Consider the following 115,343-nt stretch of genomic DNA (forward strand, 5'->3'; position numbering starts at 1 on the left):
TTGTATATCAGCGAACACTTATAAGTCTTTGGGTAACAGAATAGAGCTTGATACGTAGGAAAATCCGTAAGATTTACGTGATGTAAATCTAGCACATACCAACAGGACGTTGGGTTTATGTGCGTTAGGATTTTACAAGTAGCAAGCTCTAATTCTGTCCAAAGCTTATATTGTGTGAGTCGATATACAAAGTTAATGCTCTTATGTTGCTATACATGGCTGTCCTTGTTTTCAACTCTAATGAGCCAAGTTAGACATTCAGACAGCAATCATGTTGTATTTGCTCATGAAAGCATTATGTCAACTATATAGCGAATTGTCTTTTGGTAAATAATCCGATAGAATATAGATATATGCAATATGATTATGAATTTACATTTTAGCCATATATTAGTTGAGGAGTACAAGACTGCGAAGGCTTTTCTTGAACCACGCGCAACTCGAAACGCGAAACGAGCAACCAGACCCAATAGGAATACCAAAGATTTGCACGAGCCACGGGGCACGGGCCAAATAAGGAGGAAAGCCATGAGAATACTTCACACATCAGACTGGCATCTGGGCAAGACCCTTGAGAACATAAACAGGATAGAAGAGCAGAGACAGTTTATAGACGAGCTATGTGGAATTGCAGAAAGCGAAGCAGTTGATTTGGTGCTTGTGGCTGGTGATATTTTTGATACATATAACCCGTCTTCTGCGGCTGAGGAATTGTTTTACGATGCAGTGGACAGATTGAATGCCAAGGGTACAAGGGCAGTTGTCGTAATTGCAGGTAATCACGACAGTCCTGACAGGCTGTGCGCAGCCAGCCCTCTGGCATATAAGAACGGAATAGTATTACTGGGATATCCGGGAAGTGATGCTGCAGTATATGGAGCCTATAGCAGGGAAGGTCACCCCCGATCTTCCGTAATACTGCAAGCAGGTCCGGGATGGCTGGAGCTAAAGCTTGGGGGATTAGAGCACAGCGCTGTTATAATAGCCCTTCCATACCCGTCTGAAAGCAGGCTTGAGCAGCTTTTGTCAATCGAGTCGCAGGAAGACAAGCTTCAAGAGGCTTATTCTGATAAAATTGCAGAATTGCTGCGCCATTTGAGCAGCAACTTCAGAGAAGATACAGTGAACCTTGTTGTCAGCCATTTGTACCTCAGAGAGGGTATGACATCAGACTCTGAAAGGCAGCTTGGGGGAGCTTTGGTTGTAGATCCTTGTTTGCTCCCGGATAATGCTCATTTCATAGCGTTGGGACACCTGCACAGACCGCAGAGGATAAAAAGCTCACCGTCACCTGCATATTACTCAGGCTCTCCTATAGCATACAGCTTTTCTGAGACTGATTACAGCAAGCTGGTATACATTGTGGATGCAGTTCCGGGCAAGGTCTCGGAGGTTAAGGAGGTATACCTCAATTCAGGGAAGCAATTGAAGCAGTGGAAGGCAAAAAACGGAATAGAGGAAGCTTTAAGGTGGTGTGAAGAGGGTAGAGACCCGAATGCCTGGATAGATCTTGAGATACACACAGACAGGGCACTCACATTGGAGGAGCAGAAAAGGCTTAGGGAGCTCAATCCCGGAATCATAAACATCAGACCGGTTGTAACGGATGAAAAGGACAGTGTAATAAGCTTTGAAAGCCGGGAAGGAAAAAGAATAGAGGAGCTTTTTAAGGATTATTACAGGTACAAGACAGGTATGGAGGCAGCTGAGGAAATGCTGGAAACCTTCATTGAAGTAGTTAATGGAGACTTTGAAGGGGAAAATGAAGAAATGCTGCTTGGGGGTGAAGATATTGAGACCCAGGTATCTTGAGATAGAGGGGCTGCAAAGCTTCAAAGAGTCACAGACTGTAGATTTTGACAAACTTGGAGAAACAGGTCTGTTTGGCATATTCGGACCCACGGGCAGTGGAAAGTCAACAATTCTGGATGCAATAACCCTGGCCTTGTATGGCAACGTGCAAAGGGCAAACAGGGGCACCCAGGGTATAATAAACATGTCTGCGACAAATATGAGGGTATCCTTTACCTTTGATCTGGTTAAGTCAAATGAGAGAAAGACTTATAAAGTAGAGCGGGTTTATAGAAGAAAGAAGGACTCGGAAAGCTCCATAGAATCAAGAGTCGCAAGATTGCTTGAGCTTGGAGCTTCCGGTGATGTTGTTATTGCAGATAAACAAGGAGAAGTAAACGAGGCAGTAATTGAGCTTATCGGATTGCAGTTCGACGACTTTACCCGTTCTGTTGTGCTGCCGCAGAATAAATTCCAGGAGTTTCTTCTGTCGCCAAAGGCCGAAAAGACTAAGATGCTTGAGCGTATATTCTACCTTGAGGAGTATGGCAGAGAGCTAATGGATAAGGTAAACAGGAAGCTCGGAAGGATAAGGAACAAGCTTTCGGGGATTGAAGGGGCGCTATCCGTATTGGGTGGTATCTCTGAGACTTCACTGAAAGAAGCAGAAGCTGCGTTTGGCGCATCAATAGAGCATAGAAAGGGCATGGATGACTCCTTAAAAGCTTCTGAAGCAGAATATAGCGAAGCCAAAGAGGTGTGGGAGCTTTCCATAGAATTGCAGGGGGCAGTACTGAAGCAACAGGAGCTGCAAAGCAAAGCAGCAGAAATTGATTCTATAAGGAGCCGCTGCAAAAGGGCTTTGGCGGCGCAGAGCCTCACTGATACCATAAGTGATCTTAGAAAAACAGAAATAGAATTGAAGAGAACGGCAGAAGGACTGGAAAAGCTGGAAACAGGCCTTGCAGAGTTGAGCGGCCAGCTGGAAAAGAGCAAAGGCGAGCTTGAGAAGGCAAGCGCATTAAGGCAGGAAAGGATTCCTGTGCTTGTAGAGCATAGGACTAAGCTTGCAAAAGCGCTGCAGACAAAAAGTGAGCTTGAGAAAATGGAGGAAACCCTTCAGAGGCTTAGAAACGAGCACATGCTGCTTAAAAAAAAGGTGGACCATTGGGATGAGATCATAGCAGCGCACAAATCGAAGCTTGAAGAGGTCCTGGGAAAAGTGGCGGAGAAGAAAGCTCATGCTGAGGCCTTAAAGTTCGATGTAAGTTATAGAGATAAAGTGCAGAAAGGAGCCGCTCTGGAGGAAGAGCTGGATCGCTCGCAAAAGGCGAAGGAACAACAGAAAAGCCGGTGCGATGAGCTTTCGAATGCTATTGAACGACAAGAGAGTGAGCTTGGAGGCTTAGAAAAGTCAGGTCTCAAATTATATAGTGAAATGGAAGCGGCGAGAGCTTTATATAATCAGCACAAGGGAATTAAGCGGTGGGACAGGAATGACATACTAAAAGCTGAGACAAGATATTATGCTATAAAGTCAATCACTGATGCTCTGAAGCTCAAGCACAGAGATGTTGAGCAGTTAGAGCTGAAGCTGTCTGAATATAATAAGCAGCTTCAAGCGCTGGAGAGGAAAATGCATGGACTTAGTATCCAGAAGGCGGATAATCAAGGGGAGCTTGACAAGAGTCGAACTTCCCTTGAGGAGAAGAAGAAGGAGCAGGAGAGGAATACTGCGCTGTTATTGGCGCAGAACCTGAAGGAGAATGAGCCGTGTCCTGTTTGCGGGTCTACGGCACATCCACATCCGGCTGCTCATTTAGAGGGTGCTGATGCAGCAACAAGCGTAGAGGCAGTCAAAGAACTGAATTCCATGATTGAAAAGCTCGATTTGGAATGCAGAGTTCTGGAAAATGAAGGCATAAAGCTTTCTGAACAGCATAATAATTTAAGAAATCAAAAAGAAGCCTTGAGGGCTGATGTAATAGCTAAGCAAGATGAGCAAAAGGAGCTGCAGAACAAGCTCCCTGAAGAATATCAGGAATTGTCCATTACTTTGATAGAGGGCACTCTTGATAAAATGTCGGGAGAGAAGCAGGAAAGGCTCAAGGCTATCGAAGATTGGGAGAACAAGCTTGTGGATTTGGAAGCAGCACAGAAAAAGGCAGCTGAAGAGTATAACCTTTACCAGGTGGAAAGCAGCGGAAAGCGCTCGCAGCTTGAAGCAAACAGGAAGCACCTTGAGGAGCTGAGGAAGGTTTATATTGAGGTTGAGAAGGATTGCTGCACTAAGAAGGAAGCCTATGATGGTATTGTAAGGAGCTTGGGAGTTAGCAGTATGAATGGTGAGCTGCGAAGAATACAGAACAATGACCGTGAGGCGGAGAGCCTTCATAGAGAGATAGAAAGCCTTGAAAATAGTGTGGCAGGGAAAAGAAAAGAAATAGAGAAAGCTGAAGAGTCGAAAGCACTTGATATGGAGAAGCTTTCTGAAAATACGGCTGAGGGCAGAGGTTTCAAATACCAGAAGGAGGAGAAGGAGAAAGAAATCCAAGCTCTAATAGGAAATAAGGATATAAAGACAGAAATGGCAAAGACCGAGGAAGAAATGGATTCCTTAACCGGGGGGGAACAAAAAGCTCAGGAATACGTCAATATTGTCAGGGAAAGATACGAAAAGACTATTAAGGATAAAAAGGTATTTGAGAAGCAGAGGGAGATATATGAAGAAAAGCTGAGGAGTGATACTGAGAGGCTGGAAAAGGGGCTTGTGGACAAAGGTTTCATTTCGGTGCAAGCGGTAGAGGATGCGTTTATACCGAAGGAAAGCTTGGAACAACAGGAAACCACAGTAAAGGAATACGAAGAGCAAGTGAGCAGCAGACAAGCACACAAAGCGTTAATAGATAAGAAGCTGTCAGGAAGGAGCATCACAGAAGATCTGTGGAGGGAAATCAGCCTCAGGTATGAGGAGCTGAAGCTCGAAAAGGAAAATAGTATAGCGATATATGAAAGTGCGAAAAACAGGTTTGAAACAATCAAGTCCAATTATGCAAATTGGCTTTCCCTTGGTAAGGAGCTGCAGGAGCACTCCAGAAAAAAAGAGCATCTCGAGCAGTTTAAGAATCTTCTTAAAGGCAATGGCTTTATAGAGTATATATCTGAGGAACGTCTAAGGTACATAGCGAAGGAAGCCTCTGAAACATTAGGCACTCTGACCAGACATAGGTATGGCCTGGAATTGGATATGGAGAATGGGTTTGTTATCAGGGATGACTCTAACGGGGGAATGCGCAGGCTTGTAACCTCGCTGTCCGGGGGTGAAACATTTTTGGCCTCTCTGGCACTTGCCCTTGCGTTATCATCTCAGATACAGCTCAAAGGACAGAGCCCGCTTGAGTTCTTTTTCCTTGACGAAGGCTTCGGAACGTTAGACAGCAGTCTTCTCGATACAGTAATAGATGCACTGGAAAGATTGAGCACCCAGAAAAGAGTAATCGGGCTTATCAGTCATGTGCCGGAAATGAAGAGCAGGATTACAAGGAGACTTGTAGTGGAAGCTCCGGTCATCAATGTTTCAGGAAGCAGGGTTTCTATAGAAAAGGCTTAAAAAATATGTCGGAAACTTGTTATTTCCCGGGAAATTTAAGAGAAAATGTTTAACCCGGTATTTATGTAAAGGAGGTAATTATGAATCAGGAAAACAAAAAATACATTGCTTTAATTTTAGTTGCAGTTATACTCGCTGCAGGCCTTATAGCATCAACATTTATAGTAACTGATGGCTTGGTAGAGATAAAGGGGAACAGATCTATAACCGTTGCGGGTTCTGCGAAACAGCAAATAAAGTCAGACCTTATCGTATGGAAAGGAAACTACTCCTGTCAGTCGAACTTGATGGCAGAGGCCTATGCCAAGCTTAAGGTAGACTCAGAAAAGGTAAGGAAGTATTTGCTGGGCAAAGGTCTCACTGAAAAGGACCTTGTATTCTCATCCATAGATACGAGCCCGGTATACGAGGTAAACTTCAATGGGCAGTATACTAATAATATCATTGCTTACAGGCTTAACCAGCGGGTAGAGATAAGCTCCAGCGATGTTGACAAGATAAGCCAAATCTCAAGGGAAGCTACAGAGCTTATTAACGATGGAGTGGAGTTTCAATCCTATCCTCCTCAGTACTTCTATACCAAAATCGCTGACTTGAAGGTCAGCATGCTTGCAGAGGCTACCAAGGATGCAAAAAATAGGGCTGAGCAGATAGCTCAGAATACCGGCAGTAAAATAGGCGCCTTAAAATCAGCAAAAATGGGTGTGTTCCAGATTACGCCTTTATATTCAACAGAAGTAGCTGATTACGGAATAAATGATACATCTTCACTGGAAAAAGAGATAACTGCTGTAGTAACGTGCACCTTCGAAATGAAATAGAGAAAAACAGGGGGTTAACAAATGGGGAAAATACTATGTTTTGTTTACAATGATATGGCGGATTTTGAGCTTACACTGGCGACTCACTTTGCAGGCCATTATGCAGGCAGAGAGATAGTTCCTATAGCATACGATAAGGCTGCGGTTGCCGCAAAACCCGGACTGCTTTATTTTCCGAAGGCAACAGTCACGGAAGCTTTACAGCTTGAGGATGTGGATGGTCTGATTATTCCTGGAGGCTGGAACAGCGAGCAAAGACCAGAGCTTACTGAGCTTATTAGAAGGCTTGACGGAGAAAACAAGCTATTGGCTGCTATATGTGCTGGACCTCAGTATTTTGCGAGGGCTGGAGTGCTGGGAAACCACAAGTATACTACTACTCTTACAACTGAAGAATTGAAGGAAAGCGGGGAAGTGGATTTCTTTCCTAGATATAACTTCCTGGATGAGAAAATAGTGAGAGACAGGAATATGATAACAGCAGTAGGTGTTGCATTCGTAGATTTTGCGGTGGAAATCGGTGACTATTTGGGAATATATGAGAAACCAGAAGAAAAGAAAGAATATTCAGATGCATATAAGGGACTCTTATAACTCTAGGGATAGTATTTCGCCTTGCACGTCTTGTCTTGCTTCCAGGCATTTCCAGTGAGGTATGTAATAATTTGTGTTTGGTTAAAATAATCCAGTAGTTACAATATTAAAATACTACTGGAGGATTGATGCCTGTATGGATAAAGTCAGCGGGATACTTAAGTTTGCAGCCAGGATGGAGAAGGATGCAAGGGATTTCTATAACTACTACGGGGATAAGGTGAAATCTAAGGAGTTAAGAGAAATATTCAACAAGATGGCTAGTATCGAAGAACTGCACCATGAGTATTTGACCAAACGGTATGAGGGGCTTATGCAAAAGGAACCGCCTAAGGAGCTGGCATGGAATATAGCCAGCGACCTTGCAATGAAAGACCCCCATATTCTTGCGGATACCTCGAACATACTCGGGGAAAACGAGAATGGAATTTCTGACCTTATGGTTATTAGGATGGCATATCTCATCGAGAAGGAATTCGAGGAATTCTACAAGAATGCGGTCAAAATTGCAGATGATGAGGTCGCCAAGAAAATTCTGACTGAGCTCTCAGTCTGGGAGGGTCAGCACAAGGATTACTTCGAGAAGCAGTATGAACAACTTCTTAGTAAGAACTGGGAAGATGCGGCATCTATACTGTTTGCAAAATAAACGCGATAAAACGATACTTTTAAGTATCGTTTTTTTATTGTTAATGGTGCACATATTCCACAACTATAAAATAATACAAGGGTCGAATACATTTTGACTTGAAGGAATAAATATAATAGAATTATAATATCAAATTTAAATTCACCTGTAAGGGGAGGTAGTAAATTGATCAAGGATTTGAATGAAATGAGAAATAGCTTTTTAGAGCTGGTGAAGAGGATTAAATACTATAATGACGCATTGTCAGTACTTTATTGGGATCTAAGAACAGGAGCCCCAAGAAAAGGCGTACCCCAAAGGGCTGAAGTCATTGGCATGCTGTCAGCAGAAGCCTTCAAGCTTTCTACCTCGACTGAGATGGAGGAATACCTGGCATACTTTGATGAGCCTGGCAATAAGGTCAGGCTGGACCATATAATGAAAGCCGTAGTAAAGGAATGCAGGAAGGAATTTGATAAATACAAGAAAATTCCAGCAGATAAATATAAGGAATATGTGATACTGACGTCTGAAGCAGAATCTGTATGGGAGGAAGCAAAGAACAGCAGCGACTTCGAGTTGTTCAGGCCTTATCTTGAGAAAATAGTTGATTTCAACATGGAGTTCATTGAGCTATGGGGTTATAAGGATAATAAGTACAACACTCTGCTGGATTTCTATGAGCCAGGAATGACAGTTGACAAACTGGATCTGATATTTGATGAACTGCGAAGCAAGATAGTGCCTTTGGTAGCAAGGATAAAGGAGTCTCCTAACCAGCCTGAGGAGGAGTTGTTGAAGCAGTATTTTGATATGGCAAAGCAGGAGGAGTTCAGCCTGTATATACTGGAAATGATGGGTTATGACTTTGAAGCGGGAAGGCTTGATGAAAGTGAGCATCCCTTCACTATTGGGATAGGTCCTGGAGATGTGAGAATAACCACTCACTACTATTCCAACGATTGCATCAGCGCCCTTATGAGTGCCTTGCATGAGGGGGGACACGCACTGTACGAGCAAAACATTTCTGATGAGTTAAATGGCACACCGCTTTACACCGGAACCTCCTCAGGAATACATGAGTCACAGTCAAGGTTCTGGGAAAACATAATCGGAAGAAGCCGCAGCTTCTGGGAAAGGTACTACGAGGAGCTTCAGAATGTATTCCCGGATCAGCTTAAGGATGTAGCTCTTGAGAAGTTCTATAGAGCCATAAACAAGGTGGAGCCCTCCCTTATCAGGGTTGAAGCTGATGAGGTCACATATAACCTCCACGTCATGATAAGGTATGAAATTGAGAAGGCTCTCATGAACAAGGAAATAAAGGTGTCAGACCTGCCAAGGGTCTGGAATGAGAAGATGCAGGAATATCTGGGGATAATGCCGCCTAATAATGCCCAAGGCGTCCTGCAGGATGTGCACTGGGCAGGAGGAAGCTTCGGATATTTCCCCTCCTATGCCTTGGGCAACATCTATTCAGCACAGCTGTATAATACAGCAAGGAAGGAAATCAAGGATTTTGATGCGCTTGTGGAAAGCGGCGAGCTTATAAAGATAAAAGAATGGCTTTCAGAAAAGATACACAAGTATGGCAAACTGCTTGAACCGTCAGAAATATTGAAGGAAGTCACCGGCGAGGAGATCAATCCCAAGTACCTGATAGATTATCTGGAGAATAAATACAAGGAAATATATAAGCTCTAAAAAATGCTGTCGTGAGTAAAAGCGGTTAATGATAAATCTCCAAAATAAGAACAGCCATGTCAATAGCCACATATGAGTATACAGAAATTGATGGCACTAATTCACTCCGCCTAAGAAAAGTCTAACGCCTTCCAATATCCAGACCTGGACGTGGAAGGCTTGCTTCGGCGTCCTGCCTCGCATACGACTTTTCTAAGGCTCCGCTTCTAAGTGCCATTAACAATTTCTGTATAGACATACTTAGGCTATTGATATGGCTGTTCTACCAATTAGTTACTAAGTAGATGAAAGCTATGTAACGATATATGGAAGCATTAGCTTTGTATATCAGCGAACACTTATAAGTCTTTGGGTAACAGAATAGAGCTTGATACGTAGGAAAATTCGTAAGATTTACGTGATGTAAATCTAGCACATACCAACAGGACGTTGGGTTTATGTGCGTTAGAATTTTACAAGTATCAAGCTCTAATTCTGTCCAAAGCTTATATTGTGTGAGTCGATATACAAAGTTAATGCTTCTATGTTGCTATGACATGGCTGTTCTTATTTTGGTGGTCTGTCGACTATTTCATAACATCGAAGTATTGATATGCTTTTCAGCCTCTTCTACAGGAAGAGGTTTACTTATATAAAAGCCTTGAAGCTCGTCACAATCCAATTGCTGCAGCAGCAATAGCTGTTCCCTGGTTTCCACCCCTTCAGCGATTACTTTAAGATTCAAGGTATGAGCCACGTCTATTATAGCTTTTACGATAGCATAGGTGTTCTTGTCCTCAAGGATATCAGCTACGAAGCTCTGATCAATTTTCAAGAAATTTATAGGGAAATGCTTCAAATAGTTAAGAGATGAATAGCCTGTCCCAAAATCATCAATGGATATACTGACACCCATATTGATGAGCTTGCCCAGAGTATTTACAGTAAACTTAAGGTTTTCCATCGCGGCCGTTTCTGTTATCTCAAGCTCGAGACATGAGGAATCAAGTCCCTTCTCACTAAGTACATTCATAATAATCTCAGGAAGGTGCTGTTCTTTGAACTGCCAAGCAGAAAGGTTGACTGCAAGGCGAAGATTGGTAAATCCAAGCTCGCGCCAAGTCTTAAGCTGGGTGCAGGCGCTATTAAGCACCCATTCGTCCACATACTTGATGAGGCCTGTTTCCTCTGCCATAGGTATAAAATCAGCAGGATAAAGAAGTCCCTTTTCCGGATGCTGCCATCTGACAAGGGCTTCCATACCCGCCAGCTCACCAGTTTTGCCATCTACCTTAGGTTGGTAATGAAGCACCAGTTCACCATTATCTATAGCATGGCGTAGGCCTTTTAACAGGTTGTACTTTTCCAGGGTATTATGATTTATGTCATTCGAGTATACCTGATAATTGTTCCTGCCACTTTCTTTTACACGATACATTGCTGAAGCTGCATTTCTGAGTATTACATGGGTTTCGATGCCATGGTCAGGATATGCCGCTATTCCTATGCTGGGTGAAATAAACAGCTCATGACTTTGTATTATGAAAGCCTCGCTGAATGCATCCAATATGTTCATAGCGCAGAGTACAGCATCATGAGTACTGCCAATTCCGCTAAGCAGTACCGCAAATTCGTCACCGCCCATTCTGGCTAAAAAGGAGGTCTCGGGTACTGTTTTTGCAAGTCTGCCGGCTGCGCTCTGAAGGAGCTTGTCACCTATATTATGTCCGAGTGTATCGTTTATGTTCTTAAACATGTCCAAATCGAGGAACAATACTGCCGCAGGGGTACTTACTTCTGAGGCACCTTCAAAAGCTTCGTTAAGCCGATCATAGAAAAGCTTACGATTCGGTAGAAGTGTCAGCGTATCATAATGGATCTTGTCTTTAACTTTCTCTTCCATGTTTATCGTACCTGAATATAAAAATTTCCTTTTACTGCCAAATCTAAAAACCAAAACGACACACCTCCCGATAGCTTTTGAGTTTTTTGTCCCTACATATATATTTCGGCATTATCATTCTGAATTTTAAGTTAATTCATAAGAATTCAATAAATAGTATTATTATACTTAACTATAGTATTGACAACAAGGCGTATTCTGTATTATATTAAGTGAAAACCAACTTTAAACATAATTATGGAGCTGATTTTATGAATACCATTAATTGTATGACAAATAGAATGCATCATCATAGGCAGAGCGCTTAAGCCTTTTTGGAAATTTTCCATGGGCATGAGTGCTGTTTGCGCTTGTGCCTATGGGATGCGATATTAAAAACCCCGTAGGTTAATTAAACCTACGGGGTTTTGTTTTTTAGAAAATTTCAATAGTTGTAGGGGCGAACACTGTTCGCCCGTACATTTTAATTTAAATGAGAACAAGGAGAGGGATTAACTATGCAAAGTTTTGGAATTCCTCAGGGTATGAGGGATATTCTTACTGATGAAAGCAGCAAAAGAACTATATTGCAGGAGAGGCTGCTGCATTATATGCAGTCCTGCGGATTTTGCCGTATAGAAACACCGCTGTTTGAGTATTATGAGCTATTTTCCGGTGATATATCACCGGTTGATGATGAAAGTATCATAAAAACAATAGACAGTGACGGGAAGGTAGTGGTTCTAAGGCCTGACATGACAATTCCAACAGTAAGGGTTGTTGCCACAAAGCTGAAGGGGCAGCAAAAGCCTTTAAAGCTGTTTTATGTGGGAAATGTATACAGGGCAGATAAGAAAAACCGAGGGACAGGGAGAGAATTTTGCCAGGTTGGGGCGGAGATATACGGATGTTCCGGTAAGTGGTTGGATTTAGAAATCATAGGGATGGCAAAGGAAAGCTTCAGAGAAGCCTCAGTAACAAACTACAAGATTGATATAGGACATGTAGGAATAATCAAAGGTATTTTCGAAGAGCTAGCCATAGCAGAAGAAAAGAAAGTCTATATTATAGACCTGATTGGCAAAAAGAATCTGGTAGAACTTGAAAAAGAGGTATCCACCCTTTCAATTAGCAGCAGGCATAAGGAAATAATCTGTAAGCTGCCGCGTTTTTTTGGGAGACCCGAGGACATTTTCAAAAGTATTGATGAAATTATAATCAATGATACTGTGAGGGAATCAGCTGACCATCTTTTTGAAGTATGTGAGAAAAGCAGAGAAATGGGTTTGGAGGCCAATCTTATAATAGACGTTGGGATGACAGGGAATATGAAGTATTATACCGGGTTGATTTTTAAGGCATATGCCCAGGGAACCGGCGATGTGGTGATTTCGGGAGGCAGATATGATGATTTGCTTGGGAAACTGGGTTTAAATACAACTGCAGCAGGGTTTGCAATATATGTTGACAGTATGATTGAAGCAGCAGCAGTGGAGAACATGAAGCAGCAGAGGGAACACAAGATATTAGCCATCTTTAGTGACAACAGCTTCATTGAAGCTTTGAGGTATTCTGAAAGCCGCAGAAAAGACGGAATAACCGTAAACCTGATAAACTGTCTGGACATATCCGATCCTGAGCAATACTGCAGGCAATACGGTTATGATGAGATATTAAATTTTAAGTAGAAGGGAGTGATGGAAATGCTGAAGGTAGCTATCGCAAAAGGCAGAGTGGCTGAAAAGGTAAGTGAGCTTCTGCTTGATACAAGTGACTACGGAAATATAATTGATTTAAACTCCAGAAAGCTAGTTTTTATCAATAAGGATAACGAAATAGAATTTTTTATGGTAAAGCCTTCTGACATTCCTGTATATGTAGGAAGTGGGGCGGCAGATATAGGCATTGTAGGGAAAGATGTACTTATGGAGACTCAAAACCAGGTATATGAAATACTGGACTTGAAAACCTGCAGCTGCAGGATGGTCTTGGCAGGCCCTTCTGAGAAGCAGCAGGTGAGACCTATAGTTAGAAAAATCGCTACCAAATATCCTAGAATAGCGGCGGAATATTTTAACAGCAAATCAGAGCCTGTAGAGATAATAAAGCTGGACGGCTCAATAGAACTTGCTCCCATTGTCGGATTATCGGATGCAATAGTTGATATTGTTGAAAGCGGAAAGACCTTGAAGGAAAACGGACTGGTAGTTTATGAGAAAATTTGTGATATAACTGCGAGAATGATAGTGAATAGGGTCAGCTACAAGATGAAAAACAAAAGTATAAGCACCTTTGTAGCAGCTATAAGTACGGCCATTGAAGGAGGTGAGACCCGTGCTGAGAATATTGTCATGGGATGACAAAAGCAGTATGGAGAGCTTTTTAGGACAAAAGAGCTATAGCTTCATACCTGAAGAAGTGACTGCTGCAGTAAAAAAAATAGTACAAGATGTCAGGGACAGAGGGGACAAGGCAGTCCTTGAGTACAGCAGAAGGTTTGATAATGTGAAGGATATAGAGGATTTCAGGGTTAGTGCCAATGCCTTGGGGGCTGCTGCAAGGGAAGTAGATAAAAGCTTCATAGTAGCTATCAGTAAGAGTATAGCTAATGTGAAAAGATTTCACAAAGAGATGGGCGACAAGGATTTCAACATAGTGACGGATAACGGCAGCGTGCTGGGCAGCAGGGTTACTGCCATAGACAAGGCTGCAATATACGTACCCGGCGGAAAAGCCTCATACCCTTCAACTGTGGTAATGTGCGCAGTGCCAGCCATAATTGCAGGAGTCAGAGAAATAATCATATTGACCCCTCCTTCTGAGGATGGTGATATCAATCCATATGTAGCAGTGACAGCAAAGCTTCTTGGGATTGACAAGGTCTTTCGGATAGGCGGGGCTCAAGCGGTGGCAGCAGCAGCTTTTGGCACCAAGACTGTGCCAAAGGTCGACAAGATTGTAGGGCCGGGGAATGCATACGTAGCAGCTGCAAAGAGAGAAGTATACGGATTTGTAGATATTGACATGATAGCGGGGCCCAGCGAAATTGCGGTAGTAGCAGACAGCAGCGCTAATGCACGCTGGGTTGCAGCTGATGTTCTATCTCAGGCAGAGCATGATGAAATGGCCAGATGTTTTCTGGTTACTGACTCTGAAGCTTTTGCAGTCAGGGTAAATGCTGAAATAGAAAGACAGCTTGCAGGTATGAAAAGACAGAGCATAATTAGCCATGCACTGGCAAATAATTCGGCAGCTATTGTGGTTGATAACATAGAGAAGTCCGCGGATATAATAAATAAAATTGCTCCGGAACATTTGGAAATAATAACGGAAAACCCCTTCAGAATATTGAAGGATATCAAAAACGCAGGAGCTATTTTCCTTGGAGGTTATTCCACAGAGCCCATAGGTGATTACATCGCAGGTCCCAATCATGTCCTGCCTACCTATGGTACCGCAGCTTTCTTTTCACCCCTTTCAACCAGGGATTTTCAGAAAAGATCAAGCTTAATATATTACAGCAAAGAGGACTTGGAGGCCTTTGGGCCTGCTGCTATGAAAATTGCTGAAGCGGAAGGCTTGGAAGCCCATGCAAACGCATTGAAAGTGAGGCTTCAAAATGATAGATAAGTTAGTGTCAAAAAGAGCGCTTGAGCTTGAATGCTATAAGGTGGAATCAAAGACACAGGGCATAGCTCTTGATAAAAACGAAATACCTTGGAGTTTGAGTAATAAAGTGGAGGAAGCTCTCATTAAAAAGATTAAAACAATGGAGTTCAACCGATACCCGGATAGTGACTGTACAGACCTCAAAACAGCGATTTCAAGGTATACAGGCATTGGTGCTGAATCAATAAGCGTAGGCAACGGCTCTGACGAACTTATACATATGGTGCTTCAGGCCTTTATAGACCCGGGTGACACTATAGCTGTCCATAATCCTACCTTCTCAATGTATAAGATATATGGAACAATCTGCGGCGCCAGAATATGGGAGTATAACATGGACAGCGATTTTGAAATCAAGCTTGATGAATTTATCGATTGCCTTGAAAAAGAAAAACCTAAGGTTGTCTTTGTATGCAACCCCAACAATCCTACCGGCAGAAGGCTTGAATTATCAGAGATAGAACAGATATTGAGGAAGGTCAATGGTATTGTACTTGTGGATGAGGCATACTTTGAGTTTTCAGGCTTGACTGCTGCAGGACTTCTTTCCAGATATGACAACCTCATAATACTGAGGACATTCTCTAAGGCTCTTGGATTAGCAGCATTAAGAGTAGGATATATGCTAGCCTGCCCATCGGTCATAAGCTATATTGACAGAGTTCGTTCACCATTCAATGTAAATACGTTTGCACAAGCTGCAGCAGTAGAGGTTTTGGAAAACCTCGATACAGTGACAGAAAGAATTGAAATATTAAAAATTGAGAGAAAAAGACTTGCTGAACTGCTTACATCTCTTGAAAACCTTCAGTGCTTTGAATCCTGGAGTAATTTCATTCTGATACGCTCCCCATATGCGGTCGAAATATATAGGAGACTTCAAGCAGCAGAGATTCATATTAAAAGTTTTCCCAACTCTATACTTAAAGACTGTCTGCGGGTTACAATCGGCAGCCGCTTAGAAAATGACAAGTTCTATGAAATTGTTAAGGAGGTGCTGTATGAAGGAGCCTAATGAAGAAAGGACTGCGGAATTATCCAGAAAGACAAATGAGACTGAGGTTTATATAAATATAAACCTGGATGGAAGCGGAAAGTATGATATAGATACAGGTGCTCCTTTTTTCGACCACATGCTGGAGCAGCTGAGCCTGCACAGCGGTTTTGACCTTGTTGTCAAGGCAAAGGGGGATATAAAGGTAGATTTGCACCATACTGTGGAGGATGTGGGAATAGTTTTGGGAAAGCTGCTGTATGAATGCACCAGGGATAAGGTCAGTATTGCAAGGTATGGCAGTATAATGCTTCCCATGGATGACTCTCTTTGTACGACAGCGGTGGATTTTTGCGGGAGGGCAAATCTTGTATACAACTGCAGTACACTGCAAGGCTGTATAGGGGATTTTGACACAGAGAATGTTAAAGAATTTTTCAAAGCACTTGTAAGTAATTCTTTCATTACCTTGCATATAAACCTGCTGTACGGAGAAAATCTCCACCACAATGCTGAATGCATTTTTAAGTCGGTGGCAAGAGCTTTAAAAGAGGCGGCGGGCAGGAGCCCTTCGATTGGTGTACCCTCTACAAAGGGGTGTGTATAGGCTATGAAGCTGGGAATTGTTGATTATGGTGTTGGTAATATATACAGCCTGAAAAAGGCATTTGAGTATATAGGTGTTGATGCAGTTGTATCAAAGGATGCAAAAGTGCTTGACAGCTGTGCGGGAATCGTTTTGCCGGGAGTCGGAGCTTTTAGCGATGCTTGCGCTAATATATCAGAAAATGGCTTGGAGGATATAATTCTAGGCCAGGTCGCTAAAGGAAAATTGATAATGGGAATTTGCCTAGGAATGCAGCTACTGTTTGATTACAGTACAGAAGGGGCTGTGACCAAAGGATTGGGGCTCCTTAAAGGCTGGGTAGACAGAATTCCCGGCAGCGTTAAGGTTCCTCATATGGGCTGGAATACCCTGCAAAATAAAAATGAATGTAAGGTGCTTTCGGGGATTAAGGATGGAGCCTATGTATACTACGTACATTCCTACTATGCAAGAGCAGAGGATAGCGCCAATATATGCGCTGTCAGCAGCTATGGAGACGATATACCCGCAGTTGTGAAAAAGGACAATATTTTAGGTATGCAGTTTCACCCCGAAAAAAGTGGTGAGACTGGGTTAACTATATTGAATAATATTAAGGAGATGTTGATATGAGAATTTATCCGGCAGTTGATATTTATGATGGGAAATGTGTGAGACTTAAAGAGGGAAGTCTTGAAAAGAAGGAAATATTTTATGAAAACCCGGTAGATGCAGCAAAAATGTGGGAGCAGAAGGGTGCTGCGGCTTTGCACATTATTGACCTGAATGGTGCTTTCAGCGGGAAAACGGGAAATAGAGCTGCAGTTGAGAAAATAATAAATTCAGTAAGAATTCCCGTACAAATCGGAGGAGGACTTAGGAGCATTGCAGACTTAACAGAGGCTTTGAATATAGGAGCAGCAAAAGTCATTATAGGTACCGGTGCGGTATTGGATGAAGAACTTCTGGAAAATGGCATTGAGAGATATCTGGATAAGATTGCAGTCAGCATTGATGCCGTAGATGGCTTTGTTGCTATAAAAGGCTGGGTGAATGTGAGCGAATTCAGTGCTTATAACTTCGCAAGCAAAATTGTCGGCAAAGGCTGCAAGAATATAATATACACTGATATTTCCAGGGATGGAACAATGAGCGGACCTAACCTTGATGGTATAGAGAAAATGTGCAATGTTGAGGGAGCAAGAATAACCGCCTCCGGAGGGGTAAGGAGTATAGACGACCTTCTGGCAATTAAGCGTACAGGCGCAGAGGGAGCAATAATAGGCAAAGCCTTGTATGCCGGAGTCATAAAGCTAGAGGATGCCCTTAAGGCTGTGGAGGGGTAATATGCTGGCTAAAAGGATTATACCTTGCCTTGATGTAAAGAACGGAAGGGTAGTCAAAGGTGTTGGGTTTAATAACCTCAGAGAAGCAGGAGATCCTGTTGAAGCAGCAAGAATGTATAATGCTGCAGGAGCGGATGAGCTTGTTTTTCTGGACATCACTGCCTCTATAGAGAGTAGAAGTACTATGCTTGATGTGGTGAAGGCAACTGCAAGGGATGTATTCATACCCCTCACGGTAGGGGGAGGTATAGGCAGCCTTGGTGACATTGAGGCACTTCTGCACGCCGGCGCAGATAAGATATCCCTAAACAGCGCTGCGGTAAAGCAGCCTGAACTGATTGAAGAAGCGGCAAAGAGATATGGAAGCCAGTGTATTGTTGTTGCGGTTGATGCAAAGCTTAGGGAAGGAGCAGCCGGGTGGGAGGTATATATTCACGGGGGCAGAACCAACATGGGCATTGATGTGCTGGAATGGTGCAAAGTTGTTTATGAACTGGGAGCCGGAGAGATACTTCTTACCAGCATAGATGCCGACGGTTCTAAGGAAGGCTATGATATCTCCTTAACCTCCAAGGTTGCAGAAACGGTCAATATACCGGTCATAGCTTCGGGGGGAGCAGGCAGCAAAGGGGACTTTTATCAGGTGCTTACAACAGGCAAGGCGGATGCCGCGCTGGCAGCTTCACTGTTTCACTATGGTCATCTGGCTATAAGAGATTTAAAGGCTTATCTGTCTTTAGCGGGAGTAAGCGTAAGAATATAATTGATTGGAGAAGTTCATATGTTTATTGATGATATAAAATTCAACGAGAAAGGCTTGGTGCCTGCGATAGTACAGGACTATAAAACAGGTGAAGTGCTGATGCAGGCATACATGAGCAAGGAAAGCCTGGAAAAAACATTAGAATCAGGGCGTTCATGGTTTTACAGCAGAAGCAGGGATGAACTATGGCAAAAAGGGGCAACCTCAGGAAACACTCAGGAGGTTAAGGAGATATTACTTGACTGTGACGGAGATTGCCTGCTTATAAAGGTGAAGCAGAAGGGCGCAGCCTGCCATACGGGAAATAAAAGCTGCTTTTACAGAAGCATATTGGTGGCTGACGAAAGTACAGGAGCTGCAAATATTGGAGCGGTCCTTGAAGAACTGTATAGGAAGGTAGGGGAGAGGCAGGAAAATCCGATACCGAACTCATATACCTGCTATCTTTTTGATAAAGGCATTGATAAGATATTGAAGAAAGTGGGAGAGGAAAGTACAGAGGTAGTGATAGCGGCAAAGAATGAAAACAAGAAAGAAATCATTTATGAAATATCCGATTTGCTTTATCATTTAACTGTATTAATGAAATATATGGATGTATGTCTTGAGGATATTGCGGGTGAACTTTATAAGAGATTCAAGTAAATAGTTTCCGACAGTTCACTAATAGCACCGCTCCGCATAATATAGTTATTACGGAGGAAGGTGTGATTATGAACTATGTTGTGATAATGTGCGGAGGTTCGGGGAGCAGGTTCTGGCCTAAAAGCAGAAAAATGTATCCCAAGCAGTTCTTGAATACTGTAGGAGAAAGGACAATGATCCAGCTTACTGTGGACAGGATCAGTAAGTTCATTCCCCTGGAGAATATATATATGGTGACAAACAAATGCCATGTAAACACTATAAAGGAACAAGTGCCGCAAATACTTGAGGAAAATCTCATAATCGAACCCATGATAAAAGAGACAGCCGCCTGCATAGGTTATTCGGCTGTGAAGCTATTGAAAAATGACCCTGAAGCGGTTATGATTGTACTTCCTTCTGACCACTATATAGAGGATGAAGTGAAATTCATGGAAACCCTGAAGCAGGGGTTGGATATAGCATGTCGGGACAGCTGCCTTGTAACTATGGGAATAAGGCCTACCAGGCCGGAAACGGCTTATGGCTATATTGAAACGGGGAAAAGCATAGAAGGTATTTTGAAAATACCGACTTATAAAATAAAAAGATTTACAGAAAAGCCAAATAGGGAAAAAGCACAGGAGTTCATTGATAAAGGAACTTATCTCTGGAACAGCGGGATGTTCATTTGGAAAGCGGCTGTGCTGCTTAAACAGTATAAAAAGTTCCTTCCGGATATGTATCAATGCCTGAAGCGAATGGGTGAGTATATAGGCACCCCTGAGGAAGCCGAGATAGTTGAAGAAGAATATCACAAGATTGATGGTATATCAATTGACTATGGAATATTGGAGAAGACATGGGATGTATATGTTATGGAGAGCAGCTTTTCCTGGGACGATATAGGCAATTGGACTGCTCTTGAAAGATATATGTATAAGGATGAGAACGGCAATTCAATTAAGGGTGAGCACACGGTATTGGATACCCACAACTGCATATTGTATGGCGAAAAGCGGCTTATCGCCGCATTGGGGGTTGAGGATCTTATAATTGTAGAAACGGAAGATGTGATCCTGGTATGCAAAAAGGACAGAGATCAGGACATCAAGCTTTTAATCAAAGAGCTTCAAAAAGATAAGGAAAATATTAAATATGTATAAACATATAAAATGGGGATGTAATGAAGCTTAAAGTTTCGTTACATCCCCATTTTATGAATATCTTTTATTTCATACTTTTCGCATATGTGTCAGGTTTATGAATTATTGACATTATGTAAAATGCGAGGTACAATTATGAAAATGGTATACCGAACAGCGTTCACATATGCGAACGGAATAGGGGGAGAGTATTATAAAAATAAACAAATCTGCCTCAAGAGCAATAGACATAATTGATTTTATTGCAAAGCAGGATAGCTCCGTGACTATAACAGAGATAAGCCATAAGCTTGGCATACCTAAGAGCAGTACGTTTGAGCTATTATATACTCTGCTGGAAAAAGGCTACTTACAAATTGAGGACGAGAACCTTAAGACATTCAAATTAGGGATAAAACTTTTTCAATCAGGAACAGCTTATCTGAAAAAAATGGATTTAAACAGAGAGGCACGTCCCTTACTGGAAGATATGATGAAGAATTCGGGTGAAACTGTATTTTTAGCGGTAGAGGTTAATGGAATGACAGTGTACCTGGACAAAGTGGAAGGTTCTTCATCAACCAGGACTACCTCCGTGCTGGGCTCCAGCAACCCAATGTATTGTACAGGCCTTGGGAAGGCCTTGCTAGCCGCTTACTCAGACAATAGGATAAAAGAGATAACAGGGGGAAGCGAGCTTCCTTTAATAACCGAATATACAATAAAGTCTTATGATGAATTAATAGTTGATTTAAAAGGCATACGCAGTAGGGGATATGCAATAGACGACAGGGAAAATGAAGAAGATGTGTTTTGCGTTGCAGCACCTATTTATGATAGGTCGGGTAAACCTATTGCTGCTATAAGTATTGCAAGTCTGGCTTCGAAGATTAACAGCGACAGATTGGAGCAATTTGGTAAGTTAGTATCGGATACGGCTTTAGATATTTCTAAAAGGCTGGGATATGCAAGGGATAAGTTATATTTTTATTAAACATGGTTTTAGGTGAATATTGCAAGAAGGTGATGGTTACATGTATATTGCCACTATTGATACAGGAACGTCAAACACCAGGGTAAAGATATGGTATCAAGGTAAAGTTATATCAAGATCATTTGTTGAGGTAGGAGTTAGAGATACTGCGATTACCGGAAGCAAGACAAAATTATACCAAGGAGTAAAAAACGCAATAAAGATAGCGCTAGAGCAGAAGAACATGGAAGCTTCAGAGGTAGACTTATTCCTGGCTTCAGGGATGATTACTTCAAATGTTGGTTTATATGAGGTACCCCATGTTTGGGCACCTGCAGGGGTTGAAAAATTAGCAAAGTGCATGGTATCAGCTCAAATAGATGAGGTAATTGATAAACCTATATGGTTTGTTCCTGGAGTTAAAAATTGCTTGAAGAATATAGACCTAAAGAGTTGTGAAGAAATGGATATAATGAGGGGCGAAGAGGTAGAGACATTTGGAATCATAGAAAGCTTGAAAATAGAAGAAGCAGCTGTTGTCATTCTTCCCGGTTCCCATTCAAAATTTGTAAGAGTAACTAAGGACAAGCAGATTGCAGGATGTGTTACAACGTTGGCAGGGGAGCTATTATCAGCTTTAACAAATAATACAATTCTTGCTAATGCCCTTAATAATTCATTTGTTGAAAAGATAAATGAAGAATTAATTATTGCTGGAGCTAACTATTCAAGAAATGTGGGATTAAACAGAGCATGTTTTACAATCCGGATACTGGACCAGTTTACAACTTATTCAATTAACGATAAGGCTAACTTCTTACTAGGTGCAGTGCTGGAGAATGATTTATTTGCAGTTAAAAACAGTCATGCTTTAGAGATAAACCCAGAAGAGTCTGTAATAATAGGCGGCAGCGAGGTTTTAAAGAGAGCATTTGGGATATTAGTAAAAAATGATAGTTATTTTAATGGCAAGGTACATATGGTAGATGACGAATTAATGAAGGATATGGCTGGACTTGGTTCAATTGTGGTAGCAAAGGCCAGAGGACTTGTAAGGAGGGGTGAATAAGTGAGAAGCTCGGATGTATTTGGATTAATAAAAGATACAGGTATAGTAGCAATACTTAGAGGTATCGGAGAAGAGGAAGCGCTTCGTACGGTTGAAGCCCTCTGCAAGGCTGGAGTAAAGGCAATCGAGGTGACATTTAATACTCCTGGGGTTGATAAAATAATTTTATCTCTGCTTAGAAGCTTTAGCGGAGAAATAATTGTTGGGGCTGGCACTGTCACGAATCCTGCAAGTGCTGTAAGAGCTATAGAATGCGGTGCGGAGTTTGTACTTGCACCAAATACAGATGCTGAGGTCATAGCAATAGTTAAAAGGTATGGGAAAATCATGGTTCCTGGTGCTTATACAGCAACTGAAGTCTTAAAATGTTATGATTTTGGCGCCGATATAGTGAAGATTTTTCCGGCGTCGTCTGTAGGTCCGAAATATATAAGAGACTTAAGAGGGCCTTATGACTACATAGATATGATGCCTGTGGGTGGAGTAGATGTCGACAATGTGGGGGAATTCATTAAGGCAGGGTCAATAGCAGTAGGGGTTGGTGGAAGTTTAATTAGAAAAGACTTGCTGGCCAAAGAAAATTACAAGGCTATAGAGGAACTTGCTAAAAAATTCATTGATGAGATCAGCAAAGCTAGATAAAATATGCTGCAGGTCAGTTGAAGCGAGTCTCTTTTAGTAGGTCGTTTTTATTCCGCTAAGTTTAAAAATGAAATTTCATATTATGAATTGCAGTTTTATAATTTTATCTTGCAGAATTTTGTAAATGGTAGTAAAATAAATATATGAAATAATATTTCACATTGTGAAATATACGATATAACCTCATATACATCATATATGTAATAAGCCTTACCATTATATATATCTCAGCAAATATGGCAAATGCTAAATGATAAATAGTAAAACCGAAAGCATATATCAATTTATGAAAATATCTTATAGCTTAAATAAGAAGCATTCCTGTGATGAAACAAATTTGGAGATTAGATGGGAGGTGAACTTGCCGGTCTTTAGCAAATAGTTTCCAGGTACCTTGGTGTATTAAAATTATTTTATCAAAGGGAGGAAGAAAAGATGAAAAAAGTATTAAGTATTCTATTGGTTCTTATTATGACTCTATCTTTATTTGGATGCGGCTCAGCAGCGACAAGTGGTAACCCGAAAGAAATTAAAATAGGTGTTGTTAGTCCTATTTCAGGACAGTCAGCTATAGCCGGTGAGTACATAAAGAATGGTATCGAGCTTATTGCTGACCAATTGGCAAAAGATGGGGGACTTGATGTTAAAGGTACAAAAATACCTGTTAAGTTCTTATATGAAGACAATGAAGCAAAACCAGATGCAACTGCTAATGTATTTAGAAAGCTTATTGACCAGGACAAGGTTATTGCAATAGTTGGTCCTGACATGAGCAAATGCATACTTGCAGGCGGACCGATTGCCCAAGCTTCAAAGATTCCTGCCATCGGTACATTTACAACAAATGAAAAAGTAACTCAGATAGGGGATTTCCTTTTCAGAGCATGCTTTATAGATCCTTTCCAGGGAAAAGTTATGGCTCAGTATGCAGCAGATACAATTGGCGCTAAGACAGCAGCAATTTTATACAACAATGCTGATGACTATAGTAAAGGACTTATGGAGAATTTCAAAAAGGCCTTTGAGGAAAAAGGCGGAAAAGTTGTTGAGGCTCAGGCATATGGCGGAGCTGATGTAAAAGACTTTAACGCACAGCTTACAAAGATAAAAGCCGCAAACCCGGAAGTACTCTTTATGCCGAACCAGTTTGGTGAAGTACCGCTTCAGATGAAGCAGGCAAGGCAAATGGGAATAACTGCTCAGTTCCTGGGCGGAGATTCATGGGACAGCCCAGACGTACCAAATATCGCTGGAGTAGATATAGTTGAAGGTTCAGCATTTGACGCAGCTTTCTCTCCTGATGATCCAAGCCCGATTTGTAAGGATTTCGTAAAAAGATATAAAGATAAATATGGTAAGAACCCGAATTCAAATGCTGTTTTAGCATATGAAGCTGCTATGGTAGTACTGGAAGGCATAAAGAATGCTGAAACATTGGATGGACAGGGTGTAAGAGATGCTATGGCCAAGATAGAAAATCTTGAAGTGCCATCAGGAACAATAACATTCGATGCAAATAGAAACCCTGTTAAAGGTGCTGTCGTAAATGTATATAAGGGTGGAGTACCTTCTTACGTAACAACAATTAATCCAAATTAAAGGATAATAATTCAAAGAATCGGTGGTAAGGAACCCTTACTGCCGATTCTATAATAAAAATCAGTTTATCTAAAGGGGAGGATATATTTGACTACCATACTTCAATTGACTATGTACGGTCTTCAACTGGGAAGTATTTACGCCCTTATAGCACTTGGATACACAATGGTATATGGAATTATAGGACTTATAAACTTTGCTCATGGTGACTTTTTGATGGTTGGCGCATTTATAGTGTTTTTTCTTGTCCAAGCATTGGGTGGGGGGCACATACCATATATCCTTGTTGCTGCTGTAATTATCATTGGAATGGTTCTCACCGGTCTTTTGGGTGTAGCAACCGAGAGGATTGCATATAAACCTCTTAGGAAAAAACCGAGACTTTCAGCACTTATAACAGCAATAGGCGTTTCGATGTTTCTTGAAAATTTTCCAAGGGCTTTACCTTTTATAGGACCTGCACCAAGACCTTTTCCAGAATTATTCCCGATGCGTGATTTTAATATTGGAGGAGTTGGGACAAACAGTGTTCAGCTTTTAATGATAGCTTTCTCCATCATATTAATGATTGGATTGCATTACATTACTACAAGAACAAAAGTTGGCAGCCAGATGAGAGCTGTGCAATTTGATAAAGATGCAGCAGCACTTATGGGCATTAATGTTAATAATGTTATCTCGATTACTTTCTTTATAGGTGCAGCACTAGCTGCAGCAGGTGGTGTTTTTTACTCAAGTATATATCCTATGATTGATGTATATATGGGAATCTGGCTTGGCACAAAAGCTTTTGTAGCCGCAGTTTTAGGCGGTATTGGCGATATACGCGGAGCTATGATAGGCGGATTCATAATGGGAGTAGCTGAGGTTTTAGCAACAGCAGTAAACTCAGATTTAGGATATGGTGCCGGCTTTGTAATATTGATACTTATATTGTTATTTAAACCAGCGGGAATTATGGGTAAATTCACCATAGAGAAAGTGTAGGTGACTGAGATGAATTACTTGAAAGATAAAAAGGCAATTTTGATCATAATTCTAAGTTATATCATTATTCTTACTTTAAACAAGCTTGATATAATTAATTCCTATCTTCTGCAGATTATAATGCTAGCTGGAATTAACATAATAATGACAGTAAGCTTAAACATCGTCAATGGATTTACCGGACAGTTCTCTATAGGTCAGGCTGGATTTATGGCAATAGGTGGATATGCATCTGCGGTGATAACAACGCTCCTTTTTAATACTTCAAGCTGGCCAGTGTATGCGCAGACACCAATCTTTATTTTATCCCTTATTTTTGGAGGGCTCGTAGCAGGTTTTGTGGGATTATTGATTGGATTACCTACATTAAGATTAAAAGGAGACTATCTGGCAATAGTAACCTTGGCATTTGGTGAAGTAGTAAGAGCAACGATAAGGCTCATAAACTATGTTGGAGGGCCAAGAGGGCTGGCAGGCATCCCAAGGTATACTAATCTCTTCTGGGTATTTGTATTTACACTTCTTGCAATATACGGAGCAAGGAACTTTGTAAACTCATCCTTCGGAAGGGCGTGTATATCCATAAGAGAGAATGAGGTTGCTGCAGAGACAATGGGTATAAATTCTACCAAGTATAAGGTATTGTCTTTTACGTTTGCGGCATTTATGGCCGGAGTGGCTGGCGGGTTATTTGGTCATCTTCTTATGTTCTTACAGCCTGATACCTTTAGCTTCCTAAAATCTAACGATTACCTTGTATTCTTGTATGCAGGCGGAGCAGGAAGTATAAGCGGATCAATATTAAGTGCGATAGTGCTTACAGTAGTACCGGAGTTCCTAAGATTCTTAGCAAATTGGCGTATAGTCATATATGCACTTTTGCTTGTAGTATTGATGATTAAAAAGCCGGAAGGTTTCTATGGCGGCAAAGAGTTCGGATTCTTGAAGTTAAAGAAGCGAAATGTTACCAGAGAGGTCAGCCAAGACCCAGCTCCAATAAAATAAGTTAAGAGGAGGTAAACACTAATGGCATTGCTTGATGTAGAAAATCTCTCCATACAATTTGGTGGGCTAAAAGCGGTAAACAATTTCAACCTTTCTCTTGAACATGGGGAACTGGTGGCGATAATCGGACCAAATGGAGCAGGTAAAACTACAGTATTTAATATGCTTACAGGATTATATAAACCTACGGAAGGCGATATTCGTCTTGATGGGAAGAGTATTGTAGGGCTAAAGCCCCATGATTTCACTGAGAGAGGAATAGCCAGGACATTTCAAAATATAAGATTATTTAGTAATGTCAGTGTACTTGATAATATAAAGATTGCATATACACTTCAAATGAAATATGGCTTTGGAGAAGCACTTTTTAGGACAAAGAAATTTAACGCTACTGAAGATGAATTTGAAAGAAAATCATTGGATATTCTCGAAATATTCAAATTGGATAAAAAGGCTGATTTATTAGCGAAGAATCTGCCATATGGGGAACAAAGACGGCTTGAAATAGCAAGAGCTCTTGCAACAAACCCAAAGATTCTGCTTCTGGATGAACCGGTTGCAGGTATGAACCCCAATGAGATGGAAGACCTTGTGAACTTGGTAAGGGACATCAAGGTAAGGTTTAATCTGACTATACTTTTGATTGAGCATCATATGAGTGTTGTTATGAATATAGCAGACAGGATAAAGGTGTTGGATTTTGGTGAAACAATAGCCGAAGGGAAGCCTGCTGAGATACAAAATAACCCTAAGGTTATTGAGGCATACCTGGGAGGGGGGCATAAAGAATGATTTTAGAAATTAAAGATTTACATGTTTCATATGGAGCAATAAAAGCGGTAAAAGGTATTTCTTTTGAAGTAGAAGAAGGAGAAATTGTTACTCTGATAGGGGCTAATGGAGCTGGAAAATCGACTACACTCAGGACAATATCAGGGCTTGAGACTGCAGCTAGTGGCTCTATAAAGTTCTTGGGAACTGAGATAACAAAAATGCCTCCCCATGATATTGTAAAACTGGGTATATCCCATTCACCAGAAGGAAGAAGAATATTTGCAAACCTAAGTGTTGTAGAAAATTTGAAACTTGGTGCAAATCTCAGGAAAGACATTGATGGCATAAAAAAGGATATAAAAAGGGTATTTGAGCTGTTCCCAAGACTTGAAGAGAGACAAAACCAGTCTGCCGGTACACTAAGCGGCGGTGAACAGCAGATGCTTGCTGTAGGAAGAGCGCTAATGACAAAGGGCAAACTAATGCTTTTGGATGAGCCTTCGATGGGTCTTGCACCTATAGTGGTTGAAGAGATTTTTAAAATCATTAAAGAGATAAACAATCAGGGGACTACAATACTCCTAATCGAGCAAAATGCTTATATGGCACTCGGAATTGCAAACAGAGCGTATGTGCTCGAAACGGGAAATATAGTACTGCAAGGGCCAGCTCACGAGCTTGCTAACAATGAAGATGTCAAGAAGGCTTATCTTGGTGCATAATAGGAGGTTATATATATGATACAGGTATCAAAAATAGCCCGGGAGATTCAGGGTTCTACAATAAGAAAAATGTTTAATATGGCAAGCGGAATGACTGATACGGTTAGCTTTGCTCTTGGAGAACCTGATTTTGTCACTTCGAAGAATATTATAGATGCTGCATGCAAGGCTCTTCAGGATGGACAGACTCACTATACGCCGAATGCCGGCATCCTACCTTTAAGGCAAGCCATAGCCAAAAAACTCAAAACAAAAAATAATGTTGAAATAGATCCTGAAACTGAAATTATGATAACTGCAGGGGGCATGGAAGCACTGATGCTCAGCATGATGGTGATACTAGATCCGGGAGATGAGTTCATAGTCACCGATCCATTCTGGACAAACCATCCTTCACAGGTTTTGATGTGTGGAGCAGTACCGAGATTTGTAAAAGTATATGAAGAAGACGGATTTGTATATAACCCTGATAATGTCAGAAAAGCAATCAATAAAAAAACTAAAGCAATACTTATCAATTCTCCGGCAAATCCAACCGGTGGCGTTGCTGGAAGAGAAGTACTGGAAGAGATTGCTAAAATTGCAATAGAAAATGATTTGATAGTAATTACCGACGAAGTATACCAACATCTTATATATGACGATGCAGAGTTCATAAGCATTGCATCATTACCCGGCATGAAGGAGCGAACAGTTATAATAGACAGCTTCTCAAAGTCTTATGCAATGACTGGTTGGAGAATAGGTTATGCTGCAGGATGCAGAGAAATATTACAGGATATGATAAAGCTCCATGAAAACGTAGTATCCTGCATAAACACATCTTCCCAGTATGGTGCAATAGAGGCTATAGAAGGCCCTCAGGATTATCTCAAATACATGATTGATAAGTATGCAATAAGAAGAAAACTAATTGTTGAGGGCATAAATAGTATAGAAAAACTATCATGTATAAGCCCGAAGGGTGCATTCTATGCATTCCCCAATATTACAAAAACTGGCCTCAAATCAGAGGAATTCGCTGTTCAGCTTCTAAAGAAAACTGGTGTTGTAGTTGTGCCGGGATCAGGATTCGGAGAAGCTGGAGAAGGCTTCATCAGGATATCTTATGCTACTTCCGAAGAGAAGATAAAAGAGGGATTGAGAAGAATAAAAGCTTTTGTTGAGGGCTTGAAATAGAAACATCATTAATTTTTGACTAGAGGGGAGATCAGTATGAAAGCAGCAGTTTTAAAGAAATGGAAAGAGCTTGAAATAATGGAGGTAGAGAAGCCTTCGATAAAGCCTGGAGAGTGCTTGATAAAAGTGATTTATGGAGGTGTATGCGGTTCTGATGTACATATCTATAATGGACATCATGCAACAGCAAAGGCTCCGATGGTTATGTGCCATGAAATAGCAGGAGAAATTGCAGAAATAAACGGAGAGGGTTCAAACCTTAAAGTTGGAGATAAAGTCACAGTGGAGCCACTTCTGAGCTGCGGCAAATGTGTAGCATGCAGAAATGGTAACTGGCATGTATGCAGTAATTTAAAATTGCTTGGTATCCATGTTGACGGTGGATTTGCAGAATATGTTAAAGTGAATATCGACAAAGTGGTTAAGCTTGATGATATACCAATGGATATTGCAGTGTTAACGGAACCATTGGCAGTTGGGCTGCATGTTGTGAGAAGATCGGAATTAAAAGTAGGCCAGACAGCTTTGATAGTAGGGGGAGGTCCAATAGGGTTGGTTGTAGCTCTGATGGCAAAGTTGGCAGGAGCATCAAAGGTTGTTGTATCCGAAGGAAATAAGAAAAGAATTATACTTGCTGAAGAATTTGGGTTTGATACAATAAATGCATTTGAAGAAAATATGCCTGAGAAAGTTAAAGAATTCACAGATGGTGATGGATTTGACGTTGTATATGAGGTCACAGGCTCAAAGGCAGGGGTTGCATCAGCACTTGCTGCATGTAAGATAAGAGGAACTATGGTTCATGTAGGCTTCTGCAGCGGAAATTATGAATATAACCATATGCCTATAATATTCAAGGAACTGAAAGTAATAGGCTGCAGGGTATATTCAATGCAAGACTTTATAGATACTGTTGAAGTGGAAAAGAGCATCATAAAGAATAATACATTCGATTTGAAGAGACTTATAAGCGATGTTATGACTTTGGAGGAAATACCCGAAGCTGTTGATATGATGACAAGTGGAGTTAACCTATCTAAGATAGTAATAAAACTATAGTTTGGGGAGGGACAATTTATGATACTCGATTTATTTAAACTTGATGGCAAAGTAGCCATAGTAACAGGTGCCAACACAGGTTTAGGCCAGGGGATATCGGTTGGACTTGCTGAAGCCGGTGCAGATATAGTTGGAGTAGGCAGAAGCGATATGAGTGAAACAAAGAAGATGGTGGAAGCTGCAGGCAAAAAGTTCTTACCTATTTCGGCTGATTTAATGACACTTGAAGCAATAGATAGAATAGTAGAGGAATCCGTGAAGGAATATGGGCATATTGATATACTTGTAAATAATGCTGGAATAATTAGAAGAACAAAGGCAATAGATTATTCTGAAAAAGACTGGGACGATGTAATGAATACAAATCTAAAGACATTGTTCTTTCTAAGCCAGGCTGTTGCAAGACAGTTTATAAAGCAGGGTAATGGCGGCAAGGTAATTAATATTGCCTCTTTGTTATCTTATCAGGGCGGTATTATTGTACCTGCATACACCTCAAGCAAAAGCGGCGTCATGGGTTTGACCAGAGCTCTTGCCAATGAGTGGATTACAGATAACATTAACGTAAATGCAATAGCCCCTGGATATATGGTTACTAACAATACAAAGGCTCTGAGAGCTGACGAGGATAGAAGTACATCAATTCTAGCAAGAATACCTGCAGGAAGGTGGGGTACTCCTTCAGACATTGAGGGTGCTGCAGTGTTCTTGGCTTCAGATGCATCTTCTTATGTAAATGGCTTCACATTAGCTGTTGACGGTGGATGGTTAGGAAGATAATTATTAATAAATGAAAAAACGGGATTTGTACTATAAAGAGTGAGTATATGGAGATAAAATCCATTTACTCATTTTTACTTAGGATTACAAATATAGAATGGTTCTTGGATAATATGGAATATAAATGACCACAAAAAGTAAAATTCAGAAAGGGAGAGATGAGATATGAAAAACCCTTACGGCATAATGCCAGCTGCGTTAACCATTTGGAACGAGGATGAAACATTTGATGAAAAAGGAATGGAACGCTATTTAAGATGGTTATTGGACAATGGTGCTCACTCGATCTCCGCTTGCGGAAGTACTGGCGAGAATATTACCATGCTTATGGAAGAACAGAAGAGAATAATTGAACTTACTGTAAAGACTGTTGCAGGAGAGGTACCGGTATATGTAGGAACCGGCAGATACACTACCAGTGCTACAATTGAGCTTAGCAAATATGCTGAGGCTGTTGGAGCTGATGGAGTAATGGTCATATTACCATACTATCTGAAGCCTTATAAGGAGGCTGCGATGAATCATTATAGAGCTTTATCCGAGGTTATAAATATACCTATAATGGTTTACAATAATCCATGGTTTGCAGGTTATGAATTAAATGCTAAAGATGTAAAACAGCTTGTTGATGAAGGTGTAGTAAGTTCAATAAAATCTGCCAATGGTGATCCGGCAAGAGTGCATGAACTAAAATTTGAATGCGGCGATAAATTAAAAGTATTTTATGGACACGACTATGCAGGTTTTGAGGGTATCGCTGCAGGAGCTGATGGCTGGTTATCAGGAATATTGAGTGCTTTACCCAAACAGTGCAGAGAAATTTATGATGCCGTTGCAGTTGAACATAACATTGAAAAAGGCAGAGCAGTAATGAATAAACTTATGCCATTCGTTAATTATCTTACATATGAGAAGGTAAATGAAAAACCCCATTGGCTTGAGATATTTAAGGCGGCTGTTAATATGCAGGGAGTGCCTGCCGGCAAGCCGAGAAGACCCCTTGGAGAACTAGACAATGAGAATATTGAGAGGTTAAAGAAAGTGCTGGAGATTGCATTAAGTTAGTCAAAAATAATAAATAAGGGGTGCTAAGATGAAAAAATTTATTAACAATCCAAAGGACTTTGTGGATGAAATGATAGAAGGCATACTTTATGCACATCCTGAAAAGCTGAAATATGTAAATAACGACTTAAGGTGTCTTGTCAGAGCAGATAAGACTAGAAAAGATAAAGTAGGTATTATGACCGGCGGGGGTTCGGGTCATCTACCTTTATTTTTAGGTTATGTCGGTAATAAATTAATAGATGGTGCAGCAGTAGGCGGCGTATTTCAATCTCCAAGCTCAGAACAAATATATGAGGTCACAAAGAAAGTAAATCAAGGCAGTGGAGTTCTTTATTTATATGGAAATTATACAGGAGATATAATTAACTTTGATATGGCCTCGGAAATGGCAGACATGGACGGAATAAAGACTATTCAGGTTCTTGGAAATGACGATGCTGCTTCTTCGATAAAAGGTGAAGAGAATAAAAGAAGGGGAGTTGCAGGGTTGGTATTTGCCTTTAAGACAGCTGGAGCTTGCGCAGATGAAGGATCATCGCTTAAAGAAGTTGCAAGAATTGCACAGAAGACAGTGGATAATACTCGAACGATGGGTGTAGCATTAACTCCATGTATAATCCCTGAAGTTGGACATTCAACATTCACAATAGGTGATGATGAAATGGAAATTGGAATGGGTATACATGGTGAGCCTGGAATTAACAGAGGAAAGCTTATGACGGCTGATGAAACCGTTAATGTAATGCTTGATCATATATTCAGCGACTTCGAGTATAAAAGCGGAGATGAAGTAGCTGTAATAATTAATGGCTTAGGGGCTACTCCTCTTGAAGAATTATATATTATATACAGAAAAGTTTATCTCACATTAAAAGATAAAGGAATAGAAGTACACAGGGTTTATGTTGGCGAATTTGCATCTTCGATGGAAATGGCAGGTATGTCCATATCTCTTCTTAAATTGGATGATGAACTCAAAAGATTTATAGATGTGCCTTGTGATTCACCTTTCTTCAAGCAACTATAACGGAGGAATAAACTATGGATTGTATTAAGAAGAACGATTTAATTGAGATATTCTATGGGATTAGGAATGAAATTGTGAAGCAGAAAGGTGAGCTGTTGAGTCTTGATTCTGCAATGGGAGATGGAGACTTAGGCCTGACAATGACAGCGGGATTTGAAAAAATATGTGAAAATTTCAGTAAGCTTGAGTCGGAAAGTGATATTGGCGTTTTCCTCAAAAAGTCAGGATTTGCCATGGCAGCAGCTGCACCTTCTACCATGGGAACACTTATAGCAACGGGCATAATAAAATCTGGTGATGCAGTGAAAGGCAAGCAGTGCATTGATAAATATGATATTCCTATAATGATAAAAAGTGCAATTGAAGGAATAGAACAAAGGGGTAAAGCCAAAAGAGGCGAGAAGACAATACTGGACTCTTTATATCCCGCTTATGAAGGCTGTGAACGTGCTGTTAGCGAGGGTAAGTCTTTATTGGATATATTCTGCATGACCTATGAAGGAGCAAAGAAAGGCGTGGAGGACACAAAAGCCATGCAAGCAGTTCATGGAAAGGCAGCAGTATACAGAGAAAAGACTATAGGAAGGCAGGATCCGGGAGCAACTGCTGGCATGCATATTTTCAAAGGCATATATGACTATTTTTTAAAGTGATATTAGCAAAAATATTATAAGTATATAACTTATAAAAATTATATATTTTAGGTGGTGTAATATGAAAATTAAATTTAGAAAAATCAAGTCAGAAAAAATTAAGCCCCCAAAAGTCAAGCCCATAAAGGTAAAGTCCGAAAAAGTAAAGTTTAAAAAGATTAAATTAACTATAGGAAAAAAAATAGTTCTAGGGTTCCTGGCAGTTGTAATTATTTTTTCGATGGCTACATTTTATACATATAGTACAATTAAAAGTTTAAATCTGGGATATGAAAAGCTTATTAATGAAACAACAGAGAGCGTAATAATGGCTGAAAGCATGAAGTCAGATGCACTTAAAAAGGTGTTAGCCCTTAATAAATTTATTATAGGCGGTGACAAAAAGAATCTGGACATGATAGCCGAGTATGACAATTCTTTCAATGAAAGTAAGTATTACCTTGAAAAGCTGCTTGTTTCAGATGAAAGTAAAAATGCTCTAAAGGAACTGTCAAATGCAAATTCTGAATATAACAGCCTAGTTGATGAAATAAAGGCACTGCTGGAAAACAAAGAAGATGATAAGGTAATTGAAGTCCTAAATGGCAAGGGGGCCCAGACATTGGAGGATATTGGCCTAAGTGCTGATACGATTGTGAGACTGGCAGAAGGCTTATTGGATAAGGGAAATGCAGAGCAAACTGCCAATGGGCAATCCATTATTAAAAATCTGTTATTTTTAACTCTTATCACAATTATAGTATCGATACTAATGGCATTATATATTTCAAAAGTAATATCAAAACCTGTAGTTAAATTGTCAAAAGGTGCAGAAAAAATTGCTGAAGGGGATTTGACTGTAGAGGAAATAAATGTTAAGAATAGGGACGAGATAGGCGACTTGGCAATATCATTTAGTAAAATGCTCGGCAATCTTAAGAGAGTTGTAGAAAAAACAATGGGAAGCTCAAATGAGGTGGCCGCTTCTGCACAGGAACTCATGGCAGGAAGTGAGGCTGCATCTTCTACTTCGGAGGAGATACTGGCTTCCATACAGAATGTTTCAATGGGTATTCAAAACCAGAAATTTAGCATAGATAGCATATCAAGTGCCATGGAAGAAACTTCGGCAGAAATAGAGCAGATCGCTGCTAATATGCAATTTGTCAATAATAATGCACAGGAACTGAGCAACTTATCCAATAAAGGGTATAAGGATCTTGCAGATGTAATCAATCAAATGGAGAAGATCAATGTAAGTTCAAAGAATTCGGTAGATGCAGTAAAATCACTTGAGGGAATGTCCCAAAAAGTACAGGCTATATTAAGCATGATAACTGACGTTTCAAGTCAAACCAACCTTTTGGCGCTTAATGCAGCTATCGAGGCGGCAAGGGCGGGAGAACAGGGGAGAGGGTTTGCTGTTGTAGCAGATGAGGTCAGAAAGCTTGCTGAGCAGTCAAATTCTGCTGCACACGAAATATCTGATACAATAAAGGCTATGAATGATCAAATCAAGATGATAGTTAACATAATTGAAGGCGAAGCATCAGAAGTATATGCGGGGACAAAGGTTGTAAGCCAAGCTAGTTCATCTTTTGATGAAATATCAAAGGGCGTTGGAAGTATAATATCTCAGGTGCAGGAGGTAAGTTCAGCTGTCCAACAGATAACCGCAGGGATAGAACAGGTAGTTTCAGCAACCGGAGAAATACTGGAATCTGCTGCAAACAGCTCTTCAAGCGTGCAGGAGGTTTCTTTGGCGATAGAAGAACAAGCTGCAAGCTTGGAGAAAATATCAAACAAGGCATCTGTTCTTGCAACACTTGCAGCTGAACTTGATACAACCGTTTCTATCTTCAAGATTAAATAGCAGAGTAATTATGCTGTATAACCTACTTACTTCTCTTTGGTAAATCTATACAAAAAGGCTGTTGACATATTAGGTCAACAGCCTTTTTGTGCTACTTTCGATAAAATTTGATTATTTCCTGAATCCCAATTCCTTTGATATCTTTTCAGTAGTTTCAATGACCATCTGTTTATATTTGTCTTCAATAGTTTCAAGGGTTATAGCAGAAGATATACCTGATAAGCTTATGGATGCAATAATCTTTTTCCTGTAGTCATATATAGGTGCAGCAACACATCTCACCCCGGGCTCATTCTCAAGATTATCGATGGCATAGCCCTCTTCTCTTACTTTTCTTACTTCATTTAAATATGTCTCGACATCAGTTATAGTTGAATCAGTGTGTGTAGGCATACCCGAGGCTGCTAACATGCTTTTTATTCTTTCGTCGCTATAAGCAGAAACCAAAACCTTGCCATTGGCAGTTGAGTGAATACTGTTTCTGGAGCCTATCCCTGCAGCTAGCTTTATATTACCTTTACTGTCTATCTTATCTATATACATAACTTGGTCATTTATTTCATCAAGTATTGCTAGATATATGGTTTCCTTGGTTGAGTCACCCAGTTCTTCCAGGAACTGATGTGCTACATTTCGTATGCCTATGTTTTCTTTAGCTATATTGCCTAATGTGATTAGTTCATAACCAAGGGTGTATATACCACCTTCGCCTTCCTTCACGTAGTTCCATGAAATTAAGTTCTGAAGTATTCTGTAAACCGTACTTATATGGAGCTTAGTCTGGTTTGAGATGGTTGTAAGGGTCAATCCCGCATCACTAGATTTACCAATCACATCAACAATAGTCAGCGCTCTGTTAATTGATTGTATATAGAACTTGTCCTCAGTAGATATCTTCACATTACTCAACTCCCAAAAGAATTAGGATATATTCTAAAACGTATTGAACAGATAATATTATAAATGATTATATAAAATTAAACAATATATACTTTTACTAATTTATTACAAATCCATCTCTAATATTGTCTATGGAGCAAGAGGGTTCGGCCTATCAATCAAATGGAGAACATTGTTTTCTATGTCTCTAAAGAATATAGTCTTAACTCCTGATGCTGAAACTTTTGCCTCTTCTATTATTTCCACACAATTATCCTTTAAAGTCTCACACATTTCTTCAAAGTTATCGGCTATTAAAGCTATGTGTCTTATGCCTTTAATCTTGTTACTGGAGATTTTTGAATCCTCACTGGCAGGGTAAATCTCTATCATGCTGCCGTCATTTATATATAATATGTAGGATTTAGGAGTCTTATTGTTTTCGTATACCACTTTAAACCCAAAAAGCTTTACATACCAGTCTTTCAAAGAGCTGGTATCTTCTGCACAAATTCCAATATGCTCAATACCTTTTATCATACTCATACCCCTACCTCTGCACCCTGCCTGATGCGTCTCCTTCCATAAGGGATTCAACCTCGCTTATAGACACATGATTGGCATCTCCTTCTATGGTATGCTTTAAACAGGATGCTGCAACTGCAAACTCCAAGGACTTTTGCATATCATACCCCGAAGTCAAACCATATATGAGTCCTGCCCCAAAGGAGTCGCCGCCGCCCACTCTATCGACAATGTGGATGGAGTATTTCTTGGATTTATAGAAATTAGTCCCGTCGTATAACATCGCAGACCAATTGTTTTCCGATGCACTTATGCTCTCCCTTAATGTTATGGCAGCACATTTTAAACCAAATCTTGAAACGAGTTCGGCAGAAACTTTTTTGTAACCTTCGTCACTTAAGGTTCCTCCTGTTATATCTGTGCCTTCTGCTTTTATTCCGAATACCTTTTCTGCATCTTCCTCATTTGCTATCACTACATCACAATGTTTTACGAGCTCTTCCATAACCTTGCCCGCTTTTTCTGTAGACCATAGTTTTTTCCTGTAATTTAAGTCAACGCTGACTGTAGCTCCGGCTTTTTTTGCTGCAAGTATGGCGTCCATTGTAATCGCGGCCATATTGTCGCTAAGGGCAGGGGTAATTCCTGTAAAGTGGAACCACTCCACATTCTCCATGATCATCTCCCAATTAAAGTCTTCTTTTTTTGCTTCGGAAATGGCAGAACAAGCTCTGTCATATATTACTTTCGAAGGCCTCTGAGATGCTCCCTTTTCACAGAAGTATATGCCAACTCTATCTCCGCCTCGGGTAATATACTGGGTATCTACTCCGTAGCGCCTAAGCTCGTTTACTGCAGCCTGCCCAATCTCATGTTTTGGAAGCTTGGTTACAAAGTAAGTATTTTTCCCGTAGTTTGCAAGAGATACAGCAACATTTGCCTCTCCCCCACCGTATACAGCTCCAAATTCTTTCGCCTGCACGAACCTATCATATCCAACAGGTGCAAGGCGCAGCATCATCTCTCCAAAGGTCACTATTTTCTTCATTAAAAATTCCCCCTATCTATTTAGCCTTGCAGATTTTACAGCTTCAACAAATGCATTTGCAGTCTGGGTGACAAGAGCATAGTCTCCGGTCTTAGCACCTTTCGTCAAATCTCCACCTGTACCTACTGCAATAGCTCCAGCCTTTATCCAATCCTTTACATTTGAGAGATTTACACCACCTGTAGGCATGAAATTACCCTGAGGTAGAGGTCCCTTAAATGCCTTAATGATATCAGGACCAAATGCGCTTCCGGGGAATATTTTTAAAATTTCTGCTCCAAGTTCCAAAGCTTCAATAGCTTCCTTTACGGTCATTATGCCTGGCATCACGGGTATCCTGTATCTGTTACAGAGTTTTATTGTCTCAGGATTTATGCTGGGACTTACTATATATTTAGCTCCAGCCAGGATGCAGGCTCTTGCAGTTTCAGGATCAAGTACTGTACCCGCACCGATTATTACATCTTCATTTTTGTAGTATTCAGTTATTTCCTTAATAATATCTATAGCACCGGGTACAGTCATCGTAACTTCAAGGGTCTTTATGCCGCCTTGTTTGACTGCATCGACTATTTTAAGTCCCTGATCCTTGGATTCTGCCCTTATAACCGCTACTATGCCTTCGTTAGCTATCCTCATGATTGTATTAATTCTTTCCATAGTATCACCTCATTATTTTTATTTATATTAATTATATTGAAAACAGTAGGAAACATATTTGCACATTATGAAAAATGATTTCATACGTTATCATATTACCCGAGATGCTTAGATTAAATCCCAGAGATTTAATGCTTAATAGCTACTATAATATAGCACATTTTTAATATTTTTGATAAATGAAATAGAATAAGCTCAGATAATATGAAATACTGCCCTTAAGTATAATTACACTTATGCATATAATTATCTCATAAAATTGGAATAATAGCAATAATAAAAGCAATTGTCACGATGTGAAAACGGCTCATACTTTTATAGCATTTTACTTAATGCACCAAATGGCTTAAACCCTAAATGTGACATAGGATATGCACAGAACTATGGGATTTAACGGGAAATATATTAATACTCAGTTGTATTTTGGGAGCAAATTTCGTTGACATATTTATTAAAAATTGATAAAATAAAAACAGATATCATAATGTGAAAGTTGGGTGGCGGCTTTAATGATAAAACATAGATATAGGTCGAGTAAATATGAAAACTATTTTCTAAATATTATTAAGGTTATAAAGGAGGTAATATGATTGATTGAAGTAAGATGGCATGCAAGAGGTGGACAAGGCGGCTTTACGGCTGCTAAATTATTGGGACTAGCAGCATCAGTTTTTGGTGATAACTATGCGCAGGCATTTCCTTCTTTTGGTCCAGAGAGAAGAGGAGCACCTGTACTCGGTTTTACCAGAGTTGATAATAAACCAATAGGTGACCACAGCCAGGTATATGAGTGTGACTATGTAGTTGTACTGGATGAAACACTCATGGAGGTCGTAAATGTTACAAGCGGTTTAAAAGAGGGTGGCATACTTCTCATCAATTCAAAGTCAAGTCCGGAAAGCTTTGGCTTTAAAGAAAACTTTAAGGTTATAACGTTGAATGCGACGGATATTGCAGAGGAAGAGCTAAAAGCTCCAATTACCAACACTACTATGATGGGTGCACTGGCGGCAGTTGCAGACTTTGTTAGTATCGAATCAGTATTAAAGGCTATTGATAAGGGAATGTCGGAGAATCTGAGAGAGAAGAATAAAAGAGCTGTACTACGAGCCTATAATACACTGCGGGGGGTGAAATAGATGGCAAAGCCTCAAATAGTCAAGTACAAAATGCCGGAATGCAAAGACGATATGCCTTTTGGACCAAGCTCAGAATCAGGTGTCATTATAGAGCCCAATGCAGGATGGCGGGTGGAGAGACCTATTCTTGACAACTCCAAATGCATAATGTGCTTAAGGTGCTGGCTTTTATGCCCGGACGGCGTCATTGACAAGGAAAAAGGGTCTCTTGAGATAGATTATAATTTCTGTAAAGGCTGTGGAATATGTGCATATGAATGTCCCAAAAATGCAATAACCATGGTTAAGGAGGGCGAATAGTATGTCGAGCATAACAAAAAGTTCAAACCTTGAATTCTTGAATGGTGATGAAGCAGTCGCCTATGGTGCCAGGTTGTGCAGACCTAAAGTAGTATCTGTATATCCAATTACTCCCCAGACTATAGTGGTTGAGAAAATTTCTGAATTTGTGGCAAATAACCTTATGGATTGTGAGTATGTACATGTAGAAAGTGAACACAGTGCAATGGCTGCTGCAATGGGAGCCTCTCTTGTTGGTGCCAGAGCATTTACAGCGACTTCGTCACAAGGACTCGCATATATGCATGAGATGCTTCATTATGTAAGCGGGAGCAGGTTCCCCATAGTAATGATGAATGCTAATAGGACTCTGGCTGCACCTTGGAATATATTCGGCGACCAGAGAGACTCCATAGCCCAGAGAGATACAGGCTGGATTCAGGTTTATGTAGAAAATGGACAAGAAGCTTTGGATATGATAATCCAGGCTTACAGGCTTGCAGAACATAAAGATATTTATATTCCGGTTATGGTAAACCTCGATGGGTTTGTAAACACACATACTTACGAACTTGTTGACATACCACCACAGGAGGAAGTAGATGAATTCCTGCCGGCCTTTGTTTCAAAAAATGCAATGGATTTTAATAACCCAAGAAGCTATTGTATGAGTGCTTCAACTGAATGGAATATGGAATTCAGATATCAGCAGCATGAATCCATGATGAATGCGAAGAAAGTCATTGAAGATATCAGCAGAGAGTTTGGAGAAAAGTTTGGAAGATATCATGGGGGCATGATTGAAGAATATAGATGCGATGATGCGGAAGTAGTAATGGTTACAACAGGAAGCGTTACGGGTACATCAAGGATAGTAGTTGATCTTATGAGAGATAAAGGATTAAAAGTTGGACTTGTTAAGTTAAGGTTCTATAGACCATTTCCCAGAGAGTATTTTAAAGAACTGAAATCAAGGGTTAAGGCTGTAGGAATAATAGACAGGAATTTATCCTTTGGGTATGAGGGTGCAGTTGGCTCTGAGGTTAAGTCTGCAATGTACGATTCATGCAAGAGCCCTAAGGTGATAGATTTTATTGCCGGGATAGCTGGAAGAGATATTAGAAAAGAAGATATAGAGCTAATGTACAATAAACTATTAAACCTTTCAAATGGTATGGACGAAGAGGAATTACAATTTATAGGATTGAGGTGGTAAGAATGTTAAGTGTAAAAGACCTCACAGACAAAGAGTATTTGTATGGACATAAAGCCTGCCCGGGATGCGGAATGGGAATAGTGGGGAGACTGGCTACAAAAATTTTGGGTGAGAAAACTGTTATAGCCCTTCCGGCAAGTTGTATGTCAACAGTTACAACTCAATACCCCCAGATGAATTATTCAATGCCGTCACTTACAATGGCCTTTCCTGGAACTGGTGCAGTGCTGTCCGGAATGGCAGCAGGTTTAAAGGCTCTTGGAATAAAGGATGTAAATGTTGTTGGTATTGCAGGTGACGGAGGTACTGCTGACATCGGCATACAGGCATTGTCCGGCGCTGTTGAGCGAGGTGACGATATCATCTATATATGCTATGACAACGAAGCATATATGAATACCGGAGTACAGCGAAGCGGGATGACTCCTTATGGTGCTACGACGACAACCACTCCATCAGGTAGTGTTTCAATTGGAGAAAAGCATCCTAAAAAGAATATGTTCGAAATAATGATTGCTCATAGGATTCCATATGCTGCAACTGCATGCTCTTCATATCCGATGGATTTTATGAATAAGGTAGAAAAAGCTAAAAACACAAGAGGTCCTGCCTATATACATGTGATAGCTCCTTGCCCTACAGGATGGGGATTTCCGTCGGAATTGACAGTTGAGATAGGAAAAATGCTAGTAGAGTGTGGATTATGGTATCTTGCTGAATATGAGAATGGAAAGGTTAAAATGAATATGGTGCCCAAAACACTGAAACCCGTAAAAGAGTACCTGATAAAACAAAAAAGGTTCAAACATTTAAAAGATGATGATATAAGAGCCATTGAAGAGTATAGGAACAAGGAATGGGAGTTAATTAGGGAAAACTGGTTGAAATAGCATAGCAAAAGTGGAAGATGATGGGGGAATCAGAAATGCGTTTACTCATATTTCAGGGTAGTTTCAGACAGGGTAAAGGGATTACAGGGATGGTAGTTGATAGATTTATTAAGGGTATGAAAAGGGCTGATCCCTCAATTGAGATATGTATGGAATACCTCGCGGGTAAAAACATAGAGAATTGCAAGGGTTGCTTTAATTGCTGGATTAAAACTCCTGGGATTTGTTGCATCAAAGACGATATGGAAAGAATAATTGAGGAGTATAGAAGCTCTGATGTAATAATAGCTGCAACTCCGGTTTACATAGACACGATGTCTTCCTACATCAAAAAGGTTTGGGAGAGGCTCTTGCCTGTCATGGAGCCATATTTTGAATATGATGATATTGGGGTCAAGCACAAAATAAGGGACGAGAAGCCAAAGTCCTTGTTTGTCATAAGCACCTGCGCGATGCCTGAGCTAGAGCAGTTTGATGCACTAATCCAAACCTTCCGCAGAATATCCCGTAACTTCAATATCAATTTAACAGGCCAGTTGCTGAGACCTGAATCCCACTCACTCACATATGTTAAAAAATATGAAGATAAGATAAACGATGTGCTGGATGGAATTGAGAGATGTGGTGAGGAATTTATAAAAAATCTCTCAATATCTCCGGAAACATTGTCAAAAGCACAACAGAGAATTATGGACGGACCTTTGGATTTTGTGAAAACAAACAATAAGATGTGGGATGGGATAATAGGTAAAATAGTGTAGGTCTGCGATATTTGGAGTTAAAAGGTGAGAGTATGGATATTAAAGTAAGGGTCAAGTATTGTGGAGGATGTAACCCGAACTATGACAGGAAGGGAATTGTAAATGTCATAGATAAGAAGCTGGACATTAATCTAGCAGCTTACGATGAAAATGAAATTCCCGATGTAACCCTTGTAATATGTGGGTGTAGTTCCGACTGTATAAAAATAGACGAGTATAAGAGTAAATATGGAACGATGCTGATAAGCAGCCCTGAACAGATTGAAGAGGTAATAAAGTATATCAAGTCTGTAAAGCTATAAGATAACTAATTCTAATCAAACGTTAAATAGGAGGTAGTATTTTGAAGACAAAAGAACAATATTTAGAAAGCTTAAGACAGCTTCATCCGGTAATATACTGCAATGGGGAGAAAATTGAAAGTGTTGTTGATCATCCGATGACAAAACCCCATGTTAATTCTGCAGCTATGACGTATGAGCTTGCATTTGATCCCGAGTATGAAGATTTAATGGTGACAACATCGCATCTTACGGGAAAGAGAATTAACAGGTTTACATCGGTTCATCAAAGTACGGAAGACTTAATAAAAAAGGTCAAGATGCTTAGGATGATAGGGCAAAAAACCGGGACATGCTTCCAGCGATGTGTTGGTTTTGATGCAATGAACTCTACATTCATTACAACTTATAAGGTTGACCAGGAATATGGGACTAATTACCATGAAAGGTTTATAAAATATCTTGAGTATGTTCAGGAAAACGATCTTATGCTTGCAGGCTCCATGACGGACCCAAAGGGTGACAGGAGTAAAAAACCAGGACAGCAGGCCGACCCGGATCTTTATGTTCACATTGTTGAAAGAAGAGAGGATGGCATAGTGGTAAGGGGCGCAAAAGCTCACCAGACAGGCATGGTCAATTCTCACGAAATGTTAATACTTCCAACCACCAATCTGGGAGCAGATGACAAGGACTATGCAGTTGCTGCAGCTATACCTGTTGATGCCCCAGGAGTAGTTCATATTTTTGGAAGGCAGACCAATGATCAGAGAAGGCTTACTGGAGATATAGACACAGGAAACTCTGAATATGCAATAGTTGGTGGAGAAACCCTTACAGTTCTCAATGATGTTTTTGTCCCCTGGGATAGAGTATTTATGTGTGGCGAATACCAGTATGCGCAGGAATATGTAGAAACCTTTGCTGCTTATCATAGACAGAACTATGGTGGATGCAAGGTTGGAGTTGCAGACGTAATAATAGGAGCAGCTGCTACTATGGCAGAATACAACGGGGTACCAAATGTTTCACATATAAAAGATAAATTAATAGAAATGATAAACCTGTCAGAGACAATGTACAATTGTTCAATTGCATGCTCATGTGAAGGATGCAAGACATCGGCAGGTTCATATTATGTAAATACTTTACTGGCAAATACGGTTAAGTTAAATTGTACAAGAACTATGTACGAAATATCAAGACTTGCTCATGACATCGCAGGCGGATTTATTGCAACACTTCCTTATGAAGCAGACTATAAGAACCCGGAGACAAGAGGTTATATTGATAAATACTTAAAGGCAAACCCGGATATCCCGACTGAGCACAGAATAAGGCTGGCAAGGCTGATTGAGAACATGACAGGCGGTACTGCATTGGCTGAATCGATGCATGGCGCAGGTTCTCCGCAGGCAATGAGGATAATGCTTTATAGGGAATCCAATATGGAGCATAAAAAGAAACTGGCAAAGAAATTGGCTAAGATAGAAGAATAGATAAGGTTCTTTTTCAAGCAGAGGAGGAGCAAATTATGAATGAAGTTGTAATTATCAGCGGAGCAAGGACTGCTACAGGCAAATTCGGAGGCACACTCAGCGGCATATCCGCCCCGGAACTTGGGGCAATTGCCCTTAAAGAGGCTATAAAGCGCTCGGGCATACAGGGAGATATGATTGATGAGGTTATAATAGGCACTCACTTTCAGGCCGGAATAAAGGCTAATTCTGCAAGGCAGGCAGCTATATATGCCGGATTGCCTGTTGAAATTCCTGCATTTACTCCGAATAAAAACTGTGGGACAGGCCTTAAGGCAATAAGCCTTGCAGCACAATCAATTCAGGTTGGCGACAATGAGATAGTTGCTGCAGGTGGATGTGAAACAATGAGTAAAATCCCTTATATACAAAATAATGCAAGATTTGGTTATAAGATGGGGAATGCGGAACTGTTGGACGGAATGCTCTATGATGGACTGGTTGACCCCTTTATGAATTACCATATGGGTATCACTGCGGAGAATGTAGCTCAAAAATGCAGCGTTACAAGGGAGATGCAGGATGAATTCGCTTTAAGAAGCCATTTGCTTGCTGCTAAAGCATGGGAAGACGGAAAATTTAATGCAGATATAGTTCCTGTGTCTGTACCCCAAAGGAAAGGGGACCCAATAGTCTTTGACAAGGATGAAACATTCAGGGAGAATGCAAAAATAGAGGACTTCAAGAAATTGAAGGCAGCTTTTAAGGCTGATGGTACTGTTACAGCGGGGAATGCTTCCGGAATAAACGATGCAGCTGCCGCAGTTATAATGATGTCCAAGGATAAAGCAAAGAAGCTTAACTTACAGCCTTTAGCAAAGTATGTAGCTTCTGCTTCAGCAGGGGTTGACCCGGCAATCATGGGATACGCGCCTGTATATGCGATACAGAAACTCTTAAATAAAGCAAACCTCAAAAAAGAAGATATAGGGTTGTTCGAAATAAATGAGGCATTTGCAGCACAGTCCGTTGCCTGCGTCAAGGATTTGGAATTGAATCCTGATATAGTAAATGTTAATGGGGGAGCCATAGCCCTGGGACATCCGGTAGGATGCACGGGAGCAAGGCTTACTATTACTCTTATAAGCGAAATGCGAAGAAGAGGAGTTAAGTATGGAATTGTCAGCTTGTGTATTGGCGGGGGACAGGGTATAGCTACTTTATATGAACTCTGCGAATAATTTCGTGTCTATATATAATGAAGGGAGTGTTAATATGGGAGCTAAAAATATATTCATAGTTGGTGCAGGGCAAATGGGTTCTGGAATTGCCCAGACAGCAGTCATATCTGGCTATAATGTGACCATGCACGATATATCTGATGCCTTTGTAAAAAAAGGAGCTGACAAGATAGATAAAAATCTTGCCAGACTAGTAGATAAGGGCAAAATAACATTGGAAGATAAGAATGCAGCGATGGCTAGGCTGAAAACTACCACAAGCCTAAATGATGCAGCGTTCTGTGACTTTGCAATTGAAGCAGCAAGTGAAAACATAGAGATTAAAAAGAACATATTTAAAAGCCTTGATGAAATATGTGAAAAAACTACAATAATCGCAAGTAATACATCGTCTATTTCAATTACCGAACTGGCAGCAGCTACTAAAAGAGCTGACAGAGTTATAGGTATGCATTATTTCAATCCTGTACCTGTCATGAAGCTTCTTGAAATAACAGTAGGGTATGACACGTCGGATGCCACCTTAAATGCTGCAAAAGAAATTGGGGAAAAGATGGGAAAGGTCACTGTTGTGTCAAAGGATAAGGCGGGCTTTATTGTAAACAGACTGCTTGACCCTATGCTAAATGAGGCAATATACCTTTTAGATGAAGGTATTGCAACTGTCGAAGACATAGACAAAGCTTTGGTGAACGGCTGCAACCATCCCATGGGACCACTTGCTCTCACAGACCTTATCGGCCTTGACGTGCTGCTTGCAGTCATGGAGGTCCTACACAGCGAGTATGGAGACCCAAAGTTCAGACCGTGTCCTCTTCTGAAAAAGATGGTTAGAGCAGGATATTTAGGTAGAAAGACCGGAAAGGGATTCTATGAATATAAATAGAAACGGGAGGGTTATAATGGAAGAGTACAATAATATTTTATACAAGGTTGAAGAGAATATTGCGTTTATTACTCTGAATAGGCCAAAAGCCCTTAATGCGTTGAACACTGAAACCCTCGACGATCTGGGCTGGGCAGTTCTTAGAGCTGGTAAGGAAAAGGAAGTTAAGGCTGTAATAATTACGGGTGAGGGCAGGGCATTTGTAGCAGGTGCCGATATAGCAGAGATGCGAGGTTTGACAATTCAAGAGGGCAGAGATATGACAATACTCGGACAGGAAGTATTTAACAGAATTGAGAACCTTGATAAACCTGTCATTGCAGCTGTAAACGGTTTTGCTTTAGGCGGAGGATGCGAGCTTGCCATGGCCTGTGATATAAGAGTTGCATCTGATAAGGCTAAATTCGGACAGCCGGAGGTAAATCTCGGAATAATACCGGGATTTGGTGGAACCCAAAGACTTCCAAGGCTGGTGGGCAAAGGTGCTGCAAAGTATTTGATATTTACTGGGGAGATGATATCAGCTGAAGAAGCGTTCAGGCTGGGACTTGTTGATAAGGTAGTACCTGGTGAAGAGCTTTTGAGCACAGCGGTTTCTATAGCAAAAGTAATTATGTCCAAAGCCCCTGTTGCTATAAAGATGGCAAAGCACGCCATAAAGAATGGAATGAATGTTGATTTGAAATCAGGAATAGCTTATGAAGCTGAGGCTTATACGACATCCTTTGGCACAGAGGACAGAATTGAAGGAATGAGCGCATTTGTAGAAAAAAGGTCAGCAGAATTCAAAAACAAATAATAGAGCATATATTGAAGGAGGTATATACATGCAGTTTTTTCAATTTACAGAGGAACAGGACATGTTACGCAAAGCAGTAAGGGAGTTTGTAGAGGCTGAAATTGCTCCTAAAGCTGCTGAATGGGACGATCAGGATTATTTCCCGATAGAGCTCTTCCCGGCAATGGGTGAGATGGGTATTGCCGGAATATTCGTTCCTGAAGAATTTGGCGGAGCCGGGATGGGACACGTAGAAAGAGCTATTTGTATAGAGGAGATCGCCAGACATTCTGGTGGATTAGCCATTGCTATGATGACTCATCATCTTGGCATAGCAGCCATTTTGGATTTTGGCAGTGAAGATCAGAAGAAGAAGTATTTACCGGAGCTTTGTGCCGGCACTAAGTTAGGTGGATTAGCCGTTACAGAGCCTGGTGGAGGTTCCGACTTTTCCGGTCAGAAAACTACCGCTGAACTGTTAGATGGACAATGGGTGCTAAACGGCCGCAAATGCTTTATTACTAATCATAATGCAGATGTAAATATAATAACCACTGTAACGGGCAAAGATGAAAAGGGACGCAATCAATTAAGTGCTTTCATTGTAGAGAAAGGCACACCCGGATTTGCTGCAGGCCGTAAGGAGCACAAGATGGGGTTGAGGGGTTCTGTTACAGGCGATGTAATTCTCAATGATGTGAAGGTTCCTGAAGAAAACCTGATAGGTAAAGCTGGTGCAGGTGCAAAGATTGGTATGACCGCTATTGGCGAAGTGGGCAGGGCAGGAATGAGCGCAATATGTGTAGGTATACTCAGAGGCTGTGTAGAAGAAGCTGTTAAGTTTGCAAATGAGAGAGTACTTTATGGAAAGCCAATTGCTAAGCTGCAGGCTATTCAGCTTGAAGTTGCCAATATTCGTACGGATTATGAAGCTGCTAAACTGTTATTATACTTCGCTGCCGGCAAAAAGGATGCAAAACAGCCAGCGACACCGGATTTTGCTCTGGCAAAGTACTATTCCTCAGAGGCGGCTGTTCGCTCTTCCAAGCGTACTATGGATCTCATGGGAGGCTATGGCGTTATCAACGAATACCCCGTAGGCCGTTTCCTGAGAGATGCTTTGGCGTCTATCCCATCTGGTGGAACTTCCCATATTCAGCAGTTGATTATTGCAGGGAATACTCTATCAGACTTTAAAGCATAAGAAGGAAGGAGAACAATGATGGCTTTAAGAATAGTTGTTTGTATCAAGCCGGTTCCCGATCCTCAATACTATGATAAGGTCAGTATTGATCCTAAAACCAAGCGTATCACTCGTGAAGGAATTCCAACTATCATAAACCCAGTAGATAAAAATGGGATTGAAGCAGCTCTGCAGCTCAAGAAGATTTATGGGGGCAAGGTAACGGTAATTACTATGGCCCCGCCTAATGCGGTAGAGAATTTGCGGGAGGCCCTTGCCATGGGTGCTGATGAAGCGGTATTGCTGTCCGACAGAGCTTTTGGAGGTGCCGATACTCTGGCAACCTCCTATACTCTGGCTAAAGGGATTGAAAAGTTGGATGGATTTGATATTGTTTTCTGCGGTGCAGAAAGCGCTGACGGAGCAACAGCTCAGGTTTCCTCCCAGTTGGGGGAATGGCTGAAAGTACCCCATTTATGGAATGTTTTCAGTTTGGAAACGCAGGATGAGAGATCCCTCAGAGTGAAAACAAAAGTAGAGAACGGCTCCATGGAATGGGAGGTTAAGCTGCCTTGCCTTTTAGGCGTAGCGAGGGAGTTGAATAAGCCCCGCTTCATTTCAGCAATGGGAATCATCAAGTCTAAAAATAAACCAGTCCTTGTATGGGGCAAATCCGATTTGGTCGTGGAGGATGAAAGGCTAGGACTCGCTGGTTCTCCTACGAAAGCCGGAGCCATATTTACTCCGGATATGAAGAGGAAGAGCGAAATGCTTACCGGCTCTGTTGAAGAAATAGTGGACACAGTTATTGAAAGACTGAGAGCCGGCGGAGTTAATGTCCCTGCTGACAGCTACAGTTGTAGTTGTGAAGGAGGAGGCCGAAAATGAAGAAGAAGATATGGGTGTTTGCTGAGCAGGTAAATTGCACCTTAGACCGAGTAACTTTAGAACTGCTGACCAAGGCAAAAGAGCTGGCTGCTGCGATATCAGGGGAAACAGAAATCGGTGCTGTACTATTGGGGCGGAATGTAAAAAACCTATGCGGGATTCTGGCCAATTATGGAGCAGAAACGATTTACCTTGCAGAGTCAGAGGAATTGGGGCTTTATAATCATATGCTCTATGCTCCGCTTATTTCAGAGCTGATAAAGCAGGAAGACCCGGAGATTGTACTCTTTGGCGCAACAGCAATTGGTTCTGAATTAGGGCCTACAGTTGCCGCCCAGTTAAAAACTGGCGTTGCCGCCCACTGTGTAGATATGCGCATTGATGAAAATGAACATTTAGTAGCTGCGGTACCTTCCTTTGGCGGCAAGATTCTCGGTGAAATCCTCTGCCCTGATACAAGACCTCAGATGGCCAGTGTTAAGCCCGGTATTTTTGTACAGGGTGAAGCAGAGCAGCGAGAGCCCAATATAATAATGATTGATGTTAGTAAAATTAAAGCTGATAATATTCCTTTAAAGGCGGTTAAGCTGGATAAAAAAGAAATTGAGGGTGTACCTCTGGATAGCGCGGAAGTAGTATTATGCGGAGGCTATGGCCTGGGTAATAAAGCAAATTGGGACAAGTTAGAAAAGTTAGCAGCCTTATTAAGCGGTGCCGCAGCTTGTACCCGTCCTGTAGTTGATGAGGGCTGGGCTCCGGGTGAACACGTCATGGTAGGCACAAGCGGCAAATCAATCCGTCCCAAGGCTTATATCGGTTTCGGAATTTCCGGGGCAACTCACCACGTTTGTGGTATGAAGGATTCTGGATTGGTAATCAACGTGAATCGGGATGAAAAAACAGCAATGTTTGAGGTCTCGGATATAGGAATCGCAGCAGATTTAAACGAAATTCTGGATCAATTATTAACTAAGCTTTCATAAAATAAGCCACTGCTAAGAGCAGTGGCTTATTTTATGAAGTCCGGTGCATCTACTATATCAAGCTTTTTATTATATACAAAATCCTTGTTGAATGCAGCATAAATATCATCATCTATGAAGTTCTTAATGGTATTATATCTGCAGTCAAGGTATTTCCATTGGTCTTCCTCTTTGAAAACCAGATAGGAGCTGTTCTCACCCAAGGCTATGTAGGTATTTTCGGTGCTGCCAGTGAGCTGACTATATAGTCCGAAGGCAAGCAAGGCTTTATCCCAATGGCTTCCTGTCTTATTTACAATGCAATAATCCGGGAAGAAGAACATATCTGGACTTCTCTCCTCGTCGGCGATATCTCCTAGGATATCTACAATTTTCTGAGTCTTTGCCGCTGTATCGGACAGCAGGTTGGAAATTCCACCGCTTAAGGCTTTCAACTGTCTGGAATTTTCAGAAGCCTCTGCATAAGCATTCGGATGCTCCACATTTATCAGGCCGGCAGCATAGCGTGCATAGTCAAATTGGCTTACTGGATACCTTAAGGCTGTATTGACGATATATCTTGTGCATTTTACAGCAAGCAGGCTGCCCATTGCGGACCTGAGCTTATCCCGGGCTTCATCAAGTGTAGAGAAACGGCAGGGGGTATCATCTATTATAAAGGTATTTCTCAGCAGGCTGTATATATCCTCTGAATCATCAGGCATATCAAGCTTTTCCGTAAGCTCTGACTTTCTGAAGGGTACCTTTGCCGGAGCTTTCCTGGGAGGGCGGCCGGGAAGATAAAATACAGTACTTGCTTTATCACTTATCGTTGTCGTCTCCTCCGCATCAAGATTTGAATCATTGTTTTCATAGCTTAGGAATCCGGCTTCATTATAAAAAGATTGAAGCTCACCCAAGTTAAGCTGCAGCTCGGGAGTATATATTACCGAACTTCCCGGACTTGCAGCATAGCCGGCATCGATATTGAAGAATATGGCATTGCCTTTAGCTGCAGTTATATTGTATACTTCTGCTGCAGAAAAGCCTGCAAGTCTCATGACCGCGGTGCCTAAAACAGAAACTTCAAGCTCGTTTCCGGAATCTTCTATTTCATGAGCTGTGCGAGTATGAACCACATTGTCTCCCAGCAAAAACCCATTGTCATCATGCGTATTATCTGAGAAAACACTTATATTGCGACTGGCATAGTCAGCATAAGCATATGCTGTACCGCTGCTGTTTCCGTATGGGAGCTTAAACACTGATGTGCAAAGGCGGCTGTCAGTATAATTGGCATTTATAAGCACCATGCTGTCATATAAAGATTGCTCAGGGTAGAACTCATATCTCGAAAAGGCTTTGGAATAATCCTCGCTATACCTGTTATCGATATATCTCTGCTCTCTTAGAAGCTGTTCCTTCTCGGACTGAAGCTCTTCCTCCATAACTTCCAGGTTCGCCTCCATATGCTTCTGAACCTCTCTCAAACGCTGGGAAGTCTTATCAATATCAAGAGTAACCAAGGTGGTCAGCTCCAGCGGTGCGGCATTTCTCAACCTATCCTCGTCGATGAAATATACTCCGGGGTTAAGATATGGGTTATCCTTCATGTACTCTGTCATAAAGCGTATGGAGCTTTCTGCCGTCTTTAAACTGCTGCCCTGGATTATTACCACATGCCGATAGCTTTCTACGTTGGACAATACCTGGACAATCCCTACGTTATTGCCTGGATAATCATCGGTTACCTTTACTGAGGTAAGCCCCTTTTCTTCAAGGTCAAGTATCGATGCATTATCATAGGGGGTACCGACCAATATGATATCTCCATAGGACTGCAGGTGTTCTGTATCGGTGCGCAGCTGTGAAGCCAGCATGTCACTCATCGTATAGGCAGTATCATATAATACGCTTTCGCTCCCCACAATTACTGTAGGATTCATGTAGGGATAGTAATTGTAATCACCAATACTCCAAGAGGTCTTTTCAAATATAAAATAGATGTCCCTAATGGACTGAATACTTATGTTTTTGTTGTCAACAGTACCCTCATAGCTTATTTTGACTGTGCATACAACTCCATCCTTGAGTCTTTTTGCATTAAGGACAGTTTGCGAATAACTCTTTAGCTTTGTAGTGTCCATAAGCTTTCTTAGGTTGTCCAGCTCCAGCTGACGTCGGGGACAGCCTTCCGAAAAGCTGCTGGCAATTCTGTCCGCATTGTTTTCCATTACCGCAGCGGATATGTCATTCAGCACCTTTTGCATTTTTTCCACCTCAGGAATATCAAAGCTCTTCTTAGCCCCCTGGTCTTTAGAACAGCCAGTAAGCAGCACTGAAAAAGCAAAAACCAATATAATTAAAAGCAAATAATTCCTTCTCATAAGTATTCCTCCAAAGAAAATTGCATCTATATTATAGCACAAACTGCGGGCGAACGGTGTTCGCCCCTACCTTCCCCGAAACCCCGAAACCCCGAAACCCCGTACCTATCTATTATTATACACTTCTTCGTAAACCTTTATAGTCTCAATTACTGTTTTCTTCCAGGAGAAGCTGTAAGCCCTTCTTAGAGCTTTGACAGATAGAGCCTCCCTGAACTCAGCGTCTGATATGGTTTTGTAAATCTTATCTGAAAGCTCATCCGTATCGTAGGGGTCTGCCAATAAAGCCCCGTCCCCCACCACTTCCGGGATTGAGGTCACATTTGTGGTAATAGTGGGAGTTCCACAGGTCATTGCTTCGAGTGGAGGAAGGCCAAAGCCCTCGTAAAGTGAGGGATATACGAATAAGGAAGCACAATTATAAAAATAGGGCAGATGCTCGTATGGGACATAACCGACGAATACCACTCTATCTTGCAGACCCATAGCAGCGACCTTCTTTTTAAGCTCATAGTGGTTATCTTTTGAGGCTCCCAGCAGCACCAGATCATAATACCCCGGCAGCTCCTTGTACAGCCTCCTATATGACTCAAGCAAACCGTCCACATTCTTTCGAGGGCTAAAACCACCCAGGTATAGTATGAAATCGTTTGAATAGTTGTATTCCATCCTAAGGAAGTCCCAGGCCTTTTCTTTATCAATAAGCCTGAACCTGCTGTCTGCTGCCAGGTATGCCACTCTGATCTTATCCTCAGGCAGGTTGAAGTACTTGATGATATCCTGCTTGGAATAGTTGGAGACGGTGATTACCTTATCACACTCTTCGAGTATATAGGGCATCTCTTCAAGAAATTTATCCACATAACTTTTACCGCAAGTTTCCGGCATTACATAGGGTATTAAATCATGCACAGTAGCAACATAGGAGCAGTATTTTGATTTTGGAAGCCCCAGTCCGTTCTGCGGCAGGTGGAAGATGTCACAACTGTTCTTTTTTAACTGAGCAGGGAGAAATATCTCATCCCAGAAACGTTTGTTCTTTTCCCCAAACAAGGTGAGATTGATGTTGCTCTTGCCCAATAAAAGGTCATAGCCGTCATTTGGCCAGAAAAAGCTATAGTTGTTTTTAACGTCAATATCCATGATGTTTTCCATTAATCTTGCAGTATAAGTACCAATTCCGGTTCCGGCATAAAGTTTGGCTCCCCTTGTATCTATGCATATATGCATATAATTCACTCCTGTTTATATCTGTTTCGCGTTTCGCGTTTCGGGTTACGCGGTTCAGCTAGTTCGTCGAAGCTTTTCCCAAACACTCGCAACTCGCAACTCGTAACCAATTCTCCCATAGGAATCCCCTATAGATACCATTATATTTAACAGTACTTGTACCTGTGACTGAATAGACCTGTAACACAATTTCCTTGGCATCATATAATGATATAAATGCTGTAAAAATGAGGGAAATTTTTATGGATATTAAGCTGATAGAAGAGTCTTACGGTTTTAAAATCAAAGATGTCAAAAGCATAAAGAATATTTGCAGAATAGAAACAGATTGTGGCGTGAAGTGTTTCAAAAGGGCACACATGAGTCCGTCTTTTTTCCTCTTTATATACACAGCTGTAAATTACCTGAAGGAAAAGGGGTATGAAGGGGTAATCCCATACAGCACCACTATTGATGGAAGCATATGCATTCCTGATGAAGATCACGTCTACTATGTGGTGGATTGGATTGAAGCCAGGGAATGCAAGTTTAAGAGGGAGGAAGAGCTGAGGAAGGCCATAAGAGCAGCGGCAGAGCTTCACAAGGCATCTATTGGCTATGTACCCCCAAAAGGTGCAAAGCCCAGGATATTCTACAGCAAATGGGTGGAGAAGTGTGATAAGAAAAGTGCGGAATTGCTGGAATTCAGTAAGGCCATAGAAGATAAGGAATATATAGATGATTTTGATGAGATTTTTTCCAAGAACCTCCTGTATTACTGGCAGCAAGCCAAGCAAAGCACAGGCATGATAAATGAGAGTCCTTACTGGGAAATATCTGAGGCCAGTGAGAAAAGGGGGGAGTTCTGTCATCACGATATGGCAAACCATAACTTCCTGATATCGGATGATGGAATGGTGTATCTGATTGATTTCGATTACTGCATTATGGACACAAGACTTCACGATCTTTGCAGCCTTATAATACGGAATATGAGATATGGGGTATGGGATATTGACAAAGCATATTTTGTGCTAAATGAATATGACAAGGTATATTCCATTGAACAAAAGGAGCTGGAAGTAATAAAAGCATTTATGACCTTCCCGCAGGATTTCTGGCAGGTAGGTTTGCAGTACTATGTGGAGAAGCAGCCCTGGACCATGGAATACTTCCTTATGAGACTGAACAGAATCGTAGATGACAGGGAAATCAGAGATAGCTTTTTAAAGGAATTCTTAAAGTTATAAAGGTCACGAGGTTTCGGGGTTTCGAGGTTACGAGGGGTAGGGGCGATTCATGAATCGCCCGTACAGACTTCTAAGAATAAGCATAAACCACGAGCCATGAGGCACGAAGCACGAGGCAATTTATGTGAGGAGATGTGTTTATGAGTGATAGGAAGCATGAAGAAAATGAAATATTCAAGGTAGAAAAGGCTTTATGCCCTGAAGAACAGGTAGTAAAGCTGGAAAGCTTTATTAAGGACATGAAGGATGAAATAAAGCAGCTGAAGAAGATAGGCAAGCGCAAGGAGAAGATAGAAAAGCTCGAGAGAGAAAAGAAGAAGATAATAAGCAAAAAGCTTACGAAACATCATAGACACCATTAAACTATCCTGCCACAAGAAGGGGTGATGTTATTTATGTCCGGCGGATATGGAAAGTTGAAAAGGCATGACTTGAAGCTTCTGATTGAAAGTCTGTATGGCTTGGAAGTAAAGAACATGCAGGAGGGTGACAGGGGCATACTTGTATATACGGACAGAGGGATAAAGAGGCTGAAGGAAACCAAGAGTGATGAAGCAAAGATACTTTTTGCGGCATCCGCTTATGAGCATATCTACAATAACGGCTTCAGGCAAATAAGCTGCATAAACAGAAACTTAAGCGGCAGCTATCAAATGAGGTATGACAAGGACAACTATATACTCCAGGACTTTAACAAGGGCAAGGTATATGAGATAGGGGGCAAAGCAGCTGCAGCAACGGTGGGAAAAGCGCTGGCGGAGCTCCATAAAGCAGGAGAACATTTTATCCCGGCTCCGGGAAGCCGCGCTCGAGTGGATTGGGGAAAATGGATGGAGAAGTTCAAGGCGAATTCCATCAGCTTGAAGAAATTTAAGGAAATTGTATGTCTGAAGGAAAAGAGCAACGGGTTTGACAAGCTCTTTATTGAGAATGTTGACGGATTTCTTGACAATATGTACTGCTCATATACACTGCTGAAGGAGAATGGATATCTTGACAAGGTCAGGCAGGCAATGGCTTGCAACCAGATTACCCACAACGAATTCAAAAAGCATGCAATACTGGAGGAAGAGGCAGGGGAAGTGTTCATAACCAACCTTGAAGAATGCAGTTATGACATATGCGAATTTGATGTAGCGACACTTTTTGAGAGCTTCTCGGGGAGGAACAAGATTGAGCTTATAAATGCAGCGGCGGAGGCATATTCCAGCATAAAGCCCTTGGATAGGTGTTCAATAAAAATAATAACAGCATTCCTCTTATGCCCAAAAAGGTTTTACAAGGTAGTTGAAAGCGCTTACGGAAAAAGAAAGAACTACAATGAGGCTGAACTGGAGCTAAAGCTTGGGAGAAGCATAAGGCGGGAGAGAAAAAAAGAAGTGCTGGTCAAGCTTCTGGATTCCTTTTGATACATCGGGAGAGAAGCATGAAGGATGTGATTAATCAGTGAGGATGGAGCTTTTTATGGTTGAAAACAGACAGTTGGAAAGAGAGTTTCTCAGTGAGTATAATCTGGATGCCAATATTTTTGAGGCAATGGGGTTTAAGGTTAAGCAAATTATCCCGGTAAGAAGCGTGTACAGGATAGTTACTGACAAAGGGTTCTTCTGTCTTAAGAAGCTGAGATTTCCCATGGAGGATATGGATTTTATATTTGAAGCGGTGGATCATCTTAAGGAAAAGGGCTTTGTCAATATCTTCAATGTAATTAAGCAGAAGAATGGAGGCAGCTTTATCGAGTTTAAAGGCGAAAAGTACTTCCTTACTGAATGGATAGACGGCAGAGAATGTGACTTCCTGAACCCAATAGATCTGGATGCTGCAATAGAGGCGCTTGCAAGCCTGCATGATGCGTCTATGGGCTATGCACCTGCTGCATGTCCCCTAGACAGGTGTTACTATGGAAAATGGCCTGAAAACTTTAGCAGAAGAATTGATGAGATGAAGCTAATGAAGGAGCGGGTATTGGAAAAACCGGATAAAAGCGATATTGACAAAATATATCTTGATTATGTGGATATGTGTATAAATGATGGAGAGGCAGCTCTTCGGCTTTTAGATAAAAGTGATTATAGGGAGCTTTCTTTAGATGCAGCACAGAAAGGAAGCTTTATACACCATGACTTTGCCCATCACAACATATTGCATACCTTTGATGGGAGAACGTATGTAGTTGATTTTGACTATTGCATAATGGACATCAGGATACATGACATAGGAAGTTTGATATTAAGGAATATGAAAAAGTCAAACTGGGATGTGGATAAAGCCATGAATATATTGGAAAGCTACGACCGCAGAAGCCCGGTGAGCAGCAAGGAGCTAAAAGTGCTCGCCCCCTTCTTTCTTTTTCCTCAGGACTTCTGGATGATATCCAGACAGTACTATATTGAAAGAAAGGATTGGGATGAGGAGGATTATGTGGATAAGATGAACACAAAATCCGAGTACACACTGATGCGTAGGAAATTTATAGAGGAATATGGGGATAGAGTGTAATAAAGAATGTAGGGTATTCCTAATGGGTCTGGTTGCGCGTTACGCGTTACGAGATTCGCGCAGTAGGGCTTGTCTTTGAAGTTTTAGAATGAGACTCCAGAGGCTTGACTAAATAGCGCGCAACTCGAAACGCGTAACGCGTAACTATTCTGTGAGGAGATGCTAGATGATATCGCAATTCCTATTATCATCGGTCTATATAAGTTAATGCTCTCATATATTCTATTAGAACCCCGCCGGGGGAAATATTATGTATGCTTTGAGGTGTTGCCGATGAATATAGATGTTATTGCTAAGGAGTTCGGGTGCAGAATAATATACAGCAAGCCCTTGAGGGCTGTGAGTCTTGCTCAGACAGACAAAGGAATGGTGATAATAAAGGAGACCTATAGGGACCCGGATAAGATACTTTACATACACGGCTTAAAGGAGTATCTCTATGAAAATGGCTTTACAGGGCTTGACAGATATATGCTCTCAAAATACCAGCTGCCCTTTGCAATATATGATAACAGGGTTTTCGTTATGGAAGAATATATTGGAGGAAGAGAATCCAGCTTCACCAACCCCTATGACAGGGAAGCAATAGTAAAGGCACTTGCACAGCTGCACAATGCGGGCAGGGGCTATACGCCTCCTACCGGAGCCGCCAGCAGAAACAGCATTGGCAAGTGGGAAAAGTCTTACAGGAATAAAATCGGGGATTTATTAGAATTCAAAGAGCTTGCCAGGGGAAAAAGGAAGAAAAGCAAGCTTGACAATATGTTCCTTGAGGATGTGGACTTTTACATAGAGATGTGCTGGAGAGGCTTTGACACCTTGAAGGACTCCAACTATGATGAGATATGCAAAAAAGCAAAGAACGACAAGGTTATATGCCATCATGATTATACATATCACAATCTGATTATCGGACCGGTGGGAGAAGTCAATGTAATAGATTTCGACTACAGCTGCCATGAGCTTCCGGTATATGATCTTGCCTCGCTCATACAAAAAATATTGAGGCGCTATAGTTATGATGTTGATATGGCATTGAAGGTGATAGAGGATTACTGCAGCATAACTGATCTCGGCAGGGATGACTTTGAGCTGATGCTTTCGCTTTTCGAATTCCCACAGAAGTTCTGGAGAATAGCAGAGAGATATTATAAAGAAAAAACTGCCTGGGATGAAAAGACTTTCTTAAGTAAATACAACGATATAGTCATAATGAAGGAATTCGTCCTGGACTTTATAGAGGGCTTCAGGCGATACATATAATGGACGGTCACGGGTTACGAGTTGCGAGTTGCGTGTATCTGGGAAAGACTTCGAAGAACTAGCTGAACCGCGAAACGCGTAACGCGAAACGCGAAACTATACCCAATAGGAATACCCAGAGTAGCATTAACTAAGGTTAATGCTGTTTTTTTGTTTTACAAGTACTCACCTTGTCAGCATGAACAACATACTATGTATTATACGGGCTGTCATTATAGGGTCTGTAAGTCTTACACATTAGGGGGTCGCAATATATGGATATAAAGGTGGGAGATATTGTCGCCAGAAAGTCCTATGACTATGACATACTCTTCAAAGTTCATGATATAGTTGTCAGAAATGACGGCAGCAGGATCATATGCCTTAAAGGGTTGAATTATAGACTTTTTGCTGACGCACCTGAGTCTGACATTATAAAAATGCCTATGAATAAAATCAACGAGGAAATGCATAAGTTCGAGAAAAGGCTGAGCAAGTTAGCAAAACCCGGCATATTCAGATCTGCAGCTATGGCGGGAAAGCTAATCCCTTCCAGAGAGGAATACAGCAGATATGAGCTGCCTGGGAGAGTTCTTCATATTGATGGCGACAACGATTATTTGAGCATGTGTATGAAGTACTATAAAGAACAGGGTATCAATGCTATAGGAAAGCTTGTGCCTGAAGCAGACCAGCCCGGGCTCATAAAATCACTGCTGCAGGCAAATAACCCGGATATAGTTATCATCACAGGGCATGACAGTATGCTAAAGCAGGAAGGTAAAGGTACAGGTACAGATTCGATAGATAAATACAGGAATTCAAAGTATTTCATCGAGGCAGTCAAGGAAGCGAGAAAATATCAGCAGTCACTGGATGAACTTGTGATTATAGCGGGAGCGTGCCAGTCATATTATGAAGGCATATTAGCCGCAGGTGCAAATTTTGCAAGTTCACCTGCCAGAATACTGATACATGCCCTGGATCCGGGCATGCTGAGCAAACAGATTGCATTCACCTCTATTGACAGAATAGCACCTATAGAGGAAGTGCTGAGGGGAACTATGACCGGGGTTAAAGGGATTGGCGGAGTACAGACAAGAGGAAAGTTAAGGGCGGGGATGCCTAAATCTCCCTATACTCCATAACAAGGGAGGAAATAAAATGTTGTCTATGGTATATGATTGTGAAAAAAATGTTGGTCTGAGTATGGAATTAAACGAGTTGATAGCCAGAATTACTGGATACAATACTGTCGGAGAGCATGAACCGGAGCTTCTAAAGGCTTTCGCTGTTATGGCAAGGACGGAGCTGGCTAGAAGAACCTTTATATACAGCGGAAAGGGCTGTGAGAACCATAAGGGCTGTGATATATGCACCGAGCCCGGGCACTGCTTGGAATACGGCCTTGCTGATGTAGAGGTGCCACAGGCTGTCTATGAAGCTGTTGCTGAAACAGACAGGGAAATAATGCTTTTTGAAGGGCGTCCGATAAAACCGTATTTTCATTACAGGTGCGGGGGAGCAACGGAAAACTCTGAAAATGTTCTGGGAAACAGAATAACCTATCTTAGGAGGGTGCTCTGTTCCTTTTGCAAGGATAGCAGCGACAGCAGAAGCGACATGTATTTTACATTGCTCGAGCTGGAGGAATTGCTAAAAACAAGAGTCAATAAGCCTGAGGGAATTTACTATAATATTCAGGGGATGTTTGAGGATATTGAGGTAGATGATCAAGGAAAAATCAACAGAATAAAGATTGGCAGCAAGACTTTCAAAGGAACCGAAGTGAGAGAGCTGCTAAAACTCAATTCAACCAGATTTGACTATATACCAGTGAAATTCCTGGTTAAGTGCATCGGAACAGGGCATGGACTTGGCTTGTGCCAGTGCGGGGCAAATGAAATGGCAAGGTCAGGGAGAAGCTATCAGGAGATACTGAAATATTATTATACAGGTGTAAACTTTGTACAAATGGAGATTCCGGACATTAGCAAACCTTTAAAGGGTGTCAGAGTTGTGTTGGATGCAGCTCACGGCGGAAATGACTGTGATGACAATAAGGGCTCTACTGGTATCAGGGAAAAGGATGTCAATCTTGAAATTGTGCTGAAGCTAAAAGATTTACTTGAAGACCAAGGAGCTGAATTATACCTGACAAGAGACCGTGATGTCGGCATGGCACTTTCTGACAGAGCCGCACTGTCTAATGGGAAAAGGCCGGATTTTTTTTTATCGGTTGGACAAAACAGTTTTCCCAATTGCACTGCTTCTGGTACGGAGATATATTACTACAGGGGCGACAGTCATGGAGAAAAGTTAGCAAGACTAATAATTGAAGAGCTGAGCGGATCTCTTGGACTTAAGAACAGAGGGGTGAAAACCGCTGAATACTACTTGCTCCGAGAGGTCAAAGCATCTGCTGTGATTATCCAGATGCTTTATATAAGCAATCCTCAGGACGAAAAGCTTTTATGCGATAAAAGCTTCAGGGAGGCTGCATCAACAGCAATATTCAGAGCGATCAAGGCATATTACAATATGCTGGAAAATAGCTGCACCTAAATATTTCGCACTTAATCCTTTGAAATAAAATCATATAAGTGCGAAATGTTACAATTAAAAACCGTAAGGCACTATATTGAACGCACGAGAGCATTAACATTGGGTAGAGTGCGAATTCAATGCCAAATAAGGAAACTTTTTGCGAGATCTGATTGAACAATACAAAAGATATCTCGCAAAACGTATTAGTGTCTTTTTGATGAAAACGCATACGCCAATCTAGTATGCGTTTATTAATGCTAAAGAACTAATTGCCTTACATATAATAGGGTGCAGTTTGTTTTTTCTCGTGTTATTCGAAGAAAGCAAGGTGAAGTTGAATAAAAGCTCAAATTTCATATATAATAGCTGTAAATTACTAAAAAAAAATTTGACTAATAAAGTATTAGTTGATATAATATTTTGTTTTAATTGACATATAATATAGGTTATGATAAAATTTAAGATGTTGGGAAGGAAGGTGATTTTTTATGGCTTCAAAAAATACCCTAACCCTCATCAAAAGTAATATAGACAACTATGTTGGGGAAAGAGTCGTGCTCAGAGCCAATAAAGGCAGAAAAAAGATAAGCATAAAGCAAGGTGTAATTGAGAAGACGTACCCCAGTATATTTTTAGTACGGATTGAAGGCGAAGTGCCTGAAGATTTCGGGCGAACCGTTTCATTCAGCTATTCAGATATACTGACAAAGTCTATCGAATTATTCGCATGTAAAGATAATGTAAAGATAGGCTGCATGTAATAGTTTCATATCATCTAAACATCAAAGCCTTTTCGCAGTATTATATGTTGAAGTGTAAGCAGCAGTTATCGTCTGTGGGGCGAAGTTATATACTATGGATACAACCTTGTGAGGCAAAAAATTGAGACCCGTATAGGGTTCTTAATTTTTTTTGCTCTTTTTTGCATAATAATTTTTTATTCCTGCTGCTAAATTATTATGCATACAATGCATAAATACAGCAAAGCCTATTTATTAAGTGTAAAGCGGTTGGAATGAAAAAATGCCGGCTTTATTCCGCTGATTTATATTTATTCACTTTATAGGTGAATTAATATGCAAGCATATGGTATAAAATGTAAACAGCTCCTTGAACGCTACATCCCAGCTACTTGTGTAATAATTATTAGTTGTATATACTAAAGTAGTTAAAAATGTATAGGAAACATCAATAGAAGAACTATAAGGTATAATAGAATATGTTTAGGGAGTTGCCACGATATTAAGAGGGCAAGACTACATTTTATAAGGGAGGATAACAAATGTTTGATGCAGACAGAAAGCCTTTTCTGAATGTTACATCTGAAATAGGCAAATTGAAAGCTGTCCTGCTGCATAAACCGGGTAAGGAGCTGGAAAGGCTTACACCCGATTATCTTAAAGAGCTTTTGTTCGATGACATCCCATGGCTCAGGAAAATGAGGGATGAGCATGATGAATTCGCAGAAGTTCTTAGGCAGAGGGGAACCAAGGTTTATTATGTTGAGGATTTGCTGGCTGAGGTTTTAGAGAACGTAGACGTAAAAAGAAACCTTATAAATGATATACTGCTTCACTGTCAAATAGAAAACCTTGAACTCCATGAAATGATATTTTCCTACTTATTTGAAAAAAGCCCTGCAGAAGTAGCGGAAATTGCCATAGCAGGTTTGAATAAGAGTGATATACCTGATATGGAGAGGGAGTATAGTCTCTCAGATTATGTAAGGAAGGATTATCCTTTATACATAAATCCAATACCTAATTTATATTTCATGAGAGACCCGCTGGCTATAATCGGAAGCGGAATATCCATCAACTCAATGCATACAGATGCAAGAAGAAGAGAGCCAATGATAATCAAATACATATATGACTTTAATCCTCTATTCAAGAAGGATTATTCTCAAATATGGTATAACTATACAATACCCCACAGCATAGAGGGCGGAGACATACTTGTGCTTAGCAAAGAAGCAGTGGCTGTTGGCTGCAGTGAAAGAACTTCTGCTAATGGGATTGAAATACTTGCAAGAAATCTTTTCGCAGGAAATGAGAACCTGAAAGAGGTTCTGGCAGTACAGATACCACCACTCAGGGCATTTATGCATCTTGATACGGTATTTACAATGGTTGATAGGGATAAGTTCACAGTTTATCCTGGAATATTGGACAGGGTTTCAGTTTATAAGCTCACCCGCGGAAGCAGGAATGGAATAAAGGTTACTGTAGAAAATGACCTTGTTGAAGCTCTTAAGAAGAGTCTCAGACTTCCTGCAGTCAGCCTTATACAAAGTGGCGGTGGAGATATAATCACAGCTGCAAGAGAACAGTGGAATGACAGCACGAATACATTAGCTATTGCTCCTGGGGTGGTAGTGACTTATGCAAGAAATGAAGCTTCCAACGAGGTACTCAGGAAGAATGGCATCGAGGTTCTTGAAATAGATGGGTCTGAACTGGTAAGAGGCAGAGGCGGTCCAAGATGTATGAGCATGCCTCTTGTAAGGGAAGACATATAGTCATCCTATGGATGACAGGCTATAGGCAATAGGCAATAGGATTCAGTTAGGCTTCGAAGTATTTACTCAACCCATTGCCCATTGCCCATTGCCAAGTGCCCATCGCCCATTGCCGAAAAAGTACCAAGTATCGTATAATAAGATAAAACTCAAAACTTATATAAAGAAATAATTAATTAAAGACTGAAAAGGAGCGAATTTAAAATGGCAGTTAATCTTAAAGGCAGAAGTTTTCTTACGTTAATGGATTTCACACCAATGGAAATCAGGTATATGCTGGACTTGTCCCATGACTTAAAGTCAAAGAAAAGAGCAGGCATATCCAATTATCTGCTGAAAGGCAAGAACATTGTATTACTTTTTGAAAAGACCTCTACTAGAACAAGATGTGCTTTCGAGGTTGGTGCTCTCGAAGAAGGTGCTCATGTAACTTATCTTGACCAGGCAAGCTCACAGATGGGCAAAAAGGAATCTCTGGAAGATACAGCCAAGGTGCTTGGAAGATACTATGACGGCATAGAGTACAGAGGTTATAAGCAGTCAGTAGTTGAAGACCTTGCAAAGTATTCAGGAGTTCCGGTATGGAATGGTCTTACAGATGTTGACCATCCAACACAGATTCTGGCAGACATGCTTACAATCGAAGAGCATGTTGCAAAGCCGCTTAACAAGGTTAAAGTCGTATTTGCCGGAGACACAAGAAACAACATGGCATATGCATGGATGTATGGCTGTGCAAAGATGGGCATGCACTTTGTAGCGTTGGGACCGAAGGAATTAAGCCCTAGTCAGGATATATTGAATAAAGTGAATGAAGTTGCAAAGGAAACTGGCGCTATAATAGAAGTAGCTCATGATATTGAAGCTGTCAAAGGCGCAGATGTAATATATACAGACGTTTGGGCATCAATGGGCGAAGAAGACCAGATTCCTGAAAGAGTAAGACTTCTTACTCCATATAAGGTTACTATGGAAATGCTTAATAAAACTGGCAATTCTGATGTTATTTTCATGCATTGCCTGCCTGCATTCCATAACTTTGAAACAAAGCTTGCCAAGGAAATGATGGAAAAAGGCTTTGATATCAGAGAAGTAACTGATGAAGTATTCAGAAGCAGACATTCTGTAGCATTTGATGAAGCTGAAAACAGAATGCATACAATAAAAGCAATAATGGTAGCAACACTATAAAATTTTGATTTTTAAAGGAGAAGGTGTATGTCAGTAATAAAGGTCGTTGTAGCATTGGGCGGAAATGCCCTTCAGGAAGCAGGCACTCCTGCGACTGCAGAAGCGCAGCTGCAGGTAGTGAATAAGACTGCCGAGTATCTTGCAGAAATGTGCGTCAGAGGGTATGAAATGGCAGTGGTACATGGCAATGGACCTCAGGTCGGAAGAATACTTCTAGCCTCAGAGACTGCTGCGAATGTAACACCTTCAATGCCATTTGACGTTTGTGGGGCAATGAGTCAAGGCTATATTGGATATCATATACAGCAAGGCTTGAGACACGCTCTCAGGCAGAGAGGCAAAGACGTACCTGTTGTTACATTAGTTACACAGGTGGTTGTTGACAAGGATGATCAGGGCTTCAAAAATCCTACAAAACCGATAGGTGCTTTCTATACAGAAGAGGAAGCCAAGAAGCTTCAGGCGGAAAAGGGATATGTGATGAAGGAAGATGCCGGAAGAGGCTGGAGAAGAGTTGTCGCATCCCCAATGCCCAAAAAGATAGTTGAGCTTTCAGGTGTTAAACAGCTCTGGGATACAACCATCGTAGTTACATGCGGTGGCGGCGGAATTCCTGTAATAGAAAAGGAAGATGGTTCCCTTGCGGGTGTAGCTGCAGTAATTGACAAGGATCTTGCTGCTGAAAGGCTTGCTGAAGATATTGGAGCAGATATACTTATGATACTTACTGAAGTTGAGAAAGTCTCAATCAACTTCAAGAAGCCGGATCAGAAGGACCTTTCAAGTTTGACTGTTGCAGAAGCTGAACAATACATGAAGGAAGGACATTTTGCGCCAGGCAGCATGCTTCCAAAGATGCAGGCAGCTGTTATGTTTGCAAAAGCAAATCCGGGTAAAAAGGCAATAATTACTTCTCTCTACAAGGCTGTAGAAGCTTTGGAAGGAAAAGCAGGAACAGTAATCAGTTTATAATAAGTGTTTTGCATAATACCCTACATATTATTCAATCAAATTATGCAAATACACTACCTTGGATGTTATTGAATTCGCACTATATCTATTAAGAATGCTTTTATGCGTTCAATATCAGGAAACCGTGGATGAAATCCACGGTTTTTTTATCTGTACTAATAATTCTATTAGAAGAAATTATAAAAAAATACCATAAAAGATATTGATAATTGTTTTGCTTTCGTATATCATAGACAAAGAGTGCTTGACGAAGTATGTAGAAATTTGTTTTAAAGGGCACAATAAATTAAAATAATTAAACTAAAGGGGGAAATTAAATGGCTAAACGTGTTGTACAAATCCACGAGAAACTTCCGCTAATTGAAAGCATTCCGTTAAGTTTCCAGCATCTATTTGCAATGTTCGGAGCATCTGTATTGGTTCCGATGTTGTTCAAGATAGATCCTGCGACTGTATTGCTTATGAATGGTATTGGTACGCTGCTCTACATATTTCTCACAAAAGGTAAAATACCTGCATTTCTGGGTTCCAGTTTTGCATTCCTATCCCCCGTTTTTGTTGTAATGGCTGGTAAAAGCTATGAAGCAGCACTCGGGGGATTTGTTGTATCCGGACTTATTTTTATTGCAGTAGCACTGATATTCAAGTATGCGGGAACCGAGTGGATACATGTTGTGTTCCCTCCTGCTGCAATGGGAGCTATTGTAGCTATTATAGGCCTTGAGCTTGCCCCGGTAGCTGCGCAGATGGCAGGGCTTGTGCTGGATAATAATGACCCAGGTCTGTATATGAATCCTAAAGCACTTATTGTATCAATAGCAACTGCAATAATCATTATTGTAGGATCAGTGGTATTCAGAGGGTTTCTGGCAATCATACCAGTACTTGTAGGGGTTGTCAGCGGCTATATAATAGCATTGTTTGTAGGTATAGTAAACTTTGATCCAGTTATGAATGCAAGTCTGTTTGCCATCCCAACAATTTATACCCCGGTATTTGATATCTCTGCAATCATTACGATTATACCCGCGGCCTTGGTTGTAATTGCAGAGCATATTGGACATCTTATAGTAACTGGCAATATAGTAGGCAAGGATCTTACAAAGGACCCAGGATTGCACCGCTCATTGATGGGAGACGGAGTATCCACCACGCTTTCCGGTCTGATTGGTTCAGTCCCTACTACAACCTACGGTGAGAACATAGGCGTATTGGCGATTACAAAGGTATACAGCGTATGGGTAATAGGCGGAGCTGCTGTAATATCCATAATAATATCTTTCTTTGGCAAGTTCTCTGCAATAATATCGACAGTGCCCAAGCCTGTTATGGGCGGAGTATCCCTCCTGCTCTTTGGAGTAATAGCTGCTTCAGGTATAAGGATGCTTGTTGAAGAAAAGGTTGACTACAATAAGCCTAAAAACCTCATATTAACAGCTGTTGTGCTTACGGTAGGATTAAGCGGAGCACATGTACAGATAGGAACAGTTACGCTGGCAGGCATGGCACTGGCTACAATAGTATCAATAATAGTCAGTTTGACCTTCAAGGTGTTTGAAGTAACTGGGATAATGAACGAATAAGAGAATATTAGTAAAAGAAATAAATATAAAATTATAGCCCCAATATTTGAGCGGATTCGCTCATTTATTGGGGCTATTTCTAGTATATAGCCTATTGCTGAGCTTCAAAGGCCTGCCCAAATCGTGTAACTTGAAACGCGAAACGCGTAACCAGACCCAACGGGAATACCCAGACCTATTGCCCATTGCCCATCGTCAGCACCATTTTATTAGCAATGAATATAAAAGTAGTCATAAATTCCTTCTCGTCTCATATAAATTAATAGAAAAACTATAGTAGGAGGAGGAGAACTAATGCCACTAGAGTTAATAAGAAACCCACTTAAAGTTTCCAGGATAATAGGCGAAAATGTATTCAGCACTGTAGTAGAAGAAGATATAAATGTACCGGACATAAATCCGGATTTATACAAGATACTTGCACCGAGCGCGACTGTACAACTGAAGGATTGCGAAGTGTTGAACGATAGGGTTATGGTAAATGGACAGGTAATTTTAAGCATATTATATGCAGCGGATGATGAAGGGAAACCACTGAGCAATATGGATGTCGTAGCAAATTTTTCGCAGGGTATAGAAATACCTGGCGCCAGGCCTAGGATGAAGGAAAGCATCAGTACAGTAATTCAACATATTGATTGTTATATGATCAACTCAAGAAAGCTCAGTATTAAGGTTATTATGGACCTTTCGTGCAGGGTTGAAGACTTGTTCGATTTGGAGCTGGCTGGAGATGTGAGAGGCTTGTCAGATATACAGGTTCTCAGGGAGCCCAGCAGCTTCAAGCAAGTAGTAGGCTATAACAAGGATCGCTATGAATTCAATGAAGAGTTGAATTTAGCCGCAGATGTACCTGCAATAGACAAGATATTAAGGTCGGATTATAAAGTAATAGTAAAAGATGAAAAAGCAACTGACGGCAAGGTTGAAGTAGCAGGATTGCTGGGAGTAAACATACTGTACAAAGCTGCTGCTGAAGAGAATCGACTGCAGTATCAGGAGTTTGAGATACCATTTACTCAATACATAGAGATTCCTGCAGCAGAAAGAAATATGGAGTGCGCAACGGACAATGCGCTTCAGGAATGCTATCTGGAGGTAGGAGAGGACTCGAACGGTGAGAAGAGAGTACTGAATGCCTATATGGTATTGGGCATGGGAGCCAGAGTGTTCAAAGACACTGAGCAGGATGTGGTAGTAGATGCGTACAGTCCGAGCAATGTTGTGGACATTGAAAAGAATATGGTCTCGGTCAACGAGTTTGTCGGTAAAAGCCGTTCAAATATTGTAGTTAAAGAGACTATGGGAATAAAGCATGGAGATCCGGAAATTGAGAAAATATGCTATGTAAATGTAATGCCGATTGTGAATGAAGTAAAGCTGCTGGATGATCGGGTGCTGCTGGAGGGAATGATGGAATGCACAGGAGTATATATGACATCATACAGCGCAGAACCTATGTGCAGCATGACAGAGCAGATACCGTTCAGGCACTTTATGGATATACCAGGTGTAAAGCTTGGCATGCCTTGTACAGTAAAATGCAGTGCTGACAGTGTAAACTTCACACAGATAAATAATGAAGTAATTGAACTAAGGGTTGTACTCGGAGTATATGCAGAGGCTGTTAAGTATACAGAGAAGAGGCTTGTTGAAAAGGTTGATGCAGTGGAAGGCGTGAGCATAGACTATGGCAGGATACCGGCTGTGACCATATATATGATGCAGAGGGGTGACACTCTGTGGAGCATAGCAAAGAGGTACAATACCACTGTGGATGCATTAGCAAAGCTGAATAATATTGAGAATCCGAGCAAAGTGACAAATGGCATGCAGATAATGATTCTAAAGAACATACGGGTAGGGCAAAATGCCAATAAATAATTATGATTAGTCTCTAAAAGCAGGATGCAAAATTCCTGCTTTTTTATTTATAAAAAAATATATTAAAATTGAGCAGTATATATTATAATAAAAATGGAGAATTATGTATACAGGGGATAAAAGGTGCGAGGTGCGAGGTGCGAGGACTGAGCTTAGTCTTCGAAGACCTTTCTAAAACCACGAACCACGAACCACGTACCCCGAACCAAAAATATCGGAGCGTGATAACTTTGAATACACAAACCGGCAGAGCAGCTGCCAAGATAAACCTTGCTATAGATGTATTAAGAAAAAGGCCGGATGGATACCATGATGTTTCTATGATAATGCAGTCTGTTGCATTATATGATACAATTACCGTCAGAGCCTTGAAGGGCGAAATAAAAGTTACTGCAAATACTGACAAGATACCCACTGATAAAAGTAATATTGTATATAAAGCAGCCGAATACTTAAAGATGAAATACAATGTGAAGGAAGGCGTACTGATAAACATTGACAAAGCAATACCAGTTGCTGCGGGACTTGCAGGTGGAAGCACCGACGCAGCGCTTACGCTGAAGCTTCTTAATAAGGGTTGGGATTTGCGTTTGTCTAAGAATGAGATTCTGGAAGCGGGAAAAAAGCTGGGTTCTGATGTGTCCTTCTGCATCCAGGGCGGCACTGCTTTAGCGGAAGGCTTGGGTGAGAAGCTTACCCCGCTGCCCGGAATTCCTGATTGTCTCGTACTACTGGCTAAGCCTGCTGTGAGCATATCTACGAAAGAGGTTTATGAAGGCTTGAGGCTTGAGAATATTAAAGAAAAGCCTGACATTAAGGATATGATTAGATGTATTGATGAAAGCGACCTGGAGGGTATTGCAGCTAATATGTGCAATGTACTGGAAACAGTAACAATAAAGAAATGCCCGCAGATAGAGGAATTAAAAGAAAGGCTTGTAGAATACGGCGCCTTGGGCAGTATGATGAGCGGCAGCGGACCAACGGTATTCGGAATTTTCAAGGATAAAGCAACTGCATATAATGCATATGATCATATAAAAGATATGGTTAACGAGGTTTTCGTAGTCAAGACTATCAATCAGACTTGGGATTCCTAACAAATGTTGTATTAGAATACTAATAGGGGGCGATAATAATGGAAAATGATTTTCTCGAATTGAAGTTGGACAACTACAAGCCTTTAAGAGAAATAGTATTTGAGTCTGTAAGGGGAGCTATTATTTCAGGGGTGCTGAAGCCTGGGGAGAGATTGATGGAAGTGCAGCTTGCAGAAAAACTGGGAGTCAGTCGAACCCCTATAAGGGAAGCTATAAGGAAGCTTGAACTGGAAGGCTTGGTTATAATGATGCCACGGAAGGGCGCATATGTAGCGGATCTTTCCCTTAAAGACATTACCGATGTACTGGAAATCAGAGCGGCCTTGGAAGGCTTGGCTGCTGGGCTTGCAGCTCTAAGGATTACTGATGAAGAGATTGAGGAGCTTGAATTGAATGCTCTGCAATTTCATCAGGCTTTAGAAGCAGATGATTTCGACATGATTGTACAAAAGGATATTGAGTTCCATGACAGAATATTCAAGGCTACAAGAAACGATAAGCTGCTGCAGATAACCAATAATCTGAGGGAACAGGTTCAAAGATTCAGGATAATGTATATTAACAAATCGAACAAGTCAAAGGATTTAGCCAAGGAGCATTACGAAATAGCTGAGGCAATTTCCAAAAGAAATATAGATATGGCTGAGAAAATTGCAAAGAAGCATATAGAAAACGCTGAAAAATATATACTGACGATGGCTGGGAATATGCCGGAGAATCATTAAGAATAGTAGGGATCGGTACCCTCGTCGTTCCGGAATGCAGCGGCGGCATTGGTCGCCTGAAAAAGGAAAGAAGGATGAGCTAAGTGGATGTTATAGTCCTTGCAGGAGAAAAAAAGGATAGCAAAAATGGGAGCGGGGAAGAGAAGATAAATAAAGCCTTTTATAAAATCAAGGATAAGCACATGATAGAATATGTGGTAGAAACCCTTAGAAAGTCCAGCTGCATTGACAAAATTGCGGTTGTTGGACCAAAGGATAAGCTGGAGGAGGTAATCGGAGGTATTGTGGACTTTGTTGTTGAAGGAGCTGATTCCATAGTATCGAACATACTGCTGACACTGGATTGTTTTCCAGGTGAAAAGGAGATACTTATCGTGACCTCTGACATCCCCATGATTACCAAAGAGGCAATTGAAGACTTTGTAGCAAGAGCCAGGCAGAAAGATGCAGATTTGTGCTATTCCATTGTAGACAAGAAAGTCAATGACCTGAAGTATCCGGATGTCAGGAGAACATATGCACGGTTGTGGGAAGGACAGTTCACCGGAGGCAATGTGTTTTATTTCAATCCCGATGTAACAGATAAGTGTAAGGATTTTGTCGGGAAAATGTTGGAGTACAGGAAGAGTCCAACGAAAATGGCCAGGGTTCTGGGCTTTGGTTTTCTGCTGAGGCTTGCCCTGGGGATTTTGACTATAAATGCAGTCCAGAAAAAATGCGAGTCTCTTCTGGGAATAAGGGGTGCAGCAATTATCTCACCCTATCCGGAGATAGGCAATGATGTAGATAGATTTAGCGACTTGGAATTTATAGAGAAATATATGTAGTGTGATATGCATAAAAGAAGACCTGTCAGCGAATGCTGACAGGTCTTCTTTTATGCATATATCTCACAGCTTTTGTAAAAAATAACTCATTAGGAAAGGGTGGAGATAGAATGATAGGTGTAATTAGGGAAAACATAAGGAGTTTTTTGGATATCACAATAATTATTACAATGATAGCAATTGGTGCATTTGCAATATTGGGAGACTATAGGTATTTCAAGAAAATGAAATATAAAAAGGACGCAGCTGCATCCCTGGGAGTTGGGATAGCATGCTTAGCGCTGCCCTTTGTTCTTCTATTGATAATCCGTACTTATTGACATAACAGACTTCAGCCAATTCATGAGGGAGGCATTTTGATGGGCTTTTTTTCAACCAAGAGAAGCGGTAAAGCTAAAGTAGAAAATGAAATGGGGAAATTACTCAATTCCAAGAGCATAGAGGAAAATACAGAAAGGCTGAAAGACCGCTTAAGGGACTGTGATGATATTGTATACAAGGAATTTAGAGTTGGAGCGGAGCAAAGCCTTAAGTTCCTGCTTGTCTATACAGATGGAATGAGCAGCAGGGATATGCTGAACGACGCAGTTTTAAATGCCTTGATGATTCACGCCAGGGAAGTGCCGCCAGATGCAACAGAACCAGGCGAAGAGCTGTATCGGCTTGTAAGGTATGGCGGGCTGCCTGCCTCAGAGCTTGCAGATAATGACAACCTTGAGGATGCTATTCTGGCCATACTTATCGGAGACGCAGTACTTTTTATAGACACAACTGAAAAAAGCATAATAATAGGTGCCAAGGGCTGGCCTATGAGAGGCGTATCGGAGCCGAACACCGAGTCATTGATAAGGGGTCCCAGGGATGGCTTCACCGAGACCTTCAGAGTAAATACTGCACTGGTAAGAAGGAGAATAAGGGATCACAAGTTGAAGCTGAAGCAAATGAGGGTGGGCAAGAGAAGCTTCACAGATGTTGGTGTAATGTACATCGAGGATATTGTAAAACCCGAGCTGGTAGAGGAAGTGACGCGAAGGATTAAGACTATAGATATCGATGCAATTATAGAGAGCGGGTATATAGAACAGCTGATTGAGGATAATTACATGTCGCCCTTTCCACAGATAAATGTCACTGAGAGGCCTGATGAAGTTGCCGCCTCCTTGTATGAGGGAAGAGTAGCAATACTTGTAGACAACTCGCCCTTTGCTCTTATTGTGCCGACAACCCTGAACAGCCTCTTTCAGTCACCCGAGGATTACTACGACAGGTGGTACGTTGCAACTATATTGAGGTCATTAAGATATGTAGCCAGTATTATTTCGCTGGTACTCCCTGCGTTATATATAGCAGTTACTTCCTTCCATCCGGGCATACTGCCGGCAAAGCTGGTTATATCCATAGCGGCAGCACGGCAAGGCATTCCCTTCCCTGCGCTTATCGAAGCCTTCCTGCTGGAAGTGACCTTCGAGCTTCTCAGAGAGGCAGGACTAAGGCTACCTGCACCAATAGGCAGTGCCATAGGCATAGTAGGTGGTATTGTGATAGGTTCAGCAGCTGTTGAAGCCGGCATAGTAAGCCCTATTATGGTTATTATTGTTGCAATAACCGCTATATCTTCATTTTCGATTCCCAGCTACAGTCTCTCTGTCGGATTTAGGATGCTGAGGTTCTCTCTTATGGTTTTTGCAGGAGTCTTGGGATTGTATGGGATTATGTTGGGAGTGCTATTGATATTGAGTCACCTTGTAAAGCTGAAGAGCTTCGGAATACCTTACATGTCGCCATATGTATCCTCTGTGGGAAGCGACTTCAAGGATACCATAATAAGAGTGCCGTCTTTCCTTATGGGGAGGAGACCGCTTACAATCGCAAGGAACACTGTAAGGCTCAAGAATAACAGACACTTGATAAACCAAATGGAACGGGAGGGTGATAATGATGATAAAAAATAATGATAATGTATCACCTTACCAGATCGCTATGATAATTATAATGTCGGTAATCTCAGTGGGTGTTTTCTCTATAGCCTCAGACGCTGCTGATGCTGCAGGCACGGATGGCTGGCTGGTGATTGCCCTTGCGGGTGCATTAAACATATTGGCTGTGGTTATTATTGTCAAGCTGAATTCCAGATTTCCAGGCAAAACCTTTGCGGAGTACAGCCAGATAGTGATAGGAACCATCCTTGGCAAAATACTGACATTTTTATTTGCTGCCTACCTATTGCTGGTTATAGCTTACGTGACAAGGGCTTTCACCGAGGTTATAAAGATATTCCTGTTGTTTAGGACTCCTACTGAGGTGATTATGCTGAGTCTTATTCTAGTCTGTACATATATTGTAAGAGGGGGAGTTGAGTGCATTGCTAGGATAAATGAATTGATATTTCCAATATTGTTCATACCCTTTTTTATCGTATTGTTTTTTGGACTTCCTCTTATGGATTTCAGCAATCTGCTCCCTGTGCTGCAAACGCCCGCGGATAAAATGCTGACTGCTATTCCGTCACTGATTTTCAGTTTTGGAGGTATAGAGCTTGCACTTTTTTATATAGGTTTCATGAAGAATCCTAGGAAAGCATACAAACCGGCAATAATAGCCGTTCTATTTATAACACTGTTTTTAGTTATGGTAACAGTCTTTTGCATAGCCACTTTTGGGAAAAATGCCACAACACAATTTTTATGGCCTCTGGTTAATTATATAAGGGCAATAAGCCTTCCGGGACTGTTTATAGAGCGTCTTGACGGTGTGATACTGTCTCTTTGGATGCTGACGGTCTTCACCACCATTGTATCGGCTTACTTTATTGTCAGCTATTCCATATCAAAAGTGGTTGGCACAAAGGAACAGAAGCAATACGTACTGCCGCTGGCAATAATAATATACTATTTGGCTCTTCAGCCTGACAGCCTGGCTGAGCTATATGAATGGGGAGCTGCGATTTTCCCATATGCCATTACTTCTTTTCTTTATGCTGTGCCTATTATACTGCTGTTGATAGCGAAGCTAAGAAAATTGGGGGTGCGATAGAATGAAAGCCAAGAAAAGCGCTAGAGTGATTGCAGTGCTGCTGTCGTGCATGCTGCTTCTGACGGGCTGCTGGGATAAAATTGAGATAGAAGATAGGCTTTTTGTGTTGGCCATCGGAATTGACAAGACAAAGGAAACGGAGAAGAAGACTCCGGAGGACAGATATACGCTTTCCTTCGTATCTCCAGTGGTGGATCAGGTGAAAGAGGGTCCGGGGCCAGCCTTCAAAACATACAAGACGGTGAACAATACTGTTATAATGTCAGTGTCGCAGCTTATGGAGAGGTTTTCGCAGAAGCAGTTTTTCGGGCATACCAAGGCTATCTTCTTCGGCGAGGACGTAATGAAGGATGAGGAGCTTCTTAAAGGGGTGATAGATGGTGTATCAAGATACCCCGAGCTGCATAACAGTATGTATGCATACATAGTGCCCAGCCGTGCAGAGGATGTGTTCAAGGTGAAGCCGATGTTTGACAAGCTGCTTATGCCATACATTACCGGAATAACTGAAAATAGTGATTACACCTCCAGGATTTTGAAGCTGAGTCTTGCGGATATGGTAATAAAGCTGGCAGACCAGAAAGGCAGCGTTGTCATACCGGAAATCATACCGGACAAGGATGAGGTAAAGATGAACGGGGCGGGAGTTATCAAGGAATATAAGTTTATAGGATACCTTGGGGACCAGGAGGTTGCGGTATATAATTGGCTTACGGATAAAGCTGAAGGAGGAAATATATCAGTAGAGTATGAGGATGTATCGGTGGCATTCCGGCACTTTACTTTTAGAAGAGATATTAAACTATCAAAGGTTGAGGGTGGAAAGATATACCTGGAGTATAAAATGGAAACCGAAGGCAGTATTGAAGAATATATGATGGGCAAAAGAATACTTGATGATGCCGTTTTAAAGGAGGTTGAGACGGAAATAGAAAAAAGGCTGGAAGGCGAAAGCGAAAAGCTTGTAAAGAAGTTTCAGCAGGAATTCCGTGTGGACCTTATTGGAGCAAGGGACTATCTGAGCAAGCATCAGCCGAAGCTTTTCAAAACAATAGAAAAAGACTACGATAAATACTTTACGGACAGCATTGTAATTAATGTAAATGCGGATGTCCACATTAGAAGAGTCGGTCTAATTAAGTAGGGGCAGGTTTTCGTGCACGCCCGATGAATAAATCCTTCAAAACATGGCAATGAATAAGATAAATGAAAGTGTTTGGAGGATTAGGGATATGAAATTCAAAATAAGCAAATATTTTAAATATAAAATAGGTATTTTTTTACTTGCAACGTTCTTCATCTTCGGAGTTCTTGTCAGTATTTACATAAATACTGATAGAGAGCTGGCGGATGTGTCTGATAAAATAATCAGGCTGCATGTGGTTGCCAACAGCGATTCACCGGAGGATCAGCAGCTTAAGCTTCAGGTGAGGGATAAGGTAATTAACACCATGAGCGGAAGATTCGAGGGGCTTAAGGATATTGCAGAAGTAAAAAGTACTATAGAGGGAAGCCTGGGGGAAATAGAAACTATTGCCAGGGGAGCCATTAATGAGAATGGCAAGCTCTATGATGTCAAAGCTGTTTTCGCAAAGACTGATTTTCCAACAAAAGTATACGGAAACCTTACGCTTCCTGCGGGGTCTTATCAAGCCTTGAATATCGTAATTGGGGAAGGGGAAGGCAAAAACTGGTGGTGTGTCATGTTTCCGCCCTTATGCTTCATAGATGTTGCCCACGGGGTAGTACCCGAAAAAACCATGAAGGAGCTTAAGGAATCATTGACAGATGAGGAGTATAGACTACTTCTTTCCTCCAGAACAGAAGAAGAAATACCAGTGAAGCTCAGGTTCAAAATTGTCGAGTTGGCAAAGAGCATGAACCTAAAAATTGCCAAAATGAGTAACAGAAACTAAAAAGTAAATTAAACTATAAGCTAATCAATGAATAAAACACCTCTTGTTACAAAAAATAATAACAGGAGGTGTTTTTATTGTTTAGAAAGAGATTCAAGAGACTGATTCCTTTTATAATTATAGTATTCATATATGCTGGCTTTGGAGGTTGGATATACAGCAACTATATGACCTCTCAGATCAGTGATGATGCCGGATCGATACTTTTGAAATGGGGCTCCAGAGGTGCTGAAGTTAAAGAAGTACAGACGAGATTGAAAAATTGGGGCTTTTACAAAGGGAGGGTAGATGGAATATATGGCTGGAGAACATCGGTTGCGGTAAAAGCCTTTCAGAAGAAGCACGGGCTTAAAGCGGACGGGGTGGTAGGAAATGCGACGGCAAAGGCTCTTGGTATCAGGACAGGTGCCAAAACAGCAGCCAAAACAACTGCCAGAAAAGGTACATCAAGAAGCAATGAAGCCTATACCCTTGCCCAATGCATTCATGGGGAGGCCAGAGGCGAATCATATACCGGGCAGGTAGCCGTAGGTGCAGTTATCTTGAACAGAGTGGATGACCCCAGGTTTCCCAAAACGATTGCCGGTGTGATATTTCAGCCTGGTGCTTTTACAGCTGTAGATGACGGGCAGATGTTTCAGCCTCCGGGTGACAGTGCTCTGAAAGCTGCAAAAGATGCGCTGAATGGCTGGGACCCTTCAGGAGGAGCGCTATACTACTATAACCCGGCAAAAACAACCAATAAATGGATTTGGTCGAGGCCTATCATAAAGGTGATAGGAAAGCATTACTTCTGTAAATAATGTCCCTTCCAGGCAAAATATTGCCTGTCAGCGGTGCAGCCTTGCTGCACGAATGGACTAAATTAAGGAAAACGTTTCGCACATTTTGAAATCATTTTAAAAGGTTTAGTGCGAAACATATAGGAGGGAAAGCTATGAAACTATTTAAAATGCAGCTGAGCAGAAAACAGTACCATAAAGTGATGGTGGTGTTTGCTGCGGCTTTGATACTTACAGGTTTCTTTGGGTATAACACTTACACCGAGAAGAAGCAATATCAGACCTTTTTGCAGAACAACTACCAGAGGTCCTTCAGAGAACTTGTGACAAACGTGGAAAACATCAAGCTGCTGCTGGAAAAGGCTGAAGTATCAGCATCTCCGCTGCAGAGCAACGCTTTAATGTCCCAGACCTGGATGCAGTCCTATTCCGCAGCGGAAAACCTGGGACAGCTGCCTATAACCCATGTTGCACTAAGCAAGACGGAAAAATACCTGAACCAGGTAAGTGATTACAGCTACAGTCTTTCCAGAACCAATGCGCAGAATAAGACCATCAGTGATAAGGAAATGGATCAGGTTTCAAAGCTTAGGGGCTATGCCGGGGATTTGCTGGAGCAGCTCCATGGCATGGAGGAGGACGTAGCTCAGGGGAAAATAAGGTTCGGTGAAATCCGAAAACAGGGAAGGCTTGCGCTGAAAAGAGCATCCAAGGATGCAGTGGAAGTCAAGTTCGGAAACATGGAGGATAAGTTCAGCAACTACCCATCGATGATTTATGATGGTCCCTTTTCTGACAATATCATAGAAGGCAAGCCAAAAGCCTTGGAGGGAGAAGACATAAACCTGGAAAAAGCAAAGGAAAAGGCAAAAAAATTCGTTGGGGCGGATAAGACAGGCAAAATTATTGAAACCAGCTCTGGGAAAGGCAAAATACATACTTTTGGCTTGGAGGTCACTCCGAAGGATAACGATAAAGGTAAAGCAATAAGTATAGATATAACCAAAAAAGGCGGATTACCACTGTGGATGCTGAATCCCAGAGAGATACCGGAGAAGAAGCTGACAGACCAGAAGGCAAGTGATATAGCACAGAAGTTCCTAAAGGAACAGGGCTTTGGAGACCTTACAGAGACATATTTTCTAAAAAATGACAACACTACTACGATAACCTATATTGGAGTTACGAAAGAGGGTGTCCTAATATACCCGGATTTGCTTAAAGTTAAGGTCGCCCTTGATAATGGCGAAATAGTAGGTTTCGATGCCTATCAGTATATAATGTCTCATAGGAAGCGTGATATTCCGAAACCCAAGCTTACTGAGGAGGAGGCAAAGAAGAAGATCAGCCAGAGACTTAAAATAGAAAGAGTTAAGCTGGCTATAATCCCGCTGCCTGGCGATAAGGAACAGCTTTGCTACGAATTTAAAGGAAAGTATAACCAGTCTGACTACTTCGTATATGTTAATGCAGATACAGGGTATGAAGAGAACATACTTAAAATAATAAAGGATGAAGATGGAACACTCACACAGTAATGCGCAGATAACCACATATTACTTCACATAAGCCCGCTAAAAATGCAGAAAATATAGATGTACAGCTGAGTCAAACGCAAGATTTAAATTTATTTCAAAAAACGCGATAAGATTTGCTGTATAAGGAGGAATAGCTATGAGTAGGAATAGAGGACTTATGTCAGATAATCTAAAAACCGAAATAGCTAGAGAACTCGGTGTTGACGATATAGTGAGGACAGAAGGATGGGGTGGAGTATCCTCAAGGGATTGTGGCAATATAGTCAGGACAGCGATTGAAATAGCCGAAAGAAGCTTAAGCGGCAGCAGATAACAGACAAAACCGGGTCAGACCAATAAGTTGGTCTGGACCCGGCTTTTTTTGTTTGATTAATAATATGTGAGAGAGTAGAATAATAATATAATGCACCAAAAAATAAATTTTATGGAAAAGCTGCGTTAGTCGTCATTCTGAGCGCAGTGAAGAATCTTATTAATTGAATAGCTTGGAGGTTAATCAATGAATAACAAATTAAATGTTGCTGTGGTATTCGGCGGGAAGTCAGGAGAGCATGAAGTGTCCCTTATGTCTGCAACCAATGTAATAAAAGCGATGGATAAAGAAAAATACAACATATACATGATTGGAATAACAAAACAGGGCAAATGGATGGCATACAATGGAGAAGTGGGTAAGATAGCAGATGGCAGCTGGGAGAAAGAAGCGGCGGGTATGGGCAGAGATGAGACAATTAATCTGCTTTTTTCCGGTTTGTTCAACGGTGGCGGCGAAAGCATAATTGATGTGGTGTTCCCGGTACTGCATGGCCCTAATGGAGAAGACGGTACTATACAGGGACTTTTTGAGATGCTTGATGTTCCCTATGTTAGCTGCGGAGTTATGGCATCGTCTCTTGGAATGGATAAAGGACTCTCAAAGCAGCTTTTCAAGGATGCCGGGCTTGCGGTAGGCGAATATACAGTGATCTTGAAGGCGGCGGTTGAGAAGGATATGAATTCAGTTACCAGCATGGTGGAAGATAAATTTGTTTATCCTGTATTCATAAAGCCGGTCAATATGGGTTCCAGTGTGGGTATCACAAAAGCACACAACAGGGAAGAATTGGCCAAAGGCTTAATAGAGGCATGCAAGTATGACAGGAAGGTAATGATAGAAGAAAACATCAATTGCAGGGAGTTTGAATGTGCTGTGCTGGGAAACAACGACCCTGTGGCCTCGGGAATTGGGGAAGTTATCCCCAGCCACGAGTTTTACGATTATGTGGCAAAGTATTTTGACGACGGCAAGTCGGTGGTGGTTATTCCGGCAGAGCTCCCCGAAAACAAAGTCAATGAGCTAAGAGAAGCTGCGGTCAAAGCTTACAAAGCGTTGGATTGCGCTGGAATGTCCAGAGTGGACTTTTTTATGGAGAAGGAGACGGGAAAGATACTTATTAATGAAATAAATACTATCCCAGGCTTCACCAAAATAAGTATGTACCCTAAGCTTTGGGATGCAGCCGGAGTCAGCTACAGCAAGCTAATCGACAAGCTAATAGAACTGGCTATCGACAGATACAACGAGTAGGAACGACGCCCTCGTCGTTTCGTGATGATACAAAGGAGAATATCAAATGGGATACAAGCTTGTTCATGTGAAAGGCAATACCTACTACTTGGATGGAGCAGCAAAGATAGGCATAATAAAAAATGTTGATAATCCATTCAAAAGTATAGTCGTAGATACGGGACTAGACGATGATGCGGGAAGACGTCTAATGAAAATAATGCAGGAAAACGGCATGGGGGTTGGAACGATAATAAATACCCACTCCCATGCCGATCACTGTGGCGGCAATGATATAGTAAAAAGCAGGACGGACTGTAAAATATATTCCCCTCCTTTTGATAAAGGAATCATTGAATATCCTGAGCTGGAACCCTTTTACCTCTATTCAGCCTATCCGCTCAAGGAGCTGGACACGAAGTTCCTAAAAGCAAAAGGGACAAAGGTTGATTATATACTGGAAAAGGGACAGGTAAATATAGACGGAGTTATGCTTGATATAGTGCCGCTGCATGGTCATACCCCTGCAATGATTGGGGTTGCTACTTCTGATGGTGTGCTGTTTGCCGGAGACTCCTACTTTTCAAAGAGCATATTGGGAAAACACGGGCTTCCATATTTTACGGGGATCGGGGAGGCTATAAACACTCTTGAAAGCTTGAAGTCCATGGATTATGATTACTATGTGCCCAGCCATGGAGAGGCCTTGACAGACCCTGTGGAAACACTGGATGAAAACATAGAGCTTCTTATGGATATAATGGAGTACATAACTGATATTTGCAGCAAGGCTTTGGACCGGGAGGAAATCGTAGCACATATGGTTGGAAGATATGAAATCAAGCAAACAATACCACAGTACTACCTTGCTGTTTCAACCGCTTCAGCCTTTTTGTCCCACATGTCCAATGAAGGAATGCTTACTACATTATTTGAAGATAATAAGCTTAAATTTGTAAGAAGATAGGTACGAGAGGACGGGTACCACTGAACACACTGAAACCCACTGAAGACACGGCTGGGATATATAATTTTTCCGTGCAATTCCGTGGAACATCCGTGTAATTCCGTGGTATACGGACCCTTGCTCCAAAGTCTAGACCCCAAAACACTCGTAACTCGTAACGCGGAACAGAAAAGCCGAAAGGATTTGATTTTATGACTAGAGCTCTTGCGTTGATCTCCGGAGGACTTGACAGTATATTGGCTGCAAAGCTGATTAAGATGCAAGGTATTGAGGTAATTGGAATTTGCTTTGCTTCCGCATTTTTCGGATCAAAAAATGGCGAAAGAATGGCTGCACAAATAGACATGCCCTTGAGAGTAGTTGATTTTACAGAAGATCATCTGGTCATGACAAAACACCCCAAGCACGGATATGGGAAAAACATGAACCCCTGTATTGACTGTCATGCAATGATGCTGAAGTATGCGGGCAATTTGCTTGCGGAGCTTAAAGGCGACTTTTTGATTACCGGGGAAGTACTCGATCAAAGGCCAATGTCTCAGAATAAAAAGTCATTGGGCATAGTGCAAAAGGAGTCCGGCTTTGAAGAGAAGATATTAAGACCGCTTTGTGCATTGAATCTAGAGCCTACACAGATGGAAATAGACGGCCTTGTTGATAGGACAAGCCTCCTGGGTATAAGCGGCAAGTCAAGGAAGCCGCAAATAGAGCTTGCCAGGAAGTTGGGAATCAAGGATTATCCTTCTCCTGCGGGAGGATGCATGCTTACGGAGCCGCAATTTGCCAACCGCCTCAGAGATTTGTACAAGCACGGCAAAGAAAGTGTGAAGCCTGTGGACATACAGCTTCTAAAGCTTGGCAGGCATTTGCGGGTTTCGCCGACCCTAAAAGTTGTATGCACAAGAGATGAAAATGAATACGAGCTTCTTAATAAAATTTTGAAGGATGAGTATATAATATTTGATACGGAAGATTGTACCGGTTCGACTGTCGTAGCTGCACCCTCGCCGGGATGCACGATTACCCATGAGGATATGGTATTTGCCGCTTCGGTTGCTGCAAGGTACAGTAAAGAAAGAGAAAAGGAAAGCGTAAGAATAAAATTCAGCAAAAAAAGTGATACTGAACATGAATACATGCAAGTAAAGCCAATCAGTGATGAAGAAATAAGGAAGTATTTGCTGTAGACTCGAGACACGAGACTCGAGATTTGAGGAGTAGGGGCGAACAGTGTTCGCCCAAATAGGCTCCGAAGACTTTTCTTAAAGCACGTGGCACGAGGCACGTAGCACGAGGCATAAAAAGGAATGATGAATTCATGAGCAATGGAATCCCAATAAAACTACATATAAAATCCTCTCAGTCTGACTGCAATGGCACTATGGACAGCATGGAGTTTTATACCGAGGGTAAATATTATGAAAAGCAGGACAGCAAATACTTTAGTTATCAGGAGTCCGAGATATCAGGACTGGAGGGTACCGCCACCGTGCTTAAGCTGGGGAAGGAAGAAGCTGTGCTTATAAGAAGTGGAGCCTTAAGCTCCAAAATGACTTTCCGTATAGGCTGTGAGACAGAAAACGCATACAGTACAGAATATGGAGTATTTGACTTATCAATACTGACGCATAAGATTGATATAAATATTTGTAATAGCATGGTCAATGGTGTATACTTGAGCTACGGGCTCAGGATAAACGCCGGGGAAGTCTACACAAATGAAATGACCATAAAGATATCGTATAATTGATGATTTAAAAACAGCAGGTGGCAGAATACCTGCTTTTAATATAAGCCTTATGCCGAATAATCGGCAGCATTATTGATGCGTGACAGCCCTAAATCAAATTGGTTTAAGAAAGGGGAAGCTAGCTTGCTGAATTCTTTATTCAAGGAAAATATTGAAGATATATTAGATAATATTGAAGAGGGTATACACATTGTCGATAGTACAGGGAAAATTGTATACTACAATAAATTCGCAGCGGAATTGGATAATATAAATCCGGAGGATGCTTTGGGAAGAAATATACTGGAGATATATCCTTCTCTAACAGAGGATACCAGTACCATACTTAAGACAATAAAGTCAGGGAAGCCAATTCTTAATTATCAGCAGGCTTTTAAAAACTACAAAGGAGTTCATATAACTACCGTTAATTCAACCATACCGATAATTTCAGGTAAGCGTATCATTGGTGCACTTGAGGTTTCAAGAGATATTACTGAGGTCAAGAAGCTTTCCGAAAAGCTTGTAGATTTGCAAGCAGAGCTTTTAAGGGATGCGAAGGTTGAAAAAGTCTATGATGGAAGCAAGGCGTTTTTCAATTTTGGAGATATAATCGGTACATCGGAAGTCATGCTGAAGCTCAAGAAGGATGCTTTGACAGTGTCTGCATCGCCATCACCGATTATGATATACGGCGAAACCGGTACAGGTAAGGAACTGCTTGTCCATGCCATACACAATGCAAGCTCCAGAAGGGATAAGCCTTTCATTGCCCAAAATTGTGCGGCACTTCCAGAGACTTTGCTTGAAAGCATACTTTTTGGCACAATCAAAGGCAGCTTCACTGGAGCGGAAACAAGACCGGGGCTTTTTGAAATAGCTAATGGAGGAACCTTGTTCCTGGATGAGATCAATTCCATGTCTCTGCAGCTGCAGGCAAAGCTTCTGAGAGTTATACAGGACGGAAATGTGAGAAGAGTCGGTGATACAAGAACCATTCACGTGGATGTGCGCATAGTGACTGCTATAAATATTGACCCCAGGCAGGCACTTCAGGATAAGACTCTGAGGGATGACCTATTCTTCCGTTTGAGCGTAATTTCGATTAAAATGCCTGCATTAAGAGAAAAGAGAGAAGATATAAATCTGCTCATAGAGCACTTTATCAAGAAGTACAACAAGCGGCTGCACAAAAATGTCAAGCATGTCAGTGATGATGTGGAGGAATTTTTTATGAGCTACCCCTGGCCTGGTAATGTAAGGGAACTGGAACATTCCATTGAAGGTGCCATGAACATCGCAGAAGGGGATACAATTGACAGCAAATGCCTGCCCTATTACTTGGGAGAGATATTCACCAAATCCCGGTCAACTCAAGAGGATCACGAGATCAAATCCTTGAAGGAAACGCTGTACAATCTTGAAAGGAACCTTATAGAGAAGGCATTGAAAAAGAGTGAAGGCAACATAACAAGGGCAGCAGAGATGCTTGATGTGCCAAGGCAGACACTTCAGTACAAAATAGGCAAATACAATATCAAAATGTATGACGCCGGATTTTAGGCAACAGCATCGCTAATTTCAAAAAAAACGGTAAATATTTTGAAAAGCACACATTCTAAATGAGTGCTTTTTTATTTATTGTAAGCGAGATATGCAAGCGGTGTGCGGCTTCTGGCGTGTATGCTCATAGAAAATCATCAGAAGCGCTGTACTTGGCATACAACTTGCAAATGTTAAAAATGTAACAAGCTCATTAGAGCGTAGGGGTGAACACTGTTCGCCCACCCAATATAAGTAATTGTATTTGATTAAGGAGGAAAAAGACACATGAAAAAGGGATGCAAATTTGGTACTCACAGGGTTATAGAACCGGTTGGCGTATTGCCGCAGCCAGCGAATAAAATTGATAACAACATGGATGAGATCTATGACAATGAAATACTTATCAATGTCCAGACCCTGAATATCGACTCTGCCAGCTTCACACAGATAGAAGAGCAGGCTCACGGAGACGAAAAGAAGATAGCTGAGATAATGCTGGGTATCGTGGAAAAGCAGGGCAAGCATAGGAACCCTGTTACAGGCTCCGGCGGGATGCTGATAGGTACAGTTGAAAAGATAGGTACTGCATTGGAAGGCACAACTGACTTAAAGGTTGGAGACAAGATAGCAACACTTGTATCGCTTTCGCTTACTCCTCTTAGAATTGATAAAATAAAGGAAATCAGAAAAGATATCGATCAGGTTGATATTGACGGAAAAGCAATACTTTTTGAAAGCGGAATATATGCAAAGCTTCCGACTGACATGCCGGAGAAGCTCGCACTTTCAGCTCTTGACGTAGCTGGTGCTCCAGCCCAAACAGCCAAGCTTGTTAAACCAGGAGACAAAGTTTTCATAATAGGCGCAGGCGGAAAGTCCGGAACACTATGCTGCTATGAAGCAAAGAGAAGAGCAGGAGTTACAGGCAAGGTTATAGGCTGCTGCGGAAGTCCCAAGAGTGCAGCAAGATTACAGAAGCTTGGAGTATGTGATGAAATATTCGTAGGCGATGCTACAAAGCCTGTAGAGATTATGAACAAGGTATCAGAGCTTACAAACGGAGAATTGGCTGATGTAACTATCAACTGCGTAAATATAAATGATACCGAGATGACAAGCATACTTGCTACAAAAAATATCGGCGTAGTATATTTCTTCAGCATGGCTACAAGCTTTACAAAAGCAGCTCTGGGCGCTGAAGGTGTAGGAAGCGATGTTACTATGATAATTGGAAACGGCTACACTAAGGGACACGCAGAGATCACTCTCCAGATACTTAGGGACAGCAAAGAATTGAGAGACCTTTTCACAGAGCTTTATGCGTAAGTAAAGTTATAAGGAGGCAGAAACATTGAGAAGCTATAAAGATATACCATTATGGAAGAATGTTACTCCAGAACAGTGGAACGACTGGAAATGGCAGGTAGCAAACAGAATAACAACAGTTGACCAGCTTAAGCAGGTAATAAACCTTACGCCTGGAGAAGAAGCGGGAGTAGATGAATGCTTGAAAACCTTAAGGGGAGCAATCACTCCATATTATGCATCCCTTATGGATCCTAACGACCCTAACTGTCCTATAAGGAAGCAGGCGGTGCCTAATTCACTGGAGCTCCACAAAGCAGATGCAGACATGCTGGACCCTCTTCATGAAGATGAAGATTCACCGGTGCCTGGTCTGACTCACAGATATCCCAACAGAGCGCTGCTGCTTATCACAGACCAGTGCTCAATGTACTGCAGACATTGTACAAGAAGAAGATTTGCAGGACAGCATGACGAACAGATGCCTATGGAAAGAATAGATAAGGCAATAGAATATATCAGAAATACACCTGTTATAAGAGACGTGCTTCTCTCAGGCGGGGACCCATTGCTTGTAAGTGATGACGTACTTGAATATATCATCAGCAAGCTTAGGGAAATCAAGCATGTTGAGATTGTGAGGCTTGGCTCAAGGACTCCTGTGGTTATGCCGCAGAGAATAACCGACGATTTGGTGAATATGCTTAAAAAATATCACCCAGTATGGCTTAATACTCATTTTAACCATCCTAAGGAAATTACTCCTGAAGCTGTTGCGGCTTGCAATAAGCTTGCTGATGCAGGTATTGTACTTGGCAACCAGTCAGTACTTCTAAGAGGAGTAAACGACTGTGTGCATATAATGAGAGACCTTGTACATGGACTTGTAAAAATGAGAGTAAGACCTTACTATATTTATCAGTGCGACCTTTCATTTGGTATAGAGCACTTCAGGACTACAGTATCAAAGGGAATTGAGATAATTGAAGGCCTTAGAGGACATACTTCCGGTTTTTGCGTGCCAACCTTCGTTGTTGATGCACCCGGAGGCGGCGGGAAAATACCTGTAATGCCCCAGTACTTAATTTCACAGAGTAAGAAGAAAGTAATTCTCAGGAACTTTGAAGGGGTTGTTACTACTTACACTGAGCCTGAGTATGTTGAAGAACCATGCACCTGCGAAGTATGCACAGGAAAGAAGGAAGACAGACTTTCCGGTGTTGCGGGACTGCTGGCTGGAAATGCATTAAACCTTGAACCAACGGAAATGCTTAGAAAAGAAAGAACAAAAGCAAGAGATAAGAAAGAAAGCAGCGGTGGATGCTGCTGCAGCGGCGGAAACTGCCACGAATAAATAATGTAGGGGCGAACAGTGTTCGCCCCTACATTCCGAAACCCAATAAAACTACAAAGACATGCTAAATGCACGTGGCACGAAGCACGTAGCACGAGGCAAAAATATAGGAGAATCCCATGAGCAGGACCCAGCTTATAGATTTGATTTATCCGCAAAACAAAATAGTTTCGATAGTGGGCACATCCAAGAATGCCGGCAAGACTGTGACCTTAAATGAGATAATCACTCAGGCCCGGTCCAAGGGAATAAGCTTGGGCTTGATTTCCACGGGCAGAGACGGAGAGAGAAAAGATGTGCTTACCGAAACAGAAAAGCCTCCTATCTTTGTTGGCCGCGGTACGATACTGACGACAGTGGAGAGCGCAATAAAAGGAGAGCATGCAGGGATAGAAATATTCAGGGTGACTGACTACAATACTCCAATAGGCAGAGTAGTACTTGGCCGTGCTGCTGAGGACGGATATGTGGAAATATCGGGTCCTCACTCATCGAAAACTATAAAGGAAATGTGCATTGAAATGCAAGGACTTGGAGCTGAGCTTATCCTTATTGATGGCTCCTTGGACAGGCGTTCCTCTGCAGCTCCTTATGTTTCTGACGGAACGGTTTTGGCGACAGGTGCTGCACTAGCGCGAAGCATAAATGGAGTAGTAGAAAAAACCATGCATTTAATAAATACCTACTCTGTGCCGATGATAGAAGAAGAGCATGTCAGGGATATTGCCTACGATGCTATAGATATGGGAAAGACAGCTGTGATTGCACTTGATGGCAGCGTTGACTATCTTGATACGGTGACCTCTCTTCAGTCAGGAGATATCATCGCGGAATACCTGAAGAGTGACACTGCCTATGTAGTATTGAGCGGCTCTGCAACTGCAGGTACCATAAAGGATATACTGCTGAACAGGAAGAGTGCTATTAAGATTATTGTAAAAGATTCTACCAGAATTTTCATACCTGCCGCAGAATTATATGTACTTCAAAGAATGGGTATGGAGCTTCAGGTAATGGAGAACATAAGCATCATTGCGGTGACAGTTAATCCGTATTCGCCTGAGGGCTATTATTTTGAGCCTTCCGAATTGCTTGAGGCTATGAAGAATGCGGTTCCTCACATACCCGTTTTTGATGTCGTACAGGGAGATTAGTTAATATGCTGATGGATGAAAAAACAAAAGCAATATTGGATTTTGAATGGGTGTTGGCTGAGCTGAACCCTATGACTCCCTTCGGCCAAAAACTGAAGAATAATATCAAGGCTTTTGAAGCTTGCGATAAGGAACGGCTTTTGGAAGAGTTGGACAGAATAGATGAGCTAAAGCAGCTCATAAATGTACAGAGAACTGTATTCGTTGATATAAGAACACACATGAGGCTTATCAAGGACATAAGGAAGTCGGTGGAAAGATGTATAGCCGGCGGGGTATTGAGTACTGTAGAGTTCTTTGAACTGAAGAACTTCATTTATCTGGTAAAATCAATTTCTGAAAGTCAGAAAACACTGCAATGGGCTATGCCAGACAAGTATGTGGTAAATGAGCTTCAATGGGTCGAGGCTGTACTTGACCCTGAAAAGACGGGCATAAAAACCTTTTATATTTATGACAACTACTCGGCTGCTTTGTCTGAAATAAGGAAAAAGAAGGCATCCTGCGAACATAAGCTGGACATTTTAAAGAAGAAAACCATAAAAGAAGCTGAAGAAAAGCTGGGTATGTCTGTAAGATCCAATGGCGAAATAACAGTGAGCAAGAGTCAGGCTGATTTGATAAAGAAGCTTAATGGTAACAGCATGCTGCAGGCTTTGGGAGAAACATATATTAATGTGACTTACAGGGTCAGACCAAGTGAAGACATGCTGATACTGATGAAAGGCATCGAGGCTATGAAGGGTGAGGAAACCATAGAGGAGACGCTCATACTTGAGAAGCTTTCGGAGCAGATAGCGGACAGGGGCAGTGAGATATTGACGGTCATGGCTGCTATTGCGGAATTTGACCTTATAGTTGCAAAGGCATATCTTGCCAACAGCTACAATGGGGTGAAGCCATTGATATGCGATGCTGCAAGGCTTGTGATGGTTAATGGCAGACATCCGCTGGTAGAGGCAGGACTCAGAAAGAAAGGCAAGTCCTTTACTCCCATAAGTGTAAGCCTGGATCGAGGGGTGGCACTTATTACAGGAGCAAATATGGGAGGCAAGACAATATCTTTGAAAATGATCGGTTTGCTGGCTGCGATGGCCCAGTACGGTTTTCTCGTGCCTGCAGAGCATATGGAAGTTGGTATGAATTCATATATATATATTTCTGCAGGGGATGAACAGTCAATAGATCTGGGGCTCAGCACCTTCGGCGCTGAGATTCGATCGGTGAAGGAAGCACTCATGAAGTCCGGTGAACAAGGGCTGGTGCTTATAGATGAATTGGCCAGGGGAACAAACCCCCATGAAGGCTACGCAATTTCAAAGGCGATAATAAGCTATCTTGCAGAGAAGCCCTGTATAACTGTTATCACAACCCATTTTGACGGACTTGTCAGAGAAGGCGTTAAGTGCCTGCAGGTAAAGGGCTTGAGGGATATTGACTTTAAAAGTATAAAAGACCCTGATGCAATATCTGAGTACATGGACTACACCCTCATAGAAGTGGAAGGTGAATCCAAGGTTCCCCAGGATGCCATAAATATTTCCCGCTTGATGGGAGTGCCTGAGGAGATACTGCATGAGGCTGAAAAGATAATGGAGGATAATTAAATTCTGGTGCGAGGTACGAGGTGCGAGGAAAACCCCACGAACCACGAACCAGTAAACATGGAGGTGTTTACATGAGTAGTTTAAATCTTGACAGAAAACAGATAGACAGTGCAAGGGAATCAGCTAGAAACATAGCAGAAGATATGCAGAAATTCATTGATGTTCACACTACAGTCACAGTTGAAAGAACAATAGCAAGACTTTTTGGAGTTGATGGAGTTAATGATGTTGGGACACCACTTCCCAATGTAGTTGTAGAGAATATAAAGAACAACGGCGGCCTTAATATGGGAGCGGCATACTTCCTGACAAACGCAGTTTTGAATACAGGGCATACAACGCAAGAAATTGCTGAAAAAGTAGCTGCAGGAGAGCTGGATTTGACCAAGCTTGCTGCAAAGCCTGAAAAGGAAATCAAAGACAAGGCATATGAGCTGGCGATTAAAATGGTTGACAGGATAAAAGGCAACAGGAACAAGAGGGAAGAATATCTGAACACTATTGGAGAAGGCAGAAAGCCTTATTTATACGTTATTGTTGCTACAGGAAACATATACGAGGACGTAGTGCAGGCGCAGGCAGCTGCAAAGCAGGGCGCAGACGTAATAGCGGTAATAAGAACAACGGGACAGAGCCTTTTGGACTACGTGCCATTTGGAGCGACAACTGAAGGCTTCGGCGGAACCTATGCAACACAGGAAAACTTCAGGATAATGAGGAAAGCTCTTGACGAAGTAGGTCAGGAGGTTGGCAGATATATAAGACTCTGCAACTACTGTTCCGGGCTTTGCATGCCGGAAATCGCTGCAATGGGTGCTATGGAAAGACTTGATGTAATGCTCAATGATGCATTGTATGGAATACTTTTCAGAGACATCAACATGCAGAGAACCTTGGTAGATCAGAATTTCTCAAGAATAATAAATGGTTTTGCGGGCGTAATAATAAATACCGGCGAAGACAATTACCTCACAACTGCTGATGCAATTGAAGAGGCACATACTGTATTGGCTTCCCAGTTCATAAATGAACAGTTTGCCCTTAAGGCAGGAATACCTGAAGAGCAGATGGGCCTAGGCCATGCCTTTGAAATGGAGCCGGGCATTGAGAATGGCTTCCTATTGGAGCTGGCGCAGGCACAGATGGCAAGGGAAATATTCCCCAGGGCTCCTTTGAAATACATGCCTCCTACAAAGTACATGACAGGCAACATATTCAAGGGGCATATACAGGACGCTCTTTTCAACATGATATCCATATGGACGAATCAGGGAATACAGCTGCTTGGAATGATGACTGAAGCTATACACACGCCTTTCATGGCTGACAGGGCCCTCTCCATTGAGAATGCAAGATATATATTCAACAATATGAGAAATATTGGAGATGAAATCGAATTTAAAGAAGGTGGAATGATTCAGACTAGAGCTTCGGAAGTACTTGGTAAAGCTGCTGCGTTCTTAAAGGGCATTGAAGAAGAAGGACTTATGGCAACTTTGGAACAGGGTAAATTCGCAGGGGTCAAGAGAACCAGGACCGGCGGAAAAGGACTGGACGGAGTTACTCAGAAGGACGCAAAGTATCTGAATCCATTTATAGAATTGATGTTGGATAAATAAGAGGCGAAATTGGTTCGAGGTGCGAGGTGCGGGGTGCGAGGAGTAGGGGCGAACAGTGTTCGCCCGAATAAGCTACGAAGGCTTTTCTACCCCCCGAACCTCGAACCACGAACCTCGAACCAAAAAACAGGAGGTGTTTTGAATGAGCACGGGTTTGTATTCCATGAATAAAAGAGAATTTGATATAAACTTTGACCCCAAAAGAGTGAAACCCTATGGGGATACAATGAACGACGGAAAGGTGCAGTTGAGCTTTACGCTGCCCATAAAAGCCGATGAGCTGGCTGCAGAAGCCGCAAAGCTTTATGCAATGAAGATGGGTATACAGGAACCCAGCGTAGTGCATATGGCTGACCTGGGAGTCGGATACTCCTTCTTTGTAGTGTACGGAAGCTGCGTTCACACAATCGATGTGACTGATATAAAGGTTACTAAGGTTGAAAGCTCAGTAATGAGCATGACTGAAGTAGACGAATACATCAGAAAGAACATAAAGAGAAAGCTGGTTGTTGTTGGTGCCAGCACAGGTACCGACGCTCATACTGTTGGAATCGATGCGATAATGAACATGAAGGGCTATGCCGGACATTATGGCATTGAAAGGTACGAAATGGTAGAGGCTTACAACCTTGGAAGTCAAGTGCTTAATGAAGAGTTCATAAAGAAGGCTGTCGAGCTTAATGCCGATGCACTTCTGGTATCCCAGACAGTAACCCAGAAAAACGTACATGTGCAGAACATGACCAACTTAATTGAACTGCTTGAAGCAGAGGGCTTACGCGACAGGTTCATAGTAACCTGCGGAGGACCGAGAATATCCCATGAGCTTGCAAAGGAATTGGGGTATGACGCAGGCTTCGGAGCGGGAAGCTATGCTGAGGATGTAGCATCCTTCATAGTGCAGGAAATGGTAAGCAGAGGAATAAAATAAGAATAATATAGTATATCGAAAGCTGTCGGTTAGAACATAACCGGCAGCTTTTTTATATTGTCATTTACAAATCACATAAGAAAAAGGTCGATTTATCCGATATATATTGACATAAAATTACAAAATTAGTATAATCTGCAACATAATAATGAAAGTTTAAAAGGAGGTAATACAATGTTAAACAAATCAATCATTATGGGCAGACTTACTGCTGATGCTGATACAAAGACCTTCGACGAAAAGAAACGGGTATCGAACTTCACTCTGGCGGTTGACAGGGACTATTTAGACAATGAAAATAACAGGCCTACTGATTTTATCCAGATTGTTGCTTGGAACCTTCCGGAAAAGTTTATTGCAAAGTATCTTAAACAGGGTGAGCTTGTTTCTGTTGAAGGAAGGCTGCAAAGCAGGAAATATGAAAAGGAAGAGGTACACTTCGTAACAGAACTCTTTGCGGATAATGTGTATCCAACAAACTTTAAGAAGAGTGAATAGGGTTCAGCAATGAAAATGTGTCAGGCACTTAAGCTATGTTCTTTAATATTCACCCGAGGAGGTCGCAAAATGAAGAGGATTATACCAATAATTGTCACAATCGTAATTATGTGTTCTCTACTAATTGGTTCTGTATGTGCAGAGCCTGATTTGACCTTGAAATTTAAGGACGTAAAGGACGCGGATTGGTTTGCAGAAGCAGTTGGCAGACTCAATGCATTAGAGATAATAGACGGACTTCCAGGTGGTATATTCGGCCCGAAAGCTGAAGTAACCAGGGCACAATTCGTTAAAATGCTTGTACAAGCAATGGGCTATCAGAAGATAGACAGTATAAGCTTTGACGATATTAAACCACTTTCAACAAGAAAGGCCCATTGGGCTTCGGTATACATAGAAACAGCTTTAAGAAACGGTGTTATAGTTAAGGCTGAAACGGGTAATAACTTCTATCCTGAAACACCTATAACGAGAAAAGATATGGCTATGATGATGTACAGGGCATTAGAGCTTCAGCCATCAAAAGGGGAGAACCCTTTTGCAGACATCACAGAAGCTAATGAAGCATTTACAAGGTTATATGAAGAATACCTTATTAGAGGAACCTTAGAAGGCGGTAAGAGGATATTCAGGCCGGAGGGACTATCCACAAGGGCAGAAGCAGCAGTGGTTATCGCAAGGATGCTAGAGTATAAGGCTAACCCTGCGGAGTTCAAGCAGAAGGAAGATTTGAATGAAAAATTGAGAAACAGTACTTATACGGAAGAGGATCTTGAACTGAAAGCAAAGCTTGAGCTTGCTAAACAAGCCGAAGATAAGGAGTATATCCCGGAGCCGATTATAAAAGTGGAATATAACCCGGATGAATACGCATATGCCACTGCAACCCTAATAAATGCAGATGACTATGGCAGCGATGTAACCTTCGAGAATGTATGCATTAATTATCCTGCTCTTAATATGTGGGCAAGAGCGAACCTGTATGGTAAATATGTGGAAGTAGATATGACTAGGCCTTTTACTCCCAAAGAGGCTGAAGCAAGTTTTCTTGCTGTCCCCAAGCGCAATGCAAAACTTGCTAATAGTGATATTGTATATTACAATTACGACTTCCCTGTAGGGAAAAAGCTGAACTACAAAACAACTATATCTCGTGGCAAAGTTTCAAAGCAGATTTACCTTGTGCTTACCATACAATAGGTGGTGTTTATTTTGAGATCCAAACAAAATATTTCAATTATAATTGCTATAGCAATTGTTACTTCAATCTTTCCTTTGAATGTGTTTGCTGCTGCTCCATATGGTGGCATTTATGGGCAAGGTACGTTTGAAAGCCCCGTAGATTACATAAAAGTATATAATGGAGAGTTAAGGCGTTCATACAGAATTTCCGAACCGGAAGCTAAATTCTCTATTTTGGATTCAGACGGCAAAATTCTCATTACAAGTACAAATACAGAACAAACCTTAAACCTATATCTCGGCGATAAAGTCACCTTCAAGAATCTAAGTACCCTTGGAAGTGGTACAGCATTTGATAAGTATGACTTCCAGATTTCCCATAAGGGAAGTGTAACTCAGTTAACTGGTATCGGTACGATTGAAAGCTCTGTTGGGTTTACCTTTGATGACGTAGGCGAGTATAATATTTATTTCAACATAATGGATAATACTCCCATGGATAAAACCGACTACTGGGGCAACTGGTCTTACAACGGCTCCCATAGAGCAACAGGACAAAATCCTGGTCCTACCTCAAGTTCATCTGATGATTTCTATGGATATTGGTATTTCGTTGAGATAAAGGTCGTTGTAAGCCCTCACTCCCTTACGGAAACACACTATGACATTGATACAGGGCAGGAACTTAACAAAACTGTATATAGGGATATTACAGATCCTACATATACAACATACTCGAAGGCTCCATCTGCACTGCCAGGATACACCTACATAGGTTCAAAAGAAGGTTATTCCTGGGATGAAGCAGATTCTTGCATAATATCCAATGCTTCAGTAACCAGCAGGACCGCAAGATATGGCTATGTGAACAATTCATACAACAATGGCAGCAACAACGCTTTTCACTGGTACTATTATCGCAAACTACCAGGTCTATTTGCTAACTTCGCCATTAAATATGGTGGCAGCGACTTTACAAACAAAGAGCTTGTTGCCGTGAACCTTCCTGTCACAGCAAACTTAGTAGACTTGTCGGTAGGTGAGAACATCACAAGCTGGACGTGGGAGTATAAAACTCCTGAGATGCCCGCCTTTCAACAATTTTCCACAATGCAGAACCCTACAATGGCATTGGCTGAAGAAAAAACTTATACCTTCAAACTCACTGTAAAGAATACAATTGAGCAGAAAAGCATGACACACTATGTTACAGTGAAGAAAGGCAATCCTCCACCGGAAAACCAGTCTCCTGAAGTGGAGATACTCGGTCCCAAGCAGGCACTGGCAGGTGAAAATGTAAGGCTTGATGGAAGCAATTCCTACGACCCTGACGGAATAATAACTCAATTTGTATGGGATTATCCTGATGCTAATTTTGTTAACTCAAATAAAGATGGGGACAGGCTTACTGTGTGGTATCGCTATACAGGAAACAATAGCAGGCATGAACATGTTGCCTTGACTGGAACGGACGATAAAGGTGCAACTGGAGAGGACAGTCACAGTATAGAGATACTTCCTCCTGTGCCTACAGCCGCATTAACAATAGACGGCATATTCAAAGAGAATAGGAAGGTAACCCTTGATGCTTCAGCAAGCCATAGCCCTTCAAGGTACCCTATAACTAATTACCTCTGGAGCATAACAAATTCTGCTAACATGAAATCGATAGCTGCATTGAACGGAAACCCTATCAACAAGGTGATATACAAGGTTGCCGGGACATATAACAACACTGTAACTACACCAAATACAACAGGGCTTACAGACAATGAATCTAAATCAATCACAATAGTGCCAGACCAAAACCCTAATGTAAACTTCGCAGTCACAACAAGGCTGTTAAGAGAACCAACAGACAGCAATCAGGCACTTATAACAATAAGCAATCTCACTGCATCACCTGATGGAGATACTATAAAGAAAACGGTTGCCTTCTATTCCTACGATACTGATAATGATGGTAATTTTGATGAAGAGGTATGGAAGTATTCGACCAATGGCACAGCCTGGAACAATGTAGGCTTACCATATTCGAAGATAAAGTCCGGCTTTGATATATATAATGTGGCAGGGGGAAATCCTATGACCTTTACCCTCAAGACAAACCAGGTAGGCAAGCTAAAGGTGGAGGTAATGGCCATGGAGGATATACCGGCAGCAGAGACTATTCCTGAGCTTATTACTCCTTCTGATTACAGGAGGTCGGATACTTTCACAACGAAGCCGGACACACAAAAGATTATAGATGTTATAAACACAGCTCCAACAGTAACCTTTGAAGTCAAGAAGAAGAAGGAAGTCGATGTCCTTATAGCAACAGACTATACAGGACAAAAATTAGCTGACCTGCAGTCTGCTTTGAATGTACAGAAGGCCAATCTTCTTGCCAAGAATATTGATGTCAAATACACCATAGTCAATACAACAAGTGCAGTTGCACATGTTAATGATGCTATGTATTATTATAGACGGTATGGAAGATACAACTTTCAGGCAGATCGGGATTCATGGAGCAGTAGCGGTAATGGAAACTCTGATGATGATGAACATTATCAAGATTTGCTTTTATGGGAAGAAAGAACTGCATTGGAAAGTGAGGCGGCGTATCTTCCGCCCCGCAACCCTACAAATCTGAATTGGTGGAAAAGCGGGACAATCCATGAGGAAGAACCTGATGATGACACTCCTGATTGGGAAAGATGGTACTACAATGTCTATATGCAAGTTAATAATGATGGTTACAAAAATTATGATGTTTTGGATTTTACATTAAGAAGGTATAATGGCTTACAAAGTGATGATGGTTCCACATATGGGTATGAATATGACGACATCGAGGAAGAGAGTGTATCAGTAGACAGAAGCTTTATTAGAGCGGAAAAAATTAGTGATGTAACAGTTAATGTAAACAGTGTAAATTTCGCAAGTGTCACTTCCGCCCCTTTAAGGGAAAACAGTGATAGGTATTTGCTTTTTATTGGTGATAACAATAGTAAAATATATAGTGGCGCATGGGGAACACATTACCCCTTCGGAGGGCTTGCAAAAGCAGAACAGGACTATATAAAGGCAAACAATGTAAAACCCTATATTGTGACCCCGGAGGCAACATTAGATACTGCTGTTGGTCAAGAAAAAGCAAAAGAAGTATATTTAGGGAATTTATCATATTTCAAGTCCCTAGACGGTGCATTAATGGCTATAATTGATTACCCTGCAATAGTAAACATAGGTGGAGAGGTAAAAGATATATATGGGGAATACATACTTCTTACAAATGGCACGTTGAAATATAGAGTAGATGGGGCTAACTTTAATACCGTTGTAACAGGAGTTTCTAAGGTAATTCAAGAAAAGGACGGAAACGGGGATATATTAAATAACGGCATTATATGGGCAGTAACTTCAGATGGCATATTGAGACAGTTTGTATATGGTACTCAAGGCTTTATATGTAATTACACGGATGTAATAGATGTCTTTAATGGGAATGGATTACCATACGGAGAAGGTTCTTACCTGATCAGCTGTACAAGTGGTACTTATTTCGTATTCAAAGGTGGTGGAACTGTAAAAACCTTCTATAATGCACCTTTGGCGGGTTATGCATATATGGATGCACGAGAGTGGGAAGATGGCGATTTTGAGGATTATGCAAGCATATTGATATACAAGAATGGGAATGTTCAGGTTGGCGTAGTATGGAAGGACAGCCGTTGGAATAGTACACTGCAAACATATGTGTACTATATGAGAGATATAAACATAAAACCATTATACGGAGGTATATATAACTCAACCACAGAGACATTCTCTTTTTATGGTTTCGGCTCGGTTAAACCCATTAAAGGAATGAATTGTATTGTAGGCAATTCAATTTATCAATTTAATAGTTTATTATATGAGCATATTAAATCTAAGGATTATTATTTTCAGGATATGACTAACCCGGCGTATATAGCTACAAATGTAGTTTCTGAAAAGGATGGGATTAGAACATACTCGGATGGGAAATTGGGGATACCATGCACATGGAATCAAAAATATTTTGGATATAAGGGTGCTGCTTACTACAGAACTGTAACAACATATATAGATGTTCCCGCTTTAAGGAATAAAACAATTAAAGAGGTTGTTACTGGTATTGGTACGACGGCCATATTGACAACAGATGGGGAGCTATATAAATGGGTTGATACGACTATTTATACTGTTCCGACTACGCCTATAATTAATTTAACTCTCGCAAGTAGTAGTGTCTCTGATGCATATAGCTTTAGATATAATAAAAGCTCTTCCAGTACGCAATCTTTTGTGACGAAAAGCTACTACATTGATAAAGGCAATTTGAAAGATATGACTACAGGCAGTGTAATATATGAGAATATCATAGATTCTGCTTTTGATAAAAGTGCTAATAGATTCTGTTTTGTAACTAAAGACGGCAAGCTTTACGGTGAAGGCTATTTTGGGAAAACAGGTTATAGGGGATGGTATCCTCTAGGAGAAACACTTCATGAGCTAATTAAGACCAGGATAGTTATAAACGACACAACAAAGCAGTATATTACACTGAGAGATATTCAAACAAACGTAAGGGATACAAAGTATTTCTCTCAAGGACAATACCAGCAGGCAGTAAACGACATAACAAGCATTTACCTGAATGATTCAAGTTATCTGACCAATTATATAGTTGTCAACGATACAGTAGATTACAAGGTAATATATAACGATTATGAGAATGATCGGAAATATACCGAAAGCTGGGCATACAACCATGAGCCAAACTACTTCGAGAACAGCATGGGACTTGCCTCGTTTCATGGGCAGACATTGACAACGCCAATAACTAAGTTTACGAAGAAAGGCCGGTATACAATAAATGTTAAGGCAAGGGACAACCCCAAGAGTGATAATAGGTTTGACAATTATAGATTGTGGAGCACCGGAAACCAGAATGTAACACTATATGTCCATGAAAAGCCGGTTGCATTGTTCCGTGTTAATGTCACTCCAAATGGCAACGGAACCTTTACTGTTGTGGCTGCAGATGTTGGCAGTTATGACCGCGACCATACTTCGAGAGCCGATAAGGGGATAGCAGCTAGTGAGTGGCGTTGGAAGGAAAAGGCTGAGCTTAGCTGGCACAGTGAGAGAATTAATAAGGCTGATTGTTTGGCTGATAGAACTTACACCATACAATTACGGGTTCGGGATCTGGAGGGTACATGGTCGGATTACATGACAGTAGAACTGGATGCAGCTAATTCTCCAATAGCCTTGTTTACAGTGGACAATAACCCATTAAGCATAAATGATCTCTTGCGAGTAAAAGATCAGTCCTTCCCACAAAGTTTATCTACACTGACAAGATGGAACTGGGTAGTCAAAAAATTCAATGAGGATGATACGCTGCCGATCACGCCTATAATTGATGGGCAGTACGGAACAAGCAATAACGGAGGCGGCTCACTTACCGGCTACGATAGTAATGTGAAGACTGATTATAATGATACAGGCCCGGGTAAATATAGAATTTATCTGCGTGTAAGAGACAGCAATGGCTTATGGTCAGACGGAGGCGCAGACAGCTCATACAATCTGAATAATTTCTACACCCGGGATATTGTGGTACAGGAGAGTTTTAAGCTATTGAGTTTTAGAGTTATGAAAGTGAAAGACCTGCATTTGGAAAGCTATTACTATAACTCAGCCACAGGACAGTATGATGACAAGCCCATAAATGTAAATGGTATGGCGGTTGATTATCGAAACTTTGGTGTTATAGTAGACGGTCTCACAAAAGGATATCTATTTGAATATGAACTCGATGCCATAAACTTCAATGACGATACCGATACGATAGTAATAAGACCACATTTCTATACCTGCGATGCCTTATTGAGAGATACAGAGGAATGTGACTTGTACTGGGAGAACAGTTCTCATGAGGTACTGAAGGCAGGAGAAGGAGGCCATGCAAGCTGGGAAGTCATAACTCTGGGCAGGAATGATAGGACGATAACGGGGGCAAACACTGCAACTTGGAGAGGCTCATACCTGATTCCCGGAACAGCGTGGGCGGTCCCCCTGGGGACATCCTCAACCAATGCCAAAGCAAGCAGGATAAACCGTGACATAATAGTGAATTTTGAGATAAAAGGCTATAAAAATGGACTAATGAGATATGATTATAATCTACAGCAGTGGCCTTTGGAGAGGACAGTAGAGAAGCGGCCCTATAAGATCGGTGATGTAATAAGATATAGTCATATAAAAAGCAATCTGGATGACAGCAATGTTATAATAAACCGTCCATAAAGGCAGAAAAAAACTTCGGAGTGCATGCTCCGAAGTTTTTACTTATTATTCTCAGAATCCGTTCCTGTACTAGGCAAAATAGGTTTTAGCAATACGTTTATGATAGTTTTATATGGCTCGCTTGTTGCATCCCGAGCATCTGCAACCACAAGGCTAACTTCATATTTGCCAACTGCTGAAAATTTATAAGCTATATTCTGATTAGAAGAATCAAATACTGTTTTGGAATCCTTCGTAATCATCCATGAATAAGATTTTACACTGTCATTGGCATCCGGATCGGAGGTTTGACTTATAAAAAACACTGTATCTCCTTCAAAAACCTGATCCTTATTAGCTGTAAACTGAGCTGCAGGTTTTGTGTTCTGCACCGCAATTCTGTTCTTATTTAAAGTGTATATATCCAAATCCTTTACATAATTCCATATGCCCCCTGTCAGCAGCAGTATTAGGACTATTGCTGCAAGTCTGCGCACCGGCGTGAGCCTACGCTTGATTTTTGCTTTCTGGAGGTTCTTTCTCATCTGCATGTCTACGGATCCATTGCCTATGAATACTGAGTACAAAAGCAAAGATTTAAAATCACTATATACTTTTGCTATTGATTCGTATTTACCTTCCAGGCAGCTTTGCACTATGGAAAATAGCGCTGGTGGGGTATTGTCCTTTATATAATTCAAATCAGTAGCCAATGTGTTTGAGAAAACAGCGCCTATGATTTCCCCTACCCTTTTAGACACATCACTTCTGGATGCAGACATTTTTTCGGCTGTAAGCTTGAGGTTGCAATTGAAGCAGATGTTCCGTTTATTGACTACTGTAATATTATCTGTATCACAAAGTGAAAAAACAATAAAAGGGCTGAGTTTTTCCATTTCAATGAGTTGGGTGAGCAAGCTTTCGGTCAGGTACATCTTTTCCGTAAGCCTGAGGTTGTTGTTGGACAGATAGGTTTCCAAGGCGGGCCCTGAACAGATATTGCATACCACATAGAAGCAGAAATTTTCATAGAAGGTTTCAATGATATTCCTGATATAGCGGCACTTCTCCTTAGAAAAGCTGTCTTTCATGCCGTATATAGTATCAGTATCCTTGAACTCGTTGATTATAAACTGCTTTCCATCATCGGCACCTGATTTTTTAGCTGTGTATACTGCTTGCAGTTCATTTGTAAATAAGGTATCGATTATTTCATACTTTTCTGCAACAACAAGATTGTCCATATAACCACCTCAACCTACAATATTCTACATAAAACAATATTTTCCTTTCAATAATTACAAATTTTTGAAAAATATTTAATGGGTCCAGGGTTCGAGGTGCGAGGTGCAGGGTTGCGAGTAACGTATTGCGGGTTTCAATGCAAGGTCCACTATAGGGGTGCCTATTGGGCGTACTCAGGTAGGGGCGAACAGTGTTCGCCTGCTCTCAGATAAAATAATTGAAAGCCGAGAATTAGTGTAGTAATATAATACTATAATAAGTATATAATACTGCTATATTGGAGGTGGAATTATGAAGATTAAACCGTCTGCAGCAATTAGAAATAACTATAATGAAATATCAACTCTCTGTAAAGAATCAGGAGAGCCGGTTTACTTAACCAAGAATGGTGAGGGCGACTTAGTTGTGATGGATATTAACGCTTTTATACGTCGTGAGAATATGCTGCGCCTTAGGGAAACTCTGGTTGCAGTCGAAGAGGATAGATTAGCTGGTAAGAAAGGTTTATCTGTTGATGCTTTGAATGAGAAAATGAAAAAGGCCATTGGGGAGGTTGCCAATGAACAGCAGAAATAAATTCTATTCGGTTGTTATTTCTGATAGAGCGGCGGATATGCTCGTTCAGCATATCCGCTTCACGGCGCAGTTGAGCCTGGAAGCCGCAGATAGACTTCGTGTAGAAATAATTGAAGCAGCTAAATCATTAGAGTATTTTCCTGAACGGAATCCATGGCTTTCAGATCCAATACTTCCTGCCAACAAGTATCGCAAAATGATAATTAATAAGCGCTTTTTACTTATTTATCAATTAAAAGATGATATGGTATTTGTTGAGTATGTTTTAGATTGCCGACAGGATTATAAATGGTTGATATGATTTTACCTTGTCGAAAATAGGGGCTTTAGCAATTAATTGCTGAAGCCCCTATTTTGAGCAAAAAAAAGCGCACCCGTTAAGGTGCAATATGAGTGGGGTTAACGATTGTGTGTGTGTCTCCATAAGCTATGAGTTATTCAGGGGTTAAATACAATCATAATTATAATGCATAAAGAATGAATATGCAATAGATTTTGTGAAAAAAATGTGAAAAATTTGTGAAAAAGTTATAGTATATTAGATGACCGTTTAATTAAACTGTAATAAAACCTTTTGTTTATGCATATTCCGGCGATTGGGAGAATTAAGCGAAAATGCTCATTTACAAATATATTAGAAGCATTACAATAATTGTGTATGCATAAATATGCAATAAAAGAGGTATTCGAATTATTTTTATACATAATTCTTTGCATCTAATATTTGTAATATTTTGTAATGTTAAGGTTAGGTTACAATTCCTGAAAATAAGCTGGAAATTATGGTATAATTTAAGTGATTTTTATACTTTAGCCGTAGATGAAAAATGTCGATAAATATATATAGTCTCGAGATACGAGATACGAGATACGAGATACGAGATACGAGTATGAAGGGTGGGCTTCGGAGCTCTTTTTAAACCTCGGGTCTCGAGTCTAGAGTCTCGAATCTAACTAACAGGAGGAATTGTTTGTGAAAAGATTTATGCTGACCTCAAGAAAGTTTTTGTCGTTTTTATTGACGTTTATAATAGTATTCTCGTTATTCCAGGATGTAATGGTGGTACAAGCTGCTCCTGCCATCAGCGATATACGATTTGAGAGAGTAATTGATCCTGCCAATGGAACTACAGAAACATTGTACATATACGGAAGTGACCTTAATGAGCCAATCGTAAGAGTAGGTACATCTGGGAGTATTCCCGTGCAAATAAATGAATCTGAATCTAACTCGTCCTGTATTGTAATTGACGATCCAGACTCACTTTCAGAGGTTAAAAACAGGTCAAACATAATAAATGTGACTGTGGATGACGGAGGAACACCGACACAACTGAGTGGAAATATAGACCTCGAGGTAATACCCACCATTGAAGGCGTTTCCAAAGGGAAGGTATATGTAAACGATCCCCTCACCATATCCGGAAGCCAGTTCGAAAACTTGAGCAATACTACTGACACTTTGCTGGTTGCAGGGACGAAATATACCATAGGGTCCGAGTGTATTGTCAGGAGCGAAAGCAGCATTGAGATACCTCAGGTAAAATCCCCTAACGAAAATTTACTTTCTGATGTGAGGATTGAGAGAGTCACACCCGGAAGTCAGATATTTATCATATATAAAGACAGCATACGTGTTGTAAACAGACTAGCTGGCATCGAAGTCGGAAGGGTTGATCCAAACGCAGGTCCAAGAACAGATAAAAACATAATAAGTATATATGGCACAAGTACTGATTTAAGTCAATTTACGGATGATATAAGAATCTTCATAGATAGGGTTGATGAGAGCGGGGGCTATGAAGGAAAAAATATGGGTTTAATATTAAATGCCTCAAGACAAACAATAGGGGTCAAATTTGAGCTTCCCATAAGGACTCAAGCAGGTACTGCGGATTTGATCCTGTGCTCCAAAAACCTGTCCAGTGAGTTGACAATACCTGCAGCCTTTCTATATCTGGATATAGGAAACTCTCTATCCATAGATAATGAGGGTATCAACCCTAAATTTAAGAAGGAAACAGAGCAGAAGATAATACAGATAAAAGGCCGAAACATTGGCTTCTTCAATGGCACGGGCTATGACAAGATAACCAATGTGTCGCCAACTGCAATTTCACCAGCGGATATTGATCTACCTCTAAACACTATCATTGGTTATAGCACGTATGGAAGCTTCAATAATCATTCTTACTACAAGCTCAGATATATCGGCAGATATGACAACTCAAAGGATGTAACAATTATAAGGCAGTTCAGGGTCACCATAGATGGAGACGCTACAGTTACTGATTCAGTATATACGAACTACAGCCTCAGTAAGGATATTATCTATGTGAAGCCTGCTGACGTAAACCTATATCTTAATGAGCCCAAGATAGTTGACGTTACTATAGAGACAATTACCACAGTCGTAGATGATTCAGACCCAAGCGGAGAGGCATTATATACAAGGTCGGAAAAATATGCTGTCAAGAACGGGTTTACTTACTTACCCAATGAAATATCACCGGAAATAGAGGCAATAACACCGGATTTTGGTCCCACAAACAACAAAGAAGGGATATATATGACTATAACGGGATCCAATTTCGAGGTAGTCGATAAAGCTATGCTGCCTCCCGAAAAGGATGCTGTGCCTGAGGTAAGGGTGGGGAATACCAAATGCTCCAATGTAAAGGTGTATGACGAAGATAACAATTTGGTAGATGGTAGAATCCTAACCCTTGGAACCAAGATAAAATGCATCCTTCCAGCCGGAACGACTGGAGACGGAGCAGTAGATGTGGTAGTGGTAAACCCCAGTGGAGGCGAGAGAATAAAGCCCACTGCCTTTAACTTTAAAATACCCAACAGATTGGAAGCCAAAATGCCTGTTATAACCCAGCTGAGAGAGCCCTATGCAGATATAAGAGGGGGTATCGTAAGCGGAGAGACAGTAATAATAACGGGTAACAACTTCGATACTTCATCAAACCAGAACCATAGGGTATTGATAACAATTGATGGTGAAGAAGCCACAATACTTGGCAGGGTATCCTCCGATGGAAGGACAGTGACAATCATTCCCCCGCCAGGCACTGTACCTGGAGAGACAATGCTTCAGCTTATAAACGAAGACGGCACCATGGTAAGCGCTGAATTTGTGTATAAGCTTATTACATCAAACCCTAAGATAACAAGCATAGTACCTATAAAAGGCGGCAAAGGCACCAAGCTTATAATAAAAGGTGAGGACTTCATACTGCCTGATAATAGTGTAGTCAACAACGACCCTAAGAAGAAAGGATCAGTAGTACTTTTGGGAGGCATGGAGCTTAACGCATACAAGTATGACGATCAAGGTGATATTATCAATGCCAATCCCGATGGTACCCCAACCAATGATATATATTATGATGACTGGTATGATCCAGACGGAGATGATGATACTGATAATTCATATGGACTAAATGGACATATGGTAGATGTTCAGGATTTAACCACCATATATGTGGATATACCGGACAGATTCTACAGTTATGCCGGATCAACGAGTAAAGCTCCTTATATGAAATGGACGCAGATACCTCTTGGTTCCCTTAAAGTGGAGGTTTTGAATCCTGATGGAGCTAAGTCCAAGGAAGATGTAAGGTTTAACTACATGAATCCATCTACCAGTCCAACCATCTACAGCGTCAGCCCAAACAACGGTTCTGTGGATGGAGGAACGGTAGTGACGATAATAGGCTCGGATTTCAGAGAGGATGATTTGGAGGTATATTTTGGCTCGGAACTGTCGGCAGATGTGCAATTTATTAATTCAGGCATGTTGAGGGCACTGGTGCCGAAGTATCCGTACACGCTTCCTACCGGTGATGATGAGCTTATGGTGCCGGTTATGGTTGTGAACTATGACGGTGGTACTGCAGTTCACTATGATGAGATTGCTGAAGAGGGCTTTAGGTATAGGGTACCTGGAAGCCATCCCATTATTACTTCAATAGCACCCGGTTCAGGTTCTGCTGCAGGAAAAGATACTGTTATCCTCCAAGGGCAGGACTTTAGAAGATCACCGGATATGACTCTTGATGGTCTGCCTAAGGTGTACTTCAACGGCAGGGAAGCGGAGGTAATATGGACTGAGCTCACAATGACAAGCGTACAGAGTCTGAAGGTAATAACACCTTCAAGCCTGGTTTCGGGCCCTGTGGACGTTGTGCTTGTAAACTATGACTCGGGTACCTTCACCTATAAGAGCTTTAACTATACAAAATCCCAGCCTAAAATAACCAGTGTAATGCCGAATTCCATGAGCAACCTGGGAAATGTAAATGTACAGATAAACGGAAGCGGCTTGCGAACGGGGGGCACAAGCGAATTGTTCGTCAGCACCACAGAAAAAGTGAATAGGCATACTGGAGCTGGTACAAGTGCTGCAGCGGCAGTTGATACAATAGTTGCCTTTGGTGATGAATCAACAGGGGACAAAGCTGTGATTGACACAGTCATCGGACCGCCTTCTGCAGTGATAGGCGATTTGAGGTTTGACACAGTTGTTTCAGCAGTATATCAGCAGGTAGAGGTAACTATATCCCTTGCATCAGCTACTGAACCTACGCCAATAGAGCGGCACTATACAGACACGGATGGGACTCCCGAGTTCGACTCATATACACAAGCAGACATACAGGTCGGTTCATCCCACCTTTTCATACTAAACCACAAAATGGACCTGGGAAGCTCAAACGCTTATGATGAAGGGATATTGGTAGAGACAACACCATCATCAGTTACTATAACAAGGAGAATTGCCCCGTATGCAAAGGTATTGGACGAAGGCAAGCAGGTGGATGCTAAATCCCCGCCTGTAAATAAGATAGGCCTCAGGAACCTGAGTGTAATCAATGATGACAGGGGTACAGCAGTCAGCCCAATTACAATACTTAATCCGGACAGCAGCCCAGTGATAACCGGCATCGACCCTAAGAACGGTGCCAGGAGTATAAGCCAAAAAGATGATGTTGAATATGATCCAAATGATATAGCGGATTACTCAAAACTGTACACAGTTGTTCCGCTTGATGGCGGCGCCTTCCTTACAATAACAGGCTCGGATTTTAGAAAAGGCGTGAAGGCATACCTTAATGATATGCCTTTGGAGATAGTTTCAAAGAGCATAGATGATGACCAGCTGGTGGTAAAAATTCCACAAGGCACCGATGAAGATGCAGATAAGGATTACAGGATAGTTGTTGTCAATCAGGACGGCGGAACTTATGATTCAACAATGCTTCCGATACCGCACTACATAAGATATAGGTCTACTGAAAGCAATCCTGTCATTTCTACTATAACTCCGGACAAATCCTCAAGCAGAGGAAACAATAGGATTAATATAACCGGAGAAAATTTCAAGGCCGGTGTTATTGTGCTGATTGACGGAGTAGCATGTGTGACCACCAGAGAAGAAAAGACACTGCCAAACGGTGACAAACTGCAGGTTTACCAGAACATCTATGCGGTTGTTCCGACAGGAGTGACCCCAGGCAAGAAGACAGTACAGGTGCAGAACACCGACTTTGGAATTGCTGAAGTGAAGGATGGACTTACAATAATAAGCTCACCCGAAATCACAGGAATATTTGATGATAAGGGTGATGAAATTAACCCGCTAGTGCTCTCTGTAGAGGGTGGAGAGAAAATAAAGCTTGAGGGAATACAGTTCATGGAGGGTATAAAGGTAATATTCGGAGGTACCCTGAAGGCCAAGTCAGAATTAACGGCTGGAGAATCAGGACTGGAAGGCCTCAATATTAACAACGCTACGATGGTTATAATCGGCGGAACCCTTGCGACAGAAGTGACCCGGCAGGCAGACGGAAGCATCCTCTGCACTACTCCAAAGCTTATTATGGGTAAAACCAGTGTGATAGTAATAAACAGCGACAGTGGTATAAGCAATGAAATAGCAGGGCAATACCAGAAGCCAGTGCCCGATACGCCAGAAGGCTTAAAGGTGGAAGTGGTTGACGGCGATACCTTGAAGTTGGAATGGGATAAGCTTGAGGATGTCAGTTATTATGAAATATATGTATCCATTAGTGAAAACGGTAAAAAAACCACAGGCATATACCAGTATCTTGGAAGCATAGTACCGGCAGAAATAAGTGAAACAAGACTCAGATACTATCTTGACGGACTTATGCCTTCAACCTGGTACAGCATAAAGCTGAGGTCTGTCAATCTGTTCGGCACCTCGAAGTACTCAAACTCCACAGGCTATTATAAGACTCTGGAGGAAAAGGTAGTCACATTCTACCAGGATGAGACTGCAAACACAGGAGGAGTGGAGCAGAAGGACAGTACAGTTATAAACGGTTTGGAGCTTACCTATACCTTAGGAGAGAAGTCTGTAGGAAGCAGCACGGGGGCTGTGGTGAACTTTGAACAGCCGAGCTACATAATAGCCGATCCGAAGATTGTGAAGATAAGCTTCGAACTTATAAAGAAACATCCTAGCAGCAAGATAAAGATAAATGACAAGGACATGGAGCTTAACCTGAAGGCATCCAACCTTGCTGTTGATGAAGTAACAAGAGTAGACAACTCTCTTAAGGATGATACTGATATGAGGGTTTCAATAGACCGCACACTAGGCGCTGAGGGTGATGAGATCAGAATCAGACTGCCAAGAGGCTATAAGATAATGGTGAACCCCTTCAGCATCAATCTGAATATGCAAGTACAAAATACAACGACAAGGATAAAGAGCTTTAACGGAGATATAAACCTGCTTCTAAACTACGCAGAATCAAAGAAAAGCTTGTATCCGGGCGGTGTGTACATAGCATACTACGACAGAACGACAGGAAAGCTTCAGATAATAACTACCCAGAACCTTAACGGCAAGGCTCAATCCCAAATAATAAAAACCGGAGAATATGTACTGATAGGGAAGTTGGTAAAATAAATTTCTGGTGCGAGGTGCGAGGTACGGGGTGCGGGGTGCGAGGAATTCTGGGCAATGCTTCGAAGGCATTACTTAAAGTGCGAGGCACGAGCAAAAAAGTTCTCCGCGAACCGCGAACCACGAACCACGAACCAATAGTTAAAGGATGTGATCCAATGCTTGCAAAAAAATCTATAGCAGCATACATAATAGTAATTGCACTAATTGCAAACCTGCTGCCGCTGACAGCTTATGGCGAGGATATAGTCTCAACCGGCATTACAACAGGGGAGGCTTTGGTAAAGAATGCAAGTTTTAATGATATTGCAGGGAATTCCAATGCCGACAATATAATGAAGATGAGTATATATTCAATAGTCAGGGAGTACGGCGCCAACATGTACAGACCGAACCAGGCAGCTGTCAAGCAGGATGTGCTTGCGGCTCTGGTAAGGGCTACAGGGAGACAGGAGGAGGCAGTAAAGCAGGGAGAAAGGCTAAAGCTTGCCGATCCTACGCTTACCCCGGTAAATACATACTTAATGGGACATATTGAAGTTGCAAAAAGCAGCGGTATAATTAATCAGAGTGAAATAGCATCATTATCGGCACTTAATACGGAAGAGGCTGCACAAATAAAAGCGGAAGTCGCTAAAGCAGTGAAAGAGAACTGGAAAATGACCATGGCTCAGAAAAATCAATTGGAGAAGCAGTTGGCAGATAAGAAAACTTTCCAAAAAGCTTATACATCACCTGCAAACCGTGAGGAAGCAGCCCTTTGGATAGCAAGAGCCTTAGGTCTTGGGCCGGTTGCAGGCGAAGATATAACGACAGTTTATAACTATAATGATTGGACATCTATAAAGACGGAGAACTTACCCTATATTGAAGCAGTTCTTAAAAAAGGCATTATGAAAGGTACATCGGCAACAGCTTTTTCTCCCAAAGGAACTATAAGCAGGGGAGAAATGGCAACCATAATGAATATGGTGGTGGATCAGTCTCTTGACAAGCTGGGTTACACAGCAGGCTACGGCAAGGTTACCAGCATATCCATGGCAAGGGATGTTGCAGCAGTATCAGATACATATACCACTAGTATAAACATTGAAACACCAACTTCGGAGAATATTGGCATAAGCATACAGAAAAGAAATACAAGGAGTTCCATAAGTCAGGAGACAGTACCGGTAATCAAAAACGGAAAGATTGGCACCGAGTCACTGATTACTGAGGGTGACATAGTAGAATACACCTTGAATAAGGATAAGAAGGCAATCCTTTTGCACGCTGCGGAGCTGAAGGAGGTTGACGGCACCTTTGTAGTGTATGACCCACAGCAGAATACAGTCCAGGTGGGGGATAAGAACAACAACATGTACTTCCTTAAGGTGATGCCTGACTCAGCGATTCTGGTGCAGAAGGAGTCGGTAGATATAGGCAGATTGGAGCCCAACAGTCCTGCAAAAGCAGTATTTGCAAACAATATTTTGAAATCCCTGAGCGTGGATACGGCGCCGGAGCTGATAAGCGGCAAAGAGACACCGGTGAGGATACTTTTTGCAGATACAATGGGAAATGTGATAAAGGTAGCTGATGAATACGACAACAAGCAGTATCTTGAATTGGCTGATACGGCAGCGATATATGTAAACGGAGAGTTGCAGGATATCAGTTCCATAGGCTTTGATCAGGATGCAGTAGTAAGGATTTTCAATGGGAAAGTACATGAAGTTAAGATATATACAGATGTTCTGGAGGAGGATCCCAACAGGCGGGTTGTCCTTACAGCAAAAGTAAGGGATATATCGGATGATGGAATTACCCTGCTCACTGACGATAACCCTGAAAACCCTGCTTTATACACAATTGACAGGAATACTCCTATAATAAAGGATAAGCAGTCGGTAAGCGCCTCGGTACTCAGGCAGGGGGACAGGGTGAAGATTGAAGTGGACACTGCCAATGACAAGCACATAGCCCGCATGGAAGTGCAGGGTGAAGGTGTGCAGATTGAAAAGGTATACAAAGGCGATATCAAGGATGTTGCTATAGAAACGGGAGAAATAGTGCTGTCCAATGTATCCTCCTACGGATATTATGACTGGATTAAGAAGGACGGCTATATTAGGTATAAGCTGAATGCTGAAATCGACATATATGACAAGGATACCAAGATTAGCTTGGACAAGCTGAAGGATTATATAGGAAAGACCATATACGCGGTATCCAAGAAGGATTATGGTACAGAAGAGCTTGTAAAAGCAGTACTTAAAGATGGCTATGAAGACGCAATAAATAAAAGCATTTCTGATGTGAAGTGGACCACCAAGCAGCTAACACTGTCAGACGGAAGAGCAATTAATTTCAATGATGGCTCTATTATAATAAAGGATGGAAGGCTTTTAGACTCCCTATATCTGGCTAAGGACTCAGGGGCTTTTGTGATACAGAACAGGTCGGTGATGGGCGTCGGCAGCGCTCCGATTATAAGCCTGGACAGCTTTAATGGCTTTAGCAATTACAATATTACAAAGGGATATCTGCATAACATGGGAGAGGACTATTATTCTATAGAAAACTCCTACACTCTAACCAATAATGAGTGGACAGAATCAGCAGAGCCGACCTTCCTATTGAGCAATGAGACCTATGTATACGACAATGTGATAGTTGAAGGTCCAATTACAGCTGATAAGTTTGCGGAGAGCAGGTTCAAGCCGTACACATATACATGGCCTAACTATAAAACAGCCGGTAAGGACATGGATTTTCATGAGGATGATGAATATCATTATTATTATGACAAATACAGAGGGAACTCCAAGTTCCATGAGCACTTCTTCATGTATGCGGTGACAGACAGAGAGGGTAATACTCACGCCATTAACATAATGAAGAAGGACAAGGAATCCTTTAAAGAGGATAAGGTATTTACGGAGAGACTTTTTGCAGGGCAGCTGAAAACAATTGATGCAGGCAACAAAGTAGTTGTCATAAAGAATGCAAGAGATTATAGTACAGTATATGGAAAGTGGAATCCGGTTATGGCCGATATCCCGATGGGTATGGAGAAGGTTGTAATACTGAAGGATGGAAAGGTCATAAGCATGTCAGAGCTTGATGCGGATGATAATGCCTATATAATGTCCCAAGATGGCTACGCACTGTTTATGCTGGTAGAAGATTAAAGGCTGGTGCGAGGTACGAGGTACGAGAGGTAGGGGCGCCCATTGGGCGTCCGCTGTAGGGGCGAACAGTGTTCGCCTGACCTCTTCGAAGCGAGACTTAAACCACGAACCGCGAACCCCGAACCGCGAACCACGAACCACGAACCAAAAGTATTTATTGAGGTGGTACTTATGAAGAAATTTACAATCGCAGCTATATTTATTTATACACTATGCATATTCGCCTATGCTGCTCCCGGCTATGAACCCGGAATAAGCGGGGACATCACTCCTAAGAAGGGAGAACTCAAATACTCTGAGACAGTATTCTTGTCTGGAGAGCCAATAATACTGGAAGGCATAATAAAAATCAGCGGGGACAACAAGGGTACAAAGACCACATTGGAGTACAAGCTTGCCAATACTCAAAAGGCTGCTGCGCTTACGAGGAAAGTGACATTTTTGAACTCCACCAGCAGTGATGTTTTGGAAAACCAGTCAACTTACAGTACCTCTATTGATCCGAAGTTTTCCGAGACAATACAAATAGGAAGCAATACCTTTGAGATGAAGGAGTACCTTTTCAGCCGATCAGGGAACACAGATGGCAGAGACGTAATAAGGTATCTGAATTCTGACTGGAATGGAAGAAAGGTTTACTTACGAAATGGCGATCAAGGAGAAATAGTAGTTGATATAAATTCGCACTTGTATGGCTATAACAACTACTGGAGCTCAACAGAGACAGCTATTATCAAGCACTCAGTAACCTATAGATACAAGGACGCTGTAAGCGCTTCTGTCTACAAGGAGGCTTTTGGAACAGTTGAATATGCTGTATCCAATTCCTCAGTTAAAGCTATTCAATATGTATCCAGCGGACCTCAGGACATAAGCTTCGCAGGGGGCTACATACTGAAGGAAGGCGAGGAAAACATAGTATCCTACGTGTTTGATGTGCCGAAGCTTAATGCAGGTATACCGACAACTGCAAGGAATAAGGGGAAGAACAGCTACAAGCTTGTAACCATGCCGGTGCAGACAAGACTGCTTTCAAATAATATCAAGGATATATCGGCAAGCTACTGGGCAGCTGAGGATATCAAAAGGGTAACCTCACTGGGAATAATAAGCATGTCAGGGGCAGACTACTACCGACCTTTGAGCTTCATGAGCAGAGGGGAGTTTGCCAAGGCAATTGTTAAGGTATCTGACATGAACGGACCAATGGTAAAGCAGACAAAACCCGTTGCCTTCGAGCAGTATTATACAGATGTGGACAAAAACCACCCATACTATGAATACATCAGTAAAATTGCAAGTTCAGGGGCTATGGAGGGCATAAGCAAGAACAGGTTTGGGCCGGATGAGTACCTGACCAAGGCTCAAGCTGCAGCAATAATTGTCAGAGCACTTGGACTGGAGAATTCATCGACTGAAAGCGGTACAGCCACTTCCTTCAAGGATGACGCCAGCGTACAGCTGTGGGCGAAGAAGCCGATAAATATAGCTCACAGGATGGGGATAATCACCGGAAACGCGGACAATGAGATTGAACCCAACAAAATGCTGACCAGGGCAGAATGTGCTGCAATGATAAACAGGTTTATAAGATACCTGCAATACGATATCAGACAAGGCTACAGAGAAGACATGATTAACTTCGGCAGGTAGGGGAGAACAGTGTTCTCCCGCACAATATAATAAATGATAGGAGTAGTGGGTTAATGAATAAGAAGAGCTTTTTCAAAAATTTCTTACCATTGGTATTAATTTTTATACTTTTAACAACCCCGGTAATGGCAGATACCAGCTTTACATTTACAGTACCTGGGCCTGAAGGCGAGGAGAAA

General features: G+C 41.4%; 96 protein-coding genes (1 of these 96 running past the window's edge). 88 read left to right on the forward strand and 8 right to left on the reverse strand.

Going from position 1 to position 115,343, the window contains the following annotated elements:
• Positions 1-528: 528 nt before the first annotated feature.
• The 6 genes from VEB00_13490 to VEB00_13515 all read left to right on the forward strand — a co-directional run bounded on the left by VEB00_13490 (position 529) and on the right by VEB00_13515 (position 9,148).
• Positions 529-1,812: an exonuclease SbcCD subunit D gene (locus VEB00_13490; GenBank protein ID HYF84028.1), complete on the forward strand. Its 1,284-nt coding sequence runs from the start codon at positions 529-531 to the stop codon at positions 1,810-1,812.
• Positions 1,763-5,401, forward strand: coding sequence for an SbcC/MukB-like Walker B domain-containing protein (locus tag VEB00_13495; protein ID HYF84029.1), 3,639 nt, complete (start codon positions 1,763-1,765; stop codon positions 5,399-5,401). Before VEB00_13490 ends, VEB00_13495 begins: the two co-directional genes overlap by 50 nt.
• Positions 5,402-5,481: 80 nt before the next feature.
• Positions 5,482-6,222 carry an SIMPL domain-containing protein gene (locus VEB00_13500; protein HYF84030.1) on the forward strand — a complete coding sequence of 247 codons (741 nt, stop codon included), beginning with the start codon at positions 5,482-5,484 and terminating at the stop codon, positions 6,220-6,222.
• Positions 6,223-6,243: 21 nt separating this feature from the next.
• Entirely contained in the window at positions 6,244-6,816 is a 573-nt protein-coding gene (locus VEB00_13505) for a DJ-1/PfpI family protein (GenBank protein ID HYF84031.1), read from the forward strand.
• A gap of 136 nt (positions 6,817-6,952) precedes the next feature.
• Positions 6,953-7,465: a ferritin family protein gene (locus tag VEB00_13510; GenBank protein HYF84032.1), complete on the forward strand. Its 513-nt coding sequence runs from the start codon at positions 6,953-6,955 to the stop codon at positions 7,463-7,465.
• A 186-nt stretch (positions 7,466-7,651) separates the two neighbouring features.
• Entirely contained in the window at positions 7,652-9,148 is a 1,497-nt protein-coding gene (locus VEB00_13515) for a carboxypeptidase M32 (GenBank protein ID HYF84033.1), read from the forward strand.
• A gap of 571 nt (positions 9,149-9,719) precedes the next feature.
• Here VEB00_13515 and VEB00_13520 read toward each other — a convergent pair.
• Positions 9,720-11,084, reverse strand: a complete 1,365-nt coding sequence (locus VEB00_13520; GenBank protein HYF84034.1) for an EAL domain-containing protein — start codon at positions 11,082-11,084, stop codon at positions 9,720-9,722.
• A 443-nt stretch (positions 11,085-11,527) separates the two neighbouring features.
• Here VEB00_13520 and hisZ point away from each other — a divergent pair, with 443 nt between their 5' ends.
• The 25 genes from hisZ (at position 11,528) to VEB00_13645 (ending at position 35,525) form a co-directional block, all read left to right on the forward strand.
• On the forward strand, positions 11,528-12,697 hold the full coding sequence (gene hisZ / locus VEB00_13525; protein HYF84035.1) for an ATP phosphoribosyltransferase regulatory subunit: 1,170 nt from the start codon (positions 11,528-11,530) through the stop codon (positions 12,695-12,697).
• Between the two features lie 9 nt (positions 12,698-12,706).
• The gene (gene hisG / locus VEB00_13530; protein HYF84036.1) at positions 12,707-13,369 is read left to right on the forward strand and encodes an ATP phosphoribosyltransferase; all 663 of its coding nucleotides are present in this window, start codon (positions 12,707-12,709) and stop codon (positions 13,367-13,369) included.
• Complete coding sequence (gene hisD, locus VEB00_13535; GenBank protein ID HYF84037.1) at positions 13,344-14,639, forward strand: histidinol dehydrogenase; 1,296 nt, start codon at positions 13,344-13,346, stop codon at positions 14,637-14,639. The genes hisG and hisD overlap by 26 nt, the downstream gene beginning before the upstream one ends.
• On the forward strand, positions 14,629-15,693 hold the full coding sequence (gene hisC / locus VEB00_13540) for a histidinol-phosphate transaminase (protein HYF84038.1): 1,065 nt from the start codon (positions 14,629-14,631) through the stop codon (positions 15,691-15,693). Before hisD ends, hisC begins: the two co-directional genes overlap by 11 nt.
• On the forward strand, positions 15,680-16,279 hold the full coding sequence (gene hisB, locus VEB00_13545; GenBank protein ID HYF84039.1) for an imidazoleglycerol-phosphate dehydratase HisB: 600 nt from the start codon (positions 15,680-15,682) through the stop codon (positions 16,277-16,279). The genes hisC and hisB overlap by 14 nt, the downstream gene beginning before the upstream one ends.
• A 3-nt stretch (positions 16,280-16,282) precedes the next feature.
• Positions 16,283-16,891: an imidazole glycerol phosphate synthase subunit HisH gene (gene hisH / locus VEB00_13550; protein ID HYF84040.1), complete on the forward strand. Its 609-nt coding sequence runs from the start codon at positions 16,283-16,285 to the stop codon at positions 16,889-16,891.
• On the forward strand, positions 16,888-17,604 hold the full coding sequence (gene hisA, locus VEB00_13555) for a 1-(5-phosphoribosyl)-5-[(5-phosphoribosylamino)methylideneamino]imidazole-4-carboxamide isomerase (GenBank protein ID HYF84041.1): 717 nt from the start codon (positions 16,888-16,890) through the stop codon (positions 17,602-17,604). Before hisH ends, hisA begins: the two co-directional genes overlap by 4 nt.
• Before the next feature lies 1 nt (position 17,605).
• Positions 17,606-18,367, forward strand: coding sequence for an imidazole glycerol phosphate synthase subunit HisF (gene hisF / locus VEB00_13560; protein ID HYF84042.1), 762 nt, complete (start codon positions 17,606-17,608; stop codon positions 18,365-18,367).
• 18 nt (positions 18,368-18,385) lie between these two features.
• Positions 18,386-19,012, forward strand: coding sequence for a bifunctional phosphoribosyl-AMP cyclohydrolase/phosphoribosyl-ATP diphosphatase HisIE (gene hisIE / locus VEB00_13565; GenBank protein HYF84043.1), 627 nt, complete (start codon positions 18,386-18,388; stop codon positions 19,010-19,012).
• A 68-nt stretch (positions 19,013-19,080) separates the two neighbouring features.
• Entirely contained in the window at positions 19,081-20,157 is a 1,077-nt protein-coding gene (locus tag VEB00_13570) for a mannose-1-phosphate guanylyltransferase (protein HYF84044.1), read from the forward strand.
• Positions 20,158-20,356: 199 nt separating this feature from the next.
• The gene (locus VEB00_13575) at positions 20,357-21,130 is read left to right on the forward strand and encodes an IclR family transcriptional regulator (GenBank protein ID HYF84045.1); all 774 of its coding nucleotides are present in this window, start codon (positions 20,357-20,359) and stop codon (positions 21,128-21,130) included.
• Positions 21,131-21,170: 40 nt separating this feature from the next.
• Positions 21,171-22,178, forward strand: coding sequence for a 2-dehydro-3-deoxygalactonokinase (locus tag VEB00_13580; GenBank protein HYF84046.1), 1,008 nt, complete (start codon positions 21,171-21,173; stop codon positions 22,176-22,178).
• Positions 22,179-22,820 carry a bifunctional 4-hydroxy-2-oxoglutarate aldolase/2-dehydro-3-deoxy-phosphogluconate aldolase gene (eda, locus tag VEB00_13585; GenBank protein ID HYF84047.1) on the forward strand — a complete coding sequence of 214 codons (642 nt, stop codon included), beginning with the start codon at positions 22,179-22,181 and terminating at the stop codon, positions 22,818-22,820.
• Positions 22,821-23,255: 435 nt separating this feature from the next.
• Complete coding sequence (locus VEB00_13590; protein ID HYF84048.1) at positions 23,256-24,419, forward strand: ABC transporter substrate-binding protein; 1,164 nt, start codon at positions 23,256-23,258, stop codon at positions 24,417-24,419.
• A 111-nt stretch (positions 24,420-24,530) separates the two neighbouring features.
• Positions 24,531-25,406, forward strand: coding sequence for a branched-chain amino acid ABC transporter permease (locus VEB00_13595; protein ID HYF84049.1), 876 nt, complete (start codon positions 24,531-24,533; stop codon positions 25,404-25,406).
• A gap of 9 nt (positions 25,407-25,415) precedes the next feature.
• A complete protein-coding gene (locus VEB00_13600) occupies positions 25,416-26,411 on the forward strand; it encodes a branched-chain amino acid ABC transporter permease (GenBank protein HYF84050.1) in 996 nt (331 codons plus the stop codon).
• A 21-nt stretch (positions 26,412-26,432) separates the two neighbouring features.
• On the forward strand, positions 26,433-27,203 hold the full coding sequence (locus VEB00_13605) for an ABC transporter ATP-binding protein (GenBank protein ID HYF84051.1): 771 nt from the start codon (positions 26,433-26,435) through the stop codon (positions 27,201-27,203).
• Complete coding sequence (locus tag VEB00_13610; GenBank protein ID HYF84052.1) at positions 27,203-27,907, forward strand: ABC transporter ATP-binding protein; 705 nt, start codon at positions 27,203-27,205, stop codon at positions 27,905-27,907. Before VEB00_13605 ends, VEB00_13610 begins: the two co-directional genes overlap by 1 nt.
• A gap of 15 nt (positions 27,908-27,922) precedes the next feature.
• A complete protein-coding gene (locus VEB00_13615; protein ID HYF84053.1) occupies positions 27,923-29,086 on the forward strand; it encodes a pyridoxal phosphate-dependent aminotransferase in 1,164 nt (387 codons plus the stop codon).
• A 36-nt stretch (positions 29,087-29,122) separates the two neighbouring features.
• Entirely contained in the window at positions 29,123-30,145 is a 1,023-nt protein-coding gene (locus VEB00_13620) for an alcohol dehydrogenase catalytic domain-containing protein (GenBank protein HYF84054.1), read from the forward strand.
• Positions 30,146-30,163: 18 nt separating this feature from the next.
• Positions 30,164-30,925: a 2-dehydro-3-deoxy-D-gluconate 5-dehydrogenase KduD gene (gene kduD / locus VEB00_13625; GenBank protein ID HYF84055.1), complete on the forward strand. Its 762-nt coding sequence runs from the start codon at positions 30,164-30,166 to the stop codon at positions 30,923-30,925.
• Between the two features lie 165 nt (positions 30,926-31,090).
• Positions 31,091-31,990, forward strand: coding sequence for a dihydrodipicolinate synthase family protein (locus VEB00_13630; GenBank protein ID HYF84056.1), 900 nt, complete (start codon positions 31,091-31,093; stop codon positions 31,988-31,990).
• A gap of 28 nt (positions 31,991-32,018) precedes the next feature.
• Positions 32,019-33,020 (forward strand): dihydroxyacetone kinase subunit DhaK, encoded by a 1,002-nt coding sequence (locus VEB00_13635; GenBank protein ID HYF84057.1) that lies wholly within the window; start codon positions 32,019-32,021, stop codon positions 33,018-33,020.
• Between the two features lie 14 nt (positions 33,021-33,034).
• The gene (locus VEB00_13640; protein HYF84058.1) at positions 33,035-33,673 is read left to right on the forward strand and encodes a dihydroxyacetone kinase subunit L; all 639 of its coding nucleotides are present in this window, start codon (positions 33,035-33,037) and stop codon (positions 33,671-33,673) included.
• Positions 33,674-33,734: 61 nt separating this feature from the next.
• Positions 33,735-35,525 carry a methyl-accepting chemotaxis protein gene (locus VEB00_13645; GenBank protein HYF84059.1) on the forward strand — a complete coding sequence of 597 codons (1,791 nt, stop codon included), beginning with the start codon at positions 33,735-33,737 and terminating at the stop codon, positions 35,523-35,525.
• Between the two features lie 111 nt (positions 35,526-35,636).
• Here VEB00_13645 and VEB00_13650 read toward each other — a convergent pair whose 3' ends face one another.
• The 4 genes from VEB00_13650 to VEB00_13665 form a co-directional block, all read right to left on the reverse strand.
• Positions 35,637-36,425 carry an IclR family transcriptional regulator gene (locus VEB00_13650; GenBank protein ID HYF84060.1) on the reverse strand — a complete coding sequence of 263 codons (789 nt, stop codon included), beginning with the start codon at positions 36,423-36,425 and terminating at the stop codon, positions 35,637-35,639.
• Between the two features lie 129 nt (positions 36,426-36,554).
• Positions 36,555-36,950, reverse strand: coding sequence for a VOC family protein (locus tag VEB00_13655; GenBank protein HYF84061.1), 396 nt, complete (start codon positions 36,948-36,950; stop codon positions 36,555-36,557).
• A gap of 4 nt (positions 36,951-36,954) precedes the next feature.
• Entirely contained in the window at positions 36,955-37,977 is a 1,023-nt protein-coding gene (locus VEB00_13660) for a sugar kinase (GenBank protein ID HYF84062.1), read from the reverse strand.
• A gap of 12 nt (positions 37,978-37,989) precedes the next feature.
• Entirely contained in the window at positions 37,990-38,637 is a 648-nt protein-coding gene (locus VEB00_13665; GenBank protein HYF84063.1) for a bifunctional 4-hydroxy-2-oxoglutarate aldolase/2-dehydro-3-deoxy-phosphogluconate aldolase, read from the reverse strand.
• Positions 38,638-39,227: 590 nt separating this feature from the next.
• Here VEB00_13665 and VEB00_13670 point away from each other — a divergent pair.
• The 13 genes from VEB00_13670 to VEB00_13730 are packed head-to-tail and all read left to right on the forward strand — an operon-like array spanning position 39,228 to position 50,640.
• On the forward strand, positions 39,228-39,776 hold the full coding sequence (locus VEB00_13670) for a 2-oxoacid:acceptor oxidoreductase family protein (GenBank protein HYF84064.1): 549 nt from the start codon (positions 39,228-39,230) through the stop codon (positions 39,774-39,776).
• Positions 39,777-40,076 (forward strand): 4Fe-4S binding protein, encoded by a 300-nt coding sequence (locus VEB00_13675; protein HYF84065.1) that lies wholly within the window; start codon positions 39,777-39,779, stop codon positions 40,074-40,076. It begins immediately after the preceding gene.
• A gap of 1 nt (position 40,077) precedes the next feature.
• The gene (gene porA, locus VEB00_13680; GenBank protein ID HYF84066.1) at positions 40,078-41,271 is read left to right on the forward strand and encodes a pyruvate ferredoxin oxidoreductase; all 1,194 of its coding nucleotides are present in this window, start codon (positions 40,078-40,080) and stop codon (positions 41,269-41,271) included.
• Between the two features lie 2 nt (positions 41,272-41,273).
• Positions 41,274-42,161, forward strand: a complete 888-nt coding sequence (locus VEB00_13685; GenBank protein ID HYF84067.1) for a thiamine pyrophosphate-dependent enzyme — start codon at positions 41,274-41,276, stop codon at positions 42,159-42,161.
• Positions 42,162-42,196: 35 nt separating this feature from the next.
• Complete coding sequence (locus tag VEB00_13690) at positions 42,197-42,922, forward strand: flavodoxin family protein (protein ID HYF84068.1); 726 nt, start codon at positions 42,197-42,199, stop codon at positions 42,920-42,922.
• A 32-nt stretch (positions 42,923-42,954) separates the two neighbouring features.
• Positions 42,955-43,224: a hypothetical protein gene (locus VEB00_13695; protein ID HYF84069.1), complete on the forward strand. Its 270-nt coding sequence runs from the start codon at positions 42,955-42,957 to the stop codon at positions 43,222-43,224.
• Between the two features lie 41 nt (positions 43,225-43,265).
• On the forward strand, positions 43,266-44,702 hold the full coding sequence (locus VEB00_13700) for a 4-hydroxyphenylacetate 3-hydroxylase family protein (GenBank protein ID HYF84070.1): 1,437 nt from the start codon (positions 43,266-43,268) through the stop codon (positions 44,700-44,702).
• 35 nt (positions 44,703-44,737) lie between these two features.
• Entirely contained in the window at positions 44,738-45,922 is a 1,185-nt protein-coding gene (locus VEB00_13705) for an acetyl-CoA C-acetyltransferase (protein ID HYF84071.1), read from the forward strand.
• Between the two features lie 34 nt (positions 45,923-45,956).
• On the forward strand, positions 45,957-46,808 hold the full coding sequence (locus tag VEB00_13710; GenBank protein HYF84072.1) for a 3-hydroxybutyryl-CoA dehydrogenase: 852 nt from the start codon (positions 45,957-45,959) through the stop codon (positions 46,806-46,808).
• A 16-nt stretch (positions 46,809-46,824) separates the two neighbouring features.
• Entirely contained in the window at positions 46,825-47,607 is a 783-nt protein-coding gene (locus tag VEB00_13715; protein HYF84073.1) for an enoyl-CoA hydratase-related protein, read from the forward strand.
• Between the two features lie 28 nt (positions 47,608-47,635).
• Positions 47,636-48,790, forward strand: coding sequence for an acyl-CoA dehydrogenase family protein (locus VEB00_13720; protein ID HYF84074.1), 1,155 nt, complete (start codon positions 47,636-47,638; stop codon positions 48,788-48,790).
• Positions 48,791-48,805: 15 nt separating this feature from the next.
• Positions 48,806-49,657: an electron transfer flavoprotein subunit beta/FixA family protein gene (locus VEB00_13725; protein ID HYF84075.1), complete on the forward strand. Its 852-nt coding sequence runs from the start codon at positions 48,806-48,808 to the stop codon at positions 49,655-49,657.
• Positions 49,654-50,640 carry an electron transfer flavoprotein subunit alpha/FixB family protein gene (locus VEB00_13730; protein ID HYF84076.1) on the forward strand — a complete coding sequence of 329 codons (987 nt, stop codon included), beginning with the start codon at positions 49,654-49,656 and terminating at the stop codon, positions 50,638-50,640. Before VEB00_13725 ends, VEB00_13730 begins: the two co-directional genes overlap by 4 nt.
• A 26-nt stretch (positions 50,641-50,666) precedes the next feature.
• On the opposite strand, the gene VEB00_13735 is transcribed toward VEB00_13730, so the two are convergent.
• Both VEB00_13735 and VEB00_13740 read right to left on the reverse strand, forming a co-directional pair.
• A complete protein-coding gene (locus VEB00_13735; GenBank protein ID HYF84077.1) occupies positions 50,667-53,006 on the reverse strand; it encodes a hypothetical protein in 2,340 nt (779 codons plus the stop codon).
• 105 nt (positions 53,007-53,111) lie between these two features.
• Positions 53,112-54,236: a glycosyltransferase family 1 protein gene (locus tag VEB00_13740; GenBank protein HYF84078.1), complete on the reverse strand. Its 1,125-nt coding sequence runs from the start codon at positions 54,234-54,236 to the stop codon at positions 53,112-53,114.
• Positions 54,237-54,478: 242 nt separating this feature from the next.
• Here VEB00_13740 and VEB00_13745 point away from each other — a divergent pair, with 242 nt between their 5' ends.
• From VEB00_13745 to VEB00_13930, 38 genes are all read left to right on the forward strand, one after another.
• Complete coding sequence (locus VEB00_13745; protein HYF84079.1) at positions 54,479-55,465, forward strand: CotS family spore coat protein; 987 nt, start codon at positions 54,479-54,481, stop codon at positions 55,463-55,465.
• 140 nt (positions 55,466-55,605) lie between these two features.
• Positions 55,606-55,827, forward strand: coding sequence for a hypothetical protein (locus VEB00_13750; GenBank protein ID HYF84080.1), 222 nt, complete (start codon positions 55,606-55,608; stop codon positions 55,825-55,827).
• Positions 55,828-55,860: 33 nt separating this feature from the next.
• A complete protein-coding gene (locus VEB00_13755; GenBank protein HYF84081.1) occupies positions 55,861-56,874 on the forward strand; it encodes a CotS family spore coat protein in 1,014 nt (337 codons plus the stop codon).
• Between the two features lie 55 nt (positions 56,875-56,929).
• Positions 56,930-57,964 carry a CotS family spore coat protein gene (locus VEB00_13760; protein ID HYF84082.1) on the forward strand — a complete coding sequence of 345 codons (1,035 nt, stop codon included), beginning with the start codon at positions 56,930-56,932 and terminating at the stop codon, positions 57,962-57,964.
• Between the two features lie 273 nt (positions 57,965-58,237).
• Positions 58,238-59,227 (forward strand): CotS family spore coat protein, encoded by a 990-nt coding sequence (locus tag VEB00_13765; protein ID HYF84083.1) that lies wholly within the window; start codon positions 58,238-58,240, stop codon positions 59,225-59,227.
• A gap of 254 nt (positions 59,228-59,481) precedes the next feature.
• On the forward strand, positions 59,482-60,354 hold the full coding sequence (gene yabG / locus VEB00_13770; protein ID HYF84084.1) for a sporulation peptidase YabG: 873 nt from the start codon (positions 59,482-59,484) through the stop codon (positions 60,352-60,354).
• Between the two features lie 16 nt (positions 60,355-60,370).
• Positions 60,371-61,771 carry an N-acetylmuramoyl-L-alanine amidase gene (locus VEB00_13775; protein ID HYF84085.1) on the forward strand — a complete coding sequence of 467 codons (1,401 nt, stop codon included), beginning with the start codon at positions 60,371-60,373 and terminating at the stop codon, positions 61,769-61,771.
• 470 nt (positions 61,772-62,241) lie between these two features.
• On the forward strand, positions 62,242-62,514 hold the full coding sequence (locus tag VEB00_13780; GenBank protein HYF84086.1) for a Veg family protein: 273 nt from the start codon (positions 62,242-62,244) through the stop codon (positions 62,512-62,514).
• A gap of 521 nt (positions 62,515-63,035) precedes the next feature.
• Complete coding sequence (gene arcA / locus VEB00_13785; protein HYF84087.1) at positions 63,036-64,274, forward strand: arginine deiminase; 1,239 nt, start codon at positions 63,036-63,038, stop codon at positions 64,272-64,274.
• A 204-nt stretch (positions 64,275-64,478) separates the two neighbouring features.
• The gene (gene argF, locus VEB00_13790) at positions 64,479-65,465 is read left to right on the forward strand and encodes an ornithine carbamoyltransferase (protein HYF84088.1); all 987 of its coding nucleotides are present in this window, start codon (positions 64,479-64,481) and stop codon (positions 65,463-65,465) included.
• A 27-nt stretch (positions 65,466-65,492) separates the two neighbouring features.
• Complete coding sequence (gene arcC, locus VEB00_13795) at positions 65,493-66,437, forward strand: carbamate kinase (GenBank protein HYF84089.1); 945 nt, start codon at positions 65,493-65,495, stop codon at positions 66,435-66,437.
• Between the two features lie 317 nt (positions 66,438-66,754).
• Complete coding sequence (gene uraA / locus VEB00_13800; protein HYF84090.1) at positions 66,755-68,020, forward strand: uracil permease; 1,266 nt, start codon at positions 66,755-66,757, stop codon at positions 68,018-68,020.
• Between the two features lie 294 nt (positions 68,021-68,314).
• Entirely contained in the window at positions 68,315-69,904 is a 1,590-nt protein-coding gene (locus VEB00_13805) for an SPOCS domain-containing protein (GenBank protein HYF84091.1), read from the forward strand.
• A gap of 230 nt (positions 69,905-70,134) precedes the next feature.
• Complete coding sequence (gene ispE / locus VEB00_13810; GenBank protein ID HYF84092.1) at positions 70,135-71,004, forward strand: 4-(cytidine 5'-diphospho)-2-C-methyl-D-erythritol kinase; 870 nt, start codon at positions 70,135-70,137, stop codon at positions 71,002-71,004.
• A gap of 38 nt (positions 71,005-71,042) precedes the next feature.
• The gene (locus tag VEB00_13815; protein ID HYF84093.1) at positions 71,043-71,729 is read left to right on the forward strand and encodes a GntR family transcriptional regulator; all 687 of its coding nucleotides are present in this window, start codon (positions 71,043-71,045) and stop codon (positions 71,727-71,729) included.
• Between the two features lie 83 nt (positions 71,730-71,812).
• A complete protein-coding gene (locus tag VEB00_13820) occupies positions 71,813-72,556 on the forward strand; it encodes an NTP transferase domain-containing protein (GenBank protein HYF84094.1) in 744 nt (247 codons plus the stop codon).
• Between the two features lie 110 nt (positions 72,557-72,666).
• Positions 72,667-72,876 (forward strand): CLC_0170 family protein, encoded by a 210-nt coding sequence (locus VEB00_13825; GenBank protein ID HYF84095.1) that lies wholly within the window; start codon positions 72,667-72,669, stop codon positions 72,874-72,876.
• A gap of 39 nt (positions 72,877-72,915) precedes the next feature.
• Positions 72,916-74,508 (forward strand): spore germination protein, encoded by a 1,593-nt coding sequence (locus VEB00_13830; GenBank protein HYF84096.1) that lies wholly within the window; start codon positions 72,916-72,918, stop codon positions 74,506-74,508.
• Entirely contained in the window at positions 74,492-75,589 is a 1,098-nt protein-coding gene (locus VEB00_13835; protein ID HYF84097.1) for an endospore germination permease, read from the forward strand. Before VEB00_13830 ends, VEB00_13835 begins: the two co-directional genes overlap by 17 nt.
• 1 nt (position 75,590) lies before the next feature.
• Complete coding sequence (locus VEB00_13840) at positions 75,591-76,733, forward strand: Ger(x)C family spore germination protein (GenBank protein HYF84098.1); 1,143 nt, start codon at positions 75,591-75,593, stop codon at positions 76,731-76,733.
• Positions 76,734-76,821: 88 nt separating this feature from the next.
• Positions 76,822-77,505 (forward strand): stage II sporulation protein R, encoded by a 684-nt coding sequence (spoIIR, locus tag VEB00_13845; protein HYF84099.1) that lies wholly within the window; start codon positions 76,822-76,824, stop codon positions 77,503-77,505.
• Positions 77,506-77,582: 77 nt separating this feature from the next.
• Positions 77,583-78,308 (forward strand): spore cortex-lytic enzyme, encoded by a 726-nt coding sequence (gene sleB / locus VEB00_13850; GenBank protein HYF84100.1) that lies wholly within the window; start codon positions 77,583-77,585, stop codon positions 78,306-78,308.
• A 134-nt stretch (positions 78,309-78,442) separates the two neighbouring features.
• Positions 78,443-79,825: a germination protein YpeB gene (ypeB, locus tag VEB00_13855; protein HYF84101.1), complete on the forward strand. Its 1,383-nt coding sequence runs from the start codon at positions 78,443-78,445 to the stop codon at positions 79,823-79,825.
• A 136-nt stretch (positions 79,826-79,961) separates the two neighbouring features.
• Positions 79,962-80,138, forward strand: coding sequence for a small, acid-soluble spore protein, alpha/beta type (locus VEB00_13860; protein HYF84102.1), 177 nt, complete (start codon positions 79,962-79,964; stop codon positions 80,136-80,138).
• A 186-nt stretch (positions 80,139-80,324) separates the two neighbouring features.
• Positions 80,325-81,392, forward strand: coding sequence for a D-alanine--D-alanine ligase family protein (locus tag VEB00_13865; protein ID HYF84103.1), 1,068 nt, complete (start codon positions 80,325-80,327; stop codon positions 81,390-81,392).
• Between the two features lie 46 nt (positions 81,393-81,438).
• Entirely contained in the window at positions 81,439-82,338 is a 900-nt protein-coding gene (locus VEB00_13870; GenBank protein HYF84104.1) for an MBL fold metallo-hydrolase, read from the forward strand.
• 191 nt (positions 82,339-82,529) lie between these two features.
• Entirely contained in the window at positions 82,530-83,525 is a 996-nt protein-coding gene (locus tag VEB00_13875) for a tRNA 4-thiouridine(8) synthase ThiI (protein ID HYF84105.1), read from the forward strand.
• A gap of 131 nt (positions 83,526-83,656) precedes the next feature.
• Positions 83,657-84,088, forward strand: coding sequence for a DUF1934 domain-containing protein (locus VEB00_13880; GenBank protein ID HYF84106.1), 432 nt, complete (start codon positions 83,657-83,659; stop codon positions 84,086-84,088).
• 123 nt (positions 84,089-84,211) lie between these two features.
• Positions 84,212-85,630, forward strand: coding sequence for a sigma 54-interacting transcriptional regulator (locus VEB00_13885; protein HYF84107.1), 1,419 nt, complete (start codon positions 84,212-84,214; stop codon positions 85,628-85,630).
• Positions 85,631-85,897: 267 nt separating this feature from the next.
• A complete protein-coding gene (locus VEB00_13890) occupies positions 85,898-86,938 on the forward strand; it encodes an L-erythro-3,5-diaminohexanoate dehydrogenase (protein HYF84108.1) in 1,041 nt (346 codons plus the stop codon).
• A gap of 25 nt (positions 86,939-86,963) precedes the next feature.
• On the forward strand, positions 86,964-88,271 hold the full coding sequence (gene ablA / locus VEB00_13895; GenBank protein ID HYF84109.1) for a lysine 2,3-aminomutase: 1,308 nt from the start codon (positions 86,964-86,966) through the stop codon (positions 88,269-88,271).
• A gap of 119 nt (positions 88,272-88,390) precedes the next feature.
• Positions 88,391-89,425, forward strand: a complete 1,035-nt coding sequence (locus VEB00_13900; GenBank protein HYF84110.1) for a hypothetical protein — start codon at positions 88,391-88,393, stop codon at positions 89,423-89,425.
• A gap of 5 nt (positions 89,426-89,430) precedes the next feature.
• Positions 89,431-91,032, forward strand: coding sequence for a DNA mismatch repair protein MutS (locus VEB00_13905; protein HYF84111.1), 1,602 nt, complete (start codon positions 89,431-89,433; stop codon positions 91,030-91,032).
• A gap of 71 nt (positions 91,033-91,103) precedes the next feature.
• Entirely contained in the window at positions 91,104-92,651 is a 1,548-nt protein-coding gene (locus tag VEB00_13910) for a lysine 5,6-aminomutase subunit alpha (protein HYF84112.1), read from the forward strand.
• 142 nt (positions 92,652-92,793) lie between these two features.
• Positions 92,794-93,582, forward strand: a complete 789-nt coding sequence (locus tag VEB00_13915; protein HYF84113.1) for an OAM dimerization domain-containing protein — start codon at positions 92,794-92,796, stop codon at positions 93,580-93,582.
• 174 nt (positions 93,583-93,756) lie between these two features.
• On the forward strand, positions 93,757-94,080 hold the full coding sequence (locus tag VEB00_13920; GenBank protein ID HYF84114.1) for a single-stranded DNA-binding protein: 324 nt from the start codon (positions 93,757-93,759) through the stop codon (positions 94,078-94,080).
• Positions 94,081-94,149: 69 nt separating this feature from the next.
• On the forward strand, positions 94,150-95,280 hold the full coding sequence (locus VEB00_13925; GenBank protein HYF84115.1) for an S-layer homology domain-containing protein: 1,131 nt from the start codon (positions 94,150-94,152) through the stop codon (positions 95,278-95,280).
• A gap of 12 nt (positions 95,281-95,292) precedes the next feature.
• Positions 95,293-101,589, forward strand: a complete 6,297-nt coding sequence (locus VEB00_13930; GenBank protein HYF84116.1) for a PKD domain-containing protein — start codon at positions 95,293-95,295, stop codon at positions 101,587-101,589.
• Positions 101,590-101,627: 38 nt separating this feature from the next.
• Here the strand turns inward: VEB00_13930 and VEB00_13935 are convergent, their stop codons facing one another.
• Entirely contained in the window at positions 101,628-102,812 is a 1,185-nt protein-coding gene (locus tag VEB00_13935; protein HYF84117.1) for a PKD domain-containing protein, read from the reverse strand.
• A 292-nt stretch (positions 102,813-103,104) separates the two neighbouring features.
• Between VEB00_13935 and VEB00_13940 the strand changes: the two genes are divergently transcribed.
• From VEB00_13940 to VEB00_13965, 6 genes are all read left to right on the forward strand, one after another.
• Positions 103,105-103,389, forward strand: coding sequence for a type II toxin-antitoxin system Phd/YefM family antitoxin (locus tag VEB00_13940; GenBank protein ID HYF84118.1), 285 nt, complete (start codon positions 103,105-103,107; stop codon positions 103,387-103,389).
• Positions 103,373-103,690, forward strand: a complete 318-nt coding sequence (locus VEB00_13945; GenBank protein HYF84119.1) for a type II toxin-antitoxin system RelE/ParE family toxin — start codon at positions 103,373-103,375, stop codon at positions 103,688-103,690. Before VEB00_13940 ends, VEB00_13945 begins: the two co-directional genes overlap by 17 nt.
• A gap of 672 nt (positions 103,691-104,362) precedes the next feature.
• Entirely contained in the window at positions 104,363-110,341 is a 5,979-nt protein-coding gene (locus VEB00_13950; protein ID HYF84120.1) for an IPT/TIG domain-containing protein, read from the forward strand.
• Between the two features lie 155 nt (positions 110,342-110,496).
• A complete protein-coding gene (locus VEB00_13955; GenBank protein ID HYF84121.1) occupies positions 110,497-113,511 on the forward strand; it encodes an S-layer homology domain-containing protein in 3,015 nt (1,004 codons plus the stop codon).
• 171 nt (positions 113,512-113,682) lie between these two features.
• On the forward strand, positions 113,683-115,164 hold the full coding sequence (locus VEB00_13960; protein HYF84122.1) for an S-layer homology domain-containing protein: 1,482 nt from the start codon (positions 113,683-113,685) through the stop codon (positions 115,162-115,164).
• A 53-nt stretch (positions 115,165-115,217) separates the two neighbouring features.
• On the forward strand, positions 115,218-115,343 hold the beginning of the coding sequence (locus VEB00_13965) for a S41 family peptidase (GenBank protein HYF84123.1). Its footprint extends 1,299 nt past the window's final position; the window shows 126 of its 1,425 coding nt (coding positions 1-126); it begins with the start codon at positions 115,218-115,220; its stop codon lies off the right edge, out of view.

The organism is Clostridia bacterium (genome assembly GCA_035628995.1).
In the GTDB taxonomy this organism is placed as follows: domain Bacteria; phylum Bacillota; class Clostridia; order Lutisporales; family Lutisporaceae; genus BRH-c25.

Bases quoted from the DNA above. Each gene is read 5' to 3' on its own strand.
- VEB00_13490 (HYF84028.1), top strand. From the start codon at position 529: ATGAGAATACTTCACACATCAGACTGGCATCTGGGCAAGACCCTTGAG.
- VEB00_13495 (HYF84029.1), top strand. From the start codon at position 1,763: ATGAAGAAATGCTGCTTGGGGGTGAAGATATTGAGACCCAGGTATCTT.
- VEB00_13500 (HYF84030.1), top strand. From the start codon at position 5,482: ATGAATCAGGAAAACAAAAAATACATTGCTTTAATTTTAGTTGCAGTT.
- VEB00_13505 (HYF84031.1), top strand. From the start codon at position 6,244: ATGGGGAAAATACTATGTTTTGTTTACAATGATATGGCGGATTTTGAG.
- VEB00_13510 (HYF84032.1), top strand. From the start codon at position 6,953: ATGGATAAAGTCAGCGGGATACTTAAGTTTGCAGCCAGGATGGAGAAG.
- VEB00_13515 (HYF84033.1), top strand. From the start codon at position 7,652: ATGAGAAATAGCTTTTTAGAGCTGGTGAAGAGGATTAAATACTATAAT.
- hisZ (HYF84035.1), top strand. From the start codon at position 11,528: ATGCAAAGTTTTGGAATTCCTCAGGGTATGAGGGATATTCTTACTGAT.
- hisG (HYF84036.1), top strand. From the start codon at position 12,707: ATGGAAATGCTGAAGGTAGCTATCGCAAAAGGCAGAGTGGCTGAAAAG.
- hisC (HYF84038.1), top strand. From the start codon at position 14,629: ATGATAGATAAGTTAGTGTCAAAAAGAGCGCTTGAGCTTGAATGCTAT.
- hisB (HYF84039.1), top strand. From the start codon at position 15,680: ATGAAGGAGCCTAATGAAGAAAGGACTGCGGAATTATCCAGAAAGACA.
- hisH (HYF84040.1), top strand. From the start codon at position 16,283: ATGAAGCTGGGAATTGTTGATTATGGTGTTGGTAATATATACAGCCTG.
- hisA (HYF84041.1), top strand. From the start codon at position 16,888: ATGAGAATTTATCCGGCAGTTGATATTTATGATGGGAAATGTGTGAGA.
- hisF (HYF84042.1), top strand. From the start codon at position 17,606: ATGCTGGCTAAAAGGATTATACCTTGCCTTGATGTAAAGAACGGAAGG.
- hisIE (HYF84043.1), top strand. From the start codon at position 18,386: ATGTTTATTGATGATATAAAATTCAACGAGAAAGGCTTGGTGCCTGCG.
- VEB00_13570 (HYF84044.1), top strand. From the start codon at position 19,081: ATGAACTATGTTGTGATAATGTGCGGAGGTTCGGGGAGCAGGTTCTGG.
- VEB00_13580 (HYF84046.1), top strand. From the start codon at position 21,171: ATGTATATTGCCACTATTGATACAGGAACGTCAAACACCAGGGTAAAG.
- VEB00_13590 (HYF84048.1), top strand. From the start codon at position 23,256: ATGAAAAAAGTATTAAGTATTCTATTGGTTCTTATTATGACTCTATCT.
- VEB00_13595 (HYF84049.1), top strand. From the start codon at position 24,531: ATGTACGGTCTTCAACTGGGAAGTATTTACGCCCTTATAGCACTTGGA.
- VEB00_13600 (HYF84050.1), top strand. From the start codon at position 25,416: ATGAATTACTTGAAAGATAAAAAGGCAATTTTGATCATAATTCTAAGT.
- VEB00_13605 (HYF84051.1), top strand. From the start codon at position 26,433: ATGGCATTGCTTGATGTAGAAAATCTCTCCATACAATTTGGTGGGCTA.
- VEB00_13615 (HYF84053.1), top strand. From the start codon at position 27,923: ATGATACAGGTATCAAAAATAGCCCGGGAGATTCAGGGTTCTACAATA.
- VEB00_13620 (HYF84054.1), top strand. From the start codon at position 29,123: ATGAAAGCAGCAGTTTTAAAGAAATGGAAAGAGCTTGAAATAATGGAG.
- kduD (HYF84055.1), top strand. From the start codon at position 30,164: ATGATACTCGATTTATTTAAACTTGATGGCAAAGTAGCCATAGTAACA.
- VEB00_13630 (HYF84056.1), top strand. From the start codon at position 31,091: ATGAAAAACCCTTACGGCATAATGCCAGCTGCGTTAACCATTTGGAAC.
- VEB00_13635 (HYF84057.1), top strand. From the start codon at position 32,019: ATGAAAAAATTTATTAACAATCCAAAGGACTTTGTGGATGAAATGATA.
- VEB00_13640 (HYF84058.1), top strand. From the start codon at position 33,035: ATGGATTGTATTAAGAAGAACGATTTAATTGAGATATTCTATGGGATT.
- VEB00_13645 (HYF84059.1), top strand. From the start codon at position 33,735: ATGAAAATTAAATTTAGAAAAATCAAGTCAGAAAAAATTAAGCCCCCA.
- VEB00_13655 (HYF84061.1), bottom strand. From the start codon at position 36,950: ATGAGTATGATAAAAGGTATTGAGCATATTGGAATTTGTGCAGAAGAT.
- VEB00_13660 (HYF84062.1), bottom strand. From the start codon at position 37,977: ATGAAGAAAATAGTGACCTTTGGAGAGATGATGCTGCGCCTTGCACCT.
- VEB00_13665 (HYF84063.1), bottom strand. From the start codon at position 38,637: ATGGAAAGAATTAATACAATCATGAGGATAGCTAACGAAGGCATAGTA.
- VEB00_13675 (HYF84065.1), top strand. From the start codon at position 39,777: ATGGCAAAGCCTCAAATAGTCAAGTACAAAATGCCGGAATGCAAAGAC.
- porA (HYF84066.1), top strand. From the start codon at position 40,078: ATGTCGAGCATAACAAAAAGTTCAAACCTTGAATTCTTGAATGGTGAT.
- VEB00_13685 (HYF84067.1), top strand. From the start codon at position 41,274: ATGTTAAGTGTAAAAGACCTCACAGACAAAGAGTATTTGTATGGACAT.
- VEB00_13690 (HYF84068.1), top strand. From the start codon at position 42,197: ATGCGTTTACTCATATTTCAGGGTAGTTTCAGACAGGGTAAAGGGATT.
- VEB00_13695 (HYF84069.1), top strand. From the start codon at position 42,955: ATGGATATTAAAGTAAGGGTCAAGTATTGTGGAGGATGTAACCCGAAC.
- VEB00_13705 (HYF84071.1), top strand. From the start codon at position 44,738: ATGAATGAAGTTGTAATTATCAGCGGAGCAAGGACTGCTACAGGCAAA.
- VEB00_13710 (HYF84072.1), top strand. From the start codon at position 45,957: ATGGGAGCTAAAAATATATTCATAGTTGGTGCAGGGCAAATGGGTTCT.
- VEB00_13715 (HYF84073.1), top strand. From the start codon at position 46,825: ATGGAAGAGTACAATAATATTTTATACAAGGTTGAAGAGAATATTGCG.
- VEB00_13720 (HYF84074.1), top strand. From the start codon at position 47,636: ATGCAGTTTTTTCAATTTACAGAGGAACAGGACATGTTACGCAAAGCA.
- VEB00_13725 (HYF84075.1), top strand. From the start codon at position 48,806: ATGATGGCTTTAAGAATAGTTGTTTGTATCAAGCCGGTTCCCGATCCT.
- VEB00_13730 (HYF84076.1), top strand. From the start codon at position 49,654: ATGAAGAAGAAGATATGGGTGTTTGCTGAGCAGGTAAATTGCACCTTA.
- VEB00_13735 (HYF84077.1), bottom strand. From the start codon at position 53,006: ATGAGAAGGAATTATTTGCTTTTAATTATATTGGTTTTTGCTTTTTCA.
- VEB00_13740 (HYF84078.1), bottom strand. From the start codon at position 54,236: ATGCATATATGCATAGATACAAGGGGAGCCAAACTTTATGCCGGAACC.
- VEB00_13745 (HYF84079.1), top strand. From the start codon at position 54,479: ATGGATATTAAGCTGATAGAAGAGTCTTACGGTTTTAAAATCAAAGAT.
- VEB00_13750 (HYF84080.1), top strand. From the start codon at position 55,606: ATGAGTGATAGGAAGCATGAAGAAAATGAAATATTCAAGGTAGAAAAG.
- VEB00_13755 (HYF84081.1), top strand. From the start codon at position 55,861: ATGTCCGGCGGATATGGAAAGTTGAAAAGGCATGACTTGAAGCTTCTG.
- VEB00_13760 (HYF84082.1), top strand. From the start codon at position 56,930: ATGGTTGAAAACAGACAGTTGGAAAGAGAGTTTCTCAGTGAGTATAAT.
- VEB00_13765 (HYF84083.1), top strand. From the start codon at position 58,238: ATGAATATAGATGTTATTGCTAAGGAGTTCGGGTGCAGAATAATATAC.
- yabG (HYF84084.1), top strand. From the start codon at position 59,482: ATGGATATAAAGGTGGGAGATATTGTCGCCAGAAAGTCCTATGACTAT.
- VEB00_13775 (HYF84085.1), top strand. From the start codon at position 60,371: ATGTTGTCTATGGTATATGATTGTGAAAAAAATGTTGGTCTGAGTATG.
- VEB00_13780 (HYF84086.1), top strand. From the start codon at position 62,242: ATGGCTTCAAAAAATACCCTAACCCTCATCAAAAGTAATATAGACAAC.
- arcA (HYF84087.1), top strand. From the start codon at position 63,036: ATGTTTGATGCAGACAGAAAGCCTTTTCTGAATGTTACATCTGAAATA.
- argF (HYF84088.1), top strand. From the start codon at position 64,479: ATGGCAGTTAATCTTAAAGGCAGAAGTTTTCTTACGTTAATGGATTTC.
- arcC (HYF84089.1), top strand. From the start codon at position 65,493: ATGTCAGTAATAAAGGTCGTTGTAGCATTGGGCGGAAATGCCCTTCAG.
- uraA (HYF84090.1), top strand. From the start codon at position 66,755: ATGGCTAAACGTGTTGTACAAATCCACGAGAAACTTCCGCTAATTGAA.
- VEB00_13805 (HYF84091.1), top strand. From the start codon at position 68,315: ATGCCACTAGAGTTAATAAGAAACCCACTTAAAGTTTCCAGGATAATA.
- VEB00_13815 (HYF84093.1), top strand. From the start codon at position 71,043: ATGGAAAATGATTTTCTCGAATTGAAGTTGGACAACTACAAGCCTTTA.
- VEB00_13825 (HYF84095.1), top strand. From the start codon at position 72,667: ATGATAGGTGTAATTAGGGAAAACATAAGGAGTTTTTTGGATATCACA.
- VEB00_13830 (HYF84096.1), top strand. From the start codon at position 72,916: ATGGGCTTTTTTTCAACCAAGAGAAGCGGTAAAGCTAAAGTAGAAAAT.
- VEB00_13835 (HYF84097.1), top strand. From the start codon at position 74,492: ATGATGATAAAAAATAATGATAATGTATCACCTTACCAGATCGCTATG.
- VEB00_13840 (HYF84098.1), top strand. From the start codon at position 75,591: ATGAAAGCCAAGAAAAGCGCTAGAGTGATTGCAGTGCTGCTGTCGTGC.
- spoIIR (HYF84099.1), top strand. From the start codon at position 76,822: ATGAAATTCAAAATAAGCAAATATTTTAAATATAAAATAGGTATTTTT.
- ypeB (HYF84101.1), top strand. From the start codon at position 78,443: ATGAAACTATTTAAAATGCAGCTGAGCAGAAAACAGTACCATAAAGTG.
- VEB00_13860 (HYF84102.1), top strand. From the start codon at position 79,962: ATGAGTAGGAATAGAGGACTTATGTCAGATAATCTAAAAACCGAAATA.
- VEB00_13865 (HYF84103.1), top strand. From the start codon at position 80,325: ATGAATAACAAATTAAATGTTGCTGTGGTATTCGGCGGGAAGTCAGGA.
- VEB00_13870 (HYF84104.1), top strand. From the start codon at position 81,439: ATGGGATACAAGCTTGTTCATGTGAAAGGCAATACCTACTACTTGGAT.
- VEB00_13875 (HYF84105.1), top strand. From the start codon at position 82,530: ATGACTAGAGCTCTTGCGTTGATCTCCGGAGGACTTGACAGTATATTG.
- VEB00_13880 (HYF84106.1), top strand. From the start codon at position 83,657: ATGAGCAATGGAATCCCAATAAAACTACATATAAAATCCTCTCAGTCT.
- VEB00_13890 (HYF84108.1), top strand. From the start codon at position 85,898: ATGAAAAAGGGATGCAAATTTGGTACTCACAGGGTTATAGAACCGGTT.
- VEB00_13900 (HYF84110.1), top strand. From the start codon at position 88,391: ATGAGCAGGACCCAGCTTATAGATTTGATTTATCCGCAAAACAAAATA.
- VEB00_13905 (HYF84111.1), top strand. From the start codon at position 89,431: ATGCTGATGGATGAAAAAACAAAAGCAATATTGGATTTTGAATGGGTG.
- VEB00_13910 (HYF84112.1), top strand. From the start codon at position 91,104: ATGAGTAGTTTAAATCTTGACAGAAAACAGATAGACAGTGCAAGGGAA.
- VEB00_13915 (HYF84113.1), top strand. From the start codon at position 92,794: ATGAGCACGGGTTTGTATTCCATGAATAAAAGAGAATTTGATATAAAC.
- VEB00_13920 (HYF84114.1), top strand. From the start codon at position 93,757: ATGTTAAACAAATCAATCATTATGGGCAGACTTACTGCTGATGCTGAT.
- VEB00_13925 (HYF84115.1), top strand. From the start codon at position 94,150: ATGAAGAGGATTATACCAATAATTGTCACAATCGTAATTATGTGTTCT.
- VEB00_13935 (HYF84117.1), bottom strand. From the start codon at position 102,812: ATGGACAATCTTGTTGTTGCAGAAAAGTATGAAATAATCGATACCTTA.
- VEB00_13940 (HYF84118.1), top strand. From the start codon at position 103,105: ATGAAGATTAAACCGTCTGCAGCAATTAGAAATAACTATAATGAAATA.
- VEB00_13945 (HYF84119.1), top strand. From the start codon at position 103,373: ATGAACAGCAGAAATAAATTCTATTCGGTTGTTATTTCTGATAGAGCG.
- VEB00_13955 (HYF84121.1), top strand. From the start codon at position 110,497: ATGCTTGCAAAAAAATCTATAGCAGCATACATAATAGTAATTGCACTA.
- VEB00_13960 (HYF84122.1), top strand. From the start codon at position 113,683: ATGAAGAAATTTACAATCGCAGCTATATTTATTTATACACTATGCATA.